Genomic DNA, 111,750 nt, shown 5'->3' on the forward strand with positions numbered 1-111,750 from the left:
GAAGACTTCAGCATGGAAGGTGGTTTCTTTAAACCGTTAACGAAGCCGGGCCTTGGCGTGGAGATCGACGAAGCCAAAGTCATTGAGCTGAGTAAAAGTGCGCCGGACTGGCGTAACCCACTGTGGCGTCATGAAGACGGTTCCGTAGCCGAGTGGTAAATCGCCGGATGGCGCTACGCTTATCCGGCCTACTCTCTCGTAGGCCCGGTAAGCGAAGCGCCACCGGGCAAAAAAAACGTACATAGAAAAAATATAACCCTCTGTAAATTACAGGGCATGGTGAGCGGCTTCGCTATGCCCAAAATCTGGAGACAGATTGCGATGGATATTCCAGTTACTGCTGCAAAAACCGGGCGTCGTCGTTACCTGACGCTGATCATGATCTTTATTACCGTGGTCATCTGTTATGTCGACCGCGCCAACCTTGCCGTGGCATCGGCTCATATTCAGGAAGAGTTTGGCATCACCAAAGCGGAAATGGGCTACGTCTTCTCGGCGTTTGCCTGGCTGTATACGCTCTGCCAGATCCCGGGCGGCTGGTTCCTTGACCGCGTGGGTTCACGTCTGACCTACTTTATCGCTATTTTTGGCTGGTCCGTGGCGACCCTGTTCCAGGGCTTCGCGACCGGGCTGATGTCGCTGATTGGCCTGCGCGCCATCACCGGGGTGTTTGAAGCGCCGGCGTTTCCGACCAACAACCGCATGGTGACCAGCTGGTTCCCTGAACACGAACGCGCTTCCGCTGTTGGTTTTTACACCTCCGGGCAGTTTGTTGGTCTGGCGTTTCTGACGCCGCTGTTAATCTGGATCCAGGAGCTGCTGAGCTGGCACTGGGTGTTTATCGTCACCGGCGGGATCGGCATTATCTGGTCGCTCATCTGGTTTAAGGTTTATCAGCCGCCGCGCCTGACCAAAAGCATCACCAAAGCCGAACTGGACTACATCCGCGACGGCGGTGGCCTGGTGGATGGCGATGCGCCCGTGAAAAAAGAGGCGCGCCAGCCGCTGACCAGAGCGGACTGGAAGCTGGTCTTCCACCGTAAGCTGGTGGGCGTGTATCTGGGACAGTTCGCGGTGACCTCCACGCTGTGGTTCTTCCTCACCTGGTTCCCGAACTATCTGACCCAGGAAAAAGGTATTACCGCGCTGAAGGCAGGCTTTATGACCACCGTACCCTTCCTTGCGGCGTTTTTCGGCGTCCTGCTCTCGGGCTGGCTGGCGGATAAGCTGGTGAAAAAAGGCTTCTCGCTGGGCGTTGCGCGTAAAACGCCGATTATCTGCGGACTGCTGATCTCTACCTGCATCATGGGAGCGAACTACACCAACGATCCGGTGTGGATCATGACCCTGATGGCGGTAGCGTTCTTCGGAAACGGTTTTGCCTCCATCACCTGGTCGCTGGTGTCGTCCCTGGCGCCGATGCGTCTGATCGGCCTGACTGGTGGTGTGTTTAACTTCGTTGGCGGCCTGGGCGGGATCACCGTACCGCTGGTCATCGGTTACCTGGCGCAGGACTACGGCTTTGGTCCGGCTCTGGTGTATATCTCTGCCGTGGCGCTGATCGGGGCGCTCTCCTACATCCTGCTGGTCGGCGACGTTAAACGAGTAGGCTAATCCCTTCGGATGTTTTACCCTGATGCGATAACCGCGCATCAGGGTATTTTCATGAAACAAATCACCTTCGCTTCCCGCAACCACCAGCTCACCAACATCAACACCTGGACGCCAGACAGCCAGTGGCTTGTCTATGATGTCCGCCCGTCCGGCGCGTCGTTTACCGGTGAAACCATTGAGCGGGTCAATGTTAGTACGGGCGAGGTTGAGGCGATCTACCGTGCGACTGACGGCGCGCATGTCGGCGTGGTAACCGTTCATCCGGCGCAGGAAAAATATGTTTTTATCCACGGCCCGAAAAACCCGGATGCAGACTGGCAGTATGATTTTCACCATCGTCAGGGGGTGATTGCGCACAATGGTCAGGTGAGCAATCTTGATGCGATGGATATCACCGCGCCTTACACCGCAGGCGCGCTGCGTGGCGGCAGCCACGTCCACGTTTTTAGCCCGAACGGGCAGTTCGTCAGCTTTACCTACAACGACCATGTGCTGCACGCGCGCGATCCGCAGCTGGATTTGCGTAACGTCGGGGTGGCGGCGCCTTTTGGCCCAGTAAACCCACAGGGGAACCATCCGCGGGAATATGCCGGCACCTTCTGGAGCGTACTGGTAAGCCGGGCAACGCCGAACCCGAAACCGGGCAGCGATGAGGTAAACCGCGCCTATGAAGAGGGCTGGGTGGGCAACGACAGGCTGGCGTTTATCGGCGATACGGTGTCTGCGAAAGGCGAGAAAGTGCCCGAACTGTTTATTGTCGATCTCCCCAAAGACGAGCAGGGCTGGAAACGGGCGGGCGATGCGCCGTTGCAGGGAACGCCTGATACAATGCCCGCGCCGCCTGCGGGCGTAACGCAACGTCGCTTAACCTTCACCCATCAGAAGGCGTATCCGGGGCTGGTGAACGTACCGCGCCACTGGGTGCGCAGCAATCCGCAGGGGACGCAGATTGCGTTTTTAATGCGGGACGATAACGGCGTTGTGCAGCTGTGGCTTATCTCCCCTGAGGGCGGCGAGCCGCGTCAGCTGACCCACACTGAGCGTGATATTCAGTCGGCCTTTAACTGGCATCCTTCCGGCAACGGGCTGGGATTTGTGCTTGCAGGCCGTATTGCCTGCTGCGATGCGCAGACCGGAGAGGTGACGTTTTTGACGTCCGATCACGGCAATCCGCCGTCTGCTGACGCTGTGGTGTTTTCCCCGGACGGACGATTTATTGCATGGATGGAAGAGAAGGACGGTTTCCGCCAGCTGTGGCTAACGGAAACCGCACAGAATTAGCGTGGAGGCATCTCTGCGGGCGGGATGACGGAATTGGTCGCCAGCTTTTCCTGCTCGCTTTTCTCAACGCGCGAACGCACTGAGCTGTCGGTGCGGAACATATCCCACGGCAGCAGAAGCGTATCGGCAACCGCCGTAAACGGCATATCAAGAATCGCCAGAGATTTGGTACCCCAGTTTGTCTCATCATCAGAGATCATTGCGGCACTGGCGCGCGTCCCCGGATATGTTCCTTCTTTACCGCCGGTGTGCGACATCACGCTCGAACACCCGCAAAGTAAAACAACCCCGCTGAACGACGCCAGCTTAATCAGAACATTTCTCATCATCACTCAGTCATCTTTAGTAGCACGGCATTGACCTGCAACTCAGGGTTATAGCGAGGCGCGTCCAAAATGGATAGCTCAAAACTCCCGCACTGTGGTCGTCATCGCAATTTAACCCTTTGTGCTGTGCCCCTGAGTCTATGCGACAACCAGCAAAGTGCAAAAAAATCTCACATCAACAGTCTTGAAAAGGCCGTATCCAGACCCATTTTAAGAATGTAACCCGATAACGGACACGCCTGATGGGTGTTCGGGGAAGCAGAAGCCTGTCCATGGTGGAAGGCTACATTTTCTCGCTGATTTCAGGAGCATTTATCCATGCGTAATTTCGATCTCTCTCCGCTATACCGTTCTGCCATTGGTTTCGATCGTCTGTTCAACCACTTAGAAAACAACCAGAGCCAGAGCAACGGCTATCCTCCTTACAACGTTGAACTGGTTGACGAAAACCACTATCGCATTGCGATTGCTGTTGCCGGTTTCTCAGAGAGCGAACTGGAGATCACCGCGCAGGACAATCTGCTGGTGGTGAAAGGCTCCCATACGGCCGAGCAGAAAGAACGAACCTACCTCTACCAGGGCATCGCAGAGCGCAACTTTGAGCGCAAGTTCCAGCTGGCTGAGAACATCCACGTCAAGGGCGCGAACCTGGTGAACGGCCTGCTGTTTATCGAACTGGAACGTGTGATTCCGGAAGAGAAAAAACCGCGTCGTATCGAAATCAACTAATTACGCGGGTCGCGTGAGCGGCCCACCCGAACTTGCTTGCCGTAACGGGAGCATATGCGAATCCGCAAGGGTTTGCAGGTACAACTGTGCACAAAATTAAACTGTGCCGCACTCGCTTCTCAGAAGGAGATTTAGTATGCGTAACTACGATTTATCCCCCCTGCTGCGTCAGTGGATCGGTTTTGACAAACTGGCTAACGCGCTGCAAAGCGCAACCGAACAGCAGACCTTTCCGCCGTACAACATCGAAAAAAGCGATGATAACCACTACCGCATCACGCTTGCGCTGGCCGGGTTCCGCCAGGAAGATCTCGACATCCAGCTTGAGGGTACGCGCCTGACCGTGAAAGGGTCACCGGAAAAACCAGACACCGAGACCAAATGGCTGCATCAGGGGCTTGTCACTCAGCCGTTTAGCCTGAGCTTTACCCTGGCAGACCATATGGAAGTTTCTGGCGCGACGTTCACTAACGGGCTGCTGAACATTGACCTCACCCGTAACGTGCCGGAAGCCATTGCGCCTCAGCGCATCGCCATTAGCGAACGCCCGGCGTTGAACAGCTAAACCACGTTTTTGCCGGGTGGCAAACCTGCCGATCCTGTAGGTCGGGTAAGGCGCAGCCGCCACCCGACTCGCTCAAAGATGCCATGAAGCCCTGCCCCGGCAGGGCTTTTTTGTGCGCCATCGCCCATACAACCGCCGTCAGCTCTGAGAGAATCCTTAGCATAACTATGGTTATACACAGGATGTGGATCATGAGTGATATCGCGTTAACCGTTAGCGTGTTGGCCCTTGTCGCGGTAGTGGGGCTATGGCTGGGGAATATCAAAATCCGCGGCGTCGGATTTGGCATCGGCGGGGTGCTGTTCGGCGGGATTTTTGTCGGCCATTTTGCCGACCAGCTTGGGTGGGTGCTCAGCGCCGATATGCTGCATTTCATCCAGGAGTTCGGCCTGATCCTCTTTGTGTATACCATCGGTATTCAGGTGGGGCCGGGCTTCTTCGCTTCCCTGCGCGTCTCCGGTTTACGCCTTAATCTCTTTGCCTTCGGCATCGTCGTGATGGGTGGGCTGGTTACCGCCATTCTGCATAAACTCTTCGCGATTCCGCTGCCCGTTGTGCTGGGCATCTTCTCCGGCGCCGTCACGAATACGCCCGCGCTCGGGGCGGGCCAGCAAATTCTGCGCGATCTGGGTATCCCTGCTGATGTCGTCGATCAGATGGGGATGAGCTACGCCATGGCCTATCCGTTTGGCATTTGCGGTATTTTGCTCTCGATGTGGCTGGTGCGCGTGCTGTTCCGCGTTAACGTCGAGCAGGAGGCAAAAGAGCATGAAAGCACGCTGACCAACGGCCATGCGCTCATTAAAACTATCAATATTCGCGTCGAAAACCCTAATCTGAACAATATGGCGATTCAGGATGTTCCCATTCTGAACAGCGCGACCATTATCTGTTCCCGCCTGAAACGTGATGAAACGCTGATGGTGCCTTCACCGGATACCCTTATTCAGCACGGCGATCTCCTGCATCTGGTAGGGCAACCGGCGGATTTAAACAATGCCCGGCTGGTGATTGGTCAGGAGGTGGATACCTCACTCTCAACCCGTGGAACGGACATGCGCGTGGAGCGAGTGGTAGTGACCAATGAGAAAGTCCTGGGCAAGAAAATACGCGATTTGCAGGTTAAAGAGCGTTATGACGTGGTGATTTCCCGGCTTAACCGCGCCGGTGTCGAGCTGGTAGCCAGCCAGGATGCCAGCCTGCAATTCGGTGATATTCTCAACCTCGTCGGGCGTCCCTCATCCATTGATGCCGTAGCGGACATGGTAGGCAACGCCCAGCAAAAACTCCAGCAGGTGCAGATGCTGCCGGTCTTTATCGGCGTTGGGCTTGGCGTCATGCTTGGCTCCATCCCCCTGTACGTGCCCGGCTTCCCGGTAGCACTGAAGCTGGGTCTGGCAGGCGGGCCGCTCATTATGGCGCTGATCCTCGGGCGTATCGGCTCCATCGGTAAGCTCTACTGGTTTATGCCGCCGAGTGCTAACCTGGCGCTGCGGGAGTTAGGCATCGTGCTGTTTCTGGCGGTGGTGGGGCTGAAATCCGGCGGCGATTTTGTCGATACTCTGGTCAACGGCGAAGGGATGAGCTGGGTAGGATACGGCATATTTATTACCGCTATCCCACTGATAACGGTCGGATTACTGGCACGTATCTTCGCTAAAATGAACTATCTCACGCTGTGCGGCATGCTGGCCGGTTCCATGACCGATCCGCCCGCGCTGGCGTTCGCCAACAACCTGCACGCCACCAGCGGCGCGGCGGCATTGTCCTACGCCACGGTTTATCCGCTGGTGATGTTTCTGCGCATCATCACCCCGCAGCTACTGGCGGTGCTGTTCTGGGGGATGGGCTAACAAGTCTTCCGGGTGGATACGCCGCAAATGGTAGTCCACCTGGTAATCGCTGGTGTTCCGGAACATCACGGAATAATTGAGGAACTCGCCGCTGTCGCTGTAGGAAAGGGAGGTGATGCGCAGCAGCGGCGTCTGTTCCGGCACATTCATATAACCGGCCAGCTGTTTATCTGCCAGCACCGGCGTCAGGCTCTCGTAGTTGCCGCTGATGGTGATCCCGCATTCCTTCTCGATGTAATCAAACTTAGACCCTTCGAGATGCGCCAGGGAAAGATTGCGGAACAGCTTCACCGGCATAAAGCTGTCCTCCAGCATCAGCGGTTTTCCGTCCACGTAACGCACCCGCCTTGAAAAATAGATCCGCTCATCAACCTGAATCCGCAGCTGGCTGGCGATAGCGGGCGGCGCGGGCATCACTTCAAACTGCAACACCTTGCTCTGCACTTCTTTCCCCTGCTGGCGCAGCACCTCCACCAGCCCGGTCAGGTTAGTCGTTTCATGATGAACGTCTTTGCGCGCCACGAACGTCCCGCTGCCGTGTCGACGTTCAACCAGCCCCCAGCTTACCAGCAGATCCAGCGCCTTGCGGATGGTCATCCGGGCTACGCCAAACTCCTTTGCCAGCGCTTTTTCTCCGGGTAACGGACTGCCAATGTTGTAGTCCGAGGAATTCAGCCGCAGCCGCAGCCGATCGGCAATTGATTTGTAGATCACCAGTAGACCTCTCTGCGCACATCATGGCGTGGATTACGTCTTAACTTGTCTATGTTTAGTTTAAAAAGTAGACCTGATTGGTCAAATTAAAACCATGAATGCGATCACGAATCGCAGCGGCATACCATGTTGCTGCATCAGTAAGTTCTTATGCTCACCTCAGGCCAGTAAAAAACCATAAAGGCCTCTATCCCCTACAGGTTGTTTCATGAGGATTTAAAAATGCTCAGTCAAATACAACGTTTTGGCGGCGCCATGTTCACCCCGGTTTTGCTGTTTCCCTTTGCCGGGATCGTGGTTGGGATCGCCATCATGCTTCGCAATCCGCTGTTTGTCGGTGAGGCCTTAACCGCGCCGGATAATCTGTTCGCGCAAATTGTTCACATCATCGAAGAGGGCGGCTGGGCGGTGTTCCGTAATATGCCGCTGATTTTTGCTGTCGGCTTACCGATTGGCCTGGCAAAGCAGGCGCAGGGCCGCGCCTGTCTGGCGGTGCTGATTAGCTTCCTGACCTGGAACTACTTTATCAACGCGATGGGGATGACCTGGGGTCACTTCTTTGGCGTCGACTTCTCTGCTGAACCCACTGCCGGCAGCGGGCTGGCGATGATTGCCGGAATCAAAACGCTTGATACCAGCATCATCGGGGCGATTATCATTTCCGGGCTCGTCACCGCCATCCACAATCGATTTTTCGACAAGCCGTTGCCGGTCTTTCTGGGGATTTTCCAGGGCACCTCGTTTGTCGTTATCCTCGCGTTCTTCGTCATGATCCCCTGCGCCTGGCTGACGCTGCTGGGGTGGCCGAAAGTGCAGATGGGCATTGAGTCGTTGCAGGCCTTTCTCCGTACCGCTGGCGCGCTGGGCGTATGGGTTTATACCTTCCTGGAACGCATTCTGATCCCAACCGGATTACACCACTTTGTCTACGGTCCGTTTATCTTCGGCCCGGCTGCGGTAGAAGGCGGCATTCAGGTCTACTGGGCACAGCACCTTCAGGAATTCAGCCAGAGCACTGTGCCGCTGAAAACGTTGTTCCCGGAGGGCGGATTCGCGCTGCACGGCAACTCTAAGGTGTTTGGCTCAGTCGGTATTGCGCTGGCTATCTGGTATACCGCGTCGCCGGAGAACCGCGTCAAAGTGGCAGGTCTGCTGATCCCGGCCACGCTTACCGCCGTGCTGGTGGGCATTACCGAACCGCTGGAGTTTACCTTCCTGTTTATCTCGCCGTTGCTGTTTGCCATCCACGCCGTGCTGGCCGCAACGATGGCGACGGTGATGTATACCTTCGGGGTGGTGGGCAACATGGGGGGCGGTCTGCTGGACCAGTTCCTGCCGCAAAACTGGATCCCGATGTTCCATAACCACGCCTCGACGGTATTCACCCAGATTGGCATCGGCCTCTGCTTCACCGCTCTCTATTTCGTGGTCTTCAGAACGCTTATCGAACGTCTGAATCTCAAAACGCCGGGCCGGGAAGAGAGCGAAATCAAACTCTACAACAAAGCCGACTATAAGGCCGCGCGCGGGCAAACCACCGCCCCGGCGGCAGCCAGCCAGCAGGTCGGGCAGGCTGCTGGGTTCTTACAGGCGCTCGGCGGCGCAGCAAACATCGAAAGTATCAATAACTGCGCCACCCGCCTGCGTATCGCCCTGGTGGATATGACGAAAACCCAAAGCGACGACGTCTTCAAAGCCCTGGGCGCACACGGTGTGGTGCGGCGCGGCAACGGCATACAGGTGATTGTCGGTCTGCACGTTCCTCAGGTGCGCGATCAGCTGGAATCGCTGATGAAAACCCCTTTAACAAACGAACAAACCACTCTGACAGAGGCTATATCATGAAAAAATTCTCAGTTGTTATTGCAGGCGGCGGCAGTACATTCACGCCTGGTATCGTCCTGATGCTGTTAGCCAACCGTGACCGTTTCCCGCTGCGTGCGCTGAAGTTCTATGACAATGACGGAGCACGTCAGGAGATCATCGCCGAGGCGTGCAAAATCATCCTTAAGGAGCAGGCGCCGGAGATTGAATTTAGTTACACCACCGATCCTGAAGCGGCCTTTACCGATGTGGATTTCGTGATGGCGCATATTCGCGTGGGCAAATACCCCATGCGTGAAAAAGATGAAAAAATCCCGCTGCGCCACGGCGTGCTGGGCCAGGAAACGTGCGGGCCGGGCGGCATCTCCTACGGCATGCGCTCCATCGGCGGCGTGCTGGAGTTGGTGGATTACATGGAGCAGTACTCCCCGAACGCGTGGATGCTGAACTACTCCAACCCGGCGGCGATTGTCGCGGAAGCCACGCGCCGCCTGCGTCCGAACGCGAAAATTCTCAACATCTGCGACATGCCGATCGGCATTGAAGGACGTATGGCGCAAATCGTCGGTCTGAAAGACCGCAAAGAGATGCGCGTGCGCTACTACGGTCTGAACCACTTCGGCTGGTGGACGTCGATTGAAGATCTGAACGGCAACGATCTGATGCCGAAACTGCGCGAGTACGTGGCGAAAAACGGTTATGTTCCGCCTTCGGAAGATGCGCATACTGAAGCGAGCTGGAATGATACTTTCGCCAAGGCCAAAGACGTACAGGCGCTGGATCCGGACACCATGCCGAACACCTACCTGAAGTATTACCTGTTCCCGGACTATGTGGTCGCCCATTCCAACCCGGAGCGTACCCGCGCCAATGAAGTGATGGATCACCGTGAGAAGCATGTATTCAGTTCATGCCGGGCGATTATCGAAGCCGGTCATTCTTCTGCCGGTGAACTGGAAATCGACGAACATGCGTCGTACATCGTCGATCTGGCGACCGCGATCGCCTTTAATACCCAGGAACGCATGCTGCTGATTGTGCCTAACAATGGGGCTATCCATAATTTTGACGCCGACGCGATGGTAGAAATCCCTTGTCTGGTCGGCCACAACGGACCGGAGCCGCTGACCGTTGGTGATATTCCGCACTTCCAGAAAGGGCTCATGAGCCAGCAGGTGGCGGTGGAAAAACTGGTGGTGGACGCCTGGGAGCAGCGCTCGTATCAGAAACTATGGCAGGCGATTACCCTGTCGAAAACCGTACCGAGCGCATCGGTGGCGAAGGCGATTCTGGACGATCTGATTGAAGCCAACAAAGAGTACTGGCCGGAACTGCATTAATTTTCCTGACCGGCATCATTGAGGTGCCGGTCCTTAAACTTGCTGACCGCCGACGGCGCATAGCCAAACTTATTCTTAAACGCTTTGCTGAAGTGAAACGAATCAAAAAAGTTGAGCATGTCAGCCACCTTGTTTACCGTATTTCCCTCCTGGCGCAGCAGCGATTGCGCCAGTTCGAGGCGTGCGTCAAGATAATATTCTTTCGGCGTTTTACCCGTGTATCGTAAAAAGATCCGCCGCAGCCAGGGCTCGCTGCACTGCATCCGCTGTGCCATTTCTGTGACGCTCCAGCGCTTTTGCACACTGGCGTGCAACTCGGCCAACAGATTTTCCAGACGCAGCAGTTCCCGATCTTTCCTACCATTTTCGGAAATAAGACAAATCCACTGATAGATAATTTTTGTGAGAAACGCGACGGCTAAATTATTTTTTATGGGGGACCGCAAAGCGAGTAATTCAGCAACTTCTGAAAGTTCTTTATTAAACTCGTCGCCATTATAAATTATGCCAGTTTGTAATATAGGGATTTCCATCATGTTTGTGGGGATGAATTCCATCCAGTATTGTTCCCAGATAAGACCGTCGCAGTAGTACGACGTTATATCGGTAGGTTTTAAGAATATAACGTTATTTCCATTAAGCATAATTTCAGAATTATCTTTGAGCCTGATTTTCCCGCACCCTTGCACGGTATAAACCGCCACCCAGGAGTTAGCAATCAGCGGTTTTTTCTTATCCTGAGGCCAGATAACGCGGTAGCTCTCGTCGGCTAGCGTATGCCAGAGTGAGATCAGTGAAATTCCGCTTGAGATCACACTTTCATCAAGAACTAAGGGAATATTGTACGTTGTTTCGTTTTTTACATGCGAAATTTGAATTTTTCCATTCATTTTAATTTCCCGTCAGCAAATTATGCCCACAACCTGTAGCGGAATTTATCAGAAAATTACCGTGATGGGGAAACCAGTCTTGTATTTTAAGATATCGAATAGCCTGGGTCCGGTGCGTTAAATTCCTCTGTACAGCGAACTACCGGGTCATAATCATAATTAAGGGCAACAAGATGAATATTCAGCAAATTGTGAGCTTTATTGCCTTTACGCTGCTGGTGGCGTTTATCACCTGGTGGAAGATACGTAAAGTGGATACCGCTTCGCAGCAGGGATACTTTCTGGCGGGCCGGTCGCTGAAAGCGCCAGTGATTGCTGCTTCACTGATGCTGACCAACCTGTCCACAGAGCAACTGGTGGGTCTGTCTGGCCAGGCCTATAAAAGCGGCATGTCGGTGATGGGCTGGGAGGTCACGTCAGCGGTTACGTTGATTTTTCTGGCGCTGATCTTCCTGCCGAAGTATCTGCAACGCGGTATTGCCACTATTCCCGATTTTCTGGAAGAGCGTTACGACAAAACGACACGCATCATTATTGATTTCTGTTTTCTTATCGCGACGGGCGTCTGCTTCCTGCCGATTGTGCTCTACTCCGGCGCGCTGGCGTTGAATAGCCTGTTTCACGTCGGCGATGCGCTTGGACTTTCGCAGGCCGCAGCCATCTGGTTGCTGGTCATTCTGCTGGGGCTGGCCGGAATTGTGTATGCCGTTATAGGCGGAATGCGCGCCATGGCGATTGCGGACTCCATTAACGGCATTGGCCTGGTGATCGGTGGTCTGCTGGTACCCGTGTTTGGTCTGATTGTGATGGGGGATGGCAGTTTTTTACAGGGAGTTGAGCGTCTGACCACCGTACACGCCGAGAAGTTAAATTCCATTGGCGTAAGCACCGATCCGTTGCCTATCGGCGCGGCGTTTACGGGCCTGATCCTGGTGAATACCTTTTACTGGTGTACGAATCAGGGAATTGTGCAGCGAACGCTGGCCTCGAAAAGTCTCGCTGAGGGACAAAAAGGGGCCTTGTTAACCGCCGTGTTAAAAATGCTCGACCCGCTAATTCTGGTGCTTCCTGGCCTGATTGCGTTCCACCTGTACAGCGATCTGCCGAGTGCGGACATGGCCTATCCTGCTCTGGTCAACAAAGTCCTGCCGACACCGTTGGTGGGTTTTTTTGGTGCCGTTTTATTTGGTGCAGTTATCAGTACGTTCAACGGGTTCCTGAATAGTGCCAGTACGCTCTTTAGTATGGGAATTTATCGTCGCATCCTGAAGCCTGATGCGACGCCGGACGGACTGGTGCAGGTAGGACGCCGGTTTGGCCTGTTTATCGCAGTGGTATCTGTAATAGTTGCGCCGTGGATTGCCAATGCGCCGGAGGGGCTTTATTCATGGATGAAACAGCTAAACGGCATCTATAACGTTCCACTGGTGACTATCATCATTATGGGCTTTTTCTTCCCGCGCATTCCAGCCCTCGCCGCGAAAGTGGCGCTGTTTATCGGCATTTGCAGCTACATCGTAATTAATTATCTGGTGAAATTCGATTTTCACTTTCTCTATGTTCTGGCCTGCACGTTCTGCATCAACGTGGCGGTAATGTTGATTATCGGCTGGCTCAAACCGCGCGACACGCCGTTTACCTTCCATGACGCGTTTGCCGTGGACATGTCACCCTGGCGTAACGCGAAAATTGCCTCGGTGGGTATTCTCTTCGCCATGATTGGCGTCTACGCCGGGCTGGCCCAATTTGGGGGGTATTCCACTCAATGGCTTGCCATCGTCAGCTACTCCATCACCGCAGGGGTCGTGATTTATCTCATTATCGATGCCATCCGTCAGCGCCGTAACCCTTCGCTTGTTTATGTTTCCGACGTTAAGGAAAAGCCATGAAACGCCCGAATTTTCTGTTCATCATGACCGACACTCAGGCCACGAATATGGTGGGCTGTTATAGTGGTAAACCCCTGAACACCCACCATATTGATCAGCTTGCGGAAGAGGGGATTCGCTTCAATGCTGCTTATACCTGCTCCCCTGTTTGCACCCCCGCGCGTGCGGGGCTGTTCACCGGGATCTACGCTAATCAGTCCGGACCGTGGACCAACAATGTTGCACCAGGCAAGAACATCTCAACGATGGGGCGCTACTTCAAGGATGCGGGCTATCAAACCTGCTACATCGGCAAATGGCATCTTGATGGTCATGACTATTTTGGCACCGGCGTTTGTCCTCCCGAATGGAATGACGAGTTTTGGTTTGACGGCGCTAACTATCTGGCAGAACTTACCGAAGAGCAGATTAATCTGTGGCGCAACGGCCTTAATAGCGTAGAGGAATTGCAGGCTAATAATATCGATGAGACCTTTACCTGGGCGTACCGCATCAGCAATCGCGCGATCGATTTTTTACAGCGCCCTCACCCGGAGGACGAACCCTTTTTGATGGTGGTCTCTTACGACGAACCTCATCATCCCTTCACATGCCCGGTTCAGTATCTCGAGAAATATCAGGACTTTTACTACGATTTAGGGGAAAAGGCTCAGGATACGCTGGTGGATAAGCCCGTACATCACCGCCTCTGGTCGCAGGCCATGCCGTCACCAGTTGAAGATGGCAGCCGGTATTACCATCACCCGCTTTATTTCGCCTGTAATGACTTTGTGGACGATCAGATTGGTCGTGTGGTTAACGCACTCACCCCCGAACAATGCGAGAACACATGGGTCATATATACCTCTGACCATGGCGAGATGATGGGAGCACATCGGCTTATCAGCAAAGGTGCGGCTATGTACGACGATATTACCCGCATCCCGTTGATTATACGCCCCCCACAGGGCGCACCGAAGCAAGTCGACACGCCGGTCAGCCATATCGATTTACTGCCGACCATGATGGCGCTGGCGGGGATACCTAAACCTGACATCCTGCCGGGTGACAATATTCTGGCGACAGAGCCAGAGCGCGGAGTGATGGTGGAATTTAACCGCTACGAGATAGAACATGACAGCTTTGGCGGATTTATTCCGGTACGCTGTTGGGTAACGGATGCATTCAAGTTGGTGCTGAACTTGTTCACAACTGATGAACTCTACGACCGCCGCAACGATCCAAACGAGATGCATAATCTGATTGACTCGCCGCGCTATGCTGAGCAGCGCAATCAGCTGCATGATGCGCTGCTGGATTATATGGATAAAATCCGCGACCCGTTCCGTACCTATCAATGGGCGTGTCGACCGTGGAGAGCGGACGCTATCCCTCGTTGGATGGGGGCTTTCCGTCCGCGGCCGGGAGATGGCTATTCTCCGGTGGTGCGTGATTACGACACCGGACTGCCCACGCAGGGGGTAAAAGTGGAAGAGAAAAAGCAGAAGTTTTAAGGAGACAAGATGAAAATTTCCCGCGTCGGTGAAGCGCCGGATTACCGCTTCTCGCTGGCCAATGAACGCACATATCTGGCGTGGATCCGCACCGCGCTAGGTTTTCTGGCCGCAGGCGTGGGTCTTGATCAGCTTGCACCCGATTTCGCTACGCCACTGATCCGTGAATTGCTGGCATTACTGCTGTGCCTTTTCGCAGGGGTGCTGGCGGTTTACGGCTACCTGCGCTGGCTGCGAAACGAAAAAGCGATGCGACTTAAAGAGGATTTACCCTACACCCGCGGCCTGCTTGTGATTAGCACTATACTACTGGTGGTAGCCGTAGTGGTGATGGGGTTGGTGCTCTATGTCGGGTAGCCGCAAAGCGCGCCGTGAGGCCGACCCAGGTCTACAGCCGGAGCGAACGTCGCTGGCCTGGCTGCGCACGTTACTGGGCTACGGTGCGCTTATCGCGCTGGCGATTAAACACAACTGGCACCACACGGGGCTTCCATTCTGGATTTCACTTGTGGTACTTGCGCTGGTGGCGGTTATCCTCTGGCGCTACACGCGCAGTCGTAATCTGATGGACGTTGAGCATGGTGATTTCGCACAACCTAAAGCCGTACGTGACAAATTTTTGATCGCTGTCGCTGTTCTCTCCCTCTCTATATTGTTTGCTATTACGCACTTACATCAGATTATCTCTTTTATAGAGGAAAAATAATGACAGGATGTCATGTGATGGCCAAACCGGCCAGCTCTCGCTGTAACCTGAACTGCCGTTACTGTTTTTATATCGATAAACCCGAACAACCCCAAATGAGCGAGGCCACTCTGGAGGCGTTTATTTGCCAACAGATTGCTGCCCAGCCGGATGATGACGTTCACTTTGCCTGGCAGGGAGGTGAACCCACGCTGTGCGGCATCAATTTTTTTCGTAACGTGGTGGCGTTGCAGCAACGCCACGGGAAAGGAAAGCGTATCATGAACGCTTTTCAGACTAACGGCGTACTGCTCAACGATGAATGGTGCCGTTTTTTTCGCGAAAACGACTGGCTGGTAGGTATCTCTGTCGATGGTCCTGCCGAATTGCACGATGCCTATCGCGTTAACCGTCGCGGCAATTCGACTCACCAAAAAGTTCTCGCAGCCATTGAAAAGCTATGTATTCATCAGGTTTCTTTCAATCTTCTGACGGTGGTCAATCAACAAAACAGCCAACAGCCGGAGCGGGTGTACCGTTTTCTTCGCGCGCTCGGCACCCCATTTTTGCAGTTTATTCCGTTGGTAGAGCAGGGTAATCCGTCATCAGTGAGTGACAGGGAGTGGGGGACATTCCTGAAGGCAATCTTCGACCTCTGGGTAAGAGAAGATGTGGGGCGCGTTTTTGTGCAGCTCTTTGACTCAATGCTGGGCGTCTGGAGTGGCTATCCCGCACAGATGTGCTCACTGGCCGAACGCTGCGGGCATGCCTTTGCACTAGAGGCCAATGGCGATCTCTATCAATGTGACCACTATGTTTATCCTGAATACTGTCTGGGAAATATTCATCAAATGCCGATATCTGTTCTTAACCAAACCGCCGCGGCGCGTGCATTTGGCGAAATTAAGCACGATTCGCTCACGGATGAGTGTAGGCAGTGTTCTGTTCTTCCCCTGTGCAATGGCGACTGCCCCCGCCATCGCCTGAACGGTAAAAGCGTGCTGTGCGAGGGCTACCGTGATTTCTTTTTTCACAGCGCGCCGTACATGCGGGCCATGCGCGACCTCATCAGGCATCAACGTTCGCCCGCTGAACTGATGAAACAGCTGCGGCAGAGCGGCTGACGATCAGGCGTTTCCCTTCGCCAGGTACTTCGCCATCTCATCCTCCGGCACCATGCCGCCGCCGGTCGCCCAGACCAGGTGCGTGGGGTTGGCATCCGCCTGCACGCGCAGCGGCCCGGCCATCCCCGCCAGCGCCGACGGCTCCAGGCGAATCCCTTCCTCCTGCGCCAGCCAGCCGAGCATGTCGTACATGCTCTGGTCGGAAAGGGTGTAGAACCCGTCAAGCAGGCGTTCCATCGCGCGGCCCACGAAGCCGGACGCACGCCCTACCGCCAGACCGTCCGCCGCCGTCACGTTATCAATGCCCAGATCCTGCACGGCAATCTCATCGTGCAGGCCGGTGTAAACGCCCAGCAGCATGCACGGGGAGTGCGTTGGCTCCGCGAAGAAGCAGTGGACGTTATCGCCAAAGGCCAGCTTCAGGCCAAACGCCACGCCGCCGGGGCCACCACCGACGCCGCACGGCAGGTAGACGTACAGGGGATGATCGGCATCCACCACGCGGCCCTGCTCGGCAAACTGCGCCTTCAGACGCTCGCCAGCAACCGCATAGCCCAGGAACAGCGTACGGGAGTTTTCATCGTCAATGAAGAAACAGTTCGGATCGCTTTCCGCCGCTTTGCGTCCCTGCTCCACCGCCACGCCGTAATCCTGCTCATATTCCACGACGATCACGCCGTGGCTGCGCAGTTTGGCTTTCTTCCACTCGCGGGCGTCGGCGGACATATGCACCGTCACCTTAAAGCCAATGCGGGCGCTCATAATGCCGATGGACATCCCGAGGTTGCCGGTTGAGCCCACGGCGATGCTGTACTGGCTGAAGAAATCCTTAAAGCGCGGCTCCAGCAGGATGCTGTAGTCGTCTTCGACGCTCAGCAGTCCGGCTTCCAGCGCCAGCTTTTCCGCGTGGGTCAGCACCTCATAGATTCCGCCGCGGGCTTTAATCGAGCCGGAAATCGGCAGATGGCTGTCATTTTTTAGCAGCAGCGTGCCGGGAACGGATTTGCCAGACTCTTTCTCCAGCCGCGCCTGCATTGCCGGAATGGCGACCAGCTCGGATTCGATAATCCCGCCCGTTGCCGCCGTTTCCGGGAAGGCTTTCGCCAGATACGGCGCGAAGCGGTTGAGACGCGCGTGGGCGTCGTCCACGTCGGCTTTGGTCAGCCCGACATAAGGCAACCCTTCTGCAAGCGTCGTGGTGCGCGGGTTAAGCCAGGTGGTTTCTTTCAGGGCAATCAGATCCTCAACCAGAGGAAACTGTGCGGTTAAAGTAGTGATAGTTGCGTTTTCCATAATACGTCTCTTCGCGCTCAGATAATGAAAGAAAGCAGGAATGTGCCGCCAAGTGCAAGCACCGAGGCGATAAACGTCGCCGTCGTATAGTATTTGAAGGTCTCATTCAGGGTCGCGCCGCAGTATTGCTTCACCAGCCAGAAGAGAGAATCGGTCACGATCGTGCAGCCAATAGCGCCGGACCCGATGGCAATGGTGATGATCTCCGGGCTTACGTTCGGGTAGAGCGGCAGCATCGGCGCCACTATCGCCGTGGCACCCATCATCGCTACCGTTGCCGAACCGACGGCGGCGTGCAGCACCAGTGCCACCAGCCAGGCGAGAAGGATAGGGTGCATATGCAGGTTCGAGAGAATATGCGCCAGCGTCTCCGCCAGACCGCTGGTTTTAAGGATGGCGTTGAACGCGCCGCCCGCGCCGATAATCAGCAAAATGTTGGCGATAGAGCCAAAGCCGTGCTCCGTATGGGTCAGCATTGCGCCCATGCCCATGTGCTGGCGGATCCCCAGCAGGTAGTAGGCGACAAACACGGCGATAAACATCGCGGTGATAGGGTTGCCGATAAACTCCAGCAGGGTATACAGCGAGCCTTCTTTTGCCATGTTCAGCTCGGCAATGGTTTTCACCAGCATCAGGGCAATCGGCAGCAGCACGGTGCACAGCGTGGCGCCCAGCGATGGCAGCGTGTGTTCTTCCCGCACCTTCAGGTCTGAAAATTCCGCCGGAACCGGCTTATAGGGCAGACGATCGCCGAGCAGCTTCAGGAACAGCGGGCCGCCAACCAGAGACGCCATCAGGCCCACCATCAGACCGTAGACAATCACCGTCCCGACGTCCGCCCCTAATTTATTGGTGACAAACAGCGCGGCCGGATGCGGAGGCACCACGCAGTGCACTGCCATTAGTGCGGTACAGAGCGGAATGGCCAGCTTGAGCAGCGACGTGTTGGTCTTTTTGGCGATGGAAAACGCCAGCGGGATCAGCAGTACCACGCCCACTTCCACAAACAGCGTAATGCCGCAGATCAGGCCGACCAGGACCATAATCACGTCCGCCGACAACCAGCGGCAGCGCTGCAACGTAATCCCGATGCGCTCTGCCGCGCCGGAGACTTCCATCATTTTGCCGAGAATAGTGCCAAGACCGATAACCGCCGCCAGGAAGCCCAGCGTACCGCCAATCCCGCTCTCAATGGCGTTCACCATATCCAGCGGGCTCATCCCCATCATCGCGCCGACGAAAAAGCTTGCCAGCAGCAGCGCGAGGAACGGGTGAAACTTCAGTTTTACGATGGTTAAAACAATCAATACGATGCTGACAAGCAGCGTTGCCACAACCCAGACCTGAGATCCCATATCTCACCTCACCCTTATGTCATCTGGGGGTATTGGACGAAAAAACGGCGTGGGCTGACAAACGATATAAATTGGCGTTCAGATGAGCCAGATTGGATCAACTGAGTGACTGGACTCTAAAAAGCGCACTTAACTCGTATTAGGTTCACATAAATTCATTCTTGAGCGGTATGCTGAACGCAGAAATTACGTGTGGGAATTGTGATGACCGATGCGAATGAAGGCAGAAACCGGCTGTTAAACGGCTGGCAACTGTCGAAAATGTACACCTTTGAAGTGGCCGCCCGGCATGAGTCCTTCGCGCTGGCGGCGGCGGAGCTGTCGCTCAGCCCCAGCGCGGTGAGCCACCGCATAAACCTGCTGGAAGAGGAGCTGGGCATTCAGCTGTTTGTCCGCTCACACCGTAAAGTGGAGCTGACGCAGGAAGGCAAGCGCGTTTACTGGACGCTGAAATCGTCCCTCGACACCCTGAATCAGGAGATCCTGGATATTAAAAACCAGGCGCTGTCAGGTATGCTAACGGTGTACTCCCGGCCGTCGATCGCCCAGTGCTGGCTGGTGCCGATGCTGGGGGATTTTACCCGCCGCTACCCGTCGATTTCACTTACTATTCTGACTGGTAATGATTACGTCAACATGCAGCGAACCGGCATCGATCTGGCGCTCTATTTCGACGATACGCCGCCAAACCACCTTTCTCATCACTTTTTGATGGATGAAGAGATTTTGCCCGTCTGCTCGCCGGCGTATGCCCGGGAGCATGAACTGCTGAAAAACCCCCATAACCTCAGCCACTGCACGCTGCTGCACGACCGTCAGGCCTGGAGCAATGATTCCGGTACGGATGAGTGGCTGAGCTGGGCGCAGCATTACGCGGCGAATATGCCGTTATCATCGGGTATTGGCTTCGATCGCTCTGATTTAGCCATTATCGCGGCCATGAATAATGTGGGGGTGGCGATGGGGAGAAAGCGGCTGGTGCAAAAACGTCTCGAACGGGGGGAGTTGATCGCACCCTTTGATGGGAAAACTCTCAAGTGCCATCAGCATTATTACGTCTCAACGCTTCCCGGCCGTCAGTGGCCGAAAATTGACGCCTTTATCGGCTGGCTAAGAGAACTGGCGGGTTGAAGAATTATTACGCTTTCGCTCTACACCAAATGTGAAAAAGCGTGCTAAATACAGGTAATGCTTTTGATTTATCCAGGGTAAACCGTGTTAAAGCCTTTTATTGCCACTGCGATCTTACTCTCTTCCGGCTGGGCGATTGCCGCTGAGCCGCCGCTGACGGCTGCCCGTTACGCGCAAATGCTGGGCGTCGGAATGGATGTCGACTGGGCACGCACCGAGCGCGGTATCCGCGAGTTCGACCCGCTGGTGGTCCGTGATTTTCAGGCGAAAGGCATACACCATGTCCGTATTCGGGTGGCGGGCGAACCGACGGAAGCGCGGCTGATTCACCTGCGTAAGCTGGTGGAGGCCTGCGAGCAATACGGCGTCATCCCCATCATCGCTTATCAGGCCGATGAATATAAAAACGACCCGAAAGCGGATACCGAAAAAGAGGTGATTAACTGGTGGATTGCCGTGGCGCACTATTTTGGTCAGCGCTCGCCGTTGCTGGGCTTTGACCTGATCTACGAACCGGCGGACAAGCTCAACCACAACATTGCTTCGCTCAACCGGGTGTATGAGAAAGCGATCAAAGACATTCATGCCATTGATGCCAGCCGCATGATTTTTATCGCCCCTCGTCTGCGCGCCGCGCCGGAGGATTTATCCAGCCTGAAGCTGCCCGCGCACAGCCAGAATTACCTGCTGGCGGAGTGGCATATTTTCCCCTGGGGCCCGCTGAAAACGAACGGTAAATACCCGTGGACGTCCGGAACTGCGGCTGAGAAAGCGGCTATCCGTAACCGAATCAACGCCGCGCTGCACTGGCAACAAAAAACCGGGCATGTGAGCTGGGTTGGCGGCTGGGGGGTGGGCGAATCGAAAAGCCTGACGCCAACCGCCTCGCAGATGGCGTTTGCCACGTTTATGGCGTGCGAGCTGCAACAGGCCAACATCCCGTATGCGATAAACGCCGATGTTCAGTTTTATGACGGGGAAGAGGGGGCGTGGCGGCCTGCCCCAGAGCGGCTATTGCAGGCGATGATTGCGCCCGTCTGTGAAAAGCCCGGCGAGAAGCCGGGCCATCATGCGGTTAAACCGGCTGTTCGTGATGCGAGACACGCGACGCCAGCGGCAGCCAGCACAGCAAAATCAGCAGCCCCATCAGGGTCATCAGCAAGCCTAAACTCGCCTGCCCGGTCTGCGGCATCATAGCCGAAAGCCAGGCCAGCGCGCCGGAACCGATGTTCTGCAAACCGCCCACCAGCGCGCCTGCCGTGCCTGCGAGGAACGGGAACGGCTCCATCGCGCCGCTGGTGGCGAGGGGAAACAGCATGCCCGCGCCGAAGAAGAACAGCGCCGCCGGGATGAGCAACGTCCAGACCGACATCACGTCAAACAGCCCCGGGATCCACATCATCAGCCCGGCCAGCAGACAGCTGATCACCGACTGCCACATCAGCGTGGAGAAACGCTTGTTCGGACGTCCGGCGAACCATGCGCCGAAGAACGCCGCCGGGATCGGCAGTATAAACAGAATACTCACCACCATGCTGCTCAGGCCAAGGCCTGCGCCCAGCAGCACGCCGGAACAGGCTTCAAACACCGCAATGCCCGCCAGGCCGCCGATTAGCATCAACAGATAACAGGTAAAGGACCCATTACCGAACAGCGTTTTGTAGCTGGCGATGAGCTTCGTGCGCGGCGCGTCTTTTGGGCGGGTTTCCGGCATCCAGCGCGCCATGCTGAAGGTGACAATAATGCACAGCACCAGCAGGAAGGCGTAACAGGCGCGCCAGGACCAGACGGTGTCCAGCAGACCCCCAATCAGCGGGGCCAGCAGCGGGCTGACCAGAATACCCATATTTAACAGACTGTTGGCGTGACGAAGCTGTGTGCCATGGTACATATCACGCGGCAGGGTACGCGCCATAACCCCGCCGACGCCGGTGCCCACGCCCTGGAGGGCGCTGGCGGCAATCAGGACGGTGAGGCTGTGAGTGGTAATGGCAATCACCGTCGCTACCATGAAAATGCTCATGCCCACCAGAATAACCGGACGACGCCCGACGCGATCGGACAGGGGACCATAAACCAGCTGTGAAACGCCATAGGTCAGCAGATAGGCTGCCATCACGCTCTGGACTGCACCTTCGCGGACGCTCAGGTCTTTTGCCATATCGGCAATCGCCGGAATGTAGATGGTTTGTGCCATCTGCCCGACGGCCACCAGTAACACCAGCATCAACAATAAGTTCACGTTCCGTTGCTTTTTCATGTCGCTGAATACTTTTGCCAAAAGAGATAAATAAAGAATAAGTGACTACTCATTCCCATAAATGCGCGAGGAATCTACCACAGAGAGATGACAATTTAAGCATTACTGTGATGAATGACAGAAGGCGTGAAGGCAGGATTTGTAAACAAGATTGGCAACTAATGTTGCCAGTGAATTACGCCAGGCGCAGCAGGACCGCACCGGCAGCAATACCCAGTGCAGCCGCGATGCGCAGGCCGGCAACCTTCTCTTTTAAAAGCACAAATGCGATTAATGCGCCGAAGAGAATAGAGGTTTCACGCAGTGCCGCGACCACAGCCAGCGGTGCCTGAGTCATCGCCCAGAGTGCCAGACCGTAAGATCCCATCGTCCCGACGCCGCCGAGCAGCCCTTTTTTCCAGTGCAGGCGCAGGTAGCTGGACGCTTCGCGACGCCGCGCCACCATTGCCCAGCTCAGCAGGCAGAAACCGTTCATGAAGAAGGTCCAGAGCGTATAGCCCAGCGCAGTGTCCGAGAGTCGCACACCGGTGCCGTCCACCAGGGTATACCCGGCGATAAAACAGGCGTTCAGCAGCGCCAGCCAGATCCCCTTGCGTGACTGCATGCGGCCGTTCATCGCCATGGCCAGAATCGAAAGACAAATGACCCCAATGCCGGACCAGGCAAGCCAGGAGAGATGATCCCCGAGCACCAGTACGCTGATCAGCGCCACCAGCAGAGGGGCCGTCCCGCGCATAAGGGGGTAGGTCTGGCTCATGTCGGAGACCTGATAGGTCTTCGCTACCAGCACGGTGTACACCACCTGTAACGCACAGGAGACGAACAAATATGGCCAGCTTGCGGCAGTTGGCTGAGGAGAGAAGGGCAGTAAAATCAGGGCAATAAGCGCGGCTGAACCGCTGACTCCGATCGCCGAGTAGAGTTTATCCGTTCCGGCTTTAACGATGGCGTTCCAGCTGGCATGCAGCAGTGCGGCGAACAGTAAAATGCAGAAAACGGTGATGGTCATGGCGTATCGGTTGGTGAAATGTCATCCAACTGTAACATTCACCCGTCGATGCTGCCAGCCGCTTACACTGCGCAAAAAAGGCGGTGCGTCACCCGGGGTTCGTCTGACACCAGCCTGAAGCCCGCCCGATGGTAAAATCCGTACGCGGTTTCCGGCGCATGGGTATTAAGAAAATCAAACCAGATGCTGGCATCCGCCATCACCACGGTCAAAAGCTGTTTGCCTATGCCCTGCCCACGGCACTTCTCGCTGACGTAGAGATGACGAATACGTCCGGCGCGCGGCTGCTGGCTGAACGGATCGCGATTAAGGCCGCACACGCCCACCAGCCTGCCGTTAAGAAACGCCCCCAGCAGTTTTTCACCCGGCGCGTTAAAGCGGTTTTCACCCCGCTGCCAGTTCTCTTCCAGCCTGCGCAGCATATTGAAATTCAACGCGATACTCTCCGCCTTCAGGGCGATATACCCGGGTTCATCGGGCGTGACAGGCTCAATTAACAGACGCGACATAGCATTCCCTCGTTATTAAAGAGGGGCGGTTGCCCGCCCCTCTCAGGTGCGACTTGAACCTGAATCACCGAACGTATTTCAGGACAGCATCAAGCAGTTGCAATACAGCAACAATGAGTTTGAGGACAAGTATGACCATATCCACGACGCTCATACGCGTCTCCTTTTGGTTAAAAGGAGCACGATGCTGGCGTACCTTTCCGCCGCCTGTGGCCAGCACCTGGATTGACGTAACACAGTGTGCTCACTTCAGGGGTTAAGGCACTGACGGCACCACCCGTTTCAGCCAGGACTTCGTTGCGCCGGTAAACTGCGGCCCCCTCGCTCACTGCGAACACCCTCAGTATAGATAAATACTGTATGTATGAACAGTATTTTATGGACAAAATTTGGAAGGCGATCCATACTCAAAAACGTCAAAATCCGTGCCGGAATTGCGCGTTCGTCTTCGATCGCGTATACTTTTCGCGTTGACGTAACACAGTGTGTTCTGCGGCAACCAACCGCAAAACCCTGATAAAAACCTCGCTTAGGCGGGGTTTTTTGTTTTCTGACGAAGTGAAAATAGTCTCCTTCGTTGACTTATTGGCAATAGGTGTTATCGTTGCCATAATGGCAATGGACGCGGCAGGCAAGCAGGATGCATTTAATCTCAATGAAGGCAATTTTGGATGCGGTAAGCCAGTTCCCGCAACACAGAGAAGAGCTTCTCTTTTTAGGACGAGTTATTGAAAAGAGCCACTGCCCGACGCCCGCTGCACTGAGAAAACTTTCCCAACGCTGGATAACTTCAAGTATCTTGATAAGCATTATGTTATTGATATTGCAAATAACAATCTCAGAGTAGTGGCTCTCATCTTCTTTGAAAGCCAAAAGTTTTATGTGCGCCATGTTTTTACTCATAAGGAATATGACCGTTTTACGGAGAAACATCGCACTAAGGGGAAGAAATGATGATCGTCGCTGATGCAATGAAAGCTACGCACGCCCTTGTTGCGGCCGTTCCTTTACTGGGTGAACAGCCGAGCGAGAAAGATTATAAGGATGCGCTTGAGCTGGTTGAGTATCTCCTTATGAACGAGCCCAATAGCCCCTTGCTGGATATTGTGTGCGCCAGAATTAGCCATTTCGAAGCTAATCGGCCAGAGATAGTCGCATTACGCAAGGAGATGGAGTCCGTTCCCGTTGGAATTGCAGTTTTAAGAACCTTGATGGATCAATACAATCTGACGATATCGGATTTTAAGGATGAAATTGGTAGTAAATCGATGGTTTCACGGGTTCTGAATGGTCAGAGACAGCTTACTCTGAACCATATCAAAAAGCTGGCGGCCAGATTTGGGGTATCACCTGCGTTATTTATTGAGTGAGTAAAAACCCTTTATTGAGTGTCACCACCCAACAAACAAAACGTGATCCCTGACGCATTTTTGCGCAGATGAAAATATTTCCATTGTCACATCCGAAAACCTGTGTTTGTATAAATTCAATCAATGATTCCAAACACAGGTCCCCAATGACTTCATCCATCTTCACTTCGACCCTACTAAAAACTGCGCAACCTGCCGCAGTGGTCGTCGTGCGTGTGGTGGTGGTCGTCGGCAATGCGCCGTAGGGACTGGATCAACACACGAATCCAAAACCCCGCCGGCGCAAACCGGGCGGGGTTTTTCGTTTAGGACCCTCCCCGGAAGGCTGGCTCAGAAGAAAAGGACTGGAGCATGGCAAGTTCGGGCACAACATCCACCAAGACGCGTTTTACAGGCGCGCAGCTGATTGTTCATTTACTGGAACGACAGGGCATCACCACCGTTGCGGGCATCCCGGGTGGGACCGTACTGCCGCTGTATGATGCGTTAAGCCAAAGCACACAGATCCGCCACGTGCTGGCGCGCCACGAGCAGGGCGCAGGCTTTATCGCCCAGGGCATGGCGCGTACCCAGGGTAAACCGGCGGTCTGTATGGCCTGTAGCGGGCCGGGCGCCACTAACCTGGTGACCGCCATCGCCGACGCGCGCCTCGACTCCATCCCGCTGATCTGCATTACCGGCCAGGTACCGTCCTCGATGATCGGCACCGATGCGTTCCAGGAAGTCGACACCTACGGCATCTCTATCCCCATCACCAAACATAACTATTTAGTTCGCGATATCAGCGAGCTGCCTCAGGTTATCAGCGATGCGTTCCGCATTGCGCAGTCTGGCCGCCCGGGCCCGGTGTGGATAGACATTCCTAAGGATGTCCAGACCGCAGAAATTGAGATCGACGTTCTGCCGGAGCCGGGTGACCGTGCCCCCGCGCCGGAATTCAGCGCTGAGAGCGTGCGCGATGCGGCGGCGATGATCAACGCCGCCAAACGCCCGGTGCTCTATCTGGGCGGCGGGACGATCAACGCCGCGGATGAAATCCGCCAGTTCGCTGAAAAAGCTAATTTGCCCACCACCATGACCCTGATGGCGCTGGGTATGCTGCCAAAAGCGCACCCGCTCTCTCTCGGCATGCTGGGCATGCACGGCGCGCGCAGCACCAACTACATCCTGCAAGAGGCGGATTTGCTGATAGTTATGGGGGCGCGTTTTGATGACCGGGCGATTGGCAAAACCGAGCAGTTCTGCCCGAACGCCAAAATCATTCACGTGGATATCGACCGCGCCGAGTTGGGTAAAATCAAGCAGCCGCACGTGGCGATCCAGGGCGACGTGGCCGAGGTGCTGGCGCAGCTGATCCCGCAGACGGAGGCAACCGACCGCGCCGACTGGCGCCAGCTGGTGGCCGATCTGCAACGGGAGTTCCCGGGCGCTATCCCAACCGAGAGCGACCCGCTGAGCCACTATGGTCTTATCAACGCCGTTGCCGCCTGCGTGGATGACAGCGCGATTATCACCACCGACGTCGGCCAGCATCAGATGTGGACCGCCCAGGCGTATCCGCTGAACCGCCCGCGTCAGTGGCTGACCTCCGGCGGCCTTGGCACCATGGGCTTCGGCCTGCCAGCAGCGGTTGGCGCGGCGCTCGCCAACCCGGACCGCAAGGTGATCTGCTTCTCCGGTGACGGCAGCCTGATGATGAATATTCAGGAGATGGCGACGGCGGCCGAAAACCAGTTAGACGTCAAAATCATTCTGATGAACAACGAGGCGCTGGGTCTGGTGCACCAGCAGCAGAGCCTGTTCTACAAGCAGGGCGTGTTTGCGGCGACCTATCCGGGGATGATCAACTTTATGCAGATTGCCGCTGGTTTTGGCCTGCACACCTGCGATCTGAACGCCGAAGAAGATGCCCACGCGGCGTTGCAGGATGCGATTTCTCGCCCTGGCCCGGCGCTGATCCACGTGCGTATCGACCCTGAACAAAAAGTGTATCCGATGGTGCCGCCGGGTGCGGCCAATACTGAGATGGTGGGGGAATAAGCCATGCAGAAACAATGTGATAACGTCATTCTGGAACTCACCGTCCGCAACCACCCAGGCGTCATGACCCACGTCTGTGGGCTATTCGCTCGCCGCGCGTTTAACGTGGAAGGCATTCTGTGCCTGCCGATTCAGGGCAGCGAGCACAGCCGCATCTGGCTACTGGTCAATGACGATCAGCGTCTGGAGCAGATGATGGCGCAGATCGACAAGCTGGAGGACGTCACCAAAGTGGCACGCAACCAGTCCGATCCCACCATGTTTAACAAAATTGCGGTGTTTTTTGAGTAAATCCCTTAAGGTAAGAGGCTTTTGCCGGATGGCGCTGCGCTTATCCGGCCTACAAGGACGTTACACGTAGGCCGGATAAGGCGTTTGCGCCGCCATCCGGCGCGTTCACGCATCAGGATCAAACCATGACCACCATCGCCCTTATCGACGACCACCTTATCGTTCGCTCCGGCTTTGCCCAGCTTTTAAACCTCGAACCGGATTTTCAGGTCGTGGCCGAGTTTGGCTCAGGACGCGAGGCGCTGGCGGGCCTGCCGGGACGCGGGGTACAGGTCTGTATCTGCGATATCTCTATGCCGGACCTCTCTGGGCTGGAGCTGTTAAGCCAGCTGCCGAAAGGAATGGCGACGATCATGCTCTCGGTCCACGACAGCCCGGCGCTGGTCGAGCAGGCGCTCAACGCGGGGGCGCGCGGGTTTCTCTCTAAACGCTGTAGCCCGGACGAGCTGATTGCCGCCGTGCGTACCGTCTCCACCGGCGGCTGCTACCTGACGCCGGATATTGCCATCAAGCTGGCGGCGGGACGGCAGGATCCGCTCACCAGACGCGAGCGCCAGGTGGCAGAGAAACTTGCCCAGGGCATGTCGGTGAAAGAGATTGCCGTAGAGCTGGGGCTGTCGCCAAAGACCGTTCACGTTCATCGCGCCAACCTGATGGAAAAACTCAACGTCAGTAACGATGTCGAGCTGGCGCGCCGTATGTTTGACTGCTGGCAATGAACTCCCTGTTTTCGCGGCTGATCGCCGTTGTTGCCAGCTTTTTCATCTTCTCCGCCGCGTGGTTCTGTCTGTGGAGTATCAGCCTGCATCTTGTCGAGCGCCCGGAGCTGGCGGTGCTGCTGTTCCCCTTTGGCCTGCGGCTGGGGCTAATGCTGCAATGCCCGCGCGGCTACTGGCCGGTGCTGCTGGGCGCAGAGTGGCTGATGCTGATCTGGCTGGCGCAGGAAGTGGCGTTGGCGCATCTGCCTTTATTGATGACCGGAAGCCTGCTCACGCTTATCCCGGTCGCCCTGATTTCCCGCTACCGTCACCAGCGCGACTGGCGCACGCTGCTGCGTCAGGGTGCGGCGCTGATTGCAGCCGCGCTGTTGCAGTCCCTGCCGTGGGTGGGTGAAAAGGAGGGGCTCAACGCCCTGCTGCTGACCCTCACCGGCGGCCTGACGCTGGCCCCGACCTGCCTGGTTTTCTGGCATTACCTTACCAGCACCGTCTGGCAGCCGCTCGGCCCGGCGCTGGTCTCCCAGCCGGTGAACTGGCGCGCCCGGCACCTCATCTGGTATCTGCTGCTGTTTGTGGTGAGCCTGTGGTTGCAGCTTGGTCTGCCCGCTGAATTATCACGCTTCACGCCGTTTTGTCTGGCGCTGCCGATCATCGCCCTGGCCTGGCATTACGGTTGGCAGGGCGCATTGATCGCCACGCTGATGAACGCCATCGCGCTGATTGCCAGCCAGACCTGGCACGATCACCCGGTAGATCTGCTGCTCTCGCTGCTGGCTCAGAGCCTGACCGGGCTGCTGCTCGGCGCGGGCATACAGCGCCTGCGCGAGCTGAATCAGTCCCTGCAAGCCGAGCTGGCGCGCAACCGCCGTCTGGCGGAGCGTCTGCTGGAGACGGAAGAGAGCGTGCGGCAGGAGGTCGCCCGCGAGCTGCACGATGATATCGGCCAGACGATCACCGCCATCCGCACCCAGGCGGGCATTGTCCAGCGCCTGGCGGCAGAAAATGCGGGCGTGCAGCAGGGCGGGGCGCATATCGAACAGCTTTCGCTGGGCGTCTATGATTCCGTTCGTCGCCTGTTAGGGCGGCTGCGCCCGCGCCAGCTTGACGATCTCTCGCTCGAGCAGGCAATACGCTCTCTGATGCGCGAGATGGAGCTGGAGAGCCGCGGGATTGTCAGCCATCTCGACTGGCGCATCAATGAAGCTACCCTGAGCGAAGGCCAGCGCGTGACACTTTTCCGCGTCTGCCAGGAAGGGCTGAACAACATCGTCAAACACGCCAGCGCCAGCGCGGTAACGATCCAGGGCTGGCAGCAGGACGAGCGCCTGATGCTGGTGATTGAAGACGACGGCTGCGGCCTGCCGCCGGGCTCCGGCCAGCAGGGGTTTGGCCTGGCGGGCATGCGCGAGCGCGTAAAGGCGCTGGGCGGCACGCTGACGATCTCCTGCACCCACGGGACGCGCGTCAGCGTCAGTTTGCCGTTAAGGACGCACCATGTTTAAAACCCCCGCCAGCGCCGCCCCGCTAAGCAACAAAGCGGAAATCGATGCCCGCTACCGCTACTGGCGTCGCCATATCCTGATTACCATCTGGCTCGGCTACGCGCTGTTCTATTTCACCCGCAAAAGCTTCAACGCCGCCGCACCGGAAATCCTCGCCAGCGGCGTGATGACGCGCACCGATATCGGCCTGCTGGCGACGCTGTTTTACATCACCTACGGCCTGTCGAAGTTCTTCTCCGGCATCGTCAGCGACCGCTCGAACGCGCGTTATTTTATGGGCGTCGGGCTGATCGCCACCGGGGTGGTGAACATCCTGTTTGGCTTCTCGACGTCGCTATGGGCCTTTGCCCTGCTGTGGGCGCTGAACGCCTTTTTCCAGGGCTGGGGCGCGCCGGTCTGCGCCCGCCTGCTCACCGCCTGGTACTCACGCAACGAGCGCGGCGGCTGGTGGGCGATATGGAACACCGCGCATAACGTCGGCGGGGCGCTGATCCCGATGGTGGTCGGCGCGGCGGCGCTGCACTACGGCTGGCGCGCGGGGATGATGATTGCCGGTGGCCTCGCGATTGTCGCCGGGCTGTTCCTCTGCTGGCGCCTGCGCGACAGGCCGCAAACCGTCGGCCTGCCAGCGGTGGGCGACTGGCGGCACGACGAGATGGAGATCGCCCAGCAGCAGGAAGGCGCCGGGCTGTCCCGCCAGGAGATCCTCACCAAATACGTGCTGAAAAACCCGTACATCTGGCTGCTGTCGCTCTGCTACGTGCTGGTCTACGTGGTGCGTGCGGCCATCAACGACTGGGGCAATCTGTACATGTCCGAGACGCTCGGCGTGGATCTGGTGACCGCCAACTCGGCGGTGACCATGTTTGAACTGGGCGGGTTTATCGGCGCGCTGGTGGCGGGCTGGGGCTCGGACAAGCTGTTCAACGGCAACCGCGGTCCGATGAACCTGATTTTTGCCGCCGGGATTTTGCTCTCCGTCGGGTCGCTGTGGTTGATGCCGTTCGCCAGCTACGTGATGCAGGCGGCGTGCTTCTTCACCATCGGCTTCTTCGTCTTTGGCCCGCAGATGCTGATCGGCATGGCGGCGGCGGAGTGTTCCCACAAAGAGGCGGCAGGCGCGGCGACGGGCTTTGTCGGGCTGTTTGCCTACCTTGGCGCATCGCTCTCCGGCTGGCCGCTGGCGCGGGTGATCGACGTCTGGCACTGGAGCGGGTTCTTCGCGGTGATCGCCATCGCGGCGGGCATCTCCGCCCTGCTGTTGCTGCCGTTTTTGCACGCGCAGGCACCGCGCGAAGCGTGACGCGCCTCACCTTTTGCTGCCGAGACGCGCAAAACTAAGAAATTTTCCCGGTTTCACCTGGACGCTGTCTCAGGCATCTCTCCTGGCTGGTTTTTACAATGCTGCAAAAATCAGCTCAGGAGTAACTCAGTCATGCTGGCCTTCTTAAATCAGGTGCGCAAGCCGACCCTGGATCTGCCGCTCGACGTGCGGCGCAAGATGTGGTTCAAACCGTTCATGCAGTCCTATCTGGTGGTCTTCATCGGCTACCTGACCATGTACCTGATCCGCAAAAACTTTAACATCGCGCAGAACGACATGATCTCAACCTACGGGCTGAGCATGACGCAGCTGGGGATGATTGGCCTGGGCTTCTCCATCACCTACGGCGTGGGGAAAACGGTTGTGTCCTACTACGCGGACGGCAAAAATACCAAGCAGTTCCTGCCGTTTATGCTGATCCTCTCCGCCATCTGTATGCTCGGCTTTAGCGCCAGCATGGGCGCGGGCTCCGTCAGCCTGTTCCTGATGATCGCCTTCTACGCCCTGAGCGGTTTCTTCCAGAGCACCGGCGGGTCGTGCAGCTACTCCACCATCACCAAATGGACGCCGCGCCGCAAGCGGGGTTCGTACCTCGGCATGTGGAACATCTCCCACAACCTCGGCGGAGCGGGCGCGGCCGGCGTGGCGCTGTTCGGTGCGAACTACCTGTTCGACGGCCACGTGATTGGCATGTTTATCTTCCCGTCGATTATCGCCCTGATTGTCGGCTTTATCGGCCTGCGCTACGGCAGCGATTCCCCGGAATCCTACGGCCTCGGCAAAGCTGAAGAGCTGTTCGGGGAGGAGATCAGCGAGGAGGACAAAGAGACCGAAGAAAACGAGATGTCCAAATGGCAGATCTTTGTTGAGTACGTGCTGAAAAACAAAGTGATCTGGCTGCTCTGCTTCTCGAACATCTTCCTGTACGTGGTGCGTATCGGTATCGACCAGTGGTCCACCGTGTATGCCTTCCAGGAGCTGAAGCTCTCGAAAGAGGTGGCGATTCAGGGCTTCACCCTGTTCGAAGTAGGCGCGCTGGTCGGTACCCTGCTGTGGGGCTGGCTCTCGGACCTCGCCAATGGCCGTCGCGCGCTGGTGGCCTGCGTCGCGCTGGCGCTGATTATCGCCACGCTCGGCGTTTACCAGCACGCCAGCAACCAGTACGTTTACCTGGCGTCGCTGTTTGCGCTCGGCTTCCTGGTGTTCGGTCCGCAACTGCTGATCGGCGTGGCGGCGGTTGGCTTTGTGCCGAAAAAAGCGATCGGCGCAGCCGATGGGATTAAGGGCACCTTCGCTTACCTGATCGGCGACAGCTTCGCCAAGCTCGGTCTGGGCATGATCGCCGACGGCACGCCAATTTTCGGCCTCACCGGCTGGGCGGGCACCTTTGCCGCGCTGGATGCGGCAGCGATTGGCTGTATCGTCCTGATGGCGATGGTTGCGGTGCTGGAAGAGCGTAAGATCCGCCGCGAGAATCGTGCGCAGAAATTAAAAGTAGCCTGAGTGTGCAGGTAACTTCTTTGCCCGGTGTGTGATGCCGGGCTTTTTTATTTTTCACGGCCTGCCTTTTACCTTTACCCCGCTTTACACACCCGCCCCTCTCCATGCTCTACAGTTTTTTTGCTGCCGCCTTTCGTGCAGCCTTAGCCCTTTTTGCTAACGGAGAGCTTGCATGTTGACCCGACGATTGTCCTGCCTGGCGCTGCTGATGGCGCTGGCCTCCCCCGCAATGGCCGCGGATGCCCCCACCTACGGTGAGAAGCTGGGAGGTTTTGACTACGGCTGGCCGGTAAAACACTTTACCTTTACCTCGCAGAACCAGCCTCTGGATACGGCTTACCTGGACGTGAAGCCGGAAAAACCCAACGGCCGCACCGTGGTGCTGATGCACGGCAAAAACTTCTGCGCTGGCACCTGGGACGGCACGATCCGCGCGCTTTCAGCCAGCGGGTATCGCGTGATCGCACCCGACCAGATCGGCTTCTGCAAATCCACCAAGCCGGAGCATTATCAGTACACCTTCCAGCAGCTGGCGGATAACACCCACGCGCTGCTGAAAACGCTGGGCGTCGATCGCGTGACGGTCATCGGCCATTCGACCGGCGGCATGCTGGCGACCCGCTACGCGCTGATGTGGCCGCAGCAGGTGGAGCAGCTGGTGATGGTGAACCCAATAGGGCTTGAAGACTGGAAAGCGCGCGGCGTGCCGCATATTACGGTCGACCAGTGGTACCAGCGCGAGTTGAAAGTCAGCGCCGACGGCATTCGTCAGTACGAGAAAAACACCTACTACGCCGGGGAGTGGAAGCCGGAGTACGAGCGCTGGGTCACCATGCTCGCCGGGCTGAACAACGGGCCGGGCAAAGCGCGCGTGGCGTGGAACTCGGCGCTGCTCTACGACATGATTTATACCCAGCCGGTCGTCTATGAATTTAACGAGCTGAAGATGCCGGTATTATTGATGATCGGCACGAAGGACAACACCGCCATCGGGAAAGATCTCGCCCCACCGGAGATCCGCAAGACGCTCGGCAATTACGCGGTGCTGGGTAAAGAGACGGCGAAGCGCATTCCGCACGCGACGCTGGTTGAATTTAACGACATGGGCCACGCGCCGCAGATGCAGGATCCTGCCCGCTTCCACGAGGCGCTGCTGAAAGGGCTTCAGGCGCGCTGACTGGTCTCCAGCAACAGCCCGCGCAGCCACGCCTGCGCGAGGTTGCGGTGCGTTCTGCCGTGCCAGGCCATGCTTTTGGTAAAACCGGGCACGGGAACCGGCGTCTCGCAGACGAACATCCCCGTCTGCTTTTCCGCTATGCGTGATGGCACAACGGCAATCATATCGCTGAGGGCCAGCACGTCCGGCAGGACTAAAAAGTTACTCACCGATAAGCCAACATGCCGCGTTCGGCCAGTTTTCTCCAGCGCGCCATCCGTTACGCCGCGAAAACCGTCGCCCTCGTAAGAGACCAGCACATGCTCCAGGGCGCAAAACCGGTCTAACGTCATGGGCTGTCCGGCATCCGGATGGTCGGCACGCATCATGCAAACGTACCGTTCATCATAAAGCGCCCGGCTGTGAAGCTCATCTGGCGTGGTGTGCGGGGTGATCAGCGCCACGTCGACAGAGCCTTGTTCGAGCTGGCTGACCAGACGGTCGGATTCCACAGGTACCACGCGCACGCGAATCCCCGGCGCCTGCACCTTAAGCGCAGCGATAAACGGCACGACGACCGCGCGCAGGGCGTAGTCGGTCGCGGCAAGCGTGAAGGTGAACGTTGCGGTGAGCGGATCAAAGGCGATCGGCTGAAGCAGCTCGTCGATATCTGCCAGAATGCGTTTGACGGGAGCCGCCATCGCTTCCGCCCGGGTGGTAGGCACGATGCCGTGCGGCGCGCGGATAAACAGCGGGTCTTCAAAGTAATCCCGCAGGCGGTTAAGCATGCCGCTTACCGCTGGTTGGGTCAGGGCAAGACGCGCCGCCGCGCGGGTGACGCTGCGTTCGTCCAGCAGGGCATCCAGCGTTTTCAGCAGGTTAAGATCCAGCGTGCGCAGATCCGCTTTCATGACGTTTTTCCACCTCTTTTCCGTTTACTATTATGGCGCTGCCCGCTGTTGACGCACTGCGTTTCCCGCTATGATGGGCGGCTAGTCTAAGGAGAACGCATGGTCTGGATAATGCTGGCAACGCTTGCCGTGGTGTTTGTGGTTGGATTTCGTGTCCTGACCTCAGACTCCCGCCGCGCCATCAAACGTTTAAGCGAGCGGCTGGGGATCACCCCGATGCCGGTCGAGTCGATGATTGACCAGTTCGGTAAAACGCCGGGCAATGAGTTTATCCGCTATATTGAACGCCCCGACGAGGCGCATCTGCTAAATGCCGCTCAGGTGCTGCTTATCTGGCAGGTCTGCATCGTCGACGCCAGCGAAGAGAATCTGCATACCTGGCACCGCATGCTGCGTAAAGCCCGTCTGGCCGCGCCGATCACCGACGCGCAAATCCGCCTCGCGCTCGGCTTTATGCGCGAGATAGAGCCAGACCCGCAGGAGTTCAACGCCTTCCAGCTGCGCTACAACCAGCTTTTCCTGCCGGAAGAGGGCGTGTTTTACCTGCACTGATATCACAAAACGTGATGAAGAGTATAAAGCATCGTCATTAGATTTATATCACCCGCAGGCGCACCATCACCTTATCAACTAACCGATGAGGTGAACCATGAAACAATCCGCCATTATCTGGCCGAACGACTACCTGCCCGGCACCACCGATAACTTTGCCTCCAACGAAATCATCGTCGCCGGGCTGAGCGCAAAAGAGATTTGGGCGCAGCTCAACGACACCACCCTGTGGCCGAACTACTACAGCAACGCCGAAGATATCCGTTTTCACGACGGCAGCGGCCCGGCGCTGAGCGCCAACGCCCGCTTCCGCTTCACCACCTTCGGCTTCCCGGTTGAAGCGCAGGTGACGGAGTATGTTCCGCCCGTGGAGGGCGAAGCCGCGCGTATCGCGTGGCACGGCTGGGTAGAAGGGGATGCGAATTCGCGTCTGGACGTGATCCACGCCTGGCTGTTTGAAGACCTGCCGGGAAACCGCGTGCGCATTCTGACTCAGGAGTCGCAGAAAGGCGTGCCGGCGCAGGAATTAGCGCGCACGGTGCCGAACCCAATGATTAACGGGCATCAGGAGTGGATTGTCGGGTTGGCGAATGCCGCTCTTAAGGCTCGCGGGTAATTTTGCCCGGTGGCGCTTTGCTTACCGGGCCTAAAAGCCCGTAGGCCCGGTAAGCAAAGCGCCGCCCGGCATTAAAAAACGACAAAAGTTGTCGAAACGTTAAATTCGTCACACTTTTGATGATAAACTGCGCGACTTTTCCGCACGTTTTTATCTTCAGGTGATGCCATGACAGAACATACCCAGCCCACGACTACACCGCAGGCCAAAGAGGTTTCACGCCCCAACTGGTCGGCGGTTTTCTCCGTGGCGTTTTGCGTCGCCTGCCTGATCACCGTCGAGTTCCTGCCGGTGAGCCTGCTGACGCCGATGGCGCAGGATCTGGGCATTTCCGAGGGCGTGGCGGGGCAGTCGGTGACCGTCACCGCGTTTGTGGCGATGTTCGCCAGCCTGTTTATCACCCAGGCGATCGGCACCATCGACCGCCGCAAGGTGGTCATTCTGTTCAGCGTGCTGCTGACGCTCTCCTGCCTGCTGGTCTCTTTCGCTGAAAGCTTCACCCTGCTGCTGCTCGGCCGTGCCTGCCTGGGGCTGGGATTAGGCGGCTTCTGGGCGATGTCCGCCTCGCTGACCATGCGCCTGGTGCCCGCGCGTACGGTGCCAAAAGCCTTGTCCGTTATCTTCGGTGCGGTCTCGATCGCGCTGGTGATCGCCGCGCCGCTGGGCAGTTTCCTCGGTGGAATTATCGGCTGGCGCAACGTCTTTAACGCGGCGGCGGTGATGGGCGTGCTGTGCATAATCTGGGTGTGGAAGGCGCTGCCGTCCCTTCCGGGGGAAGCGGCGCACCACAAACAGAACATGTTCGCGCTGCTGAAGCGCCCCGGCGTGCTGGCGGGGATGACCGCCATCTTCATGGCCTTTGCCGGGCAGTTTGCTTTCTTCACCTATATCCGCCCGGTGTATATGACCATGGCGGGCTTTGACGTGGACGGCCTGACGCTGGTGCTCCTGAGCTTCGGGATCGCCAGTTTTGTCGGCACCTCGCTGTCGTCCCAGTTCCTGAAGCGCTCCCTGAAGGTCGCGCTGGCGGGTGCCCCGCTGGTGCTGGCGATCAGCGCCGCAGTGCTGGTGCTGTGGGGCAGCGATAAGTGGGTGGCTTCGGCGATCGCGATTATCTGGGGCTTTGCCTTTGCGCTGGTGCCGGTGGGCTGGTCGACGTGGATCACCCGCTCGCTTGCCGATCAGGCGGAAAAAGCCGGGTCGATTCAGGTGGCGGTGATCCAGCTGGCGAATACCTGCGGCGCGGCGGTGGGCGGCGTAGCGCTCGACCATCTGGGGCTGACCTCGCCGCTGGTAATTTCCGGCACGCTGATGCTGCTGACCGCGCTGCTGGTGGCGGGGAAGGTTAAGGCGAAGTAGTGCTTTTCTCCCTCTCCCGTGGGAGAGGGTTGGGGTGAGGGCATCAGGCTACGCCGATGCCTTAACCCTTCTACGCGAATCCATCGAAATCAACACCACCGACGACACAATCAGCAGCGTCCCCAGCCAGTCCGGCAGGGTGAATGCCACCCCCAGCAACACCACCGACAGCAGCGCGCTGCTCAGCGGCTCGGCGCAGCTCAGAATGCTCGCCTTCGGCCCGCCGATCATCTGTGCGCCTTTCAGATACAGGCTGAACGTCAGCGCGGTGCCAATCACCACCAGGTAGAAAAACGCCAGCAGCAGGCCGCCGTCGATCACGAAGGTGGTGCCGCGTCCGGCGTAGAACGGCGTCAGCATTAGTCCCGCAATCAACATACTCCAGCCGACAATCGGCAGCGTGCCGTAGCGGGCGATAAGCGTCGACGGGTACGTCGTATAAAACGCCGCGGCAAACGCCGAGGCGATACCGAAGAACAGCGCGGCCGGCGAGATGGAGAGCGACGTCGGGTCGCCGTGGGTTACCAGCAGGAAGGTACCCACAAGCGACGTGAAAATCGCGGATAAGACAAATATGCCGGGACGCGTTTTCCGCGCCAGCGCAAACCATGCCACGATAATGGTCGGCGACAGAAACTGGAGCACGGTGGCCGTCGCGGCGTTGGATTTTTCAATTGTCAGCAGGAAGGTGAGCTGCACGGTAAGCGCGCCAGCCAGCGAGAAAAACAGCAGGCTGAGGGCGTCTTTACGGTTTTTGACGACCGAGAAAATCTTGTCGCCGTGAATGAAGGAGAGCGTCAGCAGGATCACGCCGGTAAACAGCAGACGAACCATGGTCAGGTAAGGCGAAGAGATGTGGCTTTTCTCCATGATGTACTGCGCGCAAACCCCGGAACTGCCCCATAAAACGGCGGCGATCAGGACGTTGAGCATCCCTTTGCGTGTGGAACCCATGTTCTCCCCTGTTATGTTGGTTTTTTTGTAGCATAACATGGGATCTTGCCGGGTGGCGCTACGCTTACCCGGCCTACAAAACCTTGTAGGCCCGTGCAAGCGCAGCGCCGCCGGGCGAAACAAACGACGCTCTACTAGAACCACGCCTCCCACATCGCGCCGACGTTGAAGTCGTCCAGCGTTTCATCTTTGGTGTTGTTCACGCGCGCGGTACGTTCGTTATCCACCTTGCCGCCGGTCACGTAGAAGCGCAGCATCGGACGGAACTCCGGCCCCATGGCGATAGACATGTTCTGCGACAGGGTCAGCTTCCAGCCCTTGTTGTCGCCGCCGTTGTCGTAATCCACGTGCTGCCAGCCCGCTTCCAGCCAGGTGGAGTGAACGTCGTTCCACCAGTGCATCGGGCGCACGATGGCGTTGTAGTTCTTGCGGTTGTCGGTCTTATCGCGGCTGTTGTCGTAGTCGTGGAAGGCGAGGAGGTACTCCACCTGCGTCGCCTGGGTGAATTTGTACAGCCCTTCGAAGCTGGCGTAGACTGTGGTCAGATCCTCGGTTTTGTTGAACACGCTGTTGTCCGCGTTATCGGAGTAGCGGGCAATCACCTTGTTCACGCCGCTGTCGTTGGTGTGGCTCAGCACCATGCCGCCCTGCCAGGCGTTCAGACGTTCGTCGCTCTCCACCGCTTTCGAGTCAAAGCCGTAGTTGGCGTACAGCTCCAGATCCAGCGGACCGAGCTTCATACCGTGGATTTTAGACGTCGCGGCGTAGTTGCCTTTGTCGCCCGTGCCGGACCCGCCGGTACAGGTGATGCGCGACGGGTTCGCTTCGTCTTCCATCACTTCCGGGCTACAGGATTCCACTGCCGCCACGGTGGCCACGTCAAACTGCACGCCGCCGATGTCGAAGTTCTTCACCCCGGCGCCCTGACCGTCGTGGTTCATCCAGAAGTAATCGTTGATGCCCTGCTGCGGGCGCTGGTGGAAGTCGCGACCCGCCCAGAAGTAGGCGTTCGGGTTGGAGGCCATAATGTTGGTCACGCCGGCGTAGGCTTTCTTGAGGTTAACTTCGTCGCCCCAGTGGTCGATCATCACGTTGATGTCCCAGATGGCGCCGTTTTCGCCCTTGAAGGCTTTAGAGAGCTGGAACTCGCCGCCGTTGCCTTCGTTACCCAGACGACCAATAGCGGACGCGCCGTTGTAGGAGCCGTCCACCGCCACGTATTTCTGATCGGCAGCCTGGAAGTGCGCGCCGTAGCGGGCGTAGCCGGTAAATTTAACCCCGAACGGGATCGCCATATCCGGAGATTGCGCCGCGCTCTGCGGCTCGGTCACCACGTCCGCTTTTTTCGCGACCGCCGCGTCCATTTTGGCCTGACGTTCTGCCAGGGCTTTATCCACCGCTTTTGCCACAATGGCGTCGATTTGCTCCTGCGTAAATTCCTGTGCGAGCACGGAAATTGGGCAAAGCGCGGCGATAACCGCCATGGTTAATGGAAGTTTTTTAATCGTATTCATGGTTATCTCAATATAGTTTAATTTTATTCAGACAATAACCATCCCGCTCCGATCTGACAGAGTATGTCGCTATCATCAGAACAAGTGGATCTCTATTTATGGTACAGAGGTATTACAGTAATTATTTCGCCATAGATTATCTCTGATATAAATGAATAATTTCTTCGGATAACTCGCGCGCTAATAAGGAATTCATTAAATGATCCTGGGCGTGCACCATAATTAAGGTCATCGGCTGGCGGGCTTCGCCCGCATCCTGCTCGATCAGTTTGGTCTGCATCTTGTGCGCCTGGCGTGCGTAGCCGTCGGCTTCGCGCAGCAGGCTTTTGGCCTCGTCAAGGTTGCCCTGACGCGCCGCGTGCAGGGCTTCAAAGCACAGGCTGCGGGACTGGCCGGCGTTGACGATAATTTCCATTACGGCTTCTTCTAGTGCGATCATCATCATTACTCTTTATCAAAACTATTATTTAAGGCGGTGGCGGCAAACCACTCTCCGCTTTTTTTAATGGTGCGCTGCTGCGTCTCTACATCGAGCTGAATAAAACCGTAGCGATTTTTATACGCGTTACACCACGACCAGTTATCAATAAACGTCCACATATGATAGCCAAGGCAATTGCAGCCTTCGCTAATACCTTTGTGCAGCCACGATAAATGCTCATAAATAAAATCGATGCGGTATTGATCGTTAATCTGGCCATTTTCAATAAAGCGCTGCTCGTTTTCGACGCCCATGCCGTTTTCCGAAATAAAGCAGCGAGGGTTGCCGTAATTATCGCGCAGGTTAACCAGAATATCGTAAATACCCGGCGCGTAGATTTCCCAGCCGCGGTACGGGTTCATCTTACGGCCCGGCATCTCGTAATTATCAAAGAACCACTCCGGCATAAACGGCGCCTGCGGGTTCACCGCGCTGTCGCGACACTTCACGCGACGCGGCTGATAGTAGTTAACGCCGAGCAGGTCGATTTTCCCTTCCGCAATCAGGAAACCGTCTTCCGGCTTGCAGGCGGGCAGCTGATCGTAAGATTTCAGCAATGCCACCAGGTCCGCCGGATACTCCCCGCGCAGCACCGGGTCGAGGAAGCTGCGGTTAAACATCAGATCCGCTATGTGCGCCGCCTTCACGTCCGCCGGGTTCCGGGAGCGCGGGTACGACGGCGTCAGGTTGAGCACGATGCCGATCTCACCCGCGTAGTGTCCGGCGCGGTAAGCCTGAACGGCCTTCGCGTGGGCCAGCACGGTGTGATACGCCACGGTGGCTGCCCGACGAAAATCCACCACGTTCGGGTAGTGGAAGTCGTACAGATAACCGCCTTCCACCGGAACAATCGGCTCGTTGAAGGTAAACCAGTGCAGCACGCGGTCGCCGAACAGCTCGAAGCAAATCTGCGCATAGCGGGCGTACGCGTCCACCACGTCACGGTTTTCCCAGCCGCCAATCTCCTGCATCGCCATCGGCATGTCGAAATGGAACAGGGTGATAAACGGCGTGATACCCTGCTCGTTTAGCTCATCAATGACCTGATTGTAAAAATCGACCGCGTCCGGGCTCACTTCACCGATACCGTCGGGGATCAGGCGCGCCCAGCTAATCGAGGTGCGAAAGCTGTTGTGGTTCAGCTGCTTTAACAGCTGAATGTCCGTTTTCCAGTGCTGATAAAACGTGGAGGTGTGCTGCGGCCCCACGCCGTTGTGAAAACGGTTCGGCTCGCGGGCAAACCAGTAATCCCACGTGGTTTCGCCCTCTCTTGCCCCTTCCGTCTGGAGAGCGGAGCTTGCGCTGCCCCACCAGAAGTTATCGGGAAATGCGTATTTCATGACCCTTCCTCTTTGACTTAATTGCTGACTGTTTCAGCGGTGCCGACGGTTGCCTGGGCTTTCTGCTCTTCATTTTTGATGAGCGTACGCTCATAGGCGCGCAGGAACGGCAGGTACATCAGGGCGGACATCACCATGCAGACCAGGCACATCACCACCGGGCTCAGCGCCCAGTTCGCCGCCCACGAGGCGCCAATCGGCGCGGGCGTGGTCCACGGGGTTAACGAAACCACCTGAGCCAGCCAGCCGAGTTTGGTTGCGCCGTACGCCAGGCAGGCGTTGACCAGCGGAACAAACACGAACGGGATAAACAGCATCGGGTTCATGATGATCGGTGCGCCGAACAGAATCGGTTCGTTGATGTTAAAGAAGCTTGGCACCACGCCCATTTTGCCGATGGTGCGCAGGTGGGTAACGCGGCTACGCAGCAGCAGGAACGCCAGCGGCAGGGTGGAGCCTACGCCGCCAATCAGCAGGTAGTGATCCCAGAAACCTTGCAGATAAACGTGCGGCAGCGCCGCGCCCGCCGCCAGCGCCGCCTGGTTTGCAGAGAGGTTCGCCATCCAGAACGGGTTCATGATGCCGGTGACAATCAGCGACCCGTGGATACCAGCGAACCAGAAGATCTGGCACAGCAGCACGGAGAGCAGAATGGCGGGCAGCGAGTCAGACGCCGACACCAGCGGCTCCAGCAGGTGCATAATCGCCTGCGGGATGATCATCCCGGTCTGCGCTTCAATGAACAGGTTCAGCGGGTGCAGCGTTCCGATCACCACCATCACCGGGATCAGGATCTCAAACGAACGCGCCACGCCGGTCGGCACTTCCTTCGGCAGGCGGATGGTGACGTTGTTCTGTTTCAGCCACGCATAGACGCGAGTGGAGTAGATCGCGGTGATAAGCGCAGTGAAGATCCCCTGACCGGAGAGATACTGGGTCGAAATTTTGCCATCGGCATAGGGCGCGGCGACCAGCAGGAAGGCCATAAAGGCCAGCAGGCCGGACATCACCGGATCGAGGTTAAACTGACGCCCCAGGCTTGCCCCAATCCCCACCGAGATGAAGAAGGTCATCACGCCCATGCTGAGGTTAAACGGCAGCATCAGCTGTTCGCGGTAGGTCTCGGAGAAATCCAGCCAGCCGCGGGCGAAGCTGTTGGTGGTATCCGCCGAAAACGGCGGGAAGATAAACACCAGCATAAACGAGCCGATGATCATAAACGGCAGCGCAGCGGTAAAGCCGTCGCGGATGGCAATCACATACTTTTGCTGACCGAGCTTCGCGGCCAGCGGCGTAATTGACTGCTCAATCACCGCGACCATGGATTGATATAACGAACTCATGTGAACACCTTTTAGTGTGCCGCTTCGATGAGCGACAGAGCATAGTCCAGTACTTTATCGCCACGCTGCATGCCGTAATCCATCATGTCGATGGGCTGCACCGGAATGCCTTGCGTCGCTGCCTTGTCTGAGAGCGTCTTTAACATGTATTTCACTTGCGGTCCGAGAAGCACCACCTGATAGTGCGGAAACTGCGTATCAAATTCGGATACGCCATACGCATCTATCTTCACGGGCAAGCCCCGTTCTTTTGCAACATCGATCATTTTGCTGACCAGCAGGCTGGTGGACATCCCGGCAGAGCAGCACAGCATAATCTTGAACATCGACAACCATCCTCAAAATGTAAAAAGTTATTGCGAGGATGATTGGACATGATACGGAAACCGGTTTCCATTTATAAAAGACAGAAGTGTGATAACCATCAAGATCCAATACTTATGAGGCTAATTAACCGGATGTGGGTCACATAATTTGGCTGTTTTGGCATCAAATTGAGTGGAAACGGAAAATCGGTTTCCATGGAAAACGGAAACGGATATACTCCGTTCTGGCTATAATGTGAGCCGTAGCGGTGATGGAAATTACAGACGCCAGTTGCGTCTGACAGGGGAGAGAGATGTCTACAATCAACGATGTATCGCGTCTGGCCGGGGTGTCCAAAGCCACGGTATCACGGGTGTTGAGCGGGTCGCGTGGCGTTAAAGAAGCCAGCCGCCAGGCTGTTCTGAAAGCGGTGGATGAGCTGAACTATCGTCCCAACGTGATCGCCCAGTCGCTGCTCAGCCAGTCGACGGGCTGCATTGGGGTGATTTGTGCGCAGGAAAACATTAACCAGACCACCGGTTACCTGTACGCGCTGGAAAAACACCTCAGCCAGCATCAAAAACATCTGCTGCTGCGTTTTGCACACACAAAAACAGAAGTGATGAACGCCCTTGAAGAACTCTCCTGCGGCTTATGTGATGACATTCTGGTGATTGGCGCGCGTTTCCCGCTGGACGTGGACATGGACAACGTGATTCTGGTCGACTGTATGGAAGCCGATAACGCCAACAGCATTCAGTTCGATCACGCGTTCGCGGCTGAAACGGCCTGTAACTATCTCACCAGCCAGGGGCGTCGCCAGATAGCGCTGATCCACCCGCACGGCAGCGGTTTTGCCGATCAGGTGCTGCTGGGCTACAAACACGCGCTGGAGAAAAACTTCCTGCCCTTTAATCGCAACCTCGTGTTTATGGACGCGACTTCATCGTCCGTTGCGCTTCAGGAATTACTCAACAACGCGTCCACGCTGAACTTCAACGCGCTGCTGGTGGCGGATGAGCAGGAAGCCCAGCGGGTGATCCCGCAGTTACAGGCGTTTAATAAATCGGTACCGGAAGACATCATGGTTTTCAGCCTCGGCGGTTCGCTGCATCTGCCGGGTATTCCGGTGATCCCGGCCATTGAGTATTCCATGGACGCCATGGCGGCGCGCATCGTGAGCTGGCTGACAGAGAAAACGCAGATGCTCGGGTCCTACGTTCTGCGCGGGGATTTGATTATTCCGGATGTGCGGAAGCGTTAAACGTGTGATGTAGGCCGGGTAAGCGCAGCGCCACCCGGCGCTCAACCCTCAGTAATCTTCCATACAATCCACCTGACTTACTGCATCCCAGTAGGCGTCCAGGTTGTCACGCTTCACGGCGGTGATGGCGTTTTTGATCAGCAGCTGATTGGCCTCAGACGACAAAATCATCGCCTGCCAGGCCTTATCGCTCTGCTTTTTCTGCGGGGTACAGGTTTTCTTCACATCTTTCAGGACCTGCTGTTTTATCTGGGCCTCTTTCTCCGGAGCGCTCTTCTCCTGCGCGTGAACAAACGCAGCGAAAATCAGGCAAACGAGCAGGCAAACCAGGTGTGCAGATTTCATCGAAACCTCCTTTGAAAGTCACATGCTTCCCCTGAAATATATCGTTACATTCATCAACGCGATTCAAGCCAAAAGTATGAATTTACGCATTCTGCGTGCGAGATCCGATCGCCAGTGCAATGCCATAGCTTACTAACACCGCGAGACTCATTTTCAGCATCGTTTCTCCGCCGATACCGGCGAGAGGCGCTGCGATCCCGCCGAATAAAAACATCAGCATGCCCAGAATGGCTGACGCTGTGCCGGACTCCTTCGCGTCGACTGCGCTCATCGCTTCTGAACCCGCAATGGTGCTGATCCCGCTGTTAAATGCGACGGTGAAAAAGAGTGCAATCAGTGCCGGAACGGAAAGCTGCATCCACGCAAAGAGCAACGTCAGCCCCGCGCAGGTTACGGCCAACACCAGACCTATTTGCATTAACCCTTCCGCCGGGTGTCGGCGTGCCAGACGGGAGAAAATCAGCGCTGAGACGATCAGGCCGATACCGTTTACACCGAACAGCAGGCTGAACTGCATGGCGCTCAGGCCATACTCGTTTTGCATCACAAAGGAGGATGCCCCGATATAGGCGAACAGCCCCGCCAGCATGAAGGCCTGGATCAGGCAGTAGCGCATAAAGCGACGATTTTTAAGTACCGTCCTGGCGGTTTGCGTCAGCGATCCCCCGCCCTGTTTCTCTGTGAGGGACTCGCGGATAAAAAGCTGGCTGGCGATCAGCAGCGCCAGACCCGCCCCTGCCATTACCCAGAACAGCATCCGCCAGTCGAAATGCGACGCGATATAGCCACCGAGTACCGGGGACACCACGGGCGCGATGCCGTTGACCGTCATCAGTAGGGCAAAAAACTGCGTTAGCATCGTGCCATGATAGTTATCACGGGCGATGGAGCGGGCAAGTACGGAGCCGCCCGCCCCGGCAACGCCCTGCACAAATCGCCAGCCGATTAGGGCGTAAATATTCTGCGTGCTGGCACAAAGCACTGAAGCCAGTACAAACAGCAAAAGTGAGAACAGCAGCGGCGTTTTACGTCCGATGCGATCGCTTAGCGGGCCGAAAAAGAGTTGTCCCAGCCCCAGGCCAATCAGCGCCGAGGTAAGAGAAAGCTGCGTCAGCGTTGTGGAGGTGTTGAGCTGGGTGGCGATCTCCGGCAGCGCCGGAAGATAAAAATCGGAACACAGCGGCCCGATCGCCGTCAGCAGGCCAAGGATGGCCGCGAAAGAAAAAGAGAGTTTTGCCATAGGTATTTACTCTGATGGCCGGGCAGCGTTGCGCCGCCCGGCAGTGATGTTACTGAATCCCGCCGCCCAGCGACTGCCACAGCGTGATGCGGTTTTCCAGGTCGGTTTGCTGCAAGGCAATCAGTGATTCCTGCGCCGACCACAGCGACCGCTGCGCGGTGAGCACCGTCAGATAATCGCCCGCGCCAGCCTTGTAACTGCGCGTCGCCACATCCAGCGTTTTTTGCTCCGCCGCCACGTATTCACGCTGGGCATCAAGCTGTTCACTCAACGTTTCGCGCCGGGCCAGCGCGTCGGCCACGTCCTTGAACGCGCTCTGGATGGTTTTCTCATAGGTCGCAATTAACCCTTTTTTCTCGGCTTCCGCATAGCGCAGCTGCGCCATATTGTTGCCGCCGCTGAACAGCGGCAGGGTGATGGAAGGTGCAAACGACCAGACCTTCATCCCGTGGCTGAACAGGGACGACAGCGAATCGCTGCCGACGCCCGCGCTGGCGGTGAGCGAGATGGTCGGGAAGAAGTTGGCGCGCGCCGCGCCGATGTTGGCGTTGGCGCTCAGCAGGTTATGTTCCGCCTCCTGAATGTCCGGACGACGCAGCAGCGCGCTGGAGCTGACGCCCGCCGGGATCAGCGTGATGGCGTTGTCGCTCAGGCTCTCCAGCGTGCCGGGTAGCAGGTTATCGGGCACCGTATCGCCCGCCAGCAGGTTGAGAGCGTTTTTGTCCTGCATCACCAGCGTCTGGTAGCTCGCCACGCTGGCGCGCGCCTGCTGGTAAACCGCCATCGCTTCACTGACGTCCGTTGCCGCTGCCACGCCCACTTCCTGCCGGCGCTTCACAATCTTGAGCGAGTTTGCGGCGCTCTCCAGGGTGGACTTCGCCAGCGCCAGATTGCTGTTATCCGCCGCCAGCGTCACCCACGCCGTGGTCAGCTCGCTGACCATCGTCAGGCGCGTGTTCTGCGCGGTGAATTCGCTGGCAAGCCAGGTTTCACGCGCGGCACGCGACAGGCTCTGGTTGCGGCCAAACAGATCCAGTTCGAAGCTGGAGACCGCGCCGTTGGCTTCGTCACTTGTCGCGACGCCGCTCGCCAGCGTGCGGCTGCGGGTGTGGCTCAATTCCGCGTCCACCGTCGGGAACAGGGACGAGCGCGTTTCGCCATACTGGGCACGGGCGGCGTCGATATCCGCAATCGCTTTTTGCACGTCGCGGTTGCTGTTGAGCGCCATCGTCACCACGCTTTTCAACCGCGCATCATTCATCACCTGCTGCCACTGGCTCACCACGGCGTTGGCTTCGCCATGGGCGCCCGGCAACGTCGCCGGGACGGGGGCGTCCGGGCGCTGATACGTGGGATCTAATGACACACAGCCCGCGCTCAGCAGCGCTAACGTTAATACGGTTACACGAAACATTATGACCTCCGGTTTGCGTGCTTACCGGAGAACAGACGTTTCACCAGTACAAAGAATAAAGGAACAAAGAAGATGGCCAGCAGCGTCGCGGCCAGCGTCCCGCCGATAATACCGGTACCGATCGCCACGCGGCTGTTGGCCCCGGCGCCGGTGGCAATCGCCAGCGGCGTCACGCCTGCGATAAACGCCAGCGAGGTCATGATGATCGGACGCAGACGCGTCTGGGCGGCCCGCAGGGCGGCGCGCGTCAGGGAGTAGCCTTCGGCCACTTTGGCTTCGGCAAACTCGACAATCAGAATGGCGTTCTTCGACGACAGACCGATGGTGGTCAGCAGCGCCACCTGGAAATAGACGTCGTTGTTCAGGCCGCGCAGGGAGGCGGCAACCGCTGCGCCAAGCACCCCAAGCGGGATCACGAGGATCACCGAAATGGGCACCGACCAGCTCTCATACAGCGCCGCCAGGCACAGGAACACCACCAGGATCGAGAGGGCATAGAGGCTCATTGCCTGACCGCTCGCCAGTTTTTCCTGCAACGACAAACCGCTCCATGCCCAGGTGCTGCCGGACGGCAGGTTATTCGCCAGCTGCTCCATTTTGCTCATCGCCGTACCGGAGCTGGCGCCGCTGGCGTTTTCGCCCTGAATCTCATACGCCGCCGAGCCGTTGTAGCGCACCAGGCTTTCCGGGCCATACTCCCAGCGGGTGGTGGCGAAGGCGGAGAACGGGGTCATGGTGCTGTCGCTGCCGCGCACATACCATTTGTTAAGATCCGACGGCACCGCGCGATAGTCACTGTCGCCCTGGATGTAGACCTTTTTCACACGGCCACGGTCAATGAAGTCGTTCACGTAGGTGCCGCCCCAGGCGCTGGAGAGGGTGTCGGTAACATCGCTCAGGGAGAGCCCCAGCGACACGGCTTTGTTGTTATCGATATCCACCTGAAGCTGCGGCATCTGCGGCAGATCGTTGGCGCGCACGGCGTGCAGCGAGTTGTCCTGGTTGGCTTCGCCAATCAGCTGGTTACGCAGTTTCAGCAGCGCGTCGCGGTCGGTGCCGCCGCTGGCCATCAGCTCAAAGGTAAAGCCGTTGCTCTGGCCTAAACCATCCACCGCCGGGGGCGTCATGGCGAAAATTGTGGCATCCCGAATGGTGCTCAGCTCCTGCGTGGCGCGCAGGGCAATGGCCTGGGCGGTGTTTTCCTCGCCTTTGCGCTCTGACCAGTTTTTCAGGGAGACGAACGCCATCCCGGCGTTCTGGCCGCTGCCACTGAAGCTGAAGCCTTCAACGGTAAAGATCACGTCGGTATTGGCTTTCTCTTTGGTGAGGAACCACTCGCGTACCTGGCGGCTTACCTCGGCGGTACGCACCGCGGTTGCGCCGGCAGGCAGGGTGTACTGCACCATGATTTCACCCTGGTCTTCGGTTGGCAGGAAGCTGCCCGGCAGTTTTAGCATGGCGAACCCCATCGCGCCGCAGAGCAGGGCGTAGATCACCAGCATGCCACCGGAACGGCGCAGGGCGCGCAGCACCTTGTTCTGATAGCCGTGCTCGGTCTTACTGTAGAAGCGGTTAAACGCGCCGAAGAAACCTTTTTTGTGCGGAGCGGTGTGATTCAGGATCGAGCCGCACAGCGCGGGCGTCAGGGTCAGCGCCACCACCACGGAGAGGAACATCGCCGAAATAATGGTGACCGAGAACTGACGGTAAATCACCCCGGTAGAGCCGCCGAAGAAGGCCATCGGCAGGAATACCGCAGAGAGCACCAGCGCAATGGCGATCAGCGCGCCGGAAATTTCGCCCATCGATTTTTCGGTCGCTTCCCGGGCGGGCAGCCCTTCGTCGCGCATAATACGCTCGACGTTTTCCACCACCACGATGGCGTCATCCACCAGAAGCCCTATCGCCAGCACCATCGCAAACAGCGTCAGGGTGTTGATGGAGTAACCGAACAGCGCCAGCACGCCGAAGGTGCCCAGCAGCACCACCGGCACCGCCAGCGCCGGGATCAGCGTCGCGCGGATGTTTTGCAGGAACAGGTACATCACCACCACCACGAGGATAATGGCTTCGAACAGCGTCTGAATCACGTCCTCAACGGAGATCTTGATGAACTCGGTGCTGTCTTTCGGGTAGGCCACATCGTAGCCTTCCGGCATCGACTTTTTGAACTCGGCGATCTTATCTTTTACCGCCGTGGCGGTGTTAAGCGCGTTGGCGCCCGGTGAGAGCATCACCGCCATACCCGCCGCCGGGTGGCCGTTCAGCTTCGCGGTGGCGGTGTAATCTTCGCTGCCCATCTCCACGCGCGCGACGTCGCTGATGCGCACCACCGCACCGTTGGACTGGCTCTTGACGATGATCTTTTTGAACTCATCGACCGTTTGCAGACGCGACTGAGCGCGGACGGTGGCGGTCAGCTGTTGGGCGTTCGACGAGGGCAGTGCGCCGATTTTACCGGCGGAAACCTGCACGTTCTGCGCTTCAATCGCGCTCTGCACGTCGGAGGGCATCAGCGAGTACGACGCCAGCTTCGCCGGGTCGAGCCAGATGCGCATCGCGTATTCTGCACCGAACACCTGTAGGCTACCGACGCCATCCACGCGCGCCAGCGGATCCTGCATATTACTCACCAGCCAGTCGGCGATATCCGAGCTGCTGGCGGTGTCGGTTTTGTCATATACGCCCATGATCAGCAGGAAGTTGCTCTGGGATTTTTCGACGGTGATCCCGGACTGCTGCACCTCGGTCGGCAGGCGCGATTCCGCCTGCTGGACTTTGTTCTGCACCTGTACCTGAGCGGTGTCCGGATCGGTTCCCTGTTCAAACGTGACGTTAATACTCACCGACCCGTCCGAGCTGCTGGTGGAGGTGAAGTAGAGCAGGTTATCCAGCCCGGTGAGCTGCTGCTCGATCACCTGCGTCACGCTGTTTTCCAGCGTCTGTGCGGAGGCACCGGTATAGGTGGCGGAGATTTTGATCGACGGCGGAGCCACGTCCGGGTACTGCGCAACGGGCAGCGTGCGGATCGCCAGCATTCCGGCGAGCATGATGAGAATGGCGATAACCCAGGCAAAGACCGGGCGACGCACGAAGAAACGGGAAAACATCAGGCGTTTCCTCCGTTGGTTTTCATCTCTTCAGCTTTCACTTCCTGCCCGGCGGTGACTTTATCGGTGCCTTCCACAATCAGCTTATCGCCCGCCTTCAGGCCGCTCAGCACCAGCCATTTGTCGCCGTAGGTGTCGCCCGTCTCCAGCTGACGCTGTTCGACCTTGTTGCTGGCGTTCACCACCAGCGCGGTGGCGGTGCCTTTGGCGTCGCGGGTGATGCCCTGCTGCGGGGCGAGGATCGCGTCATTCATGATGCCTTCATCCACTCTGGCGCGGACGAACATGCCCGGCAGAAGCTGATGCTGCGGGTTCGGGAAGACGGCGCGCAGGGTGACTGAGCCGGTAGACTCATCCACCGCCACTTCGGTCAGCGCCAGGCGGCCTTTTTCGCTGTAGCTGCTGCCGTCTTCGAGAATCAACGACACGTTCAGCGTATCGCTGTTGCTGGCGAGGGTTTGCTTGCGTAAACGCAGCAGATCGGCGCTGGAACGGGTTAAATCGACGTACATACTGTCCAGCCCGCGAATGGTGGCCAGCGCGGTATCCTGCTGGGCGGTCACCAGCGCGCCGGGGGTCACAGAGGAGATGCCGATACGTCCGGCAATCGGCGCGGTGACGGTGGTCCAGTTGAGGTTAATGCGGGCGCTTTCCAGCGCGGCTTTCTTTGACTCGACGCTGGCCTTGTCCTGCGCGCAGGTGGACTTCGCGTCTTCCGCATCCTGACGTGATACGCCGTCGTCCTTCACCAGCTGCGCATAACGCCGGGCTTTCTGGCAGTCGGCCTGCACCAGCGCCTGCGCCTGTTTCAGTGCGGCGGCGGCTTCATCATACGCGGCGCGGTAGCTGGAAGGATCGATCTGATACAGCGCTTGCCCGGCCTTGACCGTATCGCCTTCGGTGAACAGGCGCTTCTGGATAATGCCACCTACCTGGGGGCGCACTTCGGCGCTCATTGCGGCGGCGGTGCGGCCGGTCAGCTCGCTGACGACGGACACCGGCTGGCTCATGAGGGTGACAATCCCCACTTCCGGAAGAGGACGTTGAGGAGCAGATGTTTGCGCATTATCGCACCCTGTCAGGAGGAGTAATGCCGCGATGGAGGTTGTTATGGTTTTCATAATCTTTTTCCAGGGTGAACGAAGCCTGCCCTGTTAATCGCTTAACAGGGAGGAGGGCTAATTAAAAGCACAGCGATCCCGCATCTCTGGCTGAGCCAGAAATGAAAAAAGGGAAATTACTTATTTCCGCTAATTATTCACATGCGATTACTTCGCAGAGAAAATCATATTTAAAATATTCTGGTATATAGGCTCTAATTGTTCTGATGGTACTTTTAAAGGCGTGAGTCGACGGTAAATCGTGCCTTCGATCATCACGGCGGTAATCTCCACGCAGCAGCGAATATGCTCATCGCTCAGGTGAGGAAACTGCTTTTTCAGATGCGCGCAGGCGTTGGCGAACATGCGGGCTTCGGCTTCGATCAGCATGTTTGCCACCAGCGGATTGCGCGTGGCCTCTGCGGACATTTCGAGCATCAGCGCGTCATCGTCTTCGTTAAGCGTCTGGCGCCAGGCAAGCGCCTGCGGCATCCCTTCAACCAGGGTTTTGCCCTGCATCTCTTCAATACGTGAGTCGATAATGCGCCGGATCATCTCTTCAATAATCGCGTCTTTGTTACTGAAATAGCGATAGATTTGTCCGACGCTGAGCCTGGCTTCGCTGGCGATCTGCGACATGCTGGCAGCGTGAAATCCACTGGCGCGAAAGCAGCGGCGCGCGGCGGTAATGATTTCGTCCTGCCGCAGTTTTTGTCGTTCTTCCAGCTTTGTACTCATTGTCGGCTACCGTAAAAAGTGAGAATGATCGTTCTCATTATACGTTTTCGGAGACTATTGGAAAGGCTTTTTTTATTTACATATTGAATGAATATTTCCAGGTATAAACAATGGAGAAAATAAGGAGTTTTTATGAAGGTTAAGCTGTGAGATATTCAGATTGCGCTGAAAATAAGGAGAGAATTATGCATCTGAGCATTACAGATAATGTCACAGCCGAAGAAAAAGAAGAATTATTAACGGGGCTAAGAGCCTATAACGCGCAGTTTTTAGATCTGTCGACATTTGGCGGCGATATTGGCGTATATATGCGAGACGACAATGGCGTCATGCTGGGCGGGTTAATCGGCGTACGGAAAGGCGACTGGCTGAACATCGACTATCTGTGGGTCAGCGACAGCGTGCGGGGAACGGGCGTGGGAAGCCAGCTTATCAAAACGGCTGAAGAGGAGGCCCGTCGCAAAGGCTGTCGTCACGCGCTGGTGGATACGGTCAGCTTCCAGGCGCGCCCGTTCTATGAAAAGCAGGGTTATCAGGTGCAGATGTCCTTGCAGGATTACCCTTATCAGGGAATGCAGAGACACTATCTGTCCAAAAATCTTTAACCGCCGATCCCGGTGCCTATCACGGCTAACACGTGGCGCACCACTATCTCCGGCGAGAGGGCGCTAAGCCTCTCGTCATTGCGCATGCGGGAGAACGGCACCAGCACCAGGCTCAGCAGCGTAGTGAACAGCAGTTCGGGGGCCAGCGCCGGATTCAGCTTTCCTTCCTGCTGCCAGCTTTTGATGGTTGCCAGCGTGGTGTGATATTTCTCATCGCCAAAGCGTGCCTGCAAATGGGTGCGCAGTACCGGCATCTCGCCAATCACCTCCTGCATCCACAGCGGGGCAAACCAGCGATACTTTTCCGCCAGTTCGGCCAGCACCCTGACCATTTCCGTCAGGGCATCCACCGGCGAATCCCGGTTGTCGGCGAAAATCGCCCCGATCCGCTCGCGTAACGGCAGGAAGCGCTCCTCAATCATCGCATCCAGTAACTGTTCTCTGGAGTTGAAGTAGTAGTGCAGCATGGCGGGCGTCACGCCTGCTTCGCGGGCGATGGCGTTCAACGACGTATTGGCGATCCCCTGGCGGGAAAAGAGGTTCAGGGCGATGTCCAGCAGCTGTTCACGGCTGGCGGTAACGCGCTTGCCGCCGCGTGGCCGACCGGGGCGGCGGGGTTCAGAATTGTCCTTTTGTGCTGGCATGGTCACCGTATCTCTTGATCTTATTCATCACTTCCACAAATATTAATTATACGATTAATTAATTTCAAGTGATGTCTTATGGAGTCCGACGTAATGACTCAACCTGCGAAAAAGGCGCCGTCGATTAAGCTGCTGTTCAGCGCACTCCTGCTGGTGATGCTGCTCTCGGCGCTGGATCAGACCATTGTCTCCACCGCGCTGCCGACCATCGTCGGTGAGCTGGGCGGGCTGGATAAGCTCTCGTGGGTGGTAACGGCCTATATCCTCAGTTCGACCATCGTGGTGCCGCTGTACGGCAAATTCGGCGATCTGTTTGGCCGAAAAATCGTTCTGCAAATCGCGATTGTGCTGTTTCTTGTAGGGTCCGCGCTGTGCGGTCTGGCGCAGAACATGACCCAGCTGGTGCTGATGCGCGCCCTGCAAGGTCTGGGGGGCGGCGGTCTGATGGTGATCAGCATGGCTGCCGTGGCGGACGTGATCCCGCCTGCCGATCGGGGTCGCTATCAGGGGTTGTTTGGCGGCGTGTTTGGCCTGGCGACGGTGATAGGGCCGCTGATCGGCGGGTTTATCGTTCAGCACGCATCCTGGCGCTGGATTTTCTACATCAACCTGCCGCTGGGGCTGTTTGCCCTGCTGGTGATTGGCGCGGTTTTCCACGGCAGCGCGCGGCGCAGCAAGCATGAGATTGACTACCTGGGGGCGATTTACCTCAGCATGGCGTTGCTGTGCATCATTCTGTTTACCACCGAGGGCGGGACGATCCGCCAATGGAGCGACCCGCAGCTGTGGTGTATTCTGGCCTTCGGCCTGACGGGGATCGCCGGGTTTATCTACGAAGAGCGGCTGGCGTGGGAGCCGATTATCCCGCTGTCGCTCTTCCGCGACCGCAGCTTCCTGCTCTGTAGCCTGATCGGTTTTATTATCGGCATGTCGCTGTTTGGCTCCGTCACTTTCCTGCCGCTCTATTTACAGGTGGTAAAAGACGCCACGCCGACGCAGGCCGGTTTGCAGCTGATCCCCCTGATGGGGGGGCTGTTGCTCACCTCCATCATCAGCGGGCGCATCATCAGCCGTACCGGGAAATATCGTCTGTTCCCGATCCTCGGCACGCTGCTCGGTGTGGTGGGGATGGTGTTACTGACGCGCATTTCAATCACCTCCCCAACCTGGCAGCTGTACCTGTTTACCGGCGTGCTGGGCATGGGGCTGGGACTGGTGATGCAGGTGCTGGTGCTGGCGGTGCAGAACAGCGTGTCAGCCGATCAATACGGCGTCGCGACGTCTGGGGTGACGCTGTTCCGTTCCATTGGCGGGGCGATTGGCGTTGCGCTGTTTGGCGCGGTGTTCACCCATATTCTGCAATCAGGCCTGATCGACAGGCTGCCGGAAGGGGCGGAACTGCCGCGCGAACTTAATCCCGTTGCCATACACCATCTGCCTGATGCCCTGCGTCTGGACTATCTGGATGCGTTCGGCTCGGCGATCCATGCGGTATTCATGCTGGCGGCGGGGATTATGGTGCTGGCGTTTGTGCTGTCGTGGTTTTTGCGCGAAGCGCCGCTGCGTCGGCAGGCGTGAGGGAAGCGGTTCTGCTTGCGCCTGGACTACCGTAGCCTGATGCCCATCGCCCGGTGGCGCTACGCTTACCGGGCCTACACTTCCCCCGTCACGTAGGCCGGGTAAGCGCAGCGCCACCCGGCAACAGGCCGCATATAACTTAACCGTCTTACTGATTCCTTTTCGTTTTTTAGCCTGCCGTCTCGTTGTCGATATAGTCTTCAAAACGTCTATCAAAAGGAACTGTCTCGTGAAACTTCGATTGGGTGCGCTTCTCCTGACTGGCCTGCTGCTCGCGGGCTGTGATCAGGGCGGCAATGATGCCAGACACATTAAAGTCGGCGTGATCAATGGCGCTGAGCAGGACGTGGCGGAAGTCGCCAAAAAGGTGGCAAAGGAGAAATACGGTCTGGATGTTGAGCTGGTGGGCTTTAGCGGCTCGCTGCTACCCAACGATGCCACCAACCAGGGCGAACTGGACGCCAACGTCTTCCAGCATCGCCCGTTCCTCGCAGAAGATAACAAGGCGCACAATTACAAGCTGGTCGCCGTGGCCAATACCTTCGTCTTCCCGATGGCGGGTTACTCCCGAAAGATTAAATCGGTCTCTGAGCTGAAGGACGGCGCAACCATTGCGATTCCAAACGATCCCACCAACCTTGGCCGCGCGCTGTTGCTGCTGCAAAAAGAGAAGCTGATTACCCTTAAACCGGATGTTGGCCTGCTGCCAACGGCGCTGGATATTACCGCGAACCCGAAAAACTTACAGATTATGGAGCTGGAAGGGGCGCAGCTGCCGCGCGTGCTGGACGATCCGAAAGTGGATGTGGCCATCATCAGTACCACCTATCTCCAGCAAACGGGGCTTTCTCCGGTACACGACAGCGTCTTTATCGAAGACAAAAACTCACCCTACGTGAATATTGTGGTCACGCGTGAAGAGAACAAAGACGCCGAAAACGTGAAGGAATTTATCCAGTCCTATCAGTCGCCGGAAGTGGCGAAAGCGGCGGAGACCATTTTTAACGGTGGCGCGGTGCCGGGCTGGTAAGCCCCGGTAAAAAGGCCAGCGCTCCGCTGGCCATCAAAGCGTTACGCGGGCATCGGTTCGGCTTTCGGGCCACAGAAAACCCTGACCAGACTGTGCGCCGGACGCGCGCGCGCGCGCCAGATCCCGCGAGTTTTCGATGCCTTCTATAAGAATTGATTGCGCGATACCTGCCCTGACCTCCTGTACAAACGGGGCAAGCGGCGCGCGCTCGCGCAGCGCTGAGCGGTCAATTTTCACCCCATCCAGCGGCAGCGCAAGTCGCGCGAACGCCTCCGCCAACTCCCGGGTTAAATCGTCCAGCCAGATTTGCCATCCCGCCTCTTTTAACCGAACAAGCGTGGCATGAAGACGACGTTGCTCATCCTCGCCCAGCCGTGTGATGGTGAGGGGATCCTGAATTTCAATCGTTAACCGCTGCTGATGGCGTAACGCCAGCAACAACCGGATAGCGCGTTCGTTGAGAAGGTGTTCTGCCGGAAGGTTTAGCCAGTAAGCGTCCCGGGCGGGTATCTGTAACAGGGTGTTGGCCTGCCAGAAGAAGATTTGCAGCGCGCTGCGCGAGGGCAGCGAGGCAAACAGCACCTCAAGATTGACGTTATGGATCTCCACGAGAACTTCATGCGCGAACACCTGGCCCGAATGAAGATCGACAAGCGGCTGGAATCGCAGCCCTGAGATACGTTGCAACAAGGGAGAGGGAAGAACGGTATACATGGAACAGCCTTCAGGAAATGAAAAAAGGTTCCCGCGGACACGGGAACAAAAGGCAAACGACACACGGTCAAATTCTTAATTCAGGATCCAGCGAATGCTCTGGTAAAACGAGGGGCCACGCACGGCCTTAAGCTTGTTCATGGCGTTGTTCTTATAAAAGTAAACCAGCCTGACGTTACACCCCAGCTGACGGGCGATTTGCTTGGTTTTCAGATTACAGGAATAGCCGCGCAAGACGCTGGCCTCCTCGCTGGACAACCTCGCCGGGGTGCGTAAGCGGGTCGTCATGCCTACGTTGTAACGGCCAGACTCTTGCGGCGTCTGGCTCATCAGTATTTGCCACAGCGCTTTGATATCCCCCAGGGAGACTCTTTTGCTGATGACTCCATCAACATGTTTGAATTTCAAATAGCCGGCGGATAACGAATAGATATAGATCTTCGCTGTCACTTGTTTCTGTTTAATACAGAGAATGTCGTCATTCGTCGTCACCCGGAAATGACGCGTATTCAACGGATCATAAATGATGATATCAAAGAGTTGTTCACTCATAGCAAGTTCTTCGATATGGGTAAATCCATGGAAAATAACGTCGTGTTTTTCATCAGGCTCACGCTTTCCAAGCGATTGCAGGCCAATCATCGTGAATTCGCAGCTGTCAACAACGGCAACGTGAATTGTTTTTTTATTTTGCATTGGCATTCTCCTTTCGCTGAGTAAACAGTCCATATAAGAGAAAATGGCGGTTCGCACTCTCTTATTAAAAGAATAGCGAGCACTTTTTTAAATAACGCGATGCGATGGCATCAATGTAAGCCAATACAAACCGTCGAGTAAAGCTGAAGCCAATTATTAGCGGAAGATAAAATTGAAAAATGGTTTTAATGGTATATGCAATTGTTTTAACCTTCTAATAATATTCATGCCAGATTTTTATTCTGTAAATGAGCGGATAATAAGCATCAGAAGGTTGATTAATGGGGTTAATCCACCGCCTTTTCAGTGATTTACTGCTGTTTCTGTAAGAAAAATTGTGATCGTGGCAGGGTTATCGACAGGGCTTTATCTGCGAGGGGAAACGGCGTGCAGAATAAAATAGAATTTTTTCTATGAATTTAATGTCCTTGTTCAGATTTTTAAGCCTGAGAAGGATAAAATCCTGGCGCGAAGAGGTTGTGAGTGGTGAGTACATAAACTATTATCATTTTCCTCCGGTCACGAGAATTTAGAAAAGACATGAATAATACTGAACGTATCGTAAGGGTAATGGTGTTTTACAAAATAAATATATTTAAAGAGATAATATTCCGGGCGCTCCAGGATCTTTTACCCGATTACGTACTGAACATTACTCAGGTCGATTCCACAGAACAGGCGCTGGCGGCGGTGGCGGATAATAACGTGGATGTTTTCTTCACTGAATTTAATTATCTGCTTAATCATAAAGAGTGGAGTGCGGAGGTCAGCAGCCGTTTTACATCTTTATGTAAAACCCATCACGTCAGGCGTGTTCTGTTGGTGCCCGAGCTGCCTTACGGGCTGTTAAAAAAAGTTCTGGAGATGAAATTTGAATTAACCATCAGTCAGCAGGATGAATTGACTGAACTGAAAAAGGAATTACCCGCGTTGCTCATGGCGGACGGGCAAAAACCGTCGATCTCTTCGTGGCTCAGGCGGGTAATGCGGTCCGGCTCCCGGGCGCGTTCCATCCTCTCGGCCAGAGAGTGGGAGGTGCTTCATCTTATCGTGGAAGGATTTTCAACGACGGAGATTGCCCGTCATCGAAACCGTTCGGTCAGTACCATTGCGACACAGAAACACAATGCAATGAAAAAGCTGAATCTTTCCAACCACAGCGAACTGATTAAGTATGTGCAAGCGGTTGGAAAGATGGAGGAATAGTTCACATCAGGGATAGATAATATTCAGCGTAGCCGATGTATTGATCTTACCCTGGCTCACCTGGGCGGGCGCCCACACGTAATAGTACGCCGCCATCGGAAGGGTGAAATGTTCGTCCAGCGCCGCGCCAGCCGCCACGCTGAAAATCATCGTGGCGTTGCCACGGCTGGTGGTTGAGGTAGAGAAGGTCACCGGCGTTTGCGGGGCGTCACGTTTTATCAGGCGTAGCCCCACGCCCTGCGCCGCGCTACTGCTGCTGTCGATCAGCACCGAGCTGTCGGTTGAGAGCAGCTGCGTGCTGGACAGAAACATCTCAATTGCCCGATCGGAATTGCCATTAACCCCGACGTTCTGACAGCTCATGTTCAGTGAAAAAGGCGTCAGCCCCGGCTGTGAGGATGCACTGAGCTGGGGAATGCCGAGCGTCGGCAGCGCCACGGTCAGCCCCGCATTATCAAAGGAACAGGTAGTCAGTTTCGGCGCGTATTTGATGATCATCGGTTGACCAAACATATCTCGGTTGTCGTAAGGCCACTTGAACCCGCTGAATAACCACTGCGCTATCTTGATGATCTGATTGATTGGCCAGGTGATGATTTCCCAGATGGATAACCCGCTCATATCGCTGACGAACAGAACGTCGCTCATGTTCGCCGTATCCCCCGTCAGGGTGGTACCGCTCTGGTTAACGAGGGTGAAGCGAACCGTAAACGGTGTGTTCAGCTCAGACGCCGTATGGCTACCGCTGGCAGACAGGGTTTTATTGGCCGGGGGATTGGTGATCTCCGCCCGCACCATATACTTGTTATTGCTGAACCCGAGGATGGTCGCGTATTTGCTGTCGGTCGAGAGGATCGGCGTGTAAGAAAATTCACTGTTACCCGTCGTACAGTTGAACGAGCCGCTGTACTGGGTGCTGAAGCTGCCGGTCCATGTGGGCGTGGCCGGGCTCAGCTTATCCGATAAATCAATGGTAATCGGTGTGCCATAAACGATGCTGCTGCCGGAGCAGGTGGCATAGCTCATCCCGCTAATGCTGGTGAGGAGCAGGAACATGAATGATCGTAACATTTTGATAATCCGTAATTAATGGCAAACCGATGAGGAGCTGTTCAGCCCCCAGACCGGGGAGGAGATTTCGCACTTTCCGCCGCGGAGATGCACGTTGAGCGCGCGTGGCGGCTGTTCAGCACGGATATACAGTACGCTGGCCTGGCCGACATACCCGACAGATCCACCGTGTTCATCCAGCACTTCAGTGCCAAAGGGCAGCGGTTTACCGTCGGCGCGCGTCGCATGAAGTACCCATGACTGGCGCTTATCGGTTTCGAAGCGGATATAACTCACCGCCCCGTCGTAAGGAGCCACGTTAGCCATATTGCCGATCACCTCCGCGCCAGCGCTATTTTCCGTTTCGGTTAACGTAATGGCGTTTTTGCGATACGGGGTGGCGTAAGGCACCAGCGCCACGCCATCGCGGTTCGTCATAATGCTTTCATCGCCGTTCACCATCAGTCCCTCCGCCTTTGGCGCATCGACGATAGTCATGGTTGTGCCGGTTTCGTTTGAGGCGAGAACGTGCCACGGGTAGGCCACCAGGCTTCCGCGCCCGCTGAGCCCGGTCTGGCGGTAGTCGGAGGATTCGCTGTAAGAGCCACCGAGTGTCGCGAAGTTCGAACGGTACGCGGCGTTAACGCTTGCCGCATTTTTACCCCCACGCGCATTACTGCCGGAGAGGGTATAGCTCAGGCGGTTCGACGCCAGCGCGTTCCCGCTCATGCTGATATTGCTCTGCTCGTAATGCGAATCGCTGGCCGTCAGGCTGGAGGTGATCCACGCATTATTATCAAACAGCGAGAACGGCAGGCTGAGGGAGAGGTAAAGGCGCGTCTCTTCTTCGCTGTCCCTGTTCCGTACCCGGCTGGCCGACAGGGTATAGCTGGCGCGGCCGATGGCGTTGGAATAGCCCATCTGATATTCGCGCGTGGTTTGCTGTGAGTTCCAGTAATCGCGCTGTGTGCCGGAGACAAACACCGTGCCCCAGTTATTGAGCAGGCGCTGATTAAGGTTAAGCGTAAAGGTATTTTTGGGCTGCGCCGCGCGCAGGGCGTCCCAGGTGCTTAGCGACATGTCGGGCGCAACGCCAAACCGATCTTCATAGTCGTCGTACTGCGCTCTCAGGCGCTGATACCCTTCGCGCGAATAGAGCGCGTCGCTGAAGCTGTAATAGCCTTTAGTGGAATAGCGATAGGCCGCCAGGGTGAAGTTGGTGGCGGTGGTATCGATAAATTTGCTGTACGACACGCGATAACTCTGACCGCTGCTGGTGCGATCCTGTAGGGTGGTTTTGGCGTGGGTGACATCAAACGAGACCGCGCCAAAGGGAAGGTTCCACCCGGTACCGACAAGCCCGGCCTTGTAGTTATCGCTAATAATCGTCCCGGTATACCCGGTGATGAGGTTATTAAACCCGTAGCGCAGCGTGGCCTGCATGAATGCGGGTTCGGCATCGAGCGTGTTCTGGTGCACTTTACCCGCCACCACGCTGTACTGACTCACCCCTTCTTTTAGCATCCCGGGCACTGCGGAAAACGGCACCGTGAAGGACTGCTGTGAACCGTCCGCCTCACGCACCACCACCAGCAAATCGCCCGCGGAGCCGGTAGGCTGAATGCTGTCGAGGGTAAACTGTCCCGGCGGCACGTTCTCCTGATAGATCACGTTGCCATTCTGGATAACTTTCACCAGGGCGTTCGTCCGTGCCACGCCGTGAACCACCGGTGAAAAACCCTGCTGCGAATTTGGGCGCATCTTCATGTCCGACGCCAGCGACACGCCGCGCACGCGCAGGGAATCAAACAGATCGCCAGGAATATAAAAGTCACCCAGCGTCAGGTTGGATGTCAGCGAGGCCAGGGGACGGCGCAGGTAGCGGGTATTATTCTGCCAGCTACTCTCTCCGCTGGCGGTTTTCCGCCAGACGCTGCTGTCGCGAAACTGCCAGCCGAACAGGTTGGCGCCGGAATCCAGCCCGGCATAAAAATCATCATTTGTGTCTTTCGCAGTGCCTTTCGCGCGGGTGTTGTACCAGGTCGTGTTCCACGAGAGCATCAGCGCCGGGATCCCCTCGTCCCAGAACTGGGGGGCAATGTAACCTTCTTCAGTACGCTGCACGGCCGCCTGCGGAACGGTAAGCGCCAGACTCAGGGTGCTGGTATCGGTTTTGACTTCACCGCCCTGAACCAGATCGCGCAGCTGGACCTGCCCGTGCGCAATGGCGGGCGCAGGCACGGACGTGGTGTTGATGCCCAGCGACCGGGCATCTTTCCAGGCAAGGCGGATGTCGTCACGCTGCTCGCCGTAGATGACGGTATAACGTCCCTTCCAGCTGCCGTTTACGTAGATATCCATCTCCTGACTGCCGGCAGGCATGGCGTTGTTTTCGGAAAAGCGAGACAGATCGGACTCACCGGATGCGCCAGCAAGCAGGGAGGGATCAAACGAGACGGCCCCTGATTTATGCGAAAGCAGAAGCGTGCAGACTGCCAGCAGACAGAGTCTGTTTTGTTTCATTTTCATGGTGAGTCTTTCCGATCACTGACTGGTGAAAGTCCGGGTTTTATACGCGCCAAGATCGTCCACATACATCAGCTGGAAGGTCTGTCCGCGCTTAACCGTATTTTTGGCGGCGACCGTCAGCTGCCCAAACGGGGAAACCATCGGGGACTCCTGGAGCAATTTCGTTTTACCCAGCGAAATATTGGCGACCGTAATATGGAACGGACTGTTATTTGTAATGCGAAAGCGATCGCCGTCGGCGGCGAGCGTCAGTTTCGCCACCGCGTCATCCAGCGTGCCTTTCAGCGCAGCGGGCCGATAAAAAAGTTTGATACGGGATTTAATCGCCAGCTGAACGGTATTCTGGTTTTGCAGATTTTCAGGTCTGGGCGGAATGTCGAGGACATTCAGGAAAAAGACGGATTCGCGATCCGCAGGCAAGCTGGACGGCAGCTTTTTAATACGAAGCTGTTGACCATTATGTTCGTTAACCTTTATCACCGGCGGCGACAACAGAAACGGCACATTGGCTGTTTCCGGCGTGGAATTAATATCACCGTCATCTATCCAGGATTGTACCAGAGCCGGCGCATCGCCCGTATTCATTAACTGGACGATCACCTCTTTGTTATTTTCAGGATAAAGGACACGGGTGCCATTAATGACAATATTGGCCCATGAGTGACCCGTGCTTAGCAGTAAGCCTGCCAGCAAAATTGCCTTGCGCATGATTGCAACCTTAAATACAGGCTCTGCGAAAACAGAGCCTGAATAATCACTATTACAGGTAGGAAATGGTATACGTTACGTTGGAGCTTAACTCGCCCACGGTGGCGGCAGCGGCGTTTGTTTTATAGTAATAAACGTCCAGCGTCAGCGTTTCGGAATCTGGCGCGGTCGCTGTACCCATAATATTTGTCGTGTAAGGCTGGTTCAGGGTAATAGGCGTAGACGAACCTGGCTCCACTAACGCAAAGCCGACATTACGTGCCACGCTGGCATCGCTTTCGTTCACGCTGTTATTCAGCAGGTATTTACCGTCAGTGGAAATATTATCCGCGCTGGAGAAATAAACTTTCAGCGGGGTACCGGTCGTTCCGGCTGCTGGTGAGCAACCAGAGAATGTCAGCGCAATAGATTTTTTATTTCGGGTGATCAGGCCAACCGTTGTGCCCGCATCTTTTACCGAAATAGGGGAAAGCGCAACGGTAAAGTCCGCGCTTTTACCGCCGTTAATGGTACAGGTTGTATCGGTAATAGCGCCGGTAAAGTTAATGATACCACCCGCCGAATTGTCTGCGGCCACTGCGCTGGTAGAGGCAATAGCGGCGGCCAGCAGTGATACGGTCATGATCGATTTGAACATGATAAACTCCATGAAGATTTGTGTTATTTAAAATGAATGTTAATCGGCTACACATGTCCCTGATGTACCGGCTAGACGCATGGCGACTCGGGAGAATGCTTTGACGATATTATGTTGCACTAAAAAAGTACATAACAAAACATTATTCCAACAACTTCTAAAGTTTAAGATTATAATCTTGTCAGTATGTTTTTTTTAATGTTTTAACCTAAATGCGTTGGTTCGAAGATTTTTATTAATGCTTTAATAATCGTTAATTAATGAAGCTTTATGAATTCATCTCTCAATTAATATCACGCGACTTGACCACACAAACTTTAGACTTATTATTGCCTGGCAAATGCACAAAAATTTAACAATGGCGTAATAATAATATGAAGTATCTCATTGATCTTACAATGCTTTATGAAGTCGACACCGGTATGATCATGATTAATGGAGAGGAAGAGTCATCCATTAAGTTATCTAACCAGGCGGGTCGTCTGCTTTATGAACTTATCATCAATAATGGTAAAACACTCGACAGAGACGACCTGATAAAGAAGGTCTGGGAGGATCATGGTTTCTCTGGTTCTTCGGTGAGTCTGAATGTTGCCATAAGTGAAATCAGAAAAGCATTTCGTACATTAGGCTGCGACCCTTTACTGATAAAAACGATACGTGGCAAGGGATTTAGCCTTGCCGCGCATATTGAACACCACACGGTCAGGCCGCCGGTTATTTCAACGCTTAGCGAAGAATCTGCCTCTGAAGCATTCGATACGCTAGCGCATAAGAAAGATGCCGATCCGCCTAAACAAATAATATCGCTGCACAGACTCTTTATTTCTCTCTGCACGTTATTACTAATTATTGTTACCGGCACCGCTGTTTTACTATTGCACCAGCGGGATTCCTATGCCGAGAGCCTGAAAGATTCTGATATGCATCTGCTCGGTAAAGTGGACAGGTGTACGATATACCTGATCGATAAGAATATGTATCAGCCGCGACAGCACTACTTTAATCACGTAAAAGAGGTCATCGCCAGTCAACATATCGACTGTCAACATCAGGTTGCAGATGCTTACTATTCCAGGTTTAAAAAGTCGCAGATAGAAAATTATTTCCTGGCCATCTGTTATCAGCAGGACAGTATCGACGATTATAAGAACTGCATTTCTTACAGAAGCCTGACCGGGAGTTAAAATATGTCACGGACTAAAATGAGTGTACTGTTCAGTATCGTACTGGCGCTGTCTGTCATCGCGTTGTTATGGGTCTATTTTACCAGAACGCAGGATGAGGGGTTTGGCTGCCAGTCAGATACCATTTCCTGGAAAACCTATTCCACGGGTGAGTCAACCGATATGTCGCTAACCACGCTTTTCCTGTTTAACAACAAAGATGTTGTGACGGTTATTCATAAAGGCGTACTCAAGAAAGAGGGCAAAAGCTACCTGATTGACAGAAATTACACGCTCAGCGTGGAAAAGGTCGACGGCAGCAATATCTTTTATATTAAGGATAAAAAGCTGAATAAATCTGAAGATGATGCGGCGCCGGATGGAGTTGTAAATGAAATGTTACTTGATAATATCAACTTCTTCTATATTACCAGCGTAAAAAAACATGCGTGGTTAATTAAGGGGCTGGTGTTGCCTGTAATGATGTGTGTAGCTGTCCCGACGTCCTGATATTTCTCTTTATTGAAAAATCGATATTTATCTATTACTCGGGAAATTGAGTAATTTACTCAATACGTAACAATAAGATACGAGAAATTTATTTATATTTTTATTGTTGCTATCCGTCGAGTGAATTTTTCTGTATTGCCTCGTTATTTTGCGGCTGTCTATACTCCGCCTCGAAAAAGGGGCTCCCCTTTTTATACACGTGGATTCTTTTTTGAAGGACTAAATAAATGAACAAACTGAACGCTATCGTTCTGGGCTCCCTGCTGTCTGTTTCTGCCCTGAGCGCAGTTAATGCAGCTGAAACGACGGCTTCTGCCACCTGGCAGGCAACCGCGACCAAAGACAGCGAATCCGATCTGGTTGTTACGCCAACGCGTGCTTTGAACTTCGTTTACAGCGCCAATACCAAATCTTTCAACACCGATACCGGTCTGTTTGATGTGGCTATCCGTGGCGATCACTCTACGGCGACCAGCTTCAAACTCGAAGCTATCCTCGACGATTCAAACAACACGCTGTTCAGCGTGGGTGGTGAAGCGACCAAGCTGAAAGTGGGTGCGCGTTGGGGCGGTAACGACCTGGGCTCTATCGGTGGCACCGTGGGGGCGAAATCGACCGCATGGACCACGCTGGTTGATTCTTCTTCTAACACCGGCGTCTCTTCTGGCCTGTGGAACCTGACCACCAGCGCAGGCGCGGCGGCAGATACCGAAATTACCGGCCAGGACAAATTCGTCTTCTACGTTGACTCCGCTCAGGACAACGCGGGTACTGCGAAAGAGTTCAAAGACCTGACCAACAGCCTGTGGGAAGGGACCGTGTCTGTTGCGTTCCGCGCAACCTGGGGCTAAGGCCTGATCGATCCAGGGGCGCAAGCCCCTGTTTAGGGAAATAGCATGTTTAACCTCAAATCCACCTTCTTATTTTTATTATTTATCTCTTCCTCCGCGCTGGCCATTAATGTGGGAAAAGTCACCACCATTATTTCTGCGGATGCTGACTCCACCGCCAAGGAAATAAAAAACGAAGCAGACAGCGTGCGTATTGTTTCTGTTCGCGCACAGCGGATCAGCAGCCCAATGGATGAAGGGATCGTCATTAATCCGGAGAAAGTGGACGAACTGTTGCTGACGCCCACGCGCATGGTAATGCCCGCCGGTACCAGCAATATCGTCAAATTTTACTATCACGGGAACGCCGATAACAAAGAGCGTTACTACCGCATTACCTTCACGGATGAAGGGGTAAGCGAAGAGGTGGACAGCGGTTCGCCAAAAAACGGCACCGGGATGACGCGTGCGGTGGTGAGCACCATTCTGGTGGTTCAGCCCCGGGATAAGAAGATTGATTTCGTCTATGTGGCGGGAAAAATAACCAATAAAGGGAACACCTCGTTTCGCGTCAATGCGACCGGGACCTGCCTGAAGCCGAATCCGGAATCCCCCGGCACGCCGTGTAGCAAAAACTTCTACCTGATGCCAGAGACCTCGCGCGCTATCGAGGATATCAACGTTACGGATAACCATTTTCATCTCGGAATATGGGACCTGAAACAGTTCATTCCTGTTAAGTAAGGATGCATGGTGAAAAATAAATTAGTGTTGCCGGTGATGATGGCTTGCGCATCCGGCACGCTGCCCGCGCTTGCGCATGCAGCCTCAAGCTCCGTGGTTATCGCTAATTACCGTTTTCCCGACTCGCTTTATGCACTGCTGGAGCAGGGGATCAAAATTCCCGTCTATCTGGTAAATACGCGTCCACACTCAGCACAACAAGGGAACCACGAAGGCACGGCGAACGAATATGTTCGTATCGGTGACGTGACGCTCTTTGCAAAAGATCTGAAGCTGGGGCTGAGGGATGTTCAGGTCCAGGAGTCTGATAACGGCATTCGTCTGTCAAAAGAGATGCGAACGTTATTGCAGAGCATTAACGACAAGCAGTTCGATGACCAGATGCGCATTCCCGTAAGTGCGGGTTCGGCGTTCGAACTGGATCAGAAAAAAATGCGCCTGTTGCTGAATCTGTCGCAGAGCGACTACGGGGTGAATATTCGCCCGCGTGAGGTGGACATTGATGCGCCGGAGTCTGACGACCTGAGCGGCACGTTCTCCTACAACCTCGGAGCGTATCACACCGAGAGCGGCTACGGTGACAGCTGGTCGTCGGGCTATCTGAACGCGAGAAACTGGATCTCAATGGGCGTAGATCATGTGCTGATCGACGGCTCTGGCTACGTCAACGAGAACAGCAGCGATACCCAGATGAACGCGGTTATGTGGGAGCGCGACTATCAGGGGATGCGCTACGCCGCGGGCATGCTGAACGGCTGGGCGATGCAGTCTCTGGCGAGCGTCAGCGGGATTTCCGGCGGTGAAGTCTACGGCGTTTCCATGGGCAACCAGGCCAACTCCCGCAAGCGCGATAACACGCTCTCTCTGACGCCGGTGGTGGTCTATTTTCCCACGGCGGGCGAGGCCCGTATTCGTCGTGACGGGCAGCTTATCGGCATTCAGCGCTTTGACGTCGGCAACCATGAAATTGACACCAGCAGCCTGCCCTACGGGATCTACAGCGTCGAAGTTGAAGTGGTGAGCGGAAGCCGCACCGTGTCGCGAAGCATGTACACCGTGAATAAGCCGTTCTCCAGCAACGTGTCGGAAACGCTGCGCTGGCAGATGTGGGGCGGGATGTATAGCCGCGATAAATCCGTCGTCAATTATAAAAAATACGCGAAACGCAAAAACGAGCAGGATAACACCTACTACTACGATTACGACACCAAACATAAAGACACCATGTCGCTGGTGGGAGCCTCGTTCAGCAAGCGCAGCGGGATGGTCGACTGGAACGCCTCTACCTACATGATGCGGGAACACATCGTCAGCGAGCTGTGGGCCTCCCTGAACCTGACGGGCTATTTCTCGGTGAATACCCAGACCATGGCCGCCTCCGACGGAACGTATCGCGCCAACTATGGGGCGAATCTCAGCCTGCCGTGGCAGATCGGCTCGGTGTGGTACTCCCATGAACAGCTCTCCAGCGGCAAGTTCCTGGATATCTATGAGAGCAAGGGCAACACCTGGGGCGCTTCCTTTAGCCTGCCGTCATTCGGCCTGCCCTCGGCAGGCAACCTGAGCCTGATGCGTCAGGAAGACGACCTCTATCGCTATAAACGCTATCAGCTGGACTACTCCCAGGGGTTATACGCCGGTCGCTACGGTACGGCGCGCCTGCGGGTGGGGATGTCGCGCAACAAATACGACGGGTATTACGAAGAGAAAGATCGTTACGTAATGCTCGATTTCGCCATACCGCTCGGCAATACCGTGTCGGTTGGCGTTTCCCACAATCGCGATACCGGCACGGCGTTGAACGTCAGTGCCAGCCGCCAGTTTGAGGGCGATTACCTGAAATCGGCTACCGCCAACGTCTCGAAAGCCTTTAACAGCCGCCAGGATCGCAGCGTAAGCGGCGGCGGCAGCGTGAACTTCGACACGCCGTGGAACAGCAACATCCTCAGCGTCCAGAGCGGCATGAGTAAAGGCTGGAACTCCACGCTGACCAGTGACGGCAGCGTGGGCTGGTCCAAAGAGGCCATCGCCGCCGGGAAAGGTACCGAAAGCGCAGGGGTGATTGTCAGTACCGGTCTCAAATCTGATGAAGCCCTGACCCTGAAGCTTAACGGCCGGGCGGAACGCATCAAAGGGGATAAGACCTGGCTGTCGCTGCCGGCATACCAGGCTTATGACCTGGAAGTGATGAACAGTGAAACCGGTACGGAAAGCTATGAGATTGGCGCGAATGCGCGTCGCCATATCACGGTTTATCCGGGCAATACCGTGGTGATGAAGCCGCAGGTGAAGAAAATCGTCACCCTGTTTGGTCGTCTTGTGGATGCAAACGGGGCCCCGGTTGGCGCCATGCAGATCAAAAACCACGTCGGGCTGACCCGGACGGAAAACGACGGACGCTTCGTGATCGACGTTGATAAGAACAACTCTGTCCTGAGTATCGCCACGCCGGATGACAGCGTCTGCGAAGTGCGCCTGGACATTGAGTCTAACCGCGGTGCGCTGTGGCTCGGGGACATCTCCTGCGACAAAGGCGATTTCGTCTGGCAGGAAGCAAAAGGAACGCAGGAACGTGACGATGAAAAAGATATTCGCTCTTAATTTGCTGCTGATGAGCGCGGCGGCCCAGGCGCAGGAGCTGCCCTATTTCGCCATTAATAACCCGGACAATAACGGGACGGGAAACAGCGCGGGGCTGTTTAGTCTGAACAGCACGTCGACCGCGTTTTTGCACGGTTCGCGCGAGTGGCCGACCCTGAGTGCGAAAACGAATAACGGTATCGCCACTTACATCCCGGACAACAGCTACAGCGGTCCGGCAGGCAGCGCGCTGACCATCGACTTTTCGGTGACCGGTTCCAGCGCCTCTCCGTTCTTCAAAGGGACGGCGTGTTCCTCGTCCTGCGGCAACACGGGGTACACCCCGACGACCAGCTATACCGACACGTCGATGGTGGTTAAGCCGCCGGTGATGGAGCCCGGCACGTCATACGGGCGCTGGGTCCTGGGCGATCCGTTCTTTAACTATCTGCTCAACGCCGCGCCAGGGGATGAAGTGACCATCACCTCCACGCCGCAAATCAGCTCCATCAACAAAGTGACCACCACCAATACGCTTCACAAGGTGGGCACGCTGACCATGACCAACGCCAGGGCGCTTAACCTGGGGATTGACCCGATCAGCGGTGAGGTGACGATTGTCGATGGATCAACGGGGGCCACCTGCACCAAATACACCCGCAACACGGTCTCTGGCGTCCTGTGCGACCTGCTCGAATACACGTTTGTTGGGGAGGATATCTCCGGTTACAACGGGGGGCTGGCGCTTACCTCTTCCCGCGTCAACAGCGTGCTGCAATCGCACATGAGCGGCGGCACCGGGCTTGCCGCCGAGCTGACCTTCGATGAAAACACCTGGTACAGTATCTCCGGCGGTATCCTGAGCGATACGCGTGTCCTGGCGAACACCTTCCTTGCAGCGCCGCAGAAAAACGGCGGCAAAGCGTCCCTTAAAATCTTTTTGCCGAAAGCGTTAATTCTGAGCGTGGCGCAGGCGGGGGACGGCAGCAACATTGGCAATATCGTCAGCCTGTGTCTGACGCCCGGCAACAGCTCGCTGGCGGCGGATTTCTGCTTCCAGCCGGGGGGCGGCCTGGTGATTAACCCTATCGAGCCCGGGCTGGAGATTGTGCCAGACAACCCGGATTACACCCTCGATCCTGACGGTCTGGGCGGCTCCGGGAAAGGCATTATCGGCGAAGCGCCCATTGAGATCCCTTACACCATCACCTACAGCGGGGCGCAAAAAGATGCGGCGATTGCGGTCACGGTAAAAGTCACCGGGCCTACCCAAAGCCTGAATGGGGTGGACTACTGTGCCTTTAGCGGCAACGGCTTTACGGTTCCCATTCCGGGCAATGTGCTGGTGGGGAAAAGCCAGACGCTGATGGCGCACAACTGTAAGGGCGAAGTACTGTCGATCCCGGCGCCGGCAACCCATGCGGAAGAGTGGGACAAAATGAGTTCCGGCGTGACCGATATGTGGCTCTGGAAAACACCGCTGATCCTCCAGTTCGTTATGGATAATCCGGTATCGAAAACCACCTATGATGGAAATAGCTGGTTTGGCGAAGTGACCGCGCAGGGAAGAATAGATGTTAGCGCATCCTGGAATTAATCAACCATGACTGGAAAATTCCTGGCTATTTTTGCAATAAATTGCTTCATTTCCACAGGGGCAAATGCTTTAATTATCGAAAGTCTGAATATTGATTTTCTTCCCGAAAGAGAAATTGTTTTTCAGCCGATAAAAAACGATACCAGCGAGCGTCAGAATTATACCGTTTCGCTTATTCAGGTAGACGTTCCCAAAGAGAAGGGAAAAGAAACCGAAATAAAAGACGGCGAAGTCATGTATTCGCCTAAGCAATTAACGCTGGGGAGCGGTGAACGCGCGGGTTTTAAATTTTATTATACCGGCCCGCATGACAACAAAGAGCGATACTACCGCGTAAAATTCACCGAGACGCCGCTCCAGGCAAAGGTTATCACGCGCAAAGGCCAGCGCATCCAGTCGGATGTGGTGGTCTCGCTTGAGGCTATTTTGATTGTCCGTCCATGGACACGACATTTTGATTATGCGTTTAGCAACGGGGTGGTGAGTAATACCGGGAATACCTATTTTAAATATGTTTCCTCGGTCGGGTGCAGTACGCAATACAACAATTCAAAATATATTCCGCCGGGGCAACGGCTGGAAATAGATAATGCCGGGCAGGCTGCAAGGCGGATGATTATTTATGGCAATAAAATCATTCCGCTTACCACCTGCCCGTAGCAACCGCTTTCCTTCATAAAAGGAAATTAGCCTTTAGCATCATGCTAAAGATCCATCACTACAGGAGATAAAAATGAAAGCGATTTCATTCGTAGAAGCGAAAGACATTATCGGTGGCGCGTTAAACCCGTTCGCTGGTCTGGTTAAAGGTGCACAGCTGGGTTACGACACCGGCGCAAGCATCATGGGCATGGTTGGCGGTGTGGTTGGCGGAATTCTGGGTGGCGCAATGGGCTTCCTGGGTGCGCTGGTTGGTAGCTACAACTAATTCACGTTAACAGGAAAAGACTCATGCAAGTTATTGATTTCAAAAAAGCACAGGCCATCATCGGTGGTTGGGATCCGTTTGCTGCCGCTATTCAGGGCGCAAGCGCGGGCTATAACGCGGGCAGCCAGATGTTAGGCGCGCTGGGCGGCACCATCGGCGGCGTGTTCGGCCTGGTGGGCGGCTTCATCGGCGGTTTCTTCAGCGCCTAAGCGAGAAGCACGTTGTACGCATGGCCCGCATTGCCGGGCCATTTTTTTATTTCAGCCACGGATCATTATGTTTTCGCTCTTTCAGTATAAAAAACAGGGTAAGACCCCTGTTATTCGCCAGCATGAATTTACCGAATGTGGACTGGCCTGCCTGGCGATGGTGTTGGGGCACTACGACCACCATGTCTCCGTCAGCCAGCTACGCCGGGAGATTTCCGTTTCCGCCGATGCGGGAACCTCAATGGCGGAATTGATGACCCTTGCCAGCGATAAAAATATGTCTGGCCGGGTGCTTAAAGGCGAAATCACTGAAATAGAAACGTCTGAGCTGCCGCTCATCGCCTTCTGGCGCGGCAACCATTTCGTGGTCATCGTGAAGATCGACAGCCGCAGCGTGACCGTTCACGACCCGGCCAGCGGCGTGCGTCGTTACCGTCTGAAAGAGGCGGAAAAACTCTTTTCCGGCTATGTTCTTGAGCTTAAGCCCACGCCGTGCTTCGAAAAGAAATCCCCGGATGAAAAGCTCACGCTTGGCCGGTTAGCCAATAAATCCCCGAGCCTGTTCCAGCGCCAGCTGCTGCTGTTTGTGCTCTGTATTTTTACCCTCATCACCATGCTGGCAAGCCCCACCTACGTGCAGCTGATTATGGATGAGGCCATTTCCCGCAGCGACAGCGATCTGGTGATCCTGCTCACCGCGATCTTCGCTATTGTCTTTATCTTTGAAGTCATCGGTAAATTCCTCAAGCAGCTGCTTGAGATCCTGATGCGTAACATTGCCTATGACGATTTAAGCCAGTCCGTGCGCCACTACATGCTGCGCACCCAGACCAGCTGGTTCCGCTCGCGCCCGCCGGGCATCGTGCTGGCCATTGAAAAATCGCTCCACGCCTGCGCGGAGTTCATCAGCAATGGTTACGTGCAAATTCTCTTTTCCAGCCTGATCGCCGTCACCAGCCTGCTGTTTATGCTGCTGTATAACGTCAAAATTGCGCTGCTGACGATGCTGCTGATGGGCGTGTTTTTCCTGATCCGCTTTTCGCTGATCGGCCCCTATCAACGCGCGGTGGATGACTCCATCGAGCGCACCGCCCAGTATGAATCCCTGCTGGTGGAGACGCAGAAAGGGATCATTACGCTCAAAGCGAACAATATGGAGCAGGCCCGGGATGCGGTGATGGATAAATCCCAGCGCGAACACATCGCCGGGCTGATGCGTAAAGAGCGGCTGCTGGCCCGCTTTGACGTGGCTTCGCTGCTGGTGATCAATGCCGAGCAGCTGCTGGTGGTCTGCTTTGGCGCGTGGTTGATCCTGGAAGGGCAGATGAGCATCGGGATGCTTTACGCCTATATCAGCTATAAGCGCTATTTTTCCGATGCCATGGTGCAGGTGGCGCAGAAGCTGCTGGACAAAAATGCCCTCAAGGGGCCGCTGGATCGCGTGGGCGACCTGCTGTTTGCCCCCTCTGAAACCAGCCAGTTTGGGAAGCGGATTGTCACCTCGCCGGTCTGTCTGCAATTTGAGGATGTCTCATTTGCCTATCCTGGCCGGGAGGCCACGCTACAGCATATCAATATGACCCTGAAGCAGGGCGAAGAAGCGGTGATTGTGGGCCAGAGCGGGTCGGGAAAAACCACGCTGCTGCGTCTGATCTCCGGCATGCTGCTGGCATCGTCTGGCACGCTGCGGATCAATAAGATCCCCATTGAGGAGTGCGATCTTTCCTCGCTGCGTCAGCACATCCGCATCGTCCATGCGGACGATATTCTCTTTACCGGCTCGATTCTGGACAACATCGCCTGCTTTGACAGTGCACCGGATAAAGAGCAGGTCATTGCCGCGTGTCGGCTGGCGGAGGTGGACCACGTCGTCGCCAGGCTGCCGCACGGCTACGAAACGGAGATGCTGCCGGGGAACACCTTTTTCTCTGCCGGGGAGATGCAGCGTCTGGTTCTGGCGCGCGCCCTGTACAGCCAGCCTAAGCTTCTGCTCTGTGACGAAGTGACGGCGAACCTGGATAAAACGACCGCGCAGAAAGTGCTGGCGAACCTGCGTAGCCTGGGAATTGGCCTGGTGTTTGTTACCCACTCGCCGGACGTGGTGGGCTGCCAGGGGCGTCTCTATACCATGGAAAACGGCACCCTGCGGGAGAGTGAGCAATGATGTTTCTGCCGCGTCTCTATGCGCGACTCTGCGCGCGCCAGGCCGGGCGCACGCTGCTGGCAAACCGGATCACGCAAAACTACAGCCAGTTTATGCGCTGCCCGGAGACCGATGTCCCGGCTGATTTTCTGCATCAGAACGCCCATGAGCTGAGCGGGTTTAACTTCGTGGAGCAGATCTTCCCGCCCGCGCTTTGGGCGCGCAACGTCCGCTTCGATCTGCACGCGTACGTGGCGCAGTGGACGCAGGAGCAGGCGTTTTACAGTTCATCTCGCACCCTGCTTCTGGGAATGCGCTGGGCGGGCTTTGGTCTGATCGTGGATGCGCTGCTTGCCACCGCGCCAGCCGATGTGCGCTTTCAGTTTATTACCCGTCACCCTGCGCTGCATAAGCTGATGGCCGCGCACGAAGGCCGACGCGCCAGCTCGTTTTTTGCCCCTCACCGCCTGGTGACGGTGCTGCTGATGGACGAACGCCTGCCGGATGCGCCGCTGTTCTCCACCCAGGCAGGGGATCAAAAGGCGTGGTTAACGGATGTCTCAACGCGGTTTTTATCGCGCTATGGCTACAGCGTCCGAACGCTGCTGCCGATCTGTTCGCTGCACGCGGCAGAGTTTGGGCTGGAGAGTCAGGCGTATGCGCCAGAGGATTACCGTCAGGCCGCCGCCGACACGCTGAACGCGCTGCGTAAAACCCCCACGCTCTGGAGTGCATGGGACGATCTTTCAGTGATTTATCATGGATGACATATCGTGAAATTAAAAAACCGAAGCCGACAGCGGCGGGCGCTGATCCCGCATCATTTCTCAAAAAGCTATCACATCAACGCGCCACGGCTGAAAGCCGTGCTGACCTTGTTCATCACCTTTTTTCTCTGCCTGCTGGTCTTTGCGATTGTCTTTAACTTTTCGGAAACCACGCTGGCACGCGGGGTGCTGATCCCGGCGCAGGGCGATGTCGAAGTGCGCGCCCGGGAGTCCGGTACGCTTGTGGATTTTGCCGTACGGCCGGGCCAGTACGTGAAGGAAAACGATCCGCTGTTCACCGTGTCGCAGGACTATGGCGGCAAGCAGGGCTCGGTGGTGCAGTTTGACCGCCAGCAGATGGAAGCGGAGAAGAAGCGCAGCGAGCAGCGCATCCAGGCCATTGAGGACTCGATTGCGTCGTATCGCAAAAATCTGGCGCAGCAGCTGGCTCTCACCGACAAGCAGATCGCCGTTTCCCGCGATAAGGTGAAGAAGCTGCGCGCGCTGTTAAAAAACAGCACCGACACCTACGAGGCGTGGAAATCCGTCTCCGGGAAGGGCTATGTCTCCAAAGTGGATCTCGATAAAAGCCACAACGATGTGCTCAATGCGCAGCTCAACCTGACGCTGGAGGAGAGCACTATTCTTGAGCTTGAGGCACGAAAAACCAGCCTGACCGACAGCACCCAGTCGCAAATTGACTCTCTGAGCGAAGAGCAGCTGTATGTGAAAAACCGCATCAGCGAAATTGACCGCAACCTGTCCAGCCGGGGAAGTTCCACCATGGCGATGCTGGCCCCTTCCGACGGTTACGTGGTGGCGATTAACTTCCCGCCTGGCCGGGCCATTACGCAAAATAGCGAGGTGGTAGTGATGATCCGTAAAAATACCGCGGCGACGATGGAGGGGTACCTGTATGTTCCGGCAACGGGGGTGGGGCGCGTGGCGAAAGGCGATAAGGTCAAGCTGCGCTTCGACTCCTGGCCCGTAGACAAATACGGTTCCGTGGAGGCAACGCTGTCCGATTTCTATGAGGTAAACATTGATGCCCATTCGGCGCTGATCCCGCTCCAGGAGGGGCAGAACTACTACCTGGCTAAAGTGCGCGTCCCCTCCTGGTTTACCGACCCGGACAAGAAAAAGCGCATGCTGATGGGCGGAATGACGGTGAACGCCGATATCGTTATCGATCGTAAGCCGCTTATCAATCTGCTGATTGCGCCGCTGGAAAGGGTACGCAAGCGGTTTATCGATTGACCCGATTTCATCGATCATCGCCCTTTAGCCCACATTCTTAACGGCACCCTGGGGCTATTCTCCTTCTCATACCAACCGGAGGATAGCCCATGAACATTACGCAAATTCGCAATGCCACCCAGCTGATCACTTACGCGGGAAAACGCTTTTTAATCGACCCAATGCTGGCGCCAAAAGGCACTTATCCGGGTTTTCCCGGCACGGCGCGGGCTGATATTCGCAACCCGATGGTCGATCTTCCCGTTGACGTTCAAACGCTTCTGGATGCTGACGCGGTGATCGTCACCCATACCCATGCCGATCACTGGGATCAGTACGCCGTTGAGCTGATCGCCAAAGGCAAGCCGATCTACGTGCAAAATGATAGTGATGCCGCGCTGCTGCGCAGCCAGGGATTTACCAACCTGACGATCATGACCGGGGAAACAACGTACGGCGATATCCGGATAGTGAAAACCCACGGCGGCCAGCACGGTACTGACCGCGCTTACGCCGTGCCGGAGCTGGCAGAGTTTCTGGGGGAAGCCTGCGGCGTGGTGTTCCGTCATCCCGATGAGAAGACGCTTTATATCGCAGGGGATACCATCTGGCGCGATGCGGTGGCGGCCGATCTGCAAAAGCACCAGCCGGATATCGTAGTGCTCAACGCCGGTTACGCTCATGTCATTGGGTTTGGGCCGATTATCATGGGGGAAGAAGATCTGCTTAACGTGCATTTCCTGCTGCCGCAGGCGAAAATCGTGGCGACCCATATGGAAGCTCTCAACCACTGCCTGCTGACCCGCCGCGCGCTGCGCGAGTATGTTGATGCCAACGAGGCAGGTGACGCGGTGAGCATTCCCCAGGACGGCGAAACCGTTATATTCTGACTGTTAAAGGGGACAGGAGAGACAGATGCCGCTTATTAACGTTGCCATTGTCGCGGTGGACGGGTTTAGCCCGTTCCACTACTCCGTCCCCTGCATCCTGTTTGGCGACACGGTATCCGGGGAAAAGCGCTTTAACGTCACGATCTGCGCTGAAAAACCGGGATTCCTGAACTCGAAAGACGGTTTTGCCCTGCATGCGACGCAGGATTTTTCCGCGATCGCATCGGCTGAAATTGTGGTTGTACCCTACTGGCAGCACGTTCTGGAGCGCCCGCCTCAGACGCTGCTCGACAGCCTGGTTCAGGCCAGAGACAACGGGGCGGAAATTGTTGGGCTGTGTCTGGGATCGTTTGTGCTGGGCTATGCGGGCATACTCAGCGGCAAACGGGCCGCCACTCACTGGGAGTTTGAACGCCAGTTCCAGTCGCTATTTCCGGACGTCCGACTGGATATCAACGCCCTCTACGTGGATGACGGCAATATGATTACCTCGGCGGGTACCGCCGCCGCGCTCGACTGCTGTTTGTACATCATCCGCCAGCGCTTTGGCAGCGTCGTCGCCAATCAGATTGCCCGCCGGATGATCGTCCCGCCGCACCGAGAGGGCGGGCAGGCGCAGTTTATTGCGCAACCTGTGCCGAAAGATACCCGTGATGGGCGGATTAACTGTCTGATTGACTACCTTCAGCAGCATATTTCCGAACCGCATAACCTGGACTCTCTTGCGGAAGTGGTGTCGATGAGCCGGCGCACGCTGACCCGCCATTTTATCAAAGCGACGGGCATGAGCGTTGCCGACTGGCTTACCGCCGAGCGCCTGCGGCGCAGCCAGATCCTGCTGGAGTCCGGCAACCTGCCAATCGAAAACGTCGCCGGGCAGGTGGGGTTTTTATCAGCGGTGACGTATCGGCAGCAGTTTAAGGCGCGCTTTGGCGTCAGCCCGGCGGAGTGGCGCAAGACGTTTCGTACTCGCCAGTAGGCCAGGTAAGCGTAGCGCCACCTGGCAATTACCCCAGCCTCTCCATCCTCGTCTCCCCCTCCGCCATCGACAGCTGATACAGCGAAAACGATCGGTGCTTCTCAATCAAATGCGCCAGCTCCGGCGAATGGCTGGTGAGCCAGATCTGCGAATAGCGGCTGGCCTCGGCAATGAGGCTTGCCAGGGCGGGCAGCATCTGCGGATGCAGGCTGTTTTCCGGTTCGTTGAGGGCGATGAATGCGGGAGGGCGCGGGCTTAACAGCGCCACCGCCAGGCACAAAAAACGCAGCGTGCCGTCGGAGAACTCTGCCGGTTCCAGCGGTCTGCTCAGCCCCTCGCGCTGCATCATCATGCGGAAGCGCCCGCCGGTGTTGTCGCTGTAAAACACGCAGCCGGGGAAGGCCTGGTCGAGAATGCGCATCAGCAGCAGCTCGTCGCCAATTTCGACAATGGTCTGAAACGCGGCGGCCAGGTTCGCGCCGTCGCTGGCCAGCACCGGGGAACGAAAGCCCACCTGCGGGGCACGGATCGCCGAGCCGGATGAGACGGAAAACTCGTGATAAAATCGCCAGTTACGCAGGGACTCGCGCATCTGCGACACTTCGGGGTAGAGGTGCGGTTCACCGAGCTGACCGAACACCGACTCGTTCTCATACAGCGTACCGCTGTGGGTCACTTTTTCGTGATGCACGTTGTTCAGGAATACCGCCTGATTCTTACGCTTCATCAGCTGTGACGACGGGCGACGGTGCTGTCCGCCGAGCCAGATAGATTCCTCTTTGATCACCGGATCGAGCTGAAACTGTGAGGGGTAGGGCAGCTTTTCCACGAACCCGACCTGAAGCTCATATTCATAGGTTTCCGTTTCCACCGCCAGGTTCATGCGTCGCAGCTGGTCGCTGCGGGTTTTGCCCGCCCAGAACACTTTCAAAATTCCCCCCTCGTTCGCCAGCGCCTGGGAGAATTGCCCCTGCGCCGCGCTGTGCATCAGATAAATCGCTTTATAAATATTGGATTTTCCGGTGCCGTTGGGGCCGAACACGATATTGAGCTGTTCCAGCTCAAGCGACATATCGCGAATTGAGCGGTAGTTCTGAATATGCAAATTTTTGATCATCGGGGTACTCCGCTGCGCACGCTTAACCTGTACGGAATTACAGTATTCTACGCTGAGCGCAAAAAAAAGACGACAGTGAGGGTGTCGTCTAAACGGGGTACTGCTTTGGGCCTCTGTGGGTCAACAGGGCCTTCGCTTCTTTCTTATCAGGTAACGGCCAGACGCAGACCCAAATCATCAGGATAGGGATCAAAGTAGTTTTGCGTCATCAGATACCGGTCAGGGTATTCAGCCAGATAATGCTTCAGCAGCGTCAGCGGCGCGAGGATCGGCAGCAGCCCGTCCCGGTAATGCAGGATCACATCACGCAGTTCTCCACGCTGGCGGCTGTTCAGCTGGTTACGGAAATAGCCCTGAATGTGCATCAGCACGTTAGTGTGATTCTTCCGCGAAGCGGGTTTTTTCAGAATGGTCATCAGCTTGTCGCGATAGGCCACGAAAAACGCGTCCAGATCGTCCCACTCGTGCAGTGATGCCACGAACGGGCCAATTTCACGGTAGCCTGCCTGATGGTGCGCCAGAAGCTGAAGCTTATAGCGGCTGTGAAAGTCCAGCAGGGCACGGCGCGTCAGGCCATTTTTACGCATTACGTTCAGTTCGTGGAGAGCGAAAACGCGCTCAACAAAGTTTTCCCGCAGTACCGGATCGTGCAGGCGACCGTCTTCTTCGACGGGCAGCCAGGGGAAAGTTTCAAGGAGGGCGGCGGTGAACAGCCCGACACCCTCCTTGCGGCCCCGGTTGCCGTTTTCGTCGTACAGCCGCACGCGCTCCATGCCGCAGCTGGGGGATTTTGCACAGACGATAAAACCCGCCAGATCGCCGATTTTCGGCAGATAATCTGCCGTAAATGCGGCCATCTTCTGCGTGACGTCATCGTGCGGCGCTTTGCTGAACCGCATTTCTGTCTCGCCGCCGGTGGTCATCACCAGACGCAGCGCCGGACGAGGCGTGGGCAGGCCGATAGCCATTTCAGGGCATACCGGACGGAAAGCGACCCACTGCGCCAGCTCATCCATCACAAAGCCCATACGCTTATGCCCGCCGTCAAAGCGAACGGCGGAACCGGTCAAACATCCGCTAATACCCAGCTCAGGTTTTGTTGTCATGGTGTGCACCTCCCGATCTCATACCTAAAAGTTACACAACAATGCGTATTTGTCCAAGTATTGGCGGGATTATTTTTAAATCGTCTTTAAAATCAAGAGCAATCAGCTGCCCTTGTAGGTTGAGTAACCGTACTGGCTGAGCAGAAGCGGGATGTGCAGTTTTTCATTGGTGCGGGTGACGGTGAACAGCACCGGCACTTCCGGGAAGAAGGAGTCCAGCTTTTTACCGTGGAAGTAATCGGCGGTTTTGAAGGTCACTTTATACACGCCAGGCGCCATATCCTGATCCTGCGGATAGAGCGATTTGATGCGCCCGTCGTGGTCGGTTTTAGCGCTGGCAATCGGGGTCCACTTGTCCTGCTCCTGCTTCTCCAGCGTGACGGCCACATCCGCTGGCGGCATACCGGTTTGCTGGTCCAGAACGTGAACGCTCAGGGTGCCTGCCGGGGCGCTGAACGCGGCAGGCGCGAAAGCCATTGTAGCCAGCATCATCAGAGGGAGTGTCTTTTTCATCGTGTTTTCCTGTTGTGTTGTCGGTGACAGGAAAACGTTAGCACTCGCTGTGCGAAAAAATATTCAACTTTTCGTGAAGATTGCCTCAGCAGAAAATAATCAGAGGATAATCACCTCAAGGGAAACCTGCTGCTGCCACTGCGCAACCTGCTTTTTCCGCACGGCGGTAAGTTTACCGCTGGTGACCAGCAGCCATTTGCGGTCCGGGAAAATTTCCGGGGCCAGCGCGGCAGGGGGAACCGGCAGTATGTCGATGCGGTGGCCCTGGCCGGTGCGCGTCAGAGCTTCTAGCCAGATCTCACAGGGGTCGTTCAGATGCCAGCCGCTGATGAGGATGTTATCGCCCGGCGCTTTTTTATCGCCCTCAAGGCAAAACGAGGTATAGGCGATGAGGATGCCGTCGAGGATCTCACGCAGCGTCATGGCGGCGGCGACGTTGGCCGATATCTGGCTGCGCAACGGACGCAGCACGTTAGTGACCAGCTCTGGCCTTGGGTATTCGCGTCCGGCGTCGTAAATTATCTGACGCAGGGACTCAATTTTCCCCTCCTGCAACTTTTGCAGCATGGCCTGTTGCAGGGTTTGCCAGTTATTGGCGCGGCGCGGCGCAGGGCGTTCCAGCAGTGATTTTACCTGACCGATGGGTACGCCTTTTTTTACCCAGTCGAGGATTTTCAGCGCCTGCTGAACGTCCTCATCGCTGTACAGGCGGTGACCGCCGTCCGTACGCTCGGGTTTGAGCAAGCCATAGCGTCGCTGCCACGCCCGCAGCGTGGTGGCGGTGATGCCGCTGAGTCTGGCGAATTCGCCGATGGAGTAAGCCATGTCTGCATCCGAAGAGAAGGAGTTGTCTCAATATACTACGAATATTCCCCGACGGGATGAAGCGCCGCACGGGTGCGCTACACTTAACGTCCAACCGCGTAAATGAAAGGAGTTCTCATGAGGCTATGGCCTGTCGTTACCGGTGTCGCCATTGCGCTGACGCTGGTTGCCTGTAAATCTCCCACGCCGCCGAAAGGCGTGCAGCCCATTACCGGCTTTGATGCCAGCCACTATCTCGGCAAATGGTATGAAGTCGCCCGACTGGAAAATCGCTTCGAGCGCGGTCTGGAACAGGTCACCGCGACGTACGGCAAGCGTAGCGATGGCGGTATCAGCGTACTGAACCGCGGCTACGATCCGGTGAAGAAAAAATGGAATGAGAGCGAAGGAAAGGCGTACTTTACCGGCGAACCGACCACGGCTGCGCTGAAGGTATCGTTCTTCGGCCCGTTCTACGGCGGCTATAACGTGATCAAGCTGGATGATAAGTACCAGTACGCGCTGGTCAGCGGCCCGAACCGCGACTATCTGTGGATTTTATCGCGCACCCCGACCATTCCGGATGCGGTAAAACAGGACTACCTGAACACCGCACGCGAGCTGGGCTTCCGGGTCGATCAGCTGGTGTGGGTGAAGCACTAACCTACTGATACGAAAAGGTGATGCTTGCCAGGGCGTTGGCCGAGCCGGGGACCAGTTCACCGGTTCGGATGTACTGCGCCTGGAACGGCAGGGACAGCGTTTGTGCCGAGCTGGTGGTCTGGATGAAAAACTGTCCCGTCGTACCTGCGGACGAGCTGTCCGGCCCCATCATAAGCGGCCCGGTACCGTTATAGAAAAACTGTACGCCAATGCCGGAGGCCGTGGAGTCCCCGGTCAGCGTCACGACCGACGAGGTATTTGACGGTGTGGTCTGATCGGTCATCACTGCGTTAACCGCCACGTTCTCATCGCAGGTCAGGCTGACGTTAAACTCCCCCGACGGCGAGGTGCTGCCTACGCTGGGCAGCGTGTGAATATCAATGGTGCCCAGGTCGACGTTGGCGCTTTTCGTGCCTACCGTGCAGCCGCTTGCCGTCACCGTGATGGTGGTGGGGTTGATGATCACCTGCGCGGTTTTCACTTCGTTGTTATAGGCCGTCAGGATCGCCGCGTTAATGGTCGGGGTCTGGTATACGCCGGATTTCAGCGGAACGCCGGTCTTGATAAACGTCACTTTTGCCGACCAGCCCAGTGCGGTGGCGTAACCGTTAGTCCCATCGGCCGGATAGCTCTGCGTAATGCCCGTCTGCATCGGGACATAGGTGGTGCCGTTATAATCTTTAAGCCCAAGAATGAAGCCGATGCCGGGCACGCCCGTTTCAAATACCATGTAATTTGCGCCATCAAGAATAACCGTGATGCCGGTGGCGGTTATACTGCTGCTCGGCTCCAGCGTCCCTTTGGAGCAGGTAAATACCAGGCCGCACCAGAACACTTCCGAGACGCTCGCAGAGGCGCTCCATTCAGAGCCGATCGTCTTTCCAGGCACGATGGAGTCTGCCGGGCCGGACCACGACATGGGCGTTGGCGAAAGGGTGATATCCGATGTCCAGGAGAGGGCAAGTGCCTGAGAGGACATGAAAAACAGGGCTAAAAACAGTAAACGCATTATTGATACTCCGTCGTCCAGGTCGCCACTGCCGAAACGTCTCCGGCATTGACCGGCGCACCCGTGGCGGCCAGTCGCGCATAGAAGGTCATTTTTACGCTGTCATCCCCCGCCGCGCCGTAAGCAGCGGTTTGGGTGTCCAGCGGGATAAGTACGCTGTCTTTATCCAGAATCTGCACCGCCACGCCGGTCGCGCCGCCGTCAGCGACTTTCAGAAGCTGCGGGTTCTCGTCATCCGGCGTACCGCTGAAGCGGATTTTCACGCCAGCAAAGGTGGGGCCGCATGCTTCAAGGGTGAGCGTGAAGGGCGTTTTGATATTGCTGACCGCGCCCGCCTCGCAAAATTGCTTCACGCCGAGGGTGCCCAGCGGCACGTTTTGCTCCTTCGAATCTTCCGAGACAATGCAGGTATTGCCGATCACGTTGCCGGTCACGGAAACCAGCACGTCATAGCCGCGCGCGGGAACGGTGATGAACATCAGCAGGATCAGGGGGAGGAACCGGATGGTTACTGACATATGACCTCCTGGGAATAAAGCCCGGTGCGGGCGTGATAATTCTGCGGGTTCAACGCATAGCGGATCGTGCAGCGCTGGGCGCTGTTGCGCCCCCATACGGCATGCAAGGTTCCCTCCGCTGACAGGCCGGTCAGATACACGCTGCCGCCGTCGCCGACGATACCGCTGGCTTTGTCATCCTCTGACGAGACCAGCGTGCCGAAGGGGAGCACGTCTTTAGCGTGACGTACGATAAACATCGCTTTTGCCCCCTGACGCGTGGTGAGGGTGGCGCGAACCAGTGCCCCGTCGGTGGGGATTTTATTGGCGATGGCGTTCTCAAGTTCCACGTCATTGCCCACGGTGGTGACATCCAGCGCAACCTGATTAACGCGATACGGCGTGGCGTACGGGATCACCGCATAGCCCCGGCTGTCGGTTTTGATGCCCTTGTGGTTGAGCACGGCGACATGGCTGGCGCCCGGGGCTTTCACCAGAATATTGGTGTTCCCGAGCGGCTGGCTCAGCGTCAGACCATCCTCATGCAGCACCGCACCGCCGCTCATCCCGTAACTGAGGTTGCGGGAGTCACCGGCGTAGCTGTAGCCCAGGTTATAGTCTCCCCACGCGCCCTCGTATTGCAGCGCGGCATCGCCGCCGTAGTGCTGCTGCGCGCTGTAGCGCTGGTTGACGCTATAGAAAAGATTCTCCTGCCCCGGCAGATAACCACTGACACCGGTACTGGCGGTGGTGCCAGCGGGATCCGCATGGGTAGCGGTAAAACGGAGACGGGTCGACAGCGCCGGGTTACCCAGCGGCACCGACAGGGACAACGCGAGGATATTGTCTTTCTTGTTGTCGTACAGGCCAGAGCTACGCTGGGCGCTGATGCCAAGCGACAGGTTACGAAACGTCGCGTTCCACGCGAACTGCAAACTTTGCGTGGTTTTTGACGTATTCCAGTAGGTTTGTTGATCCCAGGACAGCGACAGCGCGCCGTATTCGCCCATCGGCTGCGACAACAGAAGCTGATTTTTTGCCTTACGCGACATATGCAGGTTGTAAACCGTGTCGTAGTGAGTGGTGACGGTGCCATCGTCTTCCACGGTCTGTTTTGGCGCTCCGCCCGCCATGCCTTTGTAAGTGGTATCGCTGAGGGTATAAAACCCTGCCGTTGAGTAACGCAGCGAGAAGAAATTGACTCGCGTACCGATATCGTTCAGCAGCTTGCTGTACCGCAGGCGCACCGAATCACCGGTGTAGTGCTGATTATCAGCCAGCTGGCTGCGGGCATGGGTGAGGTCGAGGGAGTAGGCGCCAAAGCGGCCGAGATTCTGCCCGATACCGAAGGCCAGGCCGTTGTAGCGATCGGAAAACTGCGCCCCGCCATAAAACGTGAGGCCGTATCGCCAGCCCAGGAACAGCTCGCCCTGCGCGAAGGAGGGCGAGATCTGATTGCCCGCAGGGCGGTATTTCCCCGCACCCAGAGCATATTTGACCTGACCGTTACGCACCAGATTCGGCACGCTGGCAAAGGGCAGGGTGTATTGCGTCTGGCTACCGTCGCTCTCCTGAATGGTGACCGCGAGATCGCCGCCGGAAGAGGTCGGATAGAGATCTTTCAGCACAAACGCCCCCGGCGGAACGGAGGTTTGATAGATGACGTTACCGTTCTGGCGAACCGTCACCGTGGCATTGCCGCGCGCGATGCCACGCACTTCGGGCGCGTAACCGCTCAGGCTGGCGGGCAACATATTGTCATCGGTCTTCAGGGCAACCCCACGCAGGCCAACGGCGTCAAACACCTGCGATGAGGTGAACGTTTCACCGGCATAAACCTGGGCACGCAGGGCGCGGATATCCCGCTGTAGCCAGGTCTGGACGTGGGTGAGCTCGTTACTCTCTTTGGTCCACGTGGTGAAATCACGCAGCCGCCATGCGCCCAGGTTGGCGCCGCTGTTGAGGCTCACAAACAGCTGTTGTTCCCGCGTGCGCGTCTCGCCCCGGTAGTCATTATTCGCGCCATTGACCACATAGTTCAGCCACGCGGCAGGGATGCCGGACTCCCAGCTCTCCGGGCTGACGTACCCGCGCGGCAGAGCGCGCATCGCGCTTTGCGGTACGGTGAAGTTGAGGGTAAGCGTCCTCTGATCAAAATCAAACCGGGTATCGGCGAATGACTGGGTTAAAAAAATGCAGCGCTGCGCAGGCGGCAGCTCACCCCCTTTAGCCTGACGGCTGTCGATGCCAAGTGCGGCGAATTGCGCAGGCGTAAGGCACGGCAGGGCTTCACCGGCGGTGTTTTCAGCGACGCGAAACGTGACGTTACCTGTGAACGCGAACTGGGTGTTGATATACACGTTAAGATTGTACTCGCCCGGCGGCAACGCGCTCCCGGCGTTGACCCAGGCGAGATCGGCGCTGTTGGCGCGCTCGCCGTTGAGAAACGCAGGATTAAATTGCAGCTCGCTTTCGGCAGCCACGGCTTGCCGAATCACCAGGGCGATCGCCGTGGCGCACAGGATTTTAATTTTCATGTGGTCACGCCTTACTGTTTTTATTATTGGGACAATGACGTGCGGGTAACGGGCGTCCAGGCGCCATAATCGTTAATCGTCTGGTAGCTTAAGCTGCTCGCATGGCTGAAGGTGTCTGCCAGCGTCACGCTGGATTTCGGCGGCACCATGACGGGCGACACCGGCCTGCCATCAATTTTCACGTTAATGGTGGTGAGGTAATACGGCGTTGGGTTGGTCAGCGTGACCTTGCCCGCGCGGTAGGCGCCGGCAAGGTTTTTCCATGCCTCCCCTGCGCCCTCCCTGAGCTGCTCCGGGCGATAAAAGACCTTGATGCGGTTGGCAGAGGCGAATTGCAGCGAATTGCCGGAACCGTTTTTAACCTGCTGTGGGATAGCTTTGACCGTCATCCAGTACAGCGTCTCGCGATCGGCTGGCAGGGCGTCGCCGCTGAACATGATTTTCACCGCGCTTTCGCTGGCGGGCTTCATGACGTACAGCGGCGGCGTGATGACGAAGTCGTTGGTACGGCTCCCTTTCTCGTCTTCCATCCAGGACTGGATCAGAAACGTGGCATCAGGGTGGGTATTTCTTACCTGCATCATCGTCTGCGTAGCCGCGCCGGTGTAGATCAGCCGCGTTGCGCCTAACCCCACGCCGCCTGCGTACACGGCGGATGAACATAACGTGCCAGCCAGACAAATCCATGTGTTTACGCGCATAGTGCGTCTCCTGAAAGCTGAGTCAGACCCGGCCAGCAGACCGGGCCTGAAGATTACGAATAGGTCACGGTGTAGGTGGCGACCGCGCTGGCATCACCCGACGTGGCGTTGCCCAGTGGGGAGTAATATTTCGCGCTGAAGTTCAGGATGTTCGCCCCCGCACGCAGGGGGATCGCTGCTGCCGGCTCACCCAGCCTGACGACGTTGCCCTGTTCGTCATAAAGACGGATAGCGACATGCTGCGCCGAGCCCGCGCCGCCGTTTACTCCCGCGGCCAGGCTATTCACATCGGTACTGTCCGGTGTACCGGTGAAGGTGATAGCCACGGTCGTTGCGGCAATAGGGTTATCTTCCGTGGACGCCGAGGTATCGGCGATTTCGCAATCTTCCAGGGTGATGGAGAAGGCTTTTGCGGTACTGGCTTCACTGCCTGCGGCAGCCAGCGTGGCGGTACGCACTTCACCCATGTCGACGTCGATATTGGCGCTACCGGCGCTGATGGCACAGGCGGAGGTCACCACTTTACCGCTGAAGTTAACCGTGCCGCCGCTGGTGGTGGCGGCCAGTGCTGAGCCCGCTGGCAGCAGGGCGGCAATGCTTAATGCCAGCAGAGAATGGCAAGTAAGGCGTGCTTTCATTTCATAGTTCCTTGATTTTTTTATTACGAGATTTGCTCTGAAAGCGGCAGGTCTAACTGGTTAAAAAGACCAGCAAATCTGTCTTATTCCTGAGCCCGAGTTTCCTTATCGCTGAGCTTTTTAAGGCGCTCACGCGGCGATAAGAAAGTTTCTCCAGTTCTGCGATGTAACGTATATCCAGTCCGTTCCTGAGTTCCTTTAATACCCTCCTTTCTCCAGGCGTCAGCGATAACGCCGCTGGCTGCTTTTGGGGCCGATAATGGCTATCGACCATTTTTGCTAGCTTTATCCGCCACTGATAAACCGTGTTCTGTAGCGAGATATAGGCATCAATATCTTCCCGGACCCATAACAGGGAATGGGCAGAGGTTGAGTACAGGCAGATAATCACTTCAGGCTGCGTGACTTTGATTTTTTTTAAATATTTCAGTGAGTCATACCCTGTATGGTATTTCTCTGCGCCGGATATAAATAAGATATCGATACGAATCGACGACAGCGCCTTATCCAGTTCCTGATAACCTCCTTCGATGATAATGATGTGAAGGTCGTCGCGGATGCTGCTTAATAACGTTTTAATGCCGTTTCTTGCATAATGATCGCCGCCCATCAGTGCAACAGTTATATGCTGTGTTATTTGGCTATTGTTCGTCATGTTATTCCTCGATTTATAATAGTAATCAGGCGAATTATTTATAAGGTTATCGCCAGTATTCTCGAAGCAATGACGTATTGCATACTGTAGGCCTACTATACGTCGGCCAATAAAGAGGTAATCTGAATTAATCTAAAATTGTATTAATTACTAAGATCGAGACCGGTTACGACGCTTCCCTCTGATTGGTCTTATTCCGCTTCGCTTTCTGTAAATTATGATAGCCGCTATTTTTAATGAAAATTTAGCTTTGATAAATGTTTTGTAAGGAGTTTGTCGTCTGGTGTCAGTGCGGGTGTGAAGTTGCTGACGGGGAATAACAATTTACGAATGTTATCATCGATAAAAACTGATAGAAAGGTGGCTTAAAAGCATACAAAAACCATGTAAGTTATTGATACTGATCAGGTTGAGAAAACTTAAGGCTTAAGGGTGCTGAATATTTCAGACACGCATGTCCGTGGCGTACAATGTTTTTTTATGTAGATATTTGTCAATGTCAAGAGGCGAGGAGTGCGCCAAAAGATGAGGCACTGATAAATGAGATGCTGCCGGTAGTCAGATACTTCTGTGGAGCGGAAATTCACTTCACAAAAGATCATAATGAGGATGATCGCGGATGAAGCGGCTCTGCAAGCCGCATTCTACAAGGGTTGAGCTCTTATGCAGGTTCAGTGAAGCTTAAGGGATGAAATATAAATTAAGATTTTTCGCCAATGGCGAAGATATACAGCATGACGTTAATCAGTCACATTAATCCCGACGTGAATGTCATCCCATACATGCGGTGACCCAGGTTCAACATCTGTTAACCGGAGAATTCATACTGCCCCTATGCATAAGCATTACATTATAAATAATATCGTCGAATTTCATCCTGCGGCCAGCACGTTACGTGATATCAACAATCCTGACCGTGTGGTTGTCTTAAATTCGCCAGCAGGCCGATGCCTGTTGTTATTAATCGACAGAGCGGGGTCGATTGTCACTCAGCAAGAGTTCCTTGATATTGTCTGGCAAAGCCGCGGCATGCTTGTCTCCTCCAATACCTATTACCAGAACATCTCCATCCTGCGCAAAGGGCTCAAAAAGATTGGTTTTGAAACTGACCCTATCGTTACCATTCCGCGGATTGGGTTGACGCTGGCAAGCGACACGCAAATAACCGTCAGAGAGTCTTCACCTGTCGCGCCTCAACCCGCAGAGGAACAATGTGTGGAGGCGCCAGCGATCGAGGAGGTCTCTGCATCCTCCGAGCCAGCAACGCCCGTTGCCAGGAAGCCCACGCGCTGGCTGGCTGTTGTCATGGGTCTATTGATCGTCCTGGCCGGGGCAGGCGTGACGGGATATATGAACGCCACAGAAAACCGTTTTGTTGAGGATTACCGTTTTGCGGCATCCGTCGGAGCCTGTCGCGTTTATCTTGCGAACGACATTCAGACTCACGCTGAACGCGCTTCAGCGCTGACCTATGTGGAAAAATTCAAGGCTGAATGCGCGCAATATCCCTGGGTTTACATCAGCTGGTACGCTCTGCTTCCTCGTGCGTCGGTTATTCGCTGCGACCGGCCAATGAAAGAGCCGAACCGCTGTATATCTGATTATTTCCTGAAGGATAGCTAGCATGACTCGTTTTCGGCAGATGCTGTATATCATCGTGGCGGGCCTCATCACCGCAGGCGTGCTGACGGGCTATTACCTGTGGCACCGAACTTACGTTCAGCCTTTTTCATGCCAGGCTAATCTGGTACAGCACCATCCGGATGAGACGCTGACGGTCTGGCTGAATTACACCTTCGACGGGAAATTCGGCACCCTGAGCATGAATGGCCGGGCAAAGAGCGATCCGGGTAAAACCATTGACAGGAAAATTTCCTTTCGGGTGGAGAGACAAGATCATCTCTATTTGCTGACGTCAGAAAAAAATATGACGTTCCCGGACGATAATGTCGACGACAGCTGGCTGGAAAAATATGAACCGCAATTCTTTGTCTATCCGGGCAAGAGTATTTATATGCGGATCAATGAACAACATAATGGTAACTATATCTTTACCTTAGGAACATTACCGACATATGTGTGTCGTGGCTCAAAAAAAGAATGATATAAACGAGAAAAACATTATATTTTCCTCCCGTCTCATTTATGCTTGATTTAAAATATCAGGATTACCTTAGAAATAAAAAGTGCGACAGATCATGTTGCGATAATGTAATTAATTTTAAATTTGGCAAGTAAATGAAAAGTGTATTTGACTCCTCCGATGGGGGGAAATCAGTACCGGAAAAGTGTCTGCATATTGGGTTGATATTATGGCCCCGTTATTCACTCCTGGCCGTCTCCGGGTTGCTGGAGGCGCTGCGTTATGCAGCGAAAGCTCAGGATAAATTAGCATTTAAAATCAGCCTGATAAGTGAATTTCCTGATATCCCGATTATCAGCAATGCGGGGATTATCATGAGACCAGATTCTCCCCATGCGCCGCCGGACAGTTTTAACTATCTTGCTGTTATCGGCGGTGAATTGCAGTATCTGGACTTAGGGTATCAGGGGGATAAAGCGTATCTGGCACATGCCCACCATGCCGGGGTTCCGCTCATTGGCATTGGCACCGGCAGTTTTGTCCTCGCACAGGAAGGATTGCTGAATGAACGACGAGCGTCCATCCATCCTTTCCACCTTGATGCATTTCGGCAGGCTTTCCCGCTGGTTTATGCTGAGCAAGGGTATGATTTCATCGACGATGGCGATGTGCTGACCTGCCCGGGCGGTATTTCCACCCTGACGCTGGCAACTGAGCTTATCCGCGCCCATGCCGGGGATGATATCGCCAGCACCACCTGTCAGCGTTTGTCGCTCGTTCCGCATGAAATTGCCACCCCGCGTCCGGCCAATCTTGCGCTTATCCCTGACTCGCGACTGCGCCGCGCCGTCATGCTGATAGAACAGTTCCTGACCCGGCCGCTCACCACCGCCGGGCTTGCGCGAGAAGTGGCATTGAGTGAACGCCAGCTCAACCGACTGTTCCACGCAGAATTCGGCAAAACGGCTCGCGAATTTATCCGCAGCGCCAGACTGCGCTATGCTTGCTGGCTGCTGAAGAACTCACAGCAGAGCGTGACGGATATTGCACAGCGGATGGGGTTCAGCGACTGCGCGCACTTTATTCGTCATTTTCAGACGGAGTACGGTTGTACGCCTGGCGTGTGGCGCACGTCGCAGAGCTGAATATCATTACATTGCTGCCCTGAAAGTTTACTCAACCGGAATATCATCATGAAAATAGAAGCCGCACACCCTTCACAATTTGAACGCCTCGTCGCAGTCTGGGAGTCGTCCGTTCGCGCCACGCACCGCTTTTTGCAGGAAAGCGATATCGCGGCGCTGCGTCCGTTATTGCTCAACGCATATTTGCCTAATCTCAGGGTTGTGATTGCCCGGGATGACGTGGGTATTATTCACGGCTTTTTGGGCGTGGATAAAAATCGCATTGAAATGCTGTTTGTGGATGATGCGAGCCGGGGGAAGGGTATCGGGAAAATGCTGCTGCAATATGCCATTTCAGAATTCGGCGTAAATGAAGTGGATGTGAACGAGCAGAATCCGCAGGGGGTGGCGTTTTATCGCCATATGGGGTTTGAGCAGGTCGGGCGTTCAGAACTGGATGGGCAGGGGAATCCGTTTCCGCTGTTGCATATGAAGCTGAGCAGAAATACCGGGATTAGCGCTTAGCCCGCTTATCCCATTTTAATAAGCCGACAATATCTTTCTCACCTTCGGCCTCTTTCAGCAGGCGCTGCTTTTTTTCATATTCGATGTATTCTGAGCACGCCTTTTCATCAGCCGCTTTCTTGCTGATTTTTCCTGTGCCTTCTAAAACGTCCCGGTCGTTGAATTGCAGAAACTGATCGAGCTTGGTTTGCCAGTCTCGTAAAAATACCTGCTTGCGGCGTTTGGCCTGATCTTCGGCAAAATCGAGCCACATATTAACGACGCGATTAAGCTCGCTCACCTCATCCTGAGACAGATAATTTTTTGCGGTGGTGACATCGCTTTTACGGACTTCTTCGCCTTTATAGCTGGTCAGCCCCATATGCGGTTGAGTGGCGTCCGCGCGCTGGTGAATCAACTCAGCAGCGGTGTGGCCTGTGCAGGCAAAATGCAGTTTATTCTGGATGGTCTGAAAGAATTGCGTGGTTTCTTTGAGCGACGGCTGATAGTCAGCGGCTAATGCGAAAATCTCCCTCACGCGAAGATAGACCCGGCGTTCGCTGGCCCGTATATCGCGAATGCGTTCCAGCATTTCATCGAAATAGTCAGGGACGGCGGAAGAGCCCACAGGCGGATTTTTCAGGCGCTCGTCGTCCATAACGAAGCCTTTTACCAGGTATTCCTGGAGCGTTTGGGTGGCCCACTGCCGGAACTGTGTACCTCGCGTGGATCGGACGCGATAGCCGATGGCGAGAATGACGGGCAGGCTATAGTGAAGTGTGTTGCGATTGACCTTGCGCTGACCTTCTTGCTGAACTTGTAAGTAAGCCTTACAAGTTGCTTTTTGTTCAAGCTCACCTTCTTCGTAAATGGCTTTAATATGCTGAGTAATAGCTTGAGGAGTGACCTGATAAAGAGACGCAATGGCTGCTTGCGACAGCCAGAGTGTTTCATGTTCAAAGCGACATGTGATGCGAACCGTTCCATCATCACTGGCAAACATAACAAATTCGCCTGCCGGGGATTGGATTACATCTTTATCTGCCATGTCGCCTCCACATCTAATACACCAGGCAGGTAGTATGCCAGAAACAGCTGCTAAGCCAGATGGTTTGTATTTGATTTTGCGAGGCGCTTTCCAGCATGTGGAATTTGGATCGCTGCAAGCGCGTCCTCTATCTCAATAAGCTTTGCCTTCGTCCGTTTATAATCATCCTGCAAACGCTGCTCCTGCTCGTTATACGCCACCAGAACGATGCACCCTTTCATGACCTTTACCGTGACTTGCTGTCCAGTATCAAACCCCGCCGCGCGCAGCCACTTGCCGGAAAGGATGATTTTCGGCGTGGATTTGTCGTAAACATTCGGGCGGTATCCCACAATTAACGAACGCTCGGTTCCGGATTGGTCGGTGTCTGGGGTAGAATGCGAATCAGCCATAATCAACTCCTTGATAGTTGGTGAGGTTAGACGCCCTTTAGTGCTCCAACACTGCGGGGCGTTGTCAAAATTCCGAATCCATGTGGTAGGTACCACATGCGGATAAATTAACCGAAGTGGTACCTACCATGCAAGAGAAAAAGAAACCAAATTTTGACCGTACAAAGAGCACGATGAAGAACATCCGGTTCGAGGATGAGCTTTTAGAACAGATTGAGAAGGCCGCGGGGAAAGGGAATTTTAGTAAGTGGGTGAAGGAAGCTTGTAAATTAAGGCTCAATAAGCAATAGAGTATACATCTATAACTGTTATGAATAAGTCTTTTAGGTGAAGTGCTGTTTATTTAAACAGCATTGTTACTTACCTCTAATCGTTGTAAATTAATCAAATCAAAAATTAATTCTTTCTTTCAGAATCATATTTTTTTTCAGTTAGACAGTTATTCATTATTTTAAAGAATAAGGACTGAATTATATGAATAATAAAAATATTATTAGAACACAAGATGATGTTGATTGGGGGTGCTACCATGATGAATTAACCAGCGCTGAAGTAATGGTGAAAATATGTGTAATAAGAATAAAAACTATAAATAAAATTGCAGAAGAATTAACAAAAATAGTTTTGGATAAATCATGGATGATGGATTTAGATGCTCGTACACAAAGATGTTATAGGTATACTGTAGAGGAAACTTCGAAATTATTAGCTGATATATTCAACAAAATAAAAGCTCAATCTTCATCTGAAAAGGATATTGGCGTTGAATTTGGTGAGATAATGGTTTCAATGGGAGCATCAAGGGCATTAAATAAACTTTTCAATCATGTTTCTCTTCCAATTGCAGAGCTTTGGAAACCTCAAAAAAAACAGAATGAAGGATTTGATTTTCATACAGTTTGTCCTAAAAAAATGGTCAATTTTGGTGAGGCAAAGTATTCAGGTATTTCTAATCCTCATGGTGATGCTTTAACACAAATTATTGATTTTATAAATGTAGAAAAGCATCTAAGAGATGCACTTCATTTGGAAAATTTAGCTGGGGAAGAAGCTTGTGACAACCTAGATAACGAGTCTTTCGGTGTGGTTGCTGCATTTTCAATAAACTCTGAAAACTATGATCTTATTATTAAAAATGCTTTAGAAAGTGTGAAGCAAAAAAATCTCTTAAGTAAGTGCAGTATAGTATATCTTGTGGGGGTGATTTGTAAATGAAAACAGCTATTCTGAAGATAAAAGAAGATGTAAATCCCAGCGAAAGTATTGAATCTTTGCTTCTACAGTTACATACAAAAGGTCCAATAGACAACAAATTATTAGAAAAATTAACCTATTATAAATTATTCCATCAAAAAGATTTTTCTTTCTATGAAGATAGGATAGTTTTGGAGTTAGGGTTGTTTTATAAAAATACTAAACCAGATGATTTGTTTTCATTTATTTTGTCAGGGATTGGAAGAACAAACCATAGACTTTTTAAGGAATACTTAACGCCTGTCCAAGCTAGTATAAGGTTAGCGATTCAAGAAGAAAAATATGTTTCTATTTCCGCGCCAACAAGTGCAGGAAAGTCATTCTCTGTAAAAGACTACATTGAAGAATTAAAAGGGGATGTTGTTATAATTGTCCCTTCGAGGGCTTTAATTGCTGAATATATAAATAATCTCAGAGATAAATTTGGAAAATCAAAAAATATAATGATATCCTCTTTTGCTGACATAATATTCAACAACAGAATAGGTTTGCGACACATTTTTATTTTAACACCTGAAAGAGCAAGAGATTTATTCCCAATCCGTGATAAGTTAAAAATAGACTTATTTTTCTTTGATGAAGCACAAGTCTGTGAAGAAAAGGAAAGAGGAGTTACATTTGATGCTCTGGTAAGAAGAATAAAGTCAAATTTTGAAAATGCGAAATTGGTTTTTGCCCATCCATTTGTTGAAAATCCTAATGCACAAATGCAAAAACATGGATTGGATATCAGCAAGTCTTACTCACACGCTTATCCGCATAATACTGTTGGGAAAGTTTTTGTTTTTAAACATTCGAATGAGAAAGATTATTACTTCTCTCCATATATAAAAAAAGGACATTTACTTACTAAAGCTGTTCCTTTCGATGGTTCATTCGAAGATTTTGCCTTTGATGGTTCAAAATCAGTATTAGTATATGTTTCGAAAGCTTCATTATACAATGGTCATTTCAAAAAAGATTTTGAAAAATTTATAAATCGCTTTAATGTCATCTCTAATAAAAAAGCTCTAAATATTATTTCTAAAGTTGAAGAGTTATTGGGCGCTAATAACCACGGTCATAAATCAACTTTAGTAGATCTGCTTAAGATTGGTGTCGTGATTCATCATGGTTCAGTTCCATTGGAAGTAAGATTTCTTATTGAGGATTTTATCAGGAGCGGTTATGCAAAAATCTGTTTTGCTACAAGCACATTGGCTCAAGGTATAAATATGCCGTTTGATATTATTTGGCTAGTGAACATGCGAATCCAGGCAGATAATGATAAAGAGCGAGGATTAGCATTTAAAAATCTAATAGGACGAAGCGGCAGGCTAACAAAAGAAAACATATTTGACTATGGTTATGTGTATACAAAAAGCCCAGAGTTGCTTGCTCAGAGAATAACTTCAACATACAAAATGAGTGAGAATTCAATTTTGGGAAATGTTTTAGATGATCCCAATCATGACATGAATGAGTTTGTTTCTTCAATTTTTGATGGTTCATTTGATGAAAATTATAATCTTCCAGTTTCAAGGATAAATAGAATATCTGGAATGGACGTTATTTTCTGCATTAAAGAGGCATTAGATATCATATTTGAAAATGCTGATGGTAGTTCTCTCAAAGGTGAGCGCAATAAAATAAAAAGAGATACAGTTCGTTCAAATCTAAAGTTTGTTTTTGAGTCTTATATCGGCAGAGATTTATTGAAAGGAGAGAGTAACGTCTTTGATAATGCAATAACAATACTCTTTTACCTTATCCAAGGTAAATCTTTTAAGGAAATCGTTGGGATGAGATATAGCTATGCTTCTAATCGTGATGAAAATAGAAATGGTGATGCTCCATTTATACAACCAGCGAGTAAAATACCCGATATTAATTTAGAAAATGCATATTCAATGTTCAACAATATTAAAGCTAAGAATGTAAGTTATGATAGAATTGTATTCGACACGTATGACTATTTAGATACTGTAATCTCTTTTTCACTCACGGATGCGTTTATGGGAGCATTCCGTGTTTATTATGAAAGGACTAAAGATAATAACGCCATGAAAATGATGGGGTTGCTTAAATATGGAACATTAAATCCTATTCATACTTTATTGCTTAGATATGGATTTTCTCCTGAAGATATTGATTTAGTTCAAGAACATATTAAATATATCAGTGAGGATGATATTATTTTTAACAAATTAGAAAATATCCCTATTGACATACAAGATAAGATTTCGTGGTATCTACCTGAATAACAAGGCGAAGTTTATGATATAAAGTTTGTGAATAAAGGATAAAATAATCTGAGTAGAAATTTTTGGCGGAAGATCACAGGAGTCGCATTTGGTGGTTAATCATGTTGAATTTATTGATTATTTTCCGATGTGCTTTACTGACATGCCCCCGATTATGCCCCCACATGTTTTTCCTTAATGATCAGTTGGCTGATTTATGAGCGTTTCAAGCCAAGGTTGAACTGTGCCCGATGAACATCCAAAGATGTTATCCAAGGTTCTTGATCCTGCCAGGAGAAACCCTTCTGGTCAATGCGCACAAGCTCGAATCGTTCCACAAGGAAATTAACAGCATCAGTAAGATTCACTCCAGCCTCTATATGTTCCTGAATCGTCGTATCGTTACTGAACGGTGTATCGTTGATCGTGAGGCCGTAATGATGCTCTAAAATATACGTTAATAGTTTTTGCCAAACTTGGACAGGAGACAGGCGTGACGAAACCGTCACCGTTGCCGGTACAGTTGAAATATGCATGAGTTGAGTCTCTGATAAAAGAAGAGGAAGGTGTTATCTGGTTAGAGCTGACTGGGGATATATGGCAATGTAAACGTAACCATGAGAGCCGAGAGTGTCAGCTTCACAAGTAAGTCCGTTGTGATGCCGTGTGACGCAGTGCTGGCTGCGAGGATCAAGCTCGCCAGCCGTCAGCATCCGCTCAAGCTGTTTCATCATCAGTGGAAATGCCTGGTCCAGACGCAAAGCTTCATCGTCAGTGAATGAGCCATTAAATCCTGCCCGGTCAGCCAGAAAGTATAGGCGGTTGCCTTCCTGTACCAGGCGAGCGCCAAAGCATGGCGTGATATTACGTTTTAAACCCCACTGAAGGCAGGATGCGTTCTCCGCCGATGTGCCGGATAAGGTGGTCGACTGCATTAGTATATTCCTTAATGACTGAGTGGGTTGATTAGTTCACTGTCACGCTGCGCAGAATGGCGTACGGGCCTGCCCGGCCCTGACGACGTTCAACAAAAACAGCGAGAACGCCGCTGATATCCTGAACTTCACGTCCGTAGTAATGGCAGACACTGCCATGCCACTGGTAGTGACCTGTACAGAAGGCAGATAACTTGGATTCGGGATGCTGACGATAAATATGCATCGCCTGGCGCTTACTGATGATTTTCATTCTGCACCTCATAACAAGCCACATTCAGCAAAAGACACCACTTCGTTCCCGACCACAAGATGATCCAGCACACGCACTTCCACCAGAGCCAAGGCTTTAGCAATTCGCTGAGTGACATGTTTATCCTGCTGGCTGATTTCTGTCGTGCCGGACGGGTGGTTATGCGCCAAAATGACCGCAGCAGCGTTATGTTTCAGGGCTGATTTAACCACTTCGCGGGGATGCACTTCGGTATGGCTGAGCGTGCCGGTAAACAGTGTTTCTCGCTCCAGCAAGCAATGCTGATTGTCGAGATACATTACGATGAAGACTTCCCGCTCCAAGTGAGCCATCTGCAGTTGCAGCCAGGTTTTTGTAAGGCTGGCAGAGGTAAATGACTCACTCGGTTGACGCTGGTATTTCTCCAGCAGACGTAATGCTCGCTGGATGACTCGCTGTTCGTTCGCAGGAAATACCGGGGATAAATTGATCGTAGACATGGTTGCTCCTTAGAAAGAAAAGCCCTTCCGAATCTTCGGAAAGGCGTTAAGGGAAAATAGTGGAAGAGATCATGAAGCAAGCTGCAGCATATTCTCAGCCATCACCCAGAGGGCCCGGTTGAGCTTCACATCACCGTCAATACCTTTCACTGCTCGGGTATGGGCGCGCTTTCCTTTGGTTGTTCTCCCCGATAGCCCGCCTTTAATCAGGTTTTCCTGAATGCGCTGATAAGTGGTCCACAGGTCGTTACTCTCATCCTGCCAGCGGCGTGGGGAAAGTATCTGCGTCTCTGTCACCGGTTGGTGCTCCTCGCCGAAGCGATATGTCAGCGCCGCTTTCGCCATAGCCTGCTGAGCGGGCGGCGGCAACAAAAGCGACTGCATGGCATCGCGTTTCTCATCTACGCGGTCAAATATTCTCAGTACTTCGTAGGCCCCTTCGATGACTTTCTCTACTACGTTGCCTTTATGCGGCACGCGTACTTCGCCAAAACTCTCACCGCAAATCAGCCCATTTTGGCAAACTGCTCTGAATAACCCCGGTAGCATCTGATATGAGCTGGAGCCGTCGTGGCTGTTCAGCAGAATAATTTCGGGAACCTGTTTGCCAGTAATCTGGCCTTCACGACGCAGGCGCAGCATGTGCTTCGTATGCTCTCGTTTGCTCTGGTCGCGGACTCTGGTTTGACACGCGAAGAATGGCTGGAAGCCTTCGCGTTGCAAGTTATCGAGAAGGGTAATTGTCGGGATGTAGGTATAGCGATCACTACGGGATTCATGCTTTTCTTCGCTGAAGACACTGGGCACATAATGAGCCAGTTCGTCGCGAGTTAACGGGCGGTCACGACGAACCAGGTTGACTGCACCAAAGCGACTGACTAAACGGGTCATAGTTGGTTCCTTTTAAAACGGGCATAAAAGCCACTCCAGTAGAGTGGCATTGGATGGAAGATAAAATGTTCAGGGAGAGGCTGGTGGCTGACTCTGCTGTGGCGAGAGTTCTCTGTCAGGTAATGCCGGTGAAATTAGCTTTTCGGCCTGGTGATGTTGTAATCGCTGCAGAATAAAGGGTTTACTGTATTGGAAGTATCGAAGACACCATTTGTATTTAACGACTCGCCTTATGTTCAGAGGTAAGCATTCATACGCTTTGCTGCACACCGATAAAACAAAGGCATCATCATTGATTCTGTCCTCTACTATTGCAGCCAGCCCTTTGATAAAGGAACGCTTCAGCTTTTGTCGAGAGCTAGCTTCCAGGTGGGTTTCGAAAGGTGATAGTACGTCTGGTACAGGTGTTAGAACACAAACCGTTTTGCCTGATTGGGACTTTTCAGGCAAGCGTGGCGAGTTTTTTTATGAGTCTTATCAGGCTATAGGTCATCAGGCTGGCTCCCATTGTCTGGCATATGACCGACTTACTTCTCAGCAGAGTGAGGCCTGTGACGCTGAAAACAACGGGCCAGGTCAGCCCAAATGATTCTGCATCTGGCGTTGTATCGTCCGGGGATTTTTTAGTTTTCATAGGTTGATCCAAAAGGCGTCCGGTATCGCAGGAAGCTAATACCGGACTGGAAGAGTAATTAGGGGAGATCGACTGAGGCTATTTCCTCAGAAGCGTTTGTAGGACCACTGTAAACGCCGACATATTCATTTTGAGGGAAGATAATTACTGCATTTTTCTTCGGATCAAAAGAGCAACCACTTAATCCTGCAATTGCAGCGGTTTTCCCAGTGCTTGTGTTTTTGACAATCAGTTTGTTGTCTGCACAGTTGCTGGCTTTAACAAAACTCACCACATAACCGTCCTGCTCTGCGACGGTTTCAGCGGTCGTTGATTTTGGCTCAGAGTTAAGTTCTTTCTGCCCGCTTGCCCGATCGCTGCTATAAGGAATATATTGCGCAGCATCATTCCGCATGGTCGGTGGATCATTGTTCAGACCAAGATATACAGGACAACTGGAGGCACCCACCTCGCAGCTCTTTTCGACGATAGCACGTGACGGCCAGCCTTTTGTGCCGATGTAGGCAGCACCGGTTTCATCAAGGCAGTAGGTTTCCTCCCATGAGTAATTTTTATTCTGACTCGGCATAGTGCGGGCCGTTACGAGACAAGTCAGAGCCTTAACTGGTTTACTGTCGTAGCGGATAAAGTTCTGTTCAAGGGGTGATGATGCGTACAGCAAAGGAGATATGTTCGCAACAGCAGCCTTGCTCTGTGCCTCAGCGCTAAAACCAACTTTATTGTTGAGTTTTACGCTGACTGCCGCATCGTTCATTTCGCGAAGCATTTCACCGCCTCTATCTGTTAGAAAGAATGTGTATCGCTCTGGGTGGATATTACCGGGAATTGTGATGGCAAAACTTAGGGCCGGAAATGAAAGCACTGAGATAATAAATAAGCGAGAAATAAATTCTGTCATGATGACACCCTGAGGACGTTTGTCATTGGCTCTGCTGGACGTATCTGAACTCCAGCAACGAGTAGCTAAAACAGCAAACTGTGCTGTTTTGAGAAATAGGCGAAGAAGGTGCTTAACGGCTGATGCAGTCCTGCCAGGTTACCTCTTTCAGCGCTTCCTGAAGACCTTCGGTTTTGAACGGTTTGGACAATAGTTTCTTGGCTTCAGTGATTTCCAGCACTCCTTCATCACTGGTGTTTTTGAGCGCCATAAATGCAGCTTCGCCTAATTGATAGTGGGTTGAGTTGATGATCAACCCTGGCTTTTTCAGACCTGCCCCAGAAGAAATGGAATAGTTCTTTGCTGGGACGCTGTAGGTGATGCCCAGGTGGCCTCCGATGCAAGTGAAGGTAATGCGCTCACCAACATCATTGTCGGCATTAATACCAAATTCCATTCCGCTGGTATTACCAAACCAGTTACCCCACTGCTGTTCCTGAATGGTCGCGTGCGCAGCGGTGGTGAACAAAGTTGCACTGAGAAAGTGTGCAGAAGTGACCTTAAACATAGAGATTCCTTACTGTTGTTTTACAAACGAAAAATGGCCCTTTGCTGTACAAAAGGCCACCTGATCGTATGCATTTGAGAGAGAATGGGATAATCGTTACTACAGATCAGTTCCCTGGAATCGATCGTTATATTCTATTGATAAAGCGATCAATCATTCTCTATTAATAGCTAAAAGCTATCACTGCTTGAGTATCGATCGGTGCAATAGATCAATGTGAAGAAGCCGTGCCAGTAATACATACTGGCACGGCTTCATGTGGGTAATATAGATGTGAAATGATCTGGAATACTTTCAAGGAACTTTTATTGGGTAATTTATACAAAGTTATAAGTTCACCAGTTGCCCACAGACTAATTCATCTCCTGTAATTTATTTCTGATTATTTTTATTTTTTTTCTTTTACGGGTAAGGTATGTATCCCTGGCACGCTTAAACTGGTTATATAGTTCGGGTTCCAAGAAAGTTCCTCCAACATAGAAAATCCAGACTGCATGGATAGCTAAATATGTTTCTCTTGGCGTCGATGGCTGAATGATCTCAAATGCATCATGCCAGCCAATTCTGTTAATACTGGATAGAGAACTGCCGTTTTCCGGAGAAAGGTCTATGGTTTTGTAACTCACCTTTTTTATGCCACTTTCATGCTCTGAACTCTTGTCATTATCGGCGTCATTGTTAGCTGATTTATTGTAATCCTCCTGTGCCGTACTTTCTGACATATTCTTATTGCAGATGCCATCTTTGTCATCAGCAGAACATATTGAGAGTGAATAATCTTCACCAGATAATTTAATGCCCCCCTCTGGCGCTTCTGTGCCTTGAATGTAAACGCGCTTCCTCATGGATGGTTTATTTTTCATATAGTCCCAGGCCCACTGGCATAGACCTGTATTTTCCACGGGGATATTTAACTTACGTTTTGCTTTAAACTTAACATCCCATTGAGACCTTATGTTTTTTATAAATGACAATTTATCAATGAAGTATGATGGAACTAGATCCATGAAATACAGGATAGAGTTATAACGTTCTTTGTGTGATGCGGGATGTACATGCAGCGAGTTTATTTCTGAAAGAAAAGGTTCTGATGCAATTGCATGCTGAATATTTTGGCTAAAATTATCAAGACCTGATAGGCCAACCAGAGAATGGACATTACTAAATTTTTGTGGCGCAACCTCCTGTTGAATATTGAGCATTTCAGAAGATAGTTGAGGGTAGTGTTTTTTTATACTTAGCCAAACAAAATAACAAGCATGCTCATTTTTCCTGAACCATTCAAACTCTGATTCTGGAAGAAGTGAGTCAAGAAAAATTTCTATTTTTCCTTCATAATGAAGTATAGCGTCAAGGACACCTGAATAATAGTCGCTGACAACTTCAGATAATAGTAAAGAGGCATCCCGTATATTCATTCGGTAAATTGAATTTATTCTTTTCATGTTTTTTAGAGGTGAGGAACGGTAGCGATCGATCATAGATTTATTTTCCATTACAAACCAATAAAAAACGGATAGTTCTCTTTTCGTTTTTATTTTTAATCTGTAATCCTCATTCTTTCCTTTGCTTAAACTCATCTTTTACCTCTTTGAATGCCGGACTCAATTTACAGCATATCCATTATTTTTATACTGATACTAGATGTAGTGTATCACGTAGTCAATGAGTAGATTTTTCGTAGTTTTTTTGTAGTGTTTTTTTTGATGAAAGGTCCAGTATTACTGACAAATTACATTGAAAGTGGCTTTTTTTAGACAGAGATGTAAGGAGAGTTTCCTTATCGCAATAGTGAAAGGCCGTAACCTGTCCCTGCATGCTTTCAGTAATGACTCTTCAACCACTATGGAGACTCTCCATAGAAATGTAAATCCATACATACCTGACCTATCCATTTGAAAGGATGCCGCCCGGCGTCCTCATGTTAAATTCTTTTGGAGAAGTCATGAAAGAGATTGATATTTATAAAGACCGGTTCGTTGATATGGTTTTCATTACCGAACTGACCAATCTGTCTGATAAGTGGTTTTATAAAATGGCACAGCAAGGGAAATTTCCAAAACCTGTAAAGTTTGGCCGCAGTTCCCGCTGGATTGAACGTGAAGTAAAAGAATGGTTAGAAGCCCGCATTAATGACTCGAGAGTATAAAGAAAATTAAAGATAGTGATAAAAAGGTCACTAACTTTACACCATGCTTTTATACTTCCGTACCTTGTTGCGCATGGGTTTTATGTGATTTATAAAGGCGGTTTATTTATTATTGTATTTAATTCATTATGAATTATTCATTAATGTACTCAATCATCAAACAATATCACTCCATTTAAACACTTTATACCCATCTCATTGAGGTGTTATACACTTATACTTTGTTATCACACAGACACTACCTCTGATATAACTATTCATACTGAATATTAGATAAAGACACTCATCCAATAACCACACTAATACATTGCCGGTCAGTAATGGCTGACCGGTCTCAGAGAAATACATTATGGCCTTACCAGAATCATTCCTGTTATCTCATGCTGAATATCACATTGAGAATAACACTCCCTATGTCACCATATCCGATGACAATGAATTCAGATTCAGATTAGAACAACTGGACAGTTGTCTTAAAACTATCAGCAGAGGACGTAAGTTACCTTTCGCTATTCTGTATAACCGTTCAGGATACAAAGAGAGTGCTGAGTCAGTCACCATTCTTGATGCTATCCGTTATCTCAATATGTTGCCACAAGATGCAATGAAAGTACGAATAGCTAATCCACGTATAGCTACCTTCCAGCGTTTATTTACTAGCACCGATTTATATTCGCGTGTCCATAACGGGAAAATAGCAGGGGCAGACACTGTTACCACAGCAGAAATGCTGAATAAGCTGATACAGGATTACCGGTTTACTGTGAGCCAGGCAGGATTTAAAAAAGCATGCAGAAAGTACCAGAGGGCTTCGGTTAAAAATCTGAAGGGAGTGATGAATTACATCAGACATCTGCAGGAGCGTCATTCCCGGCTGCTGGTCTTGCGGGTTGATTTATCATGGGCAAATGAGCACAAAGCTGATATCACTGCTGATGATGCCCGTAAGCACCGTCAGCAGCTGTTTCGCAATATGCAAAAGAATCCAATCTTTCGCCATGTCCTCGGGACGGTATGGAAACTGGAATATGGCCCACAACGTAAATTTCATTACCACATGCTATTTATCTTAAATGGTAATAAGGCACAACAGGATGGCGTGATTGCTCATGCTTTCGGGAGATATTGGAATGAAACTATTACTAAAGGTAAAGGCATGTTCTACAACTGCAACGCTTACAAAGAGCGTTATGAGGACTGCTGCCTCGGCAAACTGAAACGCGGTGACAATAGTAAGGACAAGGGGTTACTTAAGGCGCTAAGTTACATCACCAAAATCGATGCCTGTGCACGTCTGGTTCTTCCGGGTAATGCCAGAACCTTTGGTCGCGGAGAAGTACGTTCATTGAAAAAAAGGAAGAGAGCATAAACAGGCCGGTAAACCTAACCTGCTGAAACAGTTGGTAATGCTTCCTTCCCCCTTCTATCTACAAAGCCAGCTAACCATGTTGGCTTTTTTCATTTGTTACGGAGTTCATGATGAATTACTTCGTCTTAGCCACTCACGCCGTCACCGTAGATGGTGAATGGGTTACACCAGAATCTGTTCAACAGGTTGATTTTGATTCATTGCTTTGTATTTACTGCAAACTGCAGATCGGTGTTCAGTTTGATCCTCTGACATCTACAAGAACGTTTGTGCACATACTGAGGCATATCAACAATGTTGCTCGGCTTAAAACATGTCGATTTAACAAGCTCCAAACAGTACCAGAACAAACCTCGCCAAAAACTATCCCACCTCCAGAAATGCGCCTTCTACCTACTAACACGACGATACGGCAATGGCGATGCTGCTGGTGCGATACTCACTGGCATGGGGACAAGGTTTGTCCGAAATGTCGCGACTTGATTTATGTGTTAGACGTTTAAGAGACAGTTTCGGTCGTTAGAGTTCGTAGGTTAAATCTGAGCGTGCCGACATCTACCATTGCCCCTCTTTTACCAGGAAAGGAAATTAGATATATTTCTACAATTCCGGAAATATAGAAACGAGATGCAAATGGAACTTTCAAAAGCAGCAGACACCCTGAAAGAGCTGGGACATCCTACACGACTGAGCGTGTACAGAGAGCTGGTTAAAGCCGGACATGAAGGTTTACCGGTTGGCGAACTGCAGAAACGGCTCGACATCCCTGCCTCTACGCTGAGCCATCATCTCTCATCGCTGATATCAGTTTCTCTGGTACGCCAGGAACGTCAGGGCAGAACGCTTTTTTGCCATGCTCGATATGAAAATCTTGACGCTCTGATTGCCTTCCTGACGGAAGAATGCTGCTCAGGAACTGACGACTGCCTCACCATGCCCCAGAAGACGGAGAAGTAAAATGACAGGTGATCTTAAGAATGTTGATTCGGGTTTGTTCGACACCTCAATCACAGAGGCAAGATTCGGCGTTCCTGCCGTTCCCCATCCTCCACGTATCCTCATGTTGTACGGCTCTGTACGCGAACGTTCCTACAGCCGACTGGCAACTGAGGAAGCTGCAAGGCTGCTGACCGCCATGGGTGCAGAAGTGCGGATCTTCAATCCTTCTGGCTTGCCTCTTCCTGATGATGCGCCTGACTCGCATCCTAAAGTCATGGAACTGCGCGAGCTGGTTCGTTGGTCCGAAGGGATGGTGTGGTGTTCCCCTGAACGCCATGGTGCGATGACCGGCATCATGAAGGCCCAGATTGATTGGATACCGTTATCAGAAGGTGCAGTTCGCCCTTCACAGGGTAAGACACTGGCCGTTATGCAGGTCTGCGGTGGCTCTCAGTCTTTCAATGCCGTAAACCAGATGCGCATTCTTGGCCGCTGGATGCGGATGATCACCATCCCGAATCAGTCCTCTGTCGCAAAAGCCTGGCAGGAGTTTGATGAAGATGGACGCATGAAGCCGTCGTCTTATTACGACCGGATCGTGGATGTGATGGAAGAACTGGTGAAATTTACTCTGCTGACCAGAGGTAGCTCAGCCTATCTCGTTGATCGCTACAGCGAACGAAAAGAGTCTGCAGAAGAACTTTCCCGGCGGGTTAATCAGAGCAAAATTTGAGGGCTGGTATGAGTGATGTAACAGCATTCAACAACTGCATGAGCGTGTTCTGGCGGCAACATGAAGCCGAACTCTCTCGCTTTCTGACATCAAAGACTGGCGATAGCGAAAAAGCAGCAGACCTTCTGCAAGAGCTATTCCTGCGTGCCCGCGCTCATTCAGACAGTTTCTGCGAGATGGATAATCCGCGAGCCTGGCTGTACCGGGCGTCGAGGAATCTGCTGATTGATGAGTACCGCACCACCAGGGAGTTTGTTGATCTGGAAGAAGATGCCCCATTAACAGACGCATCCCCTGATGCAATCTCAACGCTGGATATCTGCCTGCCTGAAACATTACAGGCTTTAAATGACGTTACAGAGCAACATGCAAAGCGTATTGCATTAACACCACTGCAGAACGAAGAACCAGTGGGTGCAGCTCTGCTGGCAAAAATGGCAGACTAATAGATGGGGCTGCGGCCCCATCTTCTGTAGCCAAACTTTTGCTTATACAGATTATAAGTTTAAGTGCTTAACCTGCTGTCGCGAATTCCGGTAGTTTGTAAAACACCATTACTGGAGCAATTCCATGCACATTATCAAAGCTGAAGAACAGCACATTACCGCGATACGCAATATCTATGCTCACCATGTTCTGCATGGTACAGGTAGCTTCGAAACCGAACCTCCGGATACGCAGGAAATGCTTAACCGACTGAGGAACATTCAGTCTCGAGGATTCCCATGGTATGTCGCCCTGCAGGGCGATAAGGTCATCGGCTACTGTTATATTTCCCGTTACCGCGAACGCCATGCTTATCGGTTCACGGTTGAAAATTCGATATATATTGATCCGGCTTATCAGCGACAGGGCGTCGGAAAAGCACTGCTCGATCATGCATTAAAATGGGCCGAATCTCAGGGATATCGTCAGATGATTGCTGTTGTGGGTGACAGCGCTAACGTCGCTTCTGTTGCGCTGCATATCCGCGCAGGATTTACTGAAATAGGCACGTTAAAGGACATTGGTTTCAAACATGGCCGCTGGCTTGACACGGTTTTGCTGCAAATGAAACTGGGTGAAGGGAATAGTACTCTGCCAGAAGATTCAGATCTTATGCTCTGAGGCAGGAATAAGGGGGCGTCTGCCCCCTTTATGTTTATTTCAATCGCTTACCTGTTTCATCAACGACTTTCTCGCCGTCTTCCTTAGCAAATGCGCCTTTTTGCGCATCCGGAAGAATATCCAGTACCACTTCGGAAGGGCGGCAAAGGCGCGTTCCCAACGGTGTCACCACAATCGGGCGGTTAATCAGGATCGGATGCTGAAGCATAAAATCGATTAACTGATCGTCAGTAAACTTGTCTTCGGCAAGCCCCAGTTCTTCATAAGGCTCGACATTTTTACGCAGCAGCGCCCGTACTGTAATCCCCATATCTGCGATAAGTTTGACCAACTCATCGCGTGACGGTGGATTTTCAAGGTAATGAATGACTGTCGGTTCATTACCGCTGTTGCGGATCATCTCCAGCGTATTACGCGACGTGCCGCAGGCTGGGTTGTGATAAATGGTGATGTTGCTCATATCGGTATCTCATTACAAAGTGAAAGAGAGACGTAGCGCCAGCGCGGCTAGCGTTACAAACAGCACAGGCAGAGTCATGACGATCCCGGTGCGGAAATAGTATCCCCAGGTGATGGTCATATTCTTCTGTGAAAGGACATGCAGCCAGAGCAGCGTTGCCAGGCTACCAATAGGTGTAATTTTCGGGCCCAGATCGCAGCCAATCACGTTGGCGTAGATCATCGCTTCTTTGATAACGCCTGTTGCGGTGCTTCCATCGATAGAAAGAGCGCCAACCAGTACGGTAGGCATGTTGTTCATGATGGAAGACAGGAAAGCCGTCAGGAAGCCAGTACCCAGCGTCGCAGCCCAGAGTCCTTTATCCGCCAGTACGTTCAGCACACCGGAAAGGTATTCGGTTAGCCCGGCGTTGCGCAGACCGTAGACCACCAGGTACATCCCCAATGAGAAGATGACGATCTGCCATGGCGCACCGCGCAGCACTTTGCCGGTGTTAATGGCATGGCCTCGTTTAGCTACTGCAAACAGGATCACAGCTCCAACAGCCGCAATTGCACTAACGGGAATACCGAGCGGCTCGAGGACAAAGAACCCAACCAGCAGAAGAATTAAAACTATCCAGCCGGTTCTGAAGGTTGCCAGATCTTTAATCGCCTTTGCCGGTGCTTTCAGGAGAGCCAGGTCGTAAGTCGGTGGAATATCTTTGCGGAAGAACAGATGCAGCATCACCAGCGTGGCGATAATAGCGGCAATATCCACCGGCACCATTACCGACGCATACTCAGTGAAGCCCAGTCCAAAGAAGTCCGCCGAGACGATATTCACCAGGTTCGACACGATAAGCGGCAGGCTGGCCGTATCGGCAATAAAACCGGCAGCCATGACGAATGCCAGCGTGGTGCCTTTGCTGAACCCTAATGCAAGCAGCATGGCGATGACTATCGGCGTCAGAATAAGTGCCGCACCATCGTTGGCAAACAGTGCCGCCACCGCCGCACCGAGCAGAACGATATACGTAAAGAGCAAACGTCCACGACCGTTACCCCAGCGGGAAACGTGCAGCGCTGCCCATTCGAAAAAACCGGACTCATCAAGCAGCAGGCTGATAATAATTACGGCAATAAAGGTCGCCGTCGCGTTCCAGACGATATTCCACACCACCGGAATATCGCCCACATGCACAACGCCTGATATCAGAGCCAGTCCCGCGCCCAGCATTGCACTCCAGCCGATCCCTAATCCCTTCGGTTGCCAGATAACCAAAACAATGGTCAGGACAAAAATAGCGCCTGCCAGTAACATAAAACCTCCTGACAGGGCGACTTTGCCGCCCTGTATATGCCAAAAAATTAACTCATCAACTCTCTGAGCTTTTCAATACCGGCGGGCTCTGACGCCAGCACCGGAACAAGCGCTATACGCTCAGCGTGCTGATTCTTAACAGCCTCAATCTGAGGCCGTTCCTGCCGGGCGCGCTGGCAAAGCAACGGAGAACGCGTATCCGCAATGGAAAGGCTGTTATTGATAATCCAGCCCCACGGATGAATCCCCGCTCTTTCAAGGTCAGCCCGCAGGTTTGCCGCTTCCAGAACCGGTGTGGTTTCAGGAAGCGTAACAAGCAGAACTTTGGTTCTATCCGGATCCTGAAGCTGCATCATTGGGGTAGTAAAATGACCTTTACTCCCCATTTTTTTGGCAATCTCTCGGTGGTAAGCCCCGGTCGCATCCAGCAGCAACAGCGTGTGTCCGGTAGGGGCGGTATCCATGACAACAAACCGTTTACCCGCTTCACGAATCACCCTGGAAAAGGCCTGAAACACGGCAATTTCTTCAGTACAGGGAGAGCGCAAATCCTCCTCCAGTAGCCGTTTCCCTGCTTCGTCCAGATCTCTTCCCTTCGTCTCAAGAACATGCTGGCGATAGCGTTCGGTTTCATCGTGAGGGTTGATGCGGCTGACCTGAAGGTTTTTGAGGCTGCCGTTCAGCGTTTTACTCAGGTGCGCAGCAGGATCAGAGGTCGTGAGATGCACGTCAAATCCCATGTCTGCCAGCCTGACGGCGATAGCCGCTGCCATCGTGGTTTTACCTACGCCACCTTTGCCCATCAACATAATCAGGCCGTGCTCACTGCGAGCAATATCATCGACCAGGCCAGAGAGCGATAAGTTTTCAGGCGTGTACTGGATGTTCGTTACCGGGAGCGGTAATGCCTCAGAACCGGTATCCAGCAGTCCCTTCAAGGCTGAAACACCAACCATATTGACTGGCTGTAGTAATAGGGTATCTGTCGGTAGCTCAGATAAACCGGCAGGAAGATTTGCCAGTGCCTCCTGCTCACGTTGCCATATCGCAGCGGCCAGGGCGTCATGTTCAGCTTCGGCTTTAGGCAGCACACCATTAATCACCAGGTATTGGTTTTTCAGGCCAATTGCGGCGAGTTCTTCATGGGTGCGGGCGACTTCCTGCAGCGTAGATTTTTGCAGTCGCGCAACCAGAACCAGGCGGGTACGTTCAGGATCGGATAACGCCTCTACCGCATGAGCATACTGCTCACGCTGCTTTTCCAGCCCGGCCATTGGGCCAAGACAGGAAGCACCATCTGGATTACTTTCAATGAAGCTACTCCAGGCTCCGGGAAGCTGGAGAAGGCGAATCGTGTGGCCCGTCGGCGCTGTATCAAAAATGATATGATCGAAGCGGGTCAGCAGGGAAGCGTCTGTCAATAAGCCGGTGAACTCATCAAACGCCGCAATCTCAGTGGTACAGGCTCCTGAAAGCTGCTCGCTGATACTGTTAACAACGTCATCAGGCAAAAGACCTTTGATAGGATCAACGATTCTGGAGCGGTATTGTTTGGCGGCTTCCTGCGGGTCGATTTCCAGAGCGGAAAGTCCATGAACTGCTGCCACAGGGCGAATGGTGTTACCGATAGCCTGATCGAATACCTGGCCTACATTGGAGGCTGGATCGGTACTGACCAGCAAAACCCGCTTACCCTGTTCAGCAAGGCGGATTGCCGTCGCGCAGGAAATAGAAGTTTTTCCTACACCTCCCTTACCGGTAAAAAACAGGTAAGGCGGGATATTCTGTAAGAATTTCATATGTCCTCCTGACATACTCAGCAACAGGAAGTATTACCA

At 54.1% G+C, this 111,750-nt stretch carries 113 protein-coding genes, 2 pseudogenes and 1 other annotated feature (2 of these 116 running past the window's edge); of the genes and pseudogenes, 62 read left to right on the forward strand and 53 right to left on the reverse strand.

Annotated features, from left to right (window positions below; translation table 11 throughout):
* The 3 genes from dgoD to ACOTY5_RS17870 form a co-directional block, all read left to right on the forward strand.
* A protein-coding gene (gene dgoD / locus ACOTY5_RS17860) for a galactonate dehydratase (RefSeq protein WP_003861103.1) crosses the window boundary here: on the forward strand, positions 1–159 show its end. It extends 990 nt beyond the left edge of the window; only the last 159 of its 1,149 coding nucleotides appear in the window; the start codon falls outside the window, past its left edge; it ends in the stop codon at positions 157–159.
* A 117-nt stretch (positions 160–276) separates the two neighbouring features.
* On the forward strand, positions 277–1,614 hold the full coding sequence (locus tag ACOTY5_RS17865) for an MFS transporter (protein ID WP_015570129.1): 1,338 nt from the start codon (positions 277–279) through the stop codon (positions 1,612–1,614).
* A gap of 51 nt (positions 1,615–1,665) precedes the next feature.
* Positions 1,666–2,895, forward strand: coding sequence for a DUF3748 domain-containing protein (locus ACOTY5_RS17870; protein ID WP_074132699.1), 1,230 nt, complete (start codon positions 1,666–1,668; stop codon positions 2,893–2,895).
* Here the strand turns inward: ACOTY5_RS17870 and ACOTY5_RS17875 are convergent.
* The gene (locus tag ACOTY5_RS17875) at positions 2,892–3,224 is read right to left on the reverse strand and encodes a YceK/YidQ family lipoprotein (protein WP_017383693.1); all 333 of its coding nucleotides are present in this window, start codon (positions 3,222–3,224) and stop codon (positions 2,892–2,894) included. The genes ACOTY5_RS17870 and ACOTY5_RS17875 overlap by 4 nt on opposite strands.
* Before the next feature lie 247 nt (positions 3,225–3,471).
* Positions 3,472–3,546, forward strand: a sequence feature (ROSE (Repression Of Heat Shock gene Expression) occurs in the 5'-region of heat shock genes and acts as an RNA thermometer to modulate expression.).
* On the opposite strand from ACOTY5_RS17875, the gene ibpA reads away from it, so the two are divergent.
* The 3 genes from ibpA to ACOTY5_RS17890 all read left to right on the forward strand — a co-directional run bounded on the left by ibpA (position 3,540) and on the right by ACOTY5_RS17890 (position 6,368).
* Positions 3,540–3,950: a small heat shock chaperone IbpA gene (gene ibpA / locus ACOTY5_RS17880; RefSeq protein ID WP_045141779.1), complete on the forward strand. Its 411-nt coding sequence runs from the start codon at positions 3,540–3,542 to the stop codon at positions 3,948–3,950. (Overlaps the previous feature by 7 nt.)
* A gap of 136 nt (positions 3,951–4,086) precedes the next feature.
* Positions 4,087–4,515, forward strand: a complete 429-nt coding sequence (ibpB, locus tag ACOTY5_RS17885; RefSeq protein ID WP_015570126.1) for a small heat shock chaperone IbpB — start codon at positions 4,087–4,089, stop codon at positions 4,513–4,515.
* A 191-nt stretch (positions 4,516–4,706) separates the two neighbouring features.
* Positions 4,707–6,368 (forward strand): putative transporter, encoded by a 1,662-nt coding sequence (locus ACOTY5_RS17890; RefSeq protein WP_017694020.1) that lies wholly within the window; start codon positions 4,707–4,709, stop codon positions 6,366–6,368.
* Here the strand turns inward: ACOTY5_RS17890 and ACOTY5_RS17895 are convergent.
* Positions 6,336–7,082: a GntR family transcriptional regulator gene (locus tag ACOTY5_RS17895; protein WP_017383690.1), complete on the reverse strand. Its 747-nt coding sequence runs from the start codon at positions 7,080–7,082 to the stop codon at positions 6,336–6,338. The genes ACOTY5_RS17890 and ACOTY5_RS17895 overlap by 33 nt on opposite strands.
* A gap of 222 nt (positions 7,083–7,304) precedes the next feature.
* On the opposite strand from ACOTY5_RS17895, the gene ACOTY5_RS17900 reads away from it, so the two are divergent.
* The gene (locus tag ACOTY5_RS17900) at positions 7,305–8,927 is read left to right on the forward strand and encodes an alpha-glucoside-specific PTS transporter subunit IIBC (protein WP_015570124.1); all 1,623 of its coding nucleotides are present in this window, start codon (positions 7,305–7,307) and stop codon (positions 8,925–8,927) included.
* Positions 8,924–10,246 (forward strand): 6-phospho-alpha-glucosidase, encoded by a 1,323-nt coding sequence (locus ACOTY5_RS17905; protein WP_015570123.1) that lies wholly within the window; start codon positions 8,924–8,926, stop codon positions 10,244–10,246. The genes ACOTY5_RS17900 and ACOTY5_RS17905 overlap by 4 nt, the downstream gene beginning before the upstream one ends.
* Here ACOTY5_RS17905 and ACOTY5_RS17910 read toward each other — a convergent pair.
* Complete coding sequence (locus ACOTY5_RS17910; protein WP_032668915.1) at positions 10,243–11,136, reverse strand: helix-turn-helix transcriptional regulator; 894 nt, start codon at positions 11,134–11,136, stop codon at positions 10,243–10,245. The two genes, ACOTY5_RS17905 and ACOTY5_RS17910, sit on opposite strands and share 4 nt — an antisense overlap.
* A gap of 173 nt (positions 11,137–11,309) precedes the next feature.
* Here ACOTY5_RS17910 and ACOTY5_RS17915 point away from each other — a divergent pair, with 173 nt between their 5' ends.
* Genes ACOTY5_RS17915 through ACOTY5_RS17935 form a run of 5 tightly spaced genes read left to right on the forward strand, consistent with a single transcriptional unit; the run spans position 11,310 to position 16,327 of the window.
* Positions 11,310–13,025 carry a solute:sodium symporter family transporter gene (locus ACOTY5_RS17915; RefSeq protein WP_033487028.1) on the forward strand — a complete coding sequence of 572 codons (1,716 nt, stop codon included), beginning with the start codon at positions 11,310–11,312 and terminating at the stop codon, positions 13,023–13,025.
* On the forward strand, positions 13,022–14,518 hold the full coding sequence (locus ACOTY5_RS17920) for a sulfatase-like hydrolase/transferase (protein ID WP_033487027.1): 1,497 nt from the start codon (positions 13,022–13,024) through the stop codon (positions 14,516–14,518). Before ACOTY5_RS17915 ends, ACOTY5_RS17920 begins: the two co-directional genes overlap by 4 nt.
* Before the next feature lie 9 nt (positions 14,519–14,527).
* Entirely contained in the window at positions 14,528–14,875 is a 348-nt protein-coding gene (locus ACOTY5_RS17925; protein WP_032668912.1) for a YidH family protein, read from the forward strand.
* The gene (locus tag ACOTY5_RS17930) at positions 14,865–15,224 is read left to right on the forward strand and encodes a DUF202 domain-containing protein (RefSeq protein WP_032668910.1); all 360 of its coding nucleotides are present in this window, start codon (positions 14,865–14,867) and stop codon (positions 15,222–15,224) included. The genes ACOTY5_RS17925 and ACOTY5_RS17930 overlap by 11 nt, the downstream gene beginning before the upstream one ends.
* Before the next feature lie 17 nt (positions 15,225–15,241).
* Positions 15,242–16,327 carry an anaerobic sulfatase maturase gene (locus ACOTY5_RS17935; protein WP_033487026.1) on the forward strand — a complete coding sequence of 362 codons (1,086 nt, stop codon included), beginning with the start codon at positions 15,242–15,244 and terminating at the stop codon, positions 16,325–16,327.
* Positions 16,328–16,330: 3 nt separating this feature from the next.
* On the opposite strand, the gene dsdA is transcribed toward ACOTY5_RS17935, so the two are convergent.
* A complete protein-coding gene (gene dsdA, locus ACOTY5_RS17940) occupies positions 16,331–17,620 on the reverse strand; it encodes a D-serine ammonia-lyase (protein ID WP_045141778.1) in 1,290 nt (429 codons plus the stop codon).
* Positions 17,621–17,637: 17 nt separating this feature from the next.
* Positions 17,638–18,975, reverse strand: coding sequence for a D-serine transporter DsdX (gene dsdX, locus ACOTY5_RS17945; protein ID WP_045141777.1), 1,338 nt, complete (start codon positions 18,973–18,975; stop codon positions 17,638–17,640).
* A 204-nt stretch (positions 18,976–19,179) separates the two neighbouring features.
* On the opposite strand from dsdX, the gene dsdC reads away from it, so the two are divergent.
* Together dsdC and ACOTY5_RS17955 are read left to right on the forward strand one after the other, a co-directional pair.
* Positions 19,180–20,106 (forward strand): DNA-binding transcriptional regulator DsdC, encoded by a 927-nt coding sequence (dsdC, locus tag ACOTY5_RS17950; protein ID WP_045141790.1) that lies wholly within the window; start codon positions 19,180–19,182, stop codon positions 20,104–20,106.
* An 84-nt stretch (positions 20,107–20,190) separates the two neighbouring features.
* Positions 20,191–21,276: pseudogene (locus tag ACOTY5_RS17955) on the forward strand (cellulase family glycosylhydrolase); the annotation flags it as partial.
* Here the strand turns inward: ACOTY5_RS17955 and emrD are convergent.
* The 4 genes from emrD to tisB form a co-directional block, all read right to left on the reverse strand.
* Complete coding sequence (gene emrD / locus ACOTY5_RS17960; RefSeq protein WP_045141789.1) at positions 21,182–22,366, reverse strand: multidrug efflux MFS transporter EmrD; 1,185 nt, start codon at positions 22,364–22,366, stop codon at positions 21,182–21,184. The pseudogene ACOTY5_RS17955 and the gene emrD overlap by 95 nt on opposite strands.
* A gap of 175 nt (positions 22,367–22,541) precedes the next feature.
* Positions 22,542–23,375 (reverse strand): DMT family transporter, encoded by an 834-nt coding sequence (locus ACOTY5_RS17965; protein WP_015570117.1) that lies wholly within the window; start codon positions 23,373–23,375, stop codon positions 22,542–22,544.
* 62 nt (positions 23,376–23,437) lie between these two features.
* Positions 23,438–23,884 (reverse strand): GNAT family N-acetyltransferase, encoded by a 447-nt coding sequence (locus ACOTY5_RS17970; protein ID WP_003861064.1) that lies wholly within the window; start codon positions 23,882–23,884, stop codon positions 23,438–23,440.
* A gap of 64 nt (positions 23,885–23,948) precedes the next feature.
* Positions 23,949–24,038 (reverse strand): type I toxin-antitoxin system toxin TisB, encoded by a 90-nt coding sequence (tisB, locus tag ACOTY5_RS17975; RefSeq protein WP_017383683.1) that lies wholly within the window; start codon positions 24,036–24,038, stop codon positions 23,949–23,951.
* A 486-nt stretch (positions 24,039–24,524) separates the two neighbouring features.
* Here tisB and ACOTY5_RS17980 point away from each other — a divergent pair.
* The 10 genes and pseudogenes from ACOTY5_RS17980 to ACOTY5_RS18025 all read left to right on the forward strand — a co-directional run bounded on the left by ACOTY5_RS17980 (position 24,525) and on the right by ACOTY5_RS18025 (position 33,807).
* A pseudogene (locus ACOTY5_RS17980) lies at positions 24,525–24,838 on the forward strand (type II toxin-antitoxin system HigB family toxin).
* Positions 24,835–25,254 carry a helix-turn-helix domain-containing protein gene (locus ACOTY5_RS17985; RefSeq protein WP_127350921.1) on the forward strand — a complete coding sequence of 140 codons (420 nt, stop codon included), beginning with the start codon at positions 24,835–24,837 and terminating at the stop codon, positions 25,252–25,254. The pseudogene ACOTY5_RS17980 and the gene ACOTY5_RS17985 overlap by 4 nt, the downstream one beginning before the upstream one ends.
* Before the next feature lie 146 nt (positions 25,255–25,400).
* Positions 25,401–25,499, forward strand: a complete 99-nt coding sequence (gene ivbL, locus ACOTY5_RS17990; protein WP_057979964.1) for an ilvB operon leader peptide IvbL — start codon at positions 25,401–25,403, stop codon at positions 25,497–25,499.
* Between the two features lie 106 nt (positions 25,500–25,605).
* Positions 25,606–27,294, forward strand: a complete 1,689-nt coding sequence (ilvB, locus tag ACOTY5_RS17995; RefSeq protein WP_032672176.1) for an acetolactate synthase large subunit — start codon at positions 25,606–25,608, stop codon at positions 27,292–27,294.
* A 3-nt stretch (positions 27,295–27,297) separates the two neighbouring features.
* Positions 27,298–27,585 (forward strand): acetolactate synthase small subunit, encoded by a 288-nt coding sequence (gene ilvN / locus ACOTY5_RS18000; RefSeq protein WP_015570113.1) that lies wholly within the window; start codon positions 27,298–27,300, stop codon positions 27,583–27,585.
* Positions 27,586–27,710: 125 nt separating this feature from the next.
* The gene (gene uhpA, locus ACOTY5_RS18005) at positions 27,711–28,304 is read left to right on the forward strand and encodes a transcriptional regulator UhpA (protein ID WP_000207290.1); all 594 of its coding nucleotides are present in this window, start codon (positions 27,711–27,713) and stop codon (positions 28,302–28,304) included.
* The gene (gene uhpB, locus ACOTY5_RS18010; protein ID WP_045141774.1) at positions 28,301–29,806 is read left to right on the forward strand and encodes a signal transduction histidine-protein kinase/phosphatase UhpB; all 1,506 of its coding nucleotides are present in this window, start codon (positions 28,301–28,303) and stop codon (positions 29,804–29,806) included. The genes uhpA and uhpB overlap by 4 nt, the downstream gene beginning before the upstream one ends.
* Positions 29,799–31,109: an MFS transporter gene (locus ACOTY5_RS18015; RefSeq protein WP_045141773.1), complete on the forward strand. Its 1,311-nt coding sequence runs from the start codon at positions 29,799–29,801 to the stop codon at positions 31,107–31,109. The genes uhpB and ACOTY5_RS18015 overlap by 8 nt, the downstream gene beginning before the upstream one ends.
* A gap of 132 nt (positions 31,110–31,241) precedes the next feature.
* A complete protein-coding gene (gene uhpT, locus ACOTY5_RS18020; protein WP_006808805.1) occupies positions 31,242–32,633 on the forward strand; it encodes a hexose-6-phosphate:phosphate antiporter in 1,392 nt (463 codons plus the stop codon).
* 169 nt (positions 32,634–32,802) lie between these two features.
* Entirely contained in the window at positions 32,803–33,807 is a 1,005-nt protein-coding gene (locus ACOTY5_RS18025) for an alpha/beta fold hydrolase (protein WP_421631988.1), read from the forward strand.
* On the opposite strand, the gene ACOTY5_RS18030 is transcribed toward ACOTY5_RS18025, so the two are convergent.
* A complete protein-coding gene (locus ACOTY5_RS18030; RefSeq protein WP_015570111.1) occupies positions 33,795–34,697 on the reverse strand; it encodes a LysR family transcriptional regulator in 903 nt (300 codons plus the stop codon). The genes ACOTY5_RS18025 and ACOTY5_RS18030 overlap by 13 nt on opposite strands.
* A 99-nt stretch (positions 34,698–34,796) precedes the next feature.
* On the opposite strand from ACOTY5_RS18030, the gene ACOTY5_RS18035 reads away from it, so the two are divergent.
* The 3 genes from ACOTY5_RS18035 to nepI all read left to right on the forward strand — a co-directional run bounded on the left by ACOTY5_RS18035 (position 34,797) and on the right by nepI (position 37,224).
* The gene (locus tag ACOTY5_RS18035) at positions 34,797–35,249 is read left to right on the forward strand and encodes a DUF1198 domain-containing protein (RefSeq protein WP_045141771.1); all 453 of its coding nucleotides are present in this window, start codon (positions 34,797–34,799) and stop codon (positions 35,247–35,249) included.
* 97 nt (positions 35,250–35,346) lie between these two features.
* Positions 35,347–35,865, forward strand: coding sequence for an SRPBCC domain-containing protein (locus tag ACOTY5_RS18040; protein WP_017694007.1), 519 nt, complete (start codon positions 35,347–35,349; stop codon positions 35,863–35,865).
* 168 nt (positions 35,866–36,033) lie between these two features.
* Positions 36,034–37,224 carry a purine ribonucleoside efflux pump NepI gene (gene nepI, locus ACOTY5_RS18045; protein ID WP_015570108.1) on the forward strand — a complete coding sequence of 397 codons (1,191 nt, stop codon included), beginning with the start codon at positions 36,034–36,036 and terminating at the stop codon, positions 37,222–37,224.
* A 48-nt stretch (positions 37,225–37,272) separates the two neighbouring features.
* Here nepI and ACOTY5_RS18050 read toward each other — a convergent pair whose 3' ends face one another.
* From ACOTY5_RS18050 to ACOTY5_RS18075, 6 genes are all read right to left on the reverse strand, one after another.
* Positions 37,273–38,178: an EamA family transporter gene (locus ACOTY5_RS18050; RefSeq protein ID WP_045141770.1), complete on the reverse strand. Its 906-nt coding sequence runs from the start codon at positions 38,176–38,178 to the stop codon at positions 37,273–37,275.
* A 134-nt stretch (positions 38,179–38,312) separates the two neighbouring features.
* Positions 38,313–39,692, reverse strand: coding sequence for a carbohydrate porin (locus tag ACOTY5_RS18055; protein WP_045141769.1), 1,380 nt, complete (start codon positions 39,690–39,692; stop codon positions 38,313–38,315).
* 136 nt (positions 39,693–39,828) lie between these two features.
* Positions 39,829–40,131, reverse strand: coding sequence for a PTS lactose/cellobiose transporter subunit IIA (locus ACOTY5_RS18060; protein WP_014168006.1), 303 nt, complete (start codon positions 40,129–40,131; stop codon positions 39,829–39,831).
* Positions 40,132–40,136: 5 nt separating this feature from the next.
* Positions 40,137–41,513, reverse strand: coding sequence for a glycoside hydrolase family 1 protein (locus ACOTY5_RS18065; RefSeq protein WP_045141768.1), 1,377 nt, complete (start codon positions 41,511–41,513; stop codon positions 40,137–40,139).
* Between the two features lie 17 nt (positions 41,514–41,530).
* Positions 41,531–42,856: a PTS cellobiose transporter subunit IIC gene (locus tag ACOTY5_RS18070; RefSeq protein WP_017694004.1), complete on the reverse strand. Its 1,326-nt coding sequence runs from the start codon at positions 42,854–42,856 to the stop codon at positions 41,531–41,533.
* A gap of 11 nt (positions 42,857–42,867) precedes the next feature.
* Entirely contained in the window at positions 42,868–43,182 is a 315-nt protein-coding gene (locus ACOTY5_RS18075; protein WP_003861034.1) for a PTS sugar transporter subunit IIB, read from the reverse strand.
* Positions 43,183–43,475: 293 nt separating this feature from the next.
* Between ACOTY5_RS18075 and ACOTY5_RS18080 the strand changes: the two genes are divergently transcribed.
* The gene (locus tag ACOTY5_RS18080; RefSeq protein ID WP_003861033.1) at positions 43,476–44,426 is read left to right on the forward strand and encodes a LacI family DNA-binding transcriptional regulator; all 951 of its coding nucleotides are present in this window, start codon (positions 43,476–43,478) and stop codon (positions 44,424–44,426) included.
* A 48-nt stretch (positions 44,427–44,474) separates the two neighbouring features.
* Here ACOTY5_RS18080 and ACOTY5_RS18085 read toward each other — a convergent pair whose 3' ends face one another.
* The 6 genes from ACOTY5_RS18085 to ACOTY5_RS18110 all read right to left on the reverse strand — a co-directional run bounded on the left by ACOTY5_RS18085 (position 44,475) and on the right by ACOTY5_RS18110 (position 52,373).
* Complete coding sequence (locus ACOTY5_RS18085; protein ID WP_003861030.1) at positions 44,475–44,771, reverse strand: YicS family protein; 297 nt, start codon at positions 44,769–44,771, stop codon at positions 44,475–44,477.
* A gap of 82 nt (positions 44,772–44,853) precedes the next feature.
* Complete coding sequence (locus ACOTY5_RS18090) at positions 44,854–46,011, reverse strand: multidrug effflux MFS transporter (protein ID WP_032646699.1); 1,158 nt, start codon at positions 46,009–46,011, stop codon at positions 44,854–44,856.
* Positions 46,012–46,060: 49 nt separating this feature from the next.
* A complete protein-coding gene (locus ACOTY5_RS18095) occupies positions 46,061–47,425 on the reverse strand; it encodes an efflux transporter outer membrane subunit (RefSeq protein WP_045141767.1) in 1,365 nt (454 codons plus the stop codon).
* Positions 47,425–50,535 carry an efflux RND transporter permease subunit gene (locus ACOTY5_RS18100; RefSeq protein WP_045141766.1) on the reverse strand — a complete coding sequence of 1,037 codons (3,111 nt, stop codon included), beginning with the start codon at positions 50,533–50,535 and terminating at the stop codon, positions 47,425–47,427. Before ACOTY5_RS18100 ends, ACOTY5_RS18095 begins: the two co-directional genes overlap by 1 nt.
* On the reverse strand, positions 50,535–51,656 hold the full coding sequence (locus ACOTY5_RS18105; RefSeq protein ID WP_017383665.1) for an efflux RND transporter periplasmic adaptor subunit: 1,122 nt from the start codon (positions 51,654–51,656) through the stop codon (positions 50,535–50,537). The genes ACOTY5_RS18100 and ACOTY5_RS18105 overlap by 1 nt, the downstream gene beginning before the upstream one ends.
* Before the next feature lie 147 nt (positions 51,657–51,803).
* Entirely contained in the window at positions 51,804–52,373 is a 570-nt protein-coding gene (locus ACOTY5_RS18110; RefSeq protein ID WP_032620543.1) for a TetR/AcrR family transcriptional regulator, read from the reverse strand.
* A gap of 185 nt (positions 52,374–52,558) precedes the next feature.
* Between ACOTY5_RS18110 and ACOTY5_RS18115 the strand changes: the two genes are divergently transcribed.
* Positions 52,559–52,978 carry a GNAT family N-acetyltransferase gene (locus ACOTY5_RS18115; RefSeq protein WP_017383664.1) on the forward strand — a complete coding sequence of 140 codons (420 nt, stop codon included), beginning with the start codon at positions 52,559–52,561 and terminating at the stop codon, positions 52,976–52,978.
* Here the strand turns inward: ACOTY5_RS18115 and ACOTY5_RS18120 are convergent.
* On the reverse strand, positions 52,975–53,622 hold the full coding sequence (locus ACOTY5_RS18120; protein WP_006812486.1) for a TetR/AcrR family transcriptional regulator: 648 nt from the start codon (positions 53,620–53,622) through the stop codon (positions 52,975–52,977). The two genes, ACOTY5_RS18115 and ACOTY5_RS18120, sit on opposite strands and share 4 nt — an antisense overlap.
* A 78-nt stretch (positions 53,623–53,700) precedes the next feature.
* On the opposite strand from ACOTY5_RS18120, the gene ACOTY5_RS18125 reads away from it, so the two are divergent.
* Complete coding sequence (locus tag ACOTY5_RS18125) at positions 53,701–55,200, forward strand: MDR family MFS transporter (protein WP_015570095.1); 1,500 nt, start codon at positions 53,701–53,703, stop codon at positions 55,198–55,200.
* A gap of 229 nt (positions 55,201–55,429) precedes the next feature.
* The gene (nlpA, locus tag ACOTY5_RS18130; protein WP_020480549.1) at positions 55,430–56,230 is read left to right on the forward strand and encodes a lipoprotein NlpA; all 801 of its coding nucleotides are present in this window, start codon (positions 55,430–55,432) and stop codon (positions 56,228–56,230) included.
* A gap of 33 nt (positions 56,231–56,263) precedes the next feature.
* On the opposite strand, the gene ACOTY5_RS18135 is transcribed toward nlpA, so the two are convergent.
* Complete coding sequence (locus ACOTY5_RS18135) at positions 56,264–56,944, reverse strand: EAL domain-containing protein (protein WP_032646710.1); 681 nt, start codon at positions 56,942–56,944, stop codon at positions 56,264–56,266.
* A gap of 75 nt (positions 56,945–57,019) precedes the next feature.
* Complete coding sequence (locus ACOTY5_RS18140; protein ID WP_015570093.1) at positions 57,020–57,640, reverse strand: LuxR C-terminal-related transcriptional regulator; 621 nt, start codon at positions 57,638–57,640, stop codon at positions 57,020–57,022.
* Positions 57,641–58,210: 570 nt separating this feature from the next.
* Here ACOTY5_RS18140 and ACOTY5_RS18145 point away from each other — a divergent pair.
* Complete coding sequence (locus ACOTY5_RS18145) at positions 58,211–58,846, forward strand: LuxR C-terminal-related transcriptional regulator (RefSeq protein WP_015570092.1); 636 nt, start codon at positions 58,211–58,213, stop codon at positions 58,844–58,846.
* Positions 58,847–58,852: 6 nt separating this feature from the next.
* Here the strand turns inward: ACOTY5_RS18145 and ACOTY5_RS18150 are convergent, their stop codons facing one another.
* The 4 genes from ACOTY5_RS18150 to ACOTY5_RS18165 are packed head-to-tail and all read right to left on the reverse strand — an operon-like array spanning position 58,853 to position 63,770.
* Positions 58,853–59,917 (reverse strand): fimbrial protein, encoded by a 1,065-nt coding sequence (locus tag ACOTY5_RS18150; RefSeq protein ID WP_045141765.1) that lies wholly within the window; start codon positions 59,915–59,917, stop codon positions 58,853–58,855.
* Positions 59,918–59,932: 15 nt separating this feature from the next.
* Entirely contained in the window at positions 59,933–62,425 is a 2,493-nt protein-coding gene (locus tag ACOTY5_RS18155; protein ID WP_045141764.1) for a fimbria/pilus outer membrane usher protein, read from the reverse strand.
* A 15-nt stretch (positions 62,426–62,440) separates the two neighbouring features.
* A complete protein-coding gene (locus tag ACOTY5_RS18160) occupies positions 62,441–63,133 on the reverse strand; it encodes a fimbrial biogenesis chaperone (protein ID WP_015570089.1) in 693 nt (230 codons plus the stop codon).
* 52 nt (positions 63,134–63,185) lie between these two features.
* Positions 63,186–63,770, reverse strand: a complete 585-nt coding sequence (locus tag ACOTY5_RS18165; RefSeq protein ID WP_017383657.1) for a fimbrial protein — start codon at positions 63,768–63,770, stop codon at positions 63,186–63,188.
* Between the two features lie 374 nt (positions 63,771–64,144).
* Between ACOTY5_RS18165 and ACOTY5_RS18170 the strand changes: the two genes are divergently transcribed.
* The 14 genes from ACOTY5_RS18170 to ACOTY5_RS18235 all read left to right on the forward strand — a co-directional run bounded on the left by ACOTY5_RS18170 (position 64,145) and on the right by ACOTY5_RS18235 (position 78,349).
* Positions 64,145–64,957, forward strand: a complete 813-nt coding sequence (locus tag ACOTY5_RS18170; RefSeq protein WP_015570087.1) for a winged helix-turn-helix domain-containing protein — start codon at positions 64,145–64,147, stop codon at positions 64,955–64,957.
* Between the two features lie 18 nt (positions 64,958–64,975).
* Positions 64,976–65,446 carry a hypothetical protein gene (locus tag ACOTY5_RS18175; protein WP_017383656.1) on the forward strand — a complete coding sequence of 157 codons (471 nt, stop codon included), beginning with the start codon at positions 64,976–64,978 and terminating at the stop codon, positions 65,444–65,446.
* Positions 65,447–65,673: 227 nt separating this feature from the next.
* Positions 65,674–66,297: a common pilus major fimbrillin subunit EcpA gene (locus tag ACOTY5_RS18180; protein WP_003860995.1), complete on the forward strand. Its 624-nt coding sequence runs from the start codon at positions 65,674–65,676 to the stop codon at positions 66,295–66,297.
* 45 nt (positions 66,298–66,342) lie between these two features.
* Positions 66,343–67,020, forward strand: coding sequence for a pilus assembly protein (locus ACOTY5_RS18185; RefSeq protein WP_015570085.1), 678 nt, complete (start codon positions 66,343–66,345; stop codon positions 67,018–67,020).
* 6 nt (positions 67,021–67,026) lie between these two features.
* Positions 67,027–69,621 carry a CS1-pili formation C-terminal domain-containing protein gene (locus tag ACOTY5_RS18190; RefSeq protein ID WP_045141763.1) on the forward strand — a complete coding sequence of 865 codons (2,595 nt, stop codon included), beginning with the start codon at positions 67,027–67,029 and terminating at the stop codon, positions 69,619–69,621.
* The gene (locus ACOTY5_RS18195; protein WP_023302845.1) at positions 69,599–71,197 is read left to right on the forward strand and encodes a hypothetical protein; all 1,599 of its coding nucleotides are present in this window, start codon (positions 69,599–69,601) and stop codon (positions 71,195–71,197) included. The genes ACOTY5_RS18190 and ACOTY5_RS18195 overlap by 23 nt, the downstream gene beginning before the upstream one ends.
* A 6-nt stretch (positions 71,198–71,203) precedes the next feature.
* On the forward strand, positions 71,204–71,857 hold the full coding sequence (locus tag ACOTY5_RS18200; RefSeq protein WP_045141762.1) for a hypothetical protein: 654 nt from the start codon (positions 71,204–71,206) through the stop codon (positions 71,855–71,857).
* A gap of 73 nt (positions 71,858–71,930) precedes the next feature.
* Positions 71,931–72,125 carry a hypothetical protein gene (locus ACOTY5_RS18205; RefSeq protein WP_013094846.1) on the forward strand — a complete coding sequence of 65 codons (195 nt, stop codon included), beginning with the start codon at positions 71,931–71,933 and terminating at the stop codon, positions 72,123–72,125.
* Positions 72,126–72,148: 23 nt separating this feature from the next.
* The gene (locus tag ACOTY5_RS18210; protein WP_001196016.1) at positions 72,149–72,334 is read left to right on the forward strand and encodes a hypothetical protein; all 186 of its coding nucleotides are present in this window, start codon (positions 72,149–72,151) and stop codon (positions 72,332–72,334) included.
* Between the two features lie 67 nt (positions 72,335–72,401).
* The gene (locus ACOTY5_RS18215) at positions 72,402–74,498 is read left to right on the forward strand and encodes a peptidase domain-containing ABC transporter (RefSeq protein ID WP_017383654.1); all 2,097 of its coding nucleotides are present in this window, start codon (positions 72,402–72,404) and stop codon (positions 74,496–74,498) included.
* Positions 74,495–75,244, forward strand: coding sequence for a hypothetical protein (locus ACOTY5_RS18220; RefSeq protein ID WP_017694789.1), 750 nt, complete (start codon positions 74,495–74,497; stop codon positions 75,242–75,244). The genes ACOTY5_RS18215 and ACOTY5_RS18220 overlap by 4 nt, the downstream gene beginning before the upstream one ends.
* Positions 75,245–75,250: 6 nt before the next feature.
* On the forward strand, positions 75,251–76,501 hold the full coding sequence (locus ACOTY5_RS18225; RefSeq protein ID WP_421631989.1) for an HlyD family secretion protein: 1,251 nt from the start codon (positions 75,251–75,253) through the stop codon (positions 76,499–76,501).
* Between the two features lie 89 nt (positions 76,502–76,590).
* Positions 76,591–77,370, forward strand: coding sequence for an MBL fold metallo-hydrolase (locus ACOTY5_RS18230; protein ID WP_017693987.1), 780 nt, complete (start codon positions 76,591–76,593; stop codon positions 77,368–77,370).
* A gap of 25 nt (positions 77,371–77,395) precedes the next feature.
* Positions 77,396–78,349: a GlxA family transcriptional regulator gene (locus ACOTY5_RS18235; RefSeq protein ID WP_017383650.1), complete on the forward strand. Its 954-nt coding sequence runs from the start codon at positions 77,396–77,398 to the stop codon at positions 78,347–78,349.
* Positions 78,350–78,377: 28 nt separating this feature from the next.
* Here ACOTY5_RS18235 and ACOTY5_RS18240 read toward each other — a convergent pair whose 3' ends face one another.
* From ACOTY5_RS18240 to ACOTY5_RS18255, 4 genes are all read right to left on the reverse strand, one after another.
* Positions 78,378–79,466, reverse strand: a complete 1,089-nt coding sequence (locus ACOTY5_RS18240) for an AAA family ATPase (RefSeq protein ID WP_023295682.1) — start codon at positions 79,464–79,466, stop codon at positions 78,378–78,380.
* Between the two features lie 146 nt (positions 79,467–79,612).
* The gene (locus ACOTY5_RS18245) at positions 79,613–80,572 is read right to left on the reverse strand and encodes a YbgA family protein (RefSeq protein WP_045141761.1); all 960 of its coding nucleotides are present in this window, start codon (positions 80,570–80,572) and stop codon (positions 79,613–79,615) included.
* A gap of 102 nt (positions 80,573–80,674) precedes the next feature.
* Complete coding sequence (uraH, locus tag ACOTY5_RS18250; protein ID WP_045141760.1) at positions 80,675–81,085, reverse strand: hydroxyisourate hydrolase; 411 nt, start codon at positions 81,083–81,085, stop codon at positions 80,675–80,677.
* A gap of 99 nt (positions 81,086–81,184) precedes the next feature.
* Entirely contained in the window at positions 81,185–81,910 is a 726-nt protein-coding gene (locus tag ACOTY5_RS18255; RefSeq protein ID WP_015570074.1) for a MerR family transcriptional regulator, read from the reverse strand.
* A 117-nt stretch (positions 81,911–82,027) separates the two neighbouring features.
* On the opposite strand from ACOTY5_RS18255, the gene ACOTY5_RS18260 reads away from it, so the two are divergent.
* Positions 82,028–82,552: a lipocalin family protein gene (locus ACOTY5_RS18260; RefSeq protein WP_045141759.1), complete on the forward strand. Its 525-nt coding sequence runs from the start codon at positions 82,028–82,030 to the stop codon at positions 82,550–82,552.
* A gap of 1 nt (position 82,553) precedes the next feature.
* Here ACOTY5_RS18260 and ACOTY5_RS18265 read toward each other — a convergent pair whose 3' ends face one another.
* From ACOTY5_RS18265 to ACOTY5_RS18290, 6 genes are read right to left on the reverse strand one after another with little or no spacing between them, the layout of a single operon-like run.
* Positions 82,554–83,561 carry a fimbrial protein gene (locus ACOTY5_RS18265; RefSeq protein ID WP_017383645.1) on the reverse strand — a complete coding sequence of 336 codons (1,008 nt, stop codon included), beginning with the start codon at positions 83,559–83,561 and terminating at the stop codon, positions 82,554–82,556.
* Complete coding sequence (locus ACOTY5_RS18270) at positions 83,561–84,079, reverse strand: fimbrial protein (RefSeq protein ID WP_045141758.1); 519 nt, start codon at positions 84,077–84,079, stop codon at positions 83,561–83,563. Before ACOTY5_RS18270 ends, ACOTY5_RS18265 begins: the two co-directional genes overlap by 1 nt.
* Positions 84,070–86,595, reverse strand: a complete 2,526-nt coding sequence (locus ACOTY5_RS18275) for a fimbria/pilus outer membrane usher protein (RefSeq protein WP_015570070.1) — start codon at positions 86,593–86,595, stop codon at positions 84,070–84,072. The genes ACOTY5_RS18270 and ACOTY5_RS18275 overlap by 10 nt, the downstream gene beginning before the upstream one ends.
* 23 nt (positions 86,596–86,618) lie before the next feature.
* The gene (locus ACOTY5_RS18280) at positions 86,619–87,296 is read right to left on the reverse strand and encodes a fimbrial biogenesis chaperone (RefSeq protein ID WP_045141757.1); all 678 of its coding nucleotides are present in this window, start codon (positions 87,294–87,296) and stop codon (positions 86,619–86,621) included.
* A 53-nt stretch (positions 87,297–87,349) separates the two neighbouring features.
* Complete coding sequence (locus ACOTY5_RS18285) at positions 87,350–87,934, reverse strand: fimbrial protein (RefSeq protein ID WP_421631990.1); 585 nt, start codon at positions 87,932–87,934, stop codon at positions 87,350–87,352.
* Positions 87,935–87,986: 52 nt separating this feature from the next.
* Entirely contained in the window at positions 87,987–88,589 is a 603-nt protein-coding gene (locus ACOTY5_RS18290; protein WP_015570068.1) for a helix-turn-helix domain-containing protein, read from the reverse strand.
* Between the two features lie 834 nt (positions 88,590–89,423).
* Here ACOTY5_RS18290 and ACOTY5_RS18295 point away from each other — a divergent pair.
* The 4 genes from ACOTY5_RS18295 (at position 89,424) to ACOTY5_RS18310 (ending at position 92,321) form a co-directional block, all read left to right on the forward strand.
* Positions 89,424–90,212, forward strand: a complete 789-nt coding sequence (locus tag ACOTY5_RS18295; RefSeq protein WP_062934149.1) for a winged helix-turn-helix domain-containing protein — start codon at positions 89,424–89,426, stop codon at positions 90,210–90,212.
* 1 nt (position 90,213) lies between these two features.
* Entirely contained in the window at positions 90,214–90,693 is a 480-nt protein-coding gene (locus tag ACOTY5_RS18300) for a hypothetical protein (protein ID WP_045141756.1), read from the forward strand.
* 353 nt (positions 90,694–91,046) lie between these two features.
* The gene (locus ACOTY5_RS18305) at positions 91,047–91,817 is read left to right on the forward strand and encodes a GlxA family transcriptional regulator (protein WP_227789221.1); all 771 of its coding nucleotides are present in this window, start codon (positions 91,047–91,049) and stop codon (positions 91,815–91,817) included.
* 48 nt (positions 91,818–91,865) lie between these two features.
* Complete coding sequence (locus tag ACOTY5_RS18310; RefSeq protein WP_045141754.1) at positions 91,866–92,321, forward strand: GNAT family N-acetyltransferase; 456 nt, start codon at positions 91,866–91,868, stop codon at positions 92,319–92,321.
* Here ACOTY5_RS18310 and ACOTY5_RS18315 read toward each other — a convergent pair.
* Together ACOTY5_RS18315 and ACOTY5_RS18320 are read right to left on the reverse strand one after the other, a co-directional pair.
* A complete protein-coding gene (locus tag ACOTY5_RS18315) occupies positions 92,311–93,348 on the reverse strand; it encodes a virulence RhuM family protein (RefSeq protein WP_045906947.1) in 1,038 nt (345 codons plus the stop codon). The two genes, ACOTY5_RS18310 and ACOTY5_RS18315, sit on opposite strands and share 11 nt — an antisense overlap.
* A 50-nt stretch (positions 93,349–93,398) precedes the next feature.
* Positions 93,399–93,740: a SymE family type I addiction module toxin gene (locus ACOTY5_RS18320; RefSeq protein WP_006812446.1), complete on the reverse strand. Its 342-nt coding sequence runs from the start codon at positions 93,738–93,740 to the stop codon at positions 93,399–93,401.
* A gap of 128 nt (positions 93,741–93,868) precedes the next feature.
* On the opposite strand from ACOTY5_RS18320, the gene ACOTY5_RS18325 reads away from it, so the two are divergent.
* The 3 genes from ACOTY5_RS18325 to ACOTY5_RS18335 all read left to right on the forward strand — a co-directional run bounded on the left by ACOTY5_RS18325 (position 93,869) and on the right by ACOTY5_RS18335 (position 97,237).
* The gene (locus ACOTY5_RS18325) at positions 93,869–94,030 is read left to right on the forward strand and encodes a YlcI/YnfO family protein (protein WP_065419814.1); all 162 of its coding nucleotides are present in this window, start codon (positions 93,869–93,871) and stop codon (positions 94,028–94,030) included.
* 184 nt (positions 94,031–94,214) lie between these two features.
* The gene (locus tag ACOTY5_RS18330; protein ID WP_063151591.1) at positions 94,215–94,955 is read left to right on the forward strand and encodes a hypothetical protein; all 741 of its coding nucleotides are present in this window, start codon (positions 94,215–94,217) and stop codon (positions 94,953–94,955) included.
* Positions 94,952–97,237: a DEAD/DEAH box helicase gene (locus ACOTY5_RS18335; RefSeq protein WP_062934147.1), complete on the forward strand. Its 2,286-nt coding sequence runs from the start codon at positions 94,952–94,954 to the stop codon at positions 97,235–97,237. The genes ACOTY5_RS18330 and ACOTY5_RS18335 overlap by 4 nt, the downstream gene beginning before the upstream one ends.
* 194 nt (positions 97,238–97,431) lie before the next feature.
* Here ACOTY5_RS18335 and ACOTY5_RS18340 read toward each other — a convergent pair whose 3' ends face one another.
* The 8 genes from ACOTY5_RS18340 to ACOTY5_RS18375 form a co-directional block, all read right to left on the reverse strand.
* Positions 97,432–97,752 (reverse strand): TA system toxin CbtA family protein, encoded by a 321-nt coding sequence (locus ACOTY5_RS18340; protein WP_023305176.1) that lies wholly within the window; start codon positions 97,750–97,752, stop codon positions 97,432–97,434.
* Between the two features lie 33 nt (positions 97,753–97,785).
* Complete coding sequence (locus ACOTY5_RS18345; RefSeq protein ID WP_032660963.1) at positions 97,786–98,151, reverse strand: type IV toxin-antitoxin system YeeU family antitoxin; 366 nt, start codon at positions 98,149–98,151, stop codon at positions 97,786–97,788.
* A gap of 31 nt (positions 98,152–98,182) precedes the next feature.
* Positions 98,183–98,404 carry a DUF987 family protein gene (locus tag ACOTY5_RS18350; protein WP_023305178.1) on the reverse strand — a complete coding sequence of 74 codons (222 nt, stop codon included), beginning with the start codon at positions 98,402–98,404 and terminating at the stop codon, positions 98,183–98,185.
* A gap of 8 nt (positions 98,405–98,412) precedes the next feature.
* The gene (gene radC / locus ACOTY5_RS18355; protein ID WP_023305179.1) at positions 98,413–98,883 is read right to left on the reverse strand and encodes a RadC family protein; all 471 of its coding nucleotides are present in this window, start codon (positions 98,881–98,883) and stop codon (positions 98,413–98,415) included.
* Positions 98,884–98,952: 69 nt separating this feature from the next.
* On the reverse strand, positions 98,953–99,774 hold the full coding sequence (locus ACOTY5_RS18360; protein ID WP_023305180.1) for a DUF932 domain-containing protein: 822 nt from the start codon (positions 99,772–99,774) through the stop codon (positions 98,953–98,955).
* A 692-nt stretch (positions 99,775–100,466) separates the two neighbouring features.
* On the reverse strand, positions 100,467–101,306 hold the full coding sequence (locus ACOTY5_RS18365) for a hypothetical protein (protein WP_050582604.1): 840 nt from the start codon (positions 101,304–101,306) through the stop codon (positions 100,467–100,469).
* A 112-nt stretch (positions 101,307–101,418) separates the two neighbouring features.
* Positions 101,419–101,853, reverse strand: a complete 435-nt coding sequence (locus ACOTY5_RS18370) for a hypothetical protein (RefSeq protein ID WP_096962695.1) — start codon at positions 101,851–101,853, stop codon at positions 101,419–101,421.
* Between the two features lie 353 nt (positions 101,854–102,206).
* Positions 102,207–103,433: a hypothetical protein gene (locus ACOTY5_RS18375; protein ID WP_023305184.1), complete on the reverse strand. Its 1,227-nt coding sequence runs from the start codon at positions 103,431–103,433 to the stop codon at positions 102,207–102,209.
* Positions 103,434–103,798: 365 nt separating this feature from the next.
* Here ACOTY5_RS18375 and ACOTY5_RS18380 point away from each other — a divergent pair, with 365 nt between their 5' ends.
* From ACOTY5_RS18380 to ACOTY5_RS18410, 7 genes are all read left to right on the forward strand, one after another.
* Entirely contained in the window at positions 103,799–104,002 is a 204-nt protein-coding gene (locus tag ACOTY5_RS18380) for a helix-turn-helix transcriptional regulator (RefSeq protein ID WP_023305185.1), read from the forward strand.
* A 349-nt stretch (positions 104,003–104,351) separates the two neighbouring features.
* A complete protein-coding gene (locus tag ACOTY5_RS18385) occupies positions 104,352–105,371 on the forward strand; it encodes a YagK/YfjJ domain-containing protein (protein WP_023305186.1) in 1,020 nt (339 codons plus the stop codon).
* A 110-nt stretch (positions 105,372–105,481) separates the two neighbouring features.
* Positions 105,482–105,874 carry a putative zinc ribbon protein gene (locus ACOTY5_RS18390; protein WP_071788008.1) on the forward strand — a complete coding sequence of 131 codons (393 nt, stop codon included), beginning with the start codon at positions 105,482–105,484 and terminating at the stop codon, positions 105,872–105,874.
* Positions 105,875–106,004: 130 nt separating this feature from the next.
* Positions 106,005–106,328: an ArsR/SmtB family transcription factor gene (locus ACOTY5_RS18395; RefSeq protein WP_032660967.1), complete on the forward strand. Its 324-nt coding sequence runs from the start codon at positions 106,005–106,007 to the stop codon at positions 106,326–106,328.
* 1 nt (position 106,329) lies between these two features.
* Entirely contained in the window at positions 106,330–107,043 is a 714-nt protein-coding gene (gene arsH / locus ACOTY5_RS18400) for an arsenical resistance protein ArsH (protein WP_023305188.1), read from the forward strand.
* Between the two features lie 8 nt (positions 107,044–107,051).
* Positions 107,052–107,489: a sigma factor gene (locus tag ACOTY5_RS18405; protein ID WP_023305189.1), complete on the forward strand. Its 438-nt coding sequence runs from the start codon at positions 107,052–107,054 to the stop codon at positions 107,487–107,489.
* A gap of 124 nt (positions 107,490–107,613) precedes the next feature.
* Positions 107,614–108,150: a GNAT family N-acetyltransferase gene (locus tag ACOTY5_RS18410; protein WP_023305190.1), complete on the forward strand. Its 537-nt coding sequence runs from the start codon at positions 107,614–107,616 to the stop codon at positions 108,148–108,150.
* 34 nt (positions 108,151–108,184) lie between these two features.
* On the opposite strand, the gene arsC is transcribed toward ACOTY5_RS18410, so the two are convergent.
* The 4 genes in view from arsC to arsD are tightly spaced (at most 47 nt apart) and all read right to left on the reverse strand, a layout consistent with a single transcriptional unit that may run on beyond the window.
* Positions 108,185–108,610 carry a glutaredoxin-dependent arsenate reductase gene (gene arsC / locus ACOTY5_RS18415; RefSeq protein ID WP_017880248.1) on the reverse strand — a complete coding sequence of 142 codons (426 nt, stop codon included), beginning with the start codon at positions 108,608–108,610 and terminating at the stop codon, positions 108,185–108,187.
* A gap of 12 nt (positions 108,611–108,622) precedes the next feature.
* On the reverse strand, positions 108,623–109,912 hold the full coding sequence (arsB, locus tag ACOTY5_RS18420; RefSeq protein WP_023305191.1) for an arsenite efflux transporter membrane subunit ArsB: 1,290 nt from the start codon (positions 109,910–109,912) through the stop codon (positions 108,623–108,625).
* Between the two features lie 47 nt (positions 109,913–109,959).
* Positions 109,960–111,711: an arsenite efflux transporter ATPase subunit ArsA gene (gene arsA / locus ACOTY5_RS18425; protein ID WP_023305192.1), complete on the reverse strand. Its 1,752-nt coding sequence runs from the start codon at positions 111,709–111,711 to the stop codon at positions 109,960–109,962.
* 17 nt (positions 111,712–111,728) lie between these two features.
* A protein-coding gene (gene arsD / locus ACOTY5_RS18430; protein WP_023305193.1) for an arsenite efflux transporter metallochaperone ArsD crosses the window boundary here: on the reverse strand, positions 111,729–111,750 show its 3' end. 341 nt of this gene lie beyond the right edge of the window; the window shows 22 of its 363 coding nt (coding positions 342–363); the start codon falls outside the window, past its right edge; its stop codon occupies positions 111,729–111,731.

Origin of the sequence: Enterobacter cloacae complex sp. SHL018, assembly GCF_049237905.1 — a bacterium.
Taxonomy (GTDB): Bacteria; Pseudomonadota; Gammaproteobacteria; order Enterobacterales; family Enterobacteriaceae; genus Enterobacter; species Enterobacter hormaechei_C.

Excerpts from the sequence above, each read along its gene's own strand:
- ACOTY5_RS17910 (WP_032668915.1), bottom strand. The coding sequence starts at position 11,136 with ATGAATGGAAAAATTCAAATTTCGCATGTAAAAAACGAAACAACGTAC.
- ACOTY5_RS18220 (WP_017694789.1), top strand. The coding sequence starts at position 74,495 with ATGATGTTTCTGCCGCGTCTCTATGCGCGACTCTGCGCGCGCCAGGCC.
- ACOTY5_RS18290 (WP_015570068.1), bottom strand. The coding sequence starts at position 88,589 with ATGACGAACAATAGCCAAATAACACAGCATATAACTGTTGCACTGATG.
- ACOTY5_RS17890 (WP_017694020.1), top strand. The coding sequence starts at position 4,707 with ATGAGTGATATCGCGTTAACCGTTAGCGTGTTGGCCCTTGTCGCGGTA.
- ACOTY5_RS18145 (WP_015570092.1), top strand. The coding sequence starts at position 58,211 with ATGGTGTTTTACAAAATAAATATATTTAAAGAGATAATATTCCGGGCG.
- ACOTY5_RS18090 (WP_032646699.1), bottom strand. The coding sequence starts at position 46,011 with ATGGCAAAACTCTCTTTTTCTTTCGCGGCCATCCTTGGCCTGCTGACG.
- ACOTY5_RS18080 (WP_003861033.1), top strand. The coding sequence starts at position 43,476 with ATGTCTACAATCAACGATGTATCGCGTCTGGCCGGGGTGTCCAAAGCC.
- ACOTY5_RS18350 (WP_023305178.1), bottom strand. The coding sequence starts at position 98,404 with ATGAAAATCATCAGTAAGCGCCAGGCGATGCATATTTATCGTCAGCAT.
- ACOTY5_RS18195 (WP_023302845.1), top strand. The coding sequence starts at position 69,599 with ATGAAAAAGATATTCGCTCTTAATTTGCTGCTGATGAGCGCGGCGGCC.
- ACOTY5_RS18035 (WP_045141771.1), top strand. The coding sequence starts at position 34,797 with ATGGTCTGGATAATGCTGGCAACGCTTGCCGTGGTGTTTGTGGTTGGA.
- ACOTY5_RS18025 (WP_421631988.1), top strand. The coding sequence starts at position 32,803 with ATGTTGACCCGACGATTGTCCTGCCTGGCGCTGCTGATGGCGCTGGCC.
- ACOTY5_RS18175 (WP_017383656.1), top strand. The coding sequence starts at position 64,976 with ATGAGTGTACTGTTCAGTATCGTACTGGCGCTGTCTGTCATCGCGTTG.
- arsA (WP_023305192.1), bottom strand. The coding sequence starts at position 111,711 with ATGAAATTCTTACAGAATATCCCGCCTTACCTGTTTTTTACCGGTAAG.
- arsH (WP_023305188.1), top strand. The coding sequence starts at position 106,330 with ATGACAGGTGATCTTAAGAATGTTGATTCGGGTTTGTTCGACACCTCA.
- ACOTY5_RS18190 (WP_045141763.1), top strand. The coding sequence starts at position 67,027 with ATGGTGAAAAATAAATTAGTGTTGCCGGTGATGATGGCTTGCGCATCC.
- ACOTY5_RS18245 (WP_045141761.1), bottom strand. The coding sequence starts at position 80,572 with ATGACAACAAAACCTGAGCTGGGTATTAGCGGATGTTTGACCGGTTCC.
- ACOTY5_RS18140 (WP_015570093.1), bottom strand. The coding sequence starts at position 57,640 with ATGCAAAATAAAAAAACAATTCACGTTGCCGTTGTTGACAGCTGCGAA.
- ACOTY5_RS18070 (WP_017694004.1), bottom strand. The coding sequence starts at position 42,856 with ATGAGTTCGTTATATCAATCCATGGTCGCGGTGATTGAGCAGTCAATT.
- ACOTY5_RS18315 (WP_045906947.1), bottom strand. The coding sequence starts at position 93,348 with ATGGCAGATAAAGATGTAATCCAATCCCCGGCAGGCGAATTTGTTATG.
- ACOTY5_RS18040 (WP_017694007.1), top strand. The coding sequence starts at position 35,347 with ATGAAACAATCCGCCATTATCTGGCCGAACGACTACCTGCCCGGCACC.
- nepI (WP_015570108.1), top strand. The coding sequence starts at position 36,034 with ATGACAGAACATACCCAGCCCACGACTACACCGCAGGCCAAAGAGGTT.
- ACOTY5_RS18135 (WP_032646710.1), bottom strand. The coding sequence starts at position 56,944 with ATGTATACCGTTCTTCCCTCTCCCTTGTTGCAACGTATCTCAGGGCTG.
- ilvB (WP_032672176.1), top strand. The coding sequence starts at position 25,606 with ATGGCAAGTTCGGGCACAACATCCACCAAGACGCGTTTTACAGGCGCG.
- ACOTY5_RS18185 (WP_015570085.1), top strand. The coding sequence starts at position 66,343 with ATGTTTAACCTCAAATCCACCTTCTTATTTTTATTATTTATCTCTTCC.
- ACOTY5_RS18155 (WP_045141764.1), bottom strand. The coding sequence starts at position 62,425 with ATGAAAATGAAACAAAACAGACTCTGTCTGCTGGCAGTCTGCACGCTT.
- ACOTY5_RS18215 (WP_017383654.1), top strand. The coding sequence starts at position 72,402 with ATGTTTTCGCTCTTTCAGTATAAAAAACAGGGTAAGACCCCTGTTATT.
- ACOTY5_RS17875 (WP_017383693.1), bottom strand. The coding sequence starts at position 3,224 with ATGATGAGAAATGTTCTGATTAAGCTGGCGTCGTTCAGCGGGGTTGTT.
- ACOTY5_RS18390 (WP_071788008.1), top strand. The coding sequence starts at position 105,482 with ATGAATTACTTCGTCTTAGCCACTCACGCCGTCACCGTAGATGGTGAA.
- ACOTY5_RS18360 (WP_023305180.1), bottom strand. The coding sequence starts at position 99,774 with ATGACCCGTTTAGTCAGTCGCTTTGGTGCAGTCAACCTGGTTCGTCGT.
- dsdX (WP_045141777.1), bottom strand. The coding sequence starts at position 18,975 with ATGGGATCTCAGGTCTGGGTTGTGGCAACGCTGCTTGTCAGCATCGTA.
- ACOTY5_RS18235 (WP_017383650.1), top strand. The coding sequence starts at position 77,396 with ATGCCGCTTATTAACGTTGCCATTGTCGCGGTGGACGGGTTTAGCCCG.
- ACOTY5_RS18120 (WP_006812486.1), bottom strand. The coding sequence starts at position 53,622 with ATGCCAGCACAAAAGGACAATTCTGAACCCCGCCGCCCCGGTCGGCCA.
- ACOTY5_RS18050 (WP_045141770.1), bottom strand. The coding sequence starts at position 38,178 with ATGGGTTCCACACGCAAAGGGATGCTCAACGTCCTGATCGCCGCCGTT.
- ibpB (WP_015570126.1), top strand. The coding sequence starts at position 4,087 with ATGCGTAACTACGATTTATCCCCCCTGCTGCGTCAGTGGATCGGTTTT.
- emrD (WP_045141789.1), bottom strand. The coding sequence starts at position 22,366 with ATGAAAAAGCAACGGAACGTGAACTTATTGTTGATGCTGGTGTTACTG.
- ivbL (WP_057979964.1), top strand. The coding sequence starts at position 25,401 with ATGACTTCATCCATCTTCACTTCGACCCTACTAAAAACTGCGCAACCT.
- ACOTY5_RS17925 (WP_032668912.1), top strand. The coding sequence starts at position 14,528 with ATGAAAATTTCCCGCGTCGGTGAAGCGCCGGATTACCGCTTCTCGCTG.
- ACOTY5_RS18115 (WP_017383664.1), top strand. The coding sequence starts at position 52,559 with ATGCATCTGAGCATTACAGATAATGTCACAGCCGAAGAAAAAGAAGAA.
- ACOTY5_RS18385 (WP_023305186.1), top strand. The coding sequence starts at position 104,352 with ATGGCCTTACCAGAATCATTCCTGTTATCTCATGCTGAATATCACATT.
- ACOTY5_RS18170 (WP_015570087.1), top strand. The coding sequence starts at position 64,145 with ATGAAGTATCTCATTGATCTTACAATGCTTTATGAAGTCGACACCGGT.
- radC (WP_023305179.1), bottom strand. The coding sequence starts at position 98,883 with ATGTCTACGATCAATTTATCCCCGGTATTTCCTGCGAACGAACAGCGA.
- ACOTY5_RS18030 (WP_015570111.1), bottom strand. The coding sequence starts at position 34,697 with ATGAAAGCGGATCTGCGCACGCTGGATCTTAACCTGCTGAAAACGCTG.
- ACOTY5_RS18075 (WP_003861034.1), bottom strand. The coding sequence starts at position 43,182 with ATGTTCAAGATTATGCTGTGCTGCTCTGCCGGGATGTCCACCAGCCTG.
- ACOTY5_RS18370 (WP_096962695.1), bottom strand. The coding sequence starts at position 101,853 with ATGTTTAAGGTCACTTCTGCACACTTTCTCAGTGCAACTTTGTTCACC.
- ACOTY5_RS18305 (WP_227789221.1), top strand. The coding sequence starts at position 91,047 with ATGAGACCAGATTCTCCCCATGCGCCGCCGGACAGTTTTAACTATCTT.
- ACOTY5_RS18230 (WP_017693987.1), top strand. The coding sequence starts at position 76,591 with ATGAACATTACGCAAATTCGCAATGCCACCCAGCTGATCACTTACGCG.
- ACOTY5_RS18015 (WP_045141773.1), top strand. The coding sequence starts at position 29,799 with ATGTTTAAAACCCCCGCCAGCGCCGCCCCGCTAAGCAACAAAGCGGAA.
- ACOTY5_RS18365 (WP_050582604.1), bottom strand. The coding sequence starts at position 101,306 with ATGACAGAATTTATTTCTCGCTTATTTATTATCTCAGTGCTTTCATTT.
- ACOTY5_RS17930 (WP_032668910.1), top strand. The coding sequence starts at position 14,865 with ATGTCGGGTAGCCGCAAAGCGCGCCGTGAGGCCGACCCAGGTCTACAG.
- ACOTY5_RS18335 (WP_062934147.1), top strand. The coding sequence starts at position 94,952 with ATGAAAACAGCTATTCTGAAGATAAAAGAAGATGTAAATCCCAGCGAA.
- uhpB (WP_045141774.1), top strand. The coding sequence starts at position 28,301 with ATGAACTCCCTGTTTTCGCGGCTGATCGCCGTTGTTGCCAGCTTTTTC.
- ACOTY5_RS18280 (WP_045141757.1), bottom strand. The coding sequence starts at position 87,296 with ATGCGCGTAAACACATGGATTTGTCTGGCTGGCACGTTATGTTCATCC.
- ACOTY5_RS17935 (WP_033487026.1), top strand. The coding sequence starts at position 15,242 with ATGGCCAAACCGGCCAGCTCTCGCTGTAACCTGAACTGCCGTTACTGT.
- ACOTY5_RS18395 (WP_032660967.1), top strand. The coding sequence starts at position 106,005 with ATGGAACTTTCAAAAGCAGCAGACACCCTGAAAGAGCTGGGACATCCT.
- ACOTY5_RS18150 (WP_045141765.1), bottom strand. The coding sequence starts at position 59,917 with ATGTTACGATCATTCATGTTCCTGCTCCTCACCAGCATTAGCGGGATG.
- ACOTY5_RS18410 (WP_023305190.1), top strand. The coding sequence starts at position 107,614 with ATGCACATTATCAAAGCTGAAGAACAGCACATTACCGCGATACGCAAT.
- ACOTY5_RS18105 (WP_017383665.1), bottom strand. The coding sequence starts at position 51,656 with ATGAAAACCATAACAACCTCCATCGCGGCATTACTCCTCCTGACAGGG.
- ACOTY5_RS18295 (WP_062934149.1), top strand. The coding sequence starts at position 89,424 with ATGCATAAGCATTACATTATAAATAATATCGTCGAATTTCATCCTGCG.
- ACOTY5_RS18165 (WP_017383657.1), bottom strand. The coding sequence starts at position 63,770 with ATGTTCAAATCGATCATGACCGTATCACTGCTGGCCGCCGCTATTGCC.
- ACOTY5_RS18375 (WP_023305184.1), bottom strand. The coding sequence starts at position 103,433 with ATGAGTTTAAGCAAAGGAAAGAATGAGGATTACAGATTAAAAATAAAA.
- ibpA (WP_045141779.1), top strand. The coding sequence starts at position 3,540 with ATGCGTAATTTCGATCTCTCTCCGCTATACCGTTCTGCCATTGGTTTC.
- dsdC (WP_045141790.1), top strand. The coding sequence starts at position 19,180 with ATGACCGATGCGAATGAAGGCAGAAACCGGCTGTTAAACGGCTGGCAA.
- ACOTY5_RS18205 (WP_013094846.1), top strand. The coding sequence starts at position 71,931 with ATGAAAGCGATTTCATTCGTAGAAGCGAAAGACATTATCGGTGGCGCG.
- ACOTY5_RS18345 (WP_032660963.1), bottom strand. The coding sequence starts at position 98,151 with ATGCAGTCGACCACCTTATCCGGCACATCGGCGGAGAACGCATCCTGC.
- ACOTY5_RS18405 (WP_023305189.1), top strand. The coding sequence starts at position 107,052 with ATGAGTGATGTAACAGCATTCAACAACTGCATGAGCGTGTTCTGGCGG.
- ACOTY5_RS18255 (WP_015570074.1), bottom strand. The coding sequence starts at position 81,910 with ATGGCTTACTCCATCGGCGAATTCGCCAGACTCAGCGGCATCACCGCC.
- ACOTY5_RS18180 (WP_003860995.1), top strand. The coding sequence starts at position 65,674 with ATGAACAAACTGAACGCTATCGTTCTGGGCTCCCTGCTGTCTGTTTCT.
- ACOTY5_RS18270 (WP_045141758.1), bottom strand. The coding sequence starts at position 84,079 with ATGTCAGTAACCATCCGGTTCCTCCCCCTGATCCTGCTGATGTTCATC.
- ACOTY5_RS18210 (WP_001196016.1), top strand. The coding sequence starts at position 72,149 with ATGCAAGTTATTGATTTCAAAAAAGCACAGGCCATCATCGGTGGTTGG.
- ACOTY5_RS18380 (WP_023305185.1), top strand. The coding sequence starts at position 103,799 with ATGAAAGAGATTGATATTTATAAAGACCGGTTCGTTGATATGGTTTTC.
- ACOTY5_RS18325 (WP_065419814.1), top strand. The coding sequence starts at position 93,869 with ATGCAAGAGAAAAAGAAACCAAATTTTGACCGTACAAAGAGCACGATG.
- ACOTY5_RS18320 (WP_006812446.1), bottom strand. The coding sequence starts at position 93,740 with ATGGCTGATTCGCATTCTACCCCAGACACCGACCAATCCGGAACCGAG.
- ACOTY5_RS17870 (WP_074132699.1), top strand. The coding sequence starts at position 1,666 with ATGAAACAAATCACCTTCGCTTCCCGCAACCACCAGCTCACCAACATC.
- uraH (WP_045141760.1), bottom strand. The coding sequence starts at position 81,085 with ATGAAAAAGACACTCCCTCTGATGATGCTGGCTACAATGGCTTTCGCG.
- ACOTY5_RS18265 (WP_017383645.1), bottom strand. The coding sequence starts at position 83,561 with ATGCGTTTACTGTTTTTAGCCCTGTTTTTCATGTCCTCTCAGGCACTT.
- ACOTY5_RS18110 (WP_032620543.1), bottom strand. The coding sequence starts at position 52,373 with ATGAGTACAAAGCTGGAAGAACGACAAAAACTGCGGCAGGACGAAATC.
- ACOTY5_RS18055 (WP_045141769.1), bottom strand. The coding sequence starts at position 39,692 with ATGAATACGATTAAAAAACTTCCATTAACCATGGCGGTTATCGCCGCG.
- arsC (WP_017880248.1), bottom strand. The coding sequence starts at position 108,610 with ATGAGCAACATCACCATTTATCACAACCCAGCCTGCGGCACGTCGCGT.
- ACOTY5_RS17900 (WP_015570124.1), top strand. The coding sequence starts at position 7,305 with ATGCTCAGTCAAATACAACGTTTTGGCGGCGCCATGTTCACCCCGGTT.
- ACOTY5_RS17965 (WP_015570117.1), bottom strand. The coding sequence starts at position 23,375 with ATGACCATCACCGTTTTCTGCATTTTACTGTTCGCCGCACTGCTGCAT.
- ACOTY5_RS18125 (WP_015570095.1), top strand. The coding sequence starts at position 53,701 with ATGGAGTCCGACGTAATGACTCAACCTGCGAAAAAGGCGCCGTCGATT.
- ACOTY5_RS18340 (WP_023305176.1), bottom strand. The coding sequence starts at position 97,752 with ATGCATATTTCAACTGTACCGGCAACGGTGACGGTTTCGTCACGCCTG.
- ACOTY5_RS18240 (WP_023295682.1), bottom strand. The coding sequence starts at position 79,466 with ATGATCAAAAATTTGCATATTCAGAACTACCGCTCAATTCGCGATATG.
- ACOTY5_RS18065 (WP_045141768.1), bottom strand. The coding sequence starts at position 41,513 with ATGAAATACGCATTTCCCGATAACTTCTGGTGGGGCAGCGCAAGCTCC.
- ACOTY5_RS18310 (WP_045141754.1), top strand. The coding sequence starts at position 91,866 with ATGAAAATAGAAGCCGCACACCCTTCACAATTTGAACGCCTCGTCGCA.
- ACOTY5_RS18060 (WP_014168006.1), bottom strand. The coding sequence starts at position 40,131 with ATGATCGCACTAGAAGAAGCCGTAATGGAAATTATCGTCAACGCCGGC.
- ACOTY5_RS18160 (WP_015570089.1), bottom strand. The coding sequence starts at position 63,133 with ATGCGCAAGGCAATTTTGCTGGCAGGCTTACTGCTAAGCACGGGTCAC.
- ACOTY5_RS18275 (WP_015570070.1), bottom strand. The coding sequence starts at position 86,595 with ATGAAAATTAAAATCCTGTGCGCCACGGCGATCGCCCTGGTGATTCGG.
- uhpA (WP_000207290.1), top strand. The coding sequence starts at position 27,711 with ATGACCACCATCGCCCTTATCGACGACCACCTTATCGTTCGCTCCGGC.
- ACOTY5_RS18260 (WP_045141759.1), top strand. The coding sequence starts at position 82,028 with ATGAGGCTATGGCCTGTCGTTACCGGTGTCGCCATTGCGCTGACGCTG.
- ACOTY5_RS18300 (WP_045141756.1), top strand. The coding sequence starts at position 90,214 with ATGACTCGTTTTCGGCAGATGCTGTATATCATCGTGGCGGGCCTCATC.
- ACOTY5_RS18330 (WP_063151591.1), top strand. The coding sequence starts at position 94,215 with ATGAATAATAAAAATATTATTAGAACACAAGATGATGTTGATTGGGGG.
- ACOTY5_RS17920 (WP_033487027.1), top strand. The coding sequence starts at position 13,022 with ATGAAACGCCCGAATTTTCTGTTCATCATGACCGACACTCAGGCCACG.
- ACOTY5_RS17915 (WP_033487028.1), top strand. The coding sequence starts at position 11,310 with ATGAATATTCAGCAAATTGTGAGCTTTATTGCCTTTACGCTGCTGGTG.
- ACOTY5_RS17985 (WP_127350921.1), top strand. The coding sequence starts at position 24,835 with ATGATGATCGTCGCTGATGCAATGAAAGCTACGCACGCCCTTGTTGCG.
- ilvN (WP_015570113.1), top strand. The coding sequence starts at position 27,298 with ATGCAGAAACAATGTGATAACGTCATTCTGGAACTCACCGTCCGCAAC.
- ACOTY5_RS17865 (WP_015570129.1), top strand. The coding sequence starts at position 277 with ATGGTGAGCGGCTTCGCTATGCCCAAAATCTGGAGACAGATTGCGATG.
- ACOTY5_RS17905 (WP_015570123.1), top strand. The coding sequence starts at position 8,924 with ATGAAAAAATTCTCAGTTGTTATTGCAGGCGGCGGCAGTACATTCACG.
- dsdA (WP_045141778.1), bottom strand. The coding sequence starts at position 17,620 with ATGGAAAACGCAACTATCACTACTTTAACCGCACAGTTTCCTCTGGTT.
- ACOTY5_RS18200 (WP_045141762.1), top strand. The coding sequence starts at position 71,204 with ATGACTGGAAAATTCCTGGCTATTTTTGCAATAAATTGCTTCATTTCC.
- ACOTY5_RS17970 (WP_003861064.1), bottom strand. The coding sequence starts at position 23,884 with ATGTCGCGTCTGTTAATTGAGCCTGTCACGCCCGATGAACCCGGGTAT.
- arsB (WP_023305191.1), bottom strand. The coding sequence starts at position 109,912 with ATGTTACTGGCAGGCGCTATTTTTGTCCTGACCATTGTTTTGGTTATC.
- ACOTY5_RS18095 (WP_045141767.1), bottom strand. The coding sequence starts at position 47,425 with ATGTTTCGTGTAACCGTATTAACGTTAGCGCTGCTGAGCGCGGGCTGT.
- ACOTY5_RS18085 (WP_003861030.1), bottom strand. The coding sequence starts at position 44,771 with ATGAAATCTGCACACCTGGTTTGCCTGCTCGTTTGCCTGATTTTCGCT.
- ACOTY5_RS18285 (WP_421631990.1), bottom strand. The coding sequence starts at position 87,934 with ATGAAAGCACGCCTTACTTGCCATTCTCTGCTGGCATTAAGCATTGCC.
- uhpT (WP_006808805.1), top strand. The coding sequence starts at position 31,242 with ATGCTGGCCTTCTTAAATCAGGTGCGCAAGCCGACCCTGGATCTGCCG.
- ACOTY5_RS18100 (WP_045141766.1), bottom strand. The coding sequence starts at position 50,535 with ATGTTTTCCCGTTTCTTCGTGCGTCGCCCGGTCTTTGCCTGGGTTATC.
- tisB (WP_017383683.1), bottom strand. The coding sequence starts at position 24,038 with ATGAGCGTCGTGGATATGGTCATACTTGTCCTCAAACTCATTGTTGCT.